This is a genomic window from Roseburia sp. OM04-10BH, from assembly GCF_003462605.1.
Classification (GTDB): Bacteria; Bacillota; Clostridia; order Lachnospirales; family Lachnospiraceae; genus Roseburia_C; species Roseburia_C amylophila.
On record NZ_QTZI01000002.1, the window covers coordinates 173,015 to 288,357 of the forward strand.

Genomic DNA, 115,343 nt, shown 5'->3' on the forward strand with positions numbered 1-115,343 from the left:
AATTTCTCGGCAATTCCTTTTAACGGAATATATTCTTCCGCATCATGCTCCGCCAGCTCGACCATGACCTTTAATGCATACCTTCCTTTGGTTGAAATCATGCTCTGCATTCCTCCTTTTCTGGTTCATTCGCATCATATACCTATTCGCCTACTATGTCAATGGGTGAATCAGTTTTCGTTTGTTCTTTTCGGGGAACAAAAAAAACGCCACCAAATGCATTTCACCGGTAAATACTACCAATGTCATAATGCATTTCGTGACGTTTCTTATTTCTTATGAAAATATTCTATTTTCCGAAAAGCTTATTTATTGTAATTTACAATTTTTCCGAAGTCAGCCTTTAAGGAAGCTCCTCCTACCAGACCACCATCGATATCAGCTTTTGCGAACAGCTCTGCTGCATTTCCTGCATTTACAGATCCACCGTACTGGATACGGATAGACTCAGCTGTTGCTTCATCATATACTTCACGGATGCAGGCACGGATTGCGCCACAAACTTCTTCTGCCTGATCAGAAGTAGCTGTTTCACCGGTTCCGATTGCCCAGATTGGCTCGTAAGCAATAACTGCTGTTGCAGCCTGCTCTGCTGTTACGTTCTGGAATGCAATCTTAATCTGCATACGGATCCAGTCAAGGTAAATACCCTGTTTTCTCTGTGTTAAAGTCTCTCCACAGCAGATGATTGGTGTAATACCATGTTCGAAAGCTTTTAATACTTTCTTATTTACAGTCTCATCTGTCTCTGCGAAGTATTCTCTTCTCTCAGAATGTCCTAATACAACGTATTTTACGCCAGCGTCTGTAAGCATTGCCGGAGAGATTTCTCCTGTGTATGCTCCGCTCTCTTCAAAATACATGTTCTCTGCACCGATGCAGATGTTAGAACCTTTTGCTGCTTCCATTGCTGGAATAATATCAATTGCTGGTACGCAGAATACTACATCTACGTCTTCGTTTGCTACTAATGGTTTTAATTCATTTACCAGTGCAACTGCCTCGCTAGGAGTTTTGTTCATTTTCCAGTTGCCGGCAATAATTTTTTTTCTTGCCATTTTAAAATGTCCTTCTTTCTTAAATATATAAGCTTTTGCCTGCATACAGGCATGTGCTTTGATTACTTATTTATCATTTGCTGCTGCAACGCCTGGAAGCTCTTTACCCTCTAAGAACTCTAAGGATGCTCCACCACCTGTTGAGATGTGGCTCATCTTGTCACCGAATCCAAGCTGGTTAACTGCTGCTGCAGAATCTCCACCACCGATGATGGTTGTTGCATCTGTATCAGCTAAAGCTTTTGCTACAGCGATAGTACCTGCTGCAAGAGTTGGGTTCTCGAATACACCCATAGGTCCGTTCCAAACAACAGTCTTAGCAGTCTTAACAGCATCTGCGAAAAGTGTCTGTGTCTTAGGTCCGATATCACAGCCTTCTCTGTCTGCCGGCATCTTGTCTGCATCATAAGTTTCTACTTCAACTGGAGCATCGATAGGATTTGGGAAATCTTTGATCGTTACAGCATCTACCGGAAGAAGAAGTTTCTTTCCAAGTTTCTCTGCCTTTGCCATCATTTCTTTACAATAGTCGATCTTAGTATCATCTACTAAAGAGATTCCGATTTCATATCCTTTTGCTTTTAAGAATGTGTAAGCCATACCACCACCGATGATTAAGGTATCACATTTCTCAAGTAAGTTGTTGATTACATTTAATTTATCAGCAACTTTTGCACCACCAAGAATTGCAACGAATGGTCTTACCGGATTCTCTACTGCATTTCCAAGGAAGTCGATTTCTTTCTGCATTAAGTATCCAACTACTGCAGTGTCAACTAACTGTGCAACACCTACGTTAGAACAATGTGCTCTGTGAGCTGTTCCGAATGCATCATTTACAAATACATCACAGATAGAAGCAAGGTCTTTAGAGAAAGCTTCTCCGTTCTTTGTCTCTTCTGGTCTGAAACGTGTATTCTCAAGTAAGATAACATCGCCATCGTTCATAGCTGCTACTGCTGCTCTTACGTTCTCACCAACAACTTCAGGGTCAACAACAAATTTAACTTCCTGTCCTAATAACTCTGTAAGTCTTGCTGCTACTGGTGCAAGAGTTTTGGTCTGTTTATCTTCTTCTGTTTTTACTTTTCCTAAATGGGAGCAAAGGATAACCTTTCCACCATCAGCGATTAATTTCTTGATTGTAGGAAGAGCTGCAACCAGACGGTTCTCGTCTGTAATCTTTCCTTCTTTTAATGGTACGTTGAAATCACATCTGCAAAGAACGCGAAGTCCTTTTACATTAATATCATCTATAGATTTTTTATTTAATGACATATTAAGTAGTCTCCTTTAAATTTTATTTCTAATAGCAAGAAAGAGCCCGGTCCTAAAAGACCGGACCCTTTTCCTGAGTCTTATCTGCACTCTGGCAGCCTGTCGCTTAAAAAAGTAGTCTACCGTGCAGTGATTGTTCGTTAAACTACGGGAAACACGCTTTGCGGGTTTCTCTCGTAAATTATGCTAACTCGCTGAAGTATTTGATTGTACGAACCATCTGAGATGTGTAGCTGTTCTCGTTATCATACCAAGAAACAACCTGTACTTCGTACAGATCATCAGATACCTGGTTAACCATGGTCTGTGTTGCATCGAACAGAGAACCGAATCTCATTCCAACGATATCAGAAGATACGATTTCGTCTTCGTTGTATCCGAAGGACTCGTTAGCTGCTGCTTTCATAGCTGCATTGATATCTTCTTTTGTAACGCCAGCTTTCTTAACAACTGCTGTTAAGATTGTTGTAGATCCTGTAGGGGTTGGAACACGCTGAGCAGATCCGATTAATTTTCCGTTCAGTTCTGGGATAACAAGTCCTATAGCTTTTGCTGCACCAGTGCTGTTTGGAACGATGTTAACTGCTGCTGCACGAGATCTTCTTAAATCACCTTTTCTCTGTGGTCCATCAAGAGTCATCTGATCACCTGTGTAAGCATGGATTGTTACCATGATACCAGACTGGATTGGAGCATATTTATTTAATGCATCAGCCATAGGTGCTAAGCAGTTTGTTGTACAAGAAGCTGCTGAAATGATTGTATCAGATGCTTTTAATGTCTCATGGTTTGTGTTGTATACGATTGTAGGAAGGTCATTACCTGCTGGAGCAGAAATAACAACTTTACGAGCACCTGCATTGATGTGTGCCTGTGCTTTTTCTTTGCTTGTATAGAAACCTGAACACTCTAATACAACGTCAACTTTTAATTCACCCCATGGGCAGTTGTTTGCATCTGGGAATGCATAGATTTTGATTTCTTTTCCACATACGATGATAGAATCATCTGTGCAGGATACTTCATCAGCATGCTCATATTTACCCTGAGAAGAATCATATTTTAACAAGTGTGCTAACATTTTAGGGCTTGTTAAATCGTTGATTGCTACTACTTCGTATCCTTCAGCACCAAACATCTGTCTGAATGCCAGACGACCAATACGGCCGAATCCATTAATTGCTACTCTTACTGCCATTATTAATTCCTCCTAGAAATTTAATATAAAATATCTTTATTTGGGATTGTACCCAATCTGGTATTATTCTAACCAATTTTTGTCGAAAGTTCAAGTAGTTCCCATCACTTTGTTAATTTTTTCACTATTTTTATTTCTTCTTTCTCATTTTCAAACAAATGTTACAATAGCTTTTCCATTTTTCATACTGTCTTTTGACAGATTGTCAAATTTCTATTATAGTATTCTGTGTATTATATACAAAGATTTTACTATACTTGTGAAAATGTAACATTTTTCTTAGTAGAAATGTGTAAACACCGGGTAAGGTTTGTGCAATATGTAGGCGAAAGGAATGGGAAAGCTTCTTCCCGAAAACACTGGAACAGTTATGATGTGAGAATCCGCAGCACTTCACGGGCAGTATTTTTCTTGAAATTAGGCTGTCTTTCCGGCTGCTTTGACCGTATACTGCTTTTGTCTGCCAGCAGCGGATACCACACTTTGTCTGAAGGGACTCTAAGAATTCCTGCAAAGATATTTGATTTGCGGCAACCGGCACAAATTCATATCCATATTCAGATTGTGCCTCGCTGGTACATCCATGTACCAGCGTTGCCGGGTTGCAAAGGGAATTCTAAGAGTCCCTAACAGACGCTGTTCACGGTATCCGCACGCCGGCAGACAAAATGCAGTATACGGTCAAACATTGGAAAGACTGCTTATTATAAAAGAAAGAAAAATACTGCCGGTAGAAGTGCCGGATTCTTGCATACAAGCGTCCCGGTGCTTTTGGGAAGAAACTTTCTCATCCAGTTTCCCACCTGCACAACCTTACCCGCCATACACCACCCACAGAAAGGAGTACACTATGCTTTGGGACACACATATGCACACTGCTTTTTCTACCGACAGTGAGACCTCACCGGAATCCATGATTAAAGCCTCTATCGAACTGGGACTTGGCGGAATCTGCATTACCGACCATATGGATTATGATTATCCAAAAGAACATCCGGAGGATGAACCGGAATTTATCTTAGACACTCCGGTCTACTTCCCAACTATCCAGAAGCTGGGACAGCAATACAAAGATAAAATAAAAGTGCTGACCGGCATTGAGCTTGGATTGCAGCCTCATCTTGCAGCGAAACATCAGGAACTGATAAGCCGGTATGACTTTGATTTTGTCATCGGCTCTTCCCATGTAATCCACGGCAAAGACCCTTACTACTCCCGCTTTTTTGAAGGAAAAACCGAACAGCAGGCTTATCTGGAATATTTTAAATCTATCCTGGAAAATCTTGCGGTATTTGATCATTTTGATGTATATGGACATATCGATTATGTGGTACGCTACGGTCCAAACCGGAACCTTGAATATTCTTATCAGAAATATGCCGATGTCATTGATGCGATTTTAGAAAAGCTCATTGATATGGGAAAAGGAATTGAAATCAATACCGGTGGTTTCAAATATGGTCTGGGACATCCGAATCCAACAGAAGATATTATAAAACGTTATCACGAACTAGGCGGTGAAATCATTACCATCGGTGCCGACGCCCACAAACCGGAGCATGTTGCATTTGATTTTGCAAAAGTACCGGACATTTTAAAGGCAGCGGGCTTTCAGTATTTTACTGTATTCGAAAAGAGAAAACCGGCTTTTCTTCCGTTGTAAACTATGGGAATCACGCTTTACGAATTTCTCTTCTTATTGCGGTGTTCACCAAATCTGTATGCAGGCATGCGATTTTTCCTGTGTATGCAAAAGTAACGGCGCGGTTCGTCAACTGCGGAAACAACATAAATACAGTAAAGGGCACTTATCATGTCTCCTAAGTTGACAAACCACGCCGCCTTTTTCTATCATAAGAAAATTGTTTTTACTTCAAATCCTCCCCCAACAGATGCAGCCGTTCGAATGCATGATACAGTCCGTCTTCATCAATCTTATCTGTAACCATATCCGCATACTGTTTTACTGCCGGAATCGCATTTCCCATTGCCACTCCTGTTCCTGCAAATTGCAGCATTTCCACATCATTTGGTCCATCACCAAAAGCAATGGTATCTTCCCTGCCTATCTTTAACTCATCCATAAGCCGCTGCATTCCGGTTGCCTTGTTGACTCCCATCTTCGTCATTTCACCGGACATCTGACGATCCTTGCCAAAGCTTGCTCCGGTTATCTTGATATAATTTCCGACTTCCTTCTGCATCACATCCACCGGAATATCGGCATCAAAATACATTCCACTTTCAAGAGCCGGCATCTGTTCCGGATGTTCAACAAGCGTCATCCCGTTTAGAGCACCGTCAATATCAAGTCCAAGCCGCATACAGCGTTCTCTCATTTTCTTTGCATTCTCTTCATCCACATAACGTCCATTGATTCCCTGCAGCATAAAGCATGCACCGTGCTCCTTCAGCACCTCTACCATATCCTGCACCTTATCATTTGCCAGAACGCTATGGTAAATCACCTTATCATTTGCAGACACATAAGCACCTGCCGAAGCCACAATGGCATCAAATCCAAATTCTAAAAGCCATGGATACACATTCGTTACAGTTCTTCCGGTACATAACGAAATCAGATGTCCCCGCTTTCTGGCAATGCTTAATGCTTCCCTGGCAGATTCCGGCATGTGCATGGTGAAATCCACCAGAGTTCCGTCTACATCCAAAAAAATCAGTTTACGGCTCATTATTCTGCATCCCGAATCGCTTTTCGAACCGGAAGAACACAGCCAGGAGAAACAGATAATTCATCTACCCCCATCTCTAAGAAACGCTGGGTCAAAGTTGTATCTGCCCCAAGTTCTCCACATATTCCTGCCCAGATGCCTGCCTTGTGTGCATTTTCCACGGTCATCTGAATCAGCCGGAGCACTGCTTCATGATGCGGATTATAGAAGCTGTCAAGCTTTGCATTCTGACGGTCAATTGCCAGTGTATACTGGGTCAGGTCGTTGGTTCCGATACTGAAGAAATCAACCTCTTTTGCCAGTTCATCACTCATTACTGCTGCTGCAGGAGTTTCAATCATGATACCCTGCTCCACATTTCCAAAAGGAATCCCTTCCTTTGTAAGTTCTTCTTTCACTTCTTCTGAAATTGCTTTAATCTTACGCACTTCATCTACCGAAATAATCATCGGATACATAATTGCAATATTTCCGTAATTGCTTGCGCGGAATAAAGCACGAAGCTGGGTCTTAAAAATTTCCGGCTGGGTCAGGCAGATCCGGATGGCACGATATCCCATTGCCGGATTGTCTTCTTTGTCGAGGTTAAAATAGTCCACCTGCTTATCGGCTCCGATATCCAGGGTTCGGATAATAACCTTCTTTCCTGCCATGGTCTCTGCGACCTGCTTATAAGCTACAAACTGTTCTTCTTCTGTTGGGAAGGTATCTTTTTCAAGATAAAGAAATTCACTACGGAAAAGTCCGATTCCACCGGCATCATTTTTAAGTACTGCCGCTAAGTCAGAGACATTTCCGATGTTGGCATACAGATTGATTTTCTGACCACTCTTTGTCACATTTTCTTTTCCCTTTAAAGTCAGCAGTAATTCCTTCTGTTTTGCATCCTCTTCTGCTTTTTTCTTATATTCTGCCAAAGTTGCTTCATCCGGTTCAATGATAAGAGTTCCGGTATAGCCATCCACAATTGCCTGTTTTCCGTTCCACTCTTCCTTGATTTCCACACCAATCAGTGCCGGGATGCCCATAGTTCTTGCTAAAATTGCAGTATGTGAATTCGTAGAGCCCAGCTGTGTTACAAATGCCAGCAGCTTACTTTTATCCATCTGTACGGTTTCACTCGGAGCTAAATCCTTTGCTACGATAATAACCGGCTCATCTCCAAGGTCGCTTCCCATATCATTTCCACATAATACATTGATGACACGCTCAGAAATATCCTTCATATCAATGGAACGGGCTTTGAAATACTCGTCATCCATATTTGCAAATACTTCTGCAAAGTTATCTCCGGTAACACCTACCGCATACTCTGCATTTACGCTCTGACTCTCAATAAGATTGTGAACGGAATCATTATAATCTCCATCCTCTAACATCATGGCATGCACATCAAAAATCTGTGCATTTACTTCACCCACTTCTTTTAATGCTTTCTTGTAAAGCTTGTGGAGCTGTTCAATTGCAGTCTGCTTTGCTGCTTCATAGCGGGCAATCTCTGCTGCCGGGTCTTCTATTCTCTTTCTTACCACCTGATTTTCAGCTTTTAAAAGGAGTTTTACCTTTCCAATTGCAATACCGCTGAATACCTTTTTTCCATTAAACTTTTCCATAGTCCATACCTTCTTTCTTTTATAAGTTTTCTCCATTTGAAGCAATTACTTCTTTATACCAGTCGAAGGATTTTTTCTTTCTTCTTGCAAGAGTTCCGGTTCCATCATCATATTTTTCTACATAGATGAAGCCATATCTCTTTGCCATTTCTCCGGTGGATGCACTTACTAAATCAATGCAGCCCCATGGTGTATATCCCATCAGGTCAACGCCATCTTTTACCGCTTCTTTCATCTCTTTGATATGATCCCGCAGATAGTCGATACGGTAATCATCCTGAATGCTTCCATCTTCTTCTAATTTGTCATAAGCACCAAGGCCATTTTCTACTACCATAACCGGAATCTGATAACGGTCATAAATTTCATTTAAGGAATAATGTAAGCCCTGTGGGTCAATCTGCCAGCCCCAGTCACTTGCCTTAAGATATGGATTCTTAAGACCGGCAATCAGGTTTCCATCCGTCTGCTCGCCATTTGGATCTTTCGATACACAACTACTCATATAATAGCTGAGGGTATAGAAATCCACACAGCCTTCCCGCAGAATTTCTTCATCGCCCGGTTCCATTTTAACATGAATATTATTTTCTTCAAAATACCGCTCCATATACGCCGGATATTCTCCTCTTACCTGCACATCGGAACAGAACCAGTTCATAATCCGCATTTCCTTCTGTGTTGCTAACACATCCTCCGGATTGCAGGTAAATGGATACTTGGTCATAAAGACATTCATATCACCGATAAGATATTCTGGATATTTTTCATGTGCTAATTTTACTGCTTTTGCGCTGGCAACAAACTGATGATGCAATGCCTGGAAACGAACCTTCGGGTCATCCGGAATCTCTGTAATTTTTCCCTCATAGCCTTTTACAGTTCCAAGGGAAAGCAGGTTGCCAAGCGGTGTGGTTCCGCCATTGATTTCATTGAAGGTCAGCCAGTATTTTACTTTGCCCTGATATCTTTCGAAAATTGCCTTGCAGTAATTTAAAAAATAATCAATACATTCTCTGGCTTCCCAGCCATTGTATTTTTCAATCAGTGCATATGGCATTTCATAATGGGAAATGGTTACCAGCGGCTCAATGCCATATTTTAAACACTCATCAAATACTTTATCGTAGAATGCCAGTCCTGCTTCGTTTGGTTCATTCTCCATTCCGGTCGGGAAAATTCTTGTCCATGCAATGGATAAACGGAATACTTTAAATCCCATTTCTGCAAATAATGCAATATCCTCTTTGTAATGATGATAGAAATCAATTGCTTCGTGGCTCGGATAGAGATATTCCGGATGAATGGTTCTTGTTACCTTTTTCGGCTCGGTATGGGAACCATTCGTACACATATCAGAAACAGATGCTCCTTTTCCATCTACATCCCATGCTCCCTCAAACTGATTGGCTGCGGTTGCACCGCCCCAGAGAAAATCTTTACGAAATGTCTTCATTGCTTTTTCCTCCTGCTTCTTATTATTTTTATTTGTAAAAATTTATAATTTCTGTTTTTATATTTTTCTTTTCTCATTCTGCCCTGCAATAAGGCTTCTGATTTTGTTGGATAGAGCACGAGCCCTTTATCAGAGCCCGCACCCTTAGGTATAAAAAACTATGGAAAACTAATTTATAAAACGGTAATCAATGCGTCCAACGCTGCAACTTTCTTTGCATCTGTCGGAACTACATCCGCATAATCTGCTGTGTTGCTGATGATAACCGGAGTCAGAACGGAATATCCTGCTCCTGTAATCTTTGCAATATCAAATTCCAATAAAAGGTCACCTTTCTTTACTTTGGCTCCCTGTGCTACCTTCGGTGTAAATCCTTCTCCATCTAATTTCACGGTATCCATGCCCACATGAATCAGGATTTCTGCTCCGCCATCGGATACTATTCCAATGGCATGACCGGTTGGGAAGAAGGTTACTACTTCGCCATCACATGGTGCATATAATTTGCCTTCGGACGGGAGAATAGCAACACCCTGACCTAATGCTCCGCTTGAAAATGCTTCATCTTCTACTTCTTCCAAGGCTTTTACTTCTCCGGTAAGAGGAGATGCAATTACCTGGTTTGCTGCGGTTTTTGTGCCTTTCTTTTCTATTTTTGCTTCATCATTCTTTGGAGCATCATCATGATAGGTAATGTAAGTTGCTACGAATGCAACTACCATAGCTACTGCCATACCGATTAATACCCAGATCAAACTGTAAACGCTCTTTGACTCACCATCGATGAATGCCGGAAGTCCGAAGAATCCAAGACCACCCATCATATAAGTTTTAACTCCGGCAAATCCTATGATTCCACCACCAATAGCGGATGCAATACAGGAAATTACGAATGGTTTTTTCTTTGGAAGTGTAATACCATAAATACATGGCTCTGTTACACCAAAGAGTCCTGAGATAAACGCCGGTAATGCAATATTTCTAAGTTTCTTATCTTTTGTCTTTAATACAATTGCCAGTACAACCATGGACTGCGCAAAAGATGCTGCGAAATATGGAGAAAGGATGAAGTCATATCCTAAAGTTCCATAATTAATCATTGCCAGTGGAACAAGTCCCCAATGTAATCCGAAGATTACCAGTACCTGCCAGAATGCTCCGACTAAGATACCTGCTACAAGACCTCCTACAACCGGAAGGTTATAGATTGCTCCGAAAATAATACCGATAATGTTGCAAAGGAAAGTAGATACTGGTCCGATTACCAGATAGGTAAGTGGAACCATTACTGCCAAAGTTACAACCGGAACGATAAATGTTTTAATAACGTCCGGAATTACTTTCTTTAATCTCTTTTCCAGCCAGGCAGCACAAGCCACTGCAATAACAATTGGTACTACCGAAGAAGTATAACCACTGGATGGCATAATAACAGGAATTCCAAAAAAGGTTGTATAATAATTCATTTCAAAGGAAGTTCCTGCAAACAGGGAACCTATCAGTTCTCCTGAAGTCAGATTAACCAGTGCCGGATAGGTAAGTGATATACCAAGTGCCATTCCGATAAATTCATTCATCTTAAATTTCTTTGCTGCAGTATATCCTAAGATAATCGGCAGGAAATAGAAGAATCCGTCTCCAATGGAATACCAGAGCTGATATGCTCCGCTTGTGGTAACATCAATTCCTGACTGACTTGCGATAAAAGACCACAGTGCCAAAAGACCTTTGATAATACCTGCTGCACAAAGCACACCAAGGAATGGCTGGAATACACCGGAAATCAAATCAATGAGTCTTGCACCAAGCCCCATCTTCTCTCCGCCGTCTTCTGCATCCTCGGAAACAGCTCCGTTTCCGGCCAGATGTGCATGTTCACAAACCACATCATAGACATCCGGTACATGATTTCCGATTACTATCTGATACTGTCCGCCGGATTTCATTACTGTCACAATTCCTTCCGTTGCTTTTAATACTTCGGTGTTAGCCTTGGACTCGTCTTTTAATTTAAAACGAAGTCTGGTAACACAGTGCGCAAGGCTTATGATATTCTCCCTGCCGCCTACGTTCTGGATAATAATTCTTGCCAGTCCATCATACTTACTTGCCATAACAATCCCTCCATTTTTATTTTTTATAGCATGTTCATTTTTATCTAAAACACTCCTGTGTTTTATTCATTTTGTTAAAAACAACGAATGTGCCTTGGCACATTCTCGCGCCTGCGGCGGTCGCTTGCGACATCTACCTTATACGCCGCAGTGTGCATCCTCGCGGAGCGTTTTTTAATTTACAGGAAAGCAATTTCCTGTAAATTAAAAAAGCCCAAACAAATAAAACTCTTCCTATGAGTCTTATTCGTCTGGGTTTTGCCGTCTTAACGTAACAATCCCTTGCCGAAAGGGTATTTACTTATTCATACTGTGAATCACACGATGAATGTGTACTGCCAGATAGGAAATCTCTACATCCGAGACTTCATAATCAAGCTTCTTCTTCATGTAACTCTTTATCTTCTGTGCACATTCGTAGGAACGCGGGAAACGATCCGCAATCAACTGGTCAAATTCTTCATCATTACGTTCACTGTCTTCCCGACTGATTACCCGCTGTACAAAGAATCTTAAATGCGTTACAAAACGCTCATAGGACAGGCTCTTTTCATCCAATTCCACCTGAAAGGTATATCTGACTATATTGAGTATATCCTTTATCATTGCCGGCATGTTCCTGGACTGATTCATCTGACCGCCCATCTGTGCATTTACCAGATGCATCGCAATAAATCCAGCTTCATCCTCCGGCAGCTCCACGTCTAGTTCCTGTTTTACAATATCTAAGGCTTTCAATCCCACCTGAAATTCTGCATTGTAGAATTTCTTCATCTCCCAGGAAAGCTCATTCGCAACAACGATGCCCTGCTGCTTTCTCTCTATGGCGTATCCCAAGTGGTCTGTTAATGTCACATAAATATTTTTACTTAAATGATAACCTAATGTTTCTCTGGCATATGCGATAACCAGCTCGGCTGTCCGGATATATTCATACGGCATGTCCTTTACCACCTGCATGAACTGGCTGGTACTTTCGTCCGGAAGGGAGAATACTTTTTCTATCTTTGTCTCATCTATTTCTTCTCCAGCTTTCTTTCCGAAGCCTATGCCCTTTCCCATAACGATGATTTCTTTACCTTTATCGTCCTCGGAACTGATTACATTATTGTTAATTACTTTGATAATCTGCATTACGTTTCACCTGTTTATGATATAAAAAAGCTGCATTACACTCTAAATAATCCGACCTAACAATTATCTTAAAGTGCAATCCAGTCTTGCCTATCTCTAGTAACAATCCGGTTTGCGTCCCTGCTTATTACATTACAAATGTACTATATTTTATCAGAAACGTCAAGTCCGGAATGTAAACTTCGTATATAATATATAATTTTATCATTTCATTTTTGTGCACAATTCACTATTTTCCTATAATGATTCCACCGCCTGCGACAAATTCCCCATCATAAAATACCACCGCCTGACCCGGTGTCACAGCACGGACCGGTTCTTCAAAATGACAGCGGATCCTGCCCTCTCCGATATTTTCCACGGTACACATGGCTCCTGCATGTCCATAACGGATTTTACCTAAGAGACGTCTGCCATCAAAATCGGTAAGTCCCATATAATTGACATGGTCTGCAACCAGTGTATCCGTAAATACATCCTCTGGCGAACCTACCACTACTTCATTGGTTTCCGGTCTGATCTCTGTTACAAAAATCCGTTTGCCATATGGTATATTCAAGCCACGGCGCTGTCCTACGGTATAGTGGGTAATTCCTTTGTGCCGTCCGATAATTTCACCATCTTTTGTCACAAAGTTTCCCTCTCCCGGAACTGCATCTCCAACCTCACGGTCAATAAAACCTGCATAGTCATTATCCGGGATAAAGCAGATTTCCTGGCTGTCTCTCTTATGAGCCACCGGAAGTCCCACCTCTTCTGCAATTTTGCGGATTTCATCTTTATGATAAGCACCTACCGGCATCAATGTATGGGATAACTGCTCCTGTGTCAGGTTATATAATGCATAGGTCTGATCCTTGGCTGCTGTTACAGATTTTGCCACTGCGAAACGTCCGTTGTCACATTTTGCAATTCTTGCATAATGTCCGGTTGCAATATAATCTGCTCCGATGCTTAAGCTTCTGGCAAGAAGTGACTCCCATTTCACATAACGGTTACAGGCAATACATGGATTCGGCGTTCTTCCTGCCAAATATTCTGCCACAAAATAATCCATTACATACTGTTTAAATTCCTGCTTAAAGTTCATCACATAATAGGGTATTTCCAACCGGTCAGCCACTCTTCTGGCATCATCCACGGCACTTAGGCCACAGCAGCCACCATTTTCCTGCTGCTGTGTCTCTTCCTCATCCTGCCAGATCTGCATGGTTACACCAATCACATCATAGCCCTGTTCCTTTAAAAGATATGCCGCAACGGAAGAATCCACTCCGCCGGACATTCCAACTACTACTTTTTCCTTCATATATTTAATCCTATCCTACAGGCAAATTTTTAGCTGCACTCACAGTTTACCCACACTGTCAGCATCCGTCAAGTGAATTTTACGGTTTCCTTCTGTCCCCTTAGGATTGTGACATTCTTTTTGATGCAGGCAGTCACATAATCAATCTGCTCTGCCGTAATTTTTTCATTTAAAGTAAGCCGCAATGCTCCCCTTGCAATTTCCGGCGGTACACCGATGGCTGTTAACACATGGGATGGCTCATGTTCTCCGGAAGAACACGCTGAACCTGCCGATGCACAGATTCCATCCATATCCAGCATAACCAAAAGATTCCCACCTTCTAACTCATCAAAACAAAAGTCCACATTATTCGGAAGGCGGTTGTTCCATTCCCCATTCAGCCTTACCTTCGGCACCTGCTTTAATACTGAATAAATCAAGTAATCCCGCATCCTTGTCTCGATTTCCATCCGCTCTTTTAAGCTTTCCATTGCCATGGCTGCCGCTTTTCCCATGCCTACAATTCCCGGCACATTCTCAGTTCCCGCCCGGACACCGCTTTCCTGGCCTCCTCCATGGATAAAAGGAGGTATCCTCTTTTTCTTTCGCACATATAAAAATCCGGTTCCCTTAGGTCCGTTGAATTTATGTGCGCTGGCACTCATCATATCAATATTCATTCTGTTGACATCAATGGGAATATGTCCATATGCCTGTACGGCATCCGTATGAAAACAGATTCCATATCTCCTGGCAAGCATACCGATTCTTGCTATAGGTTCTATGGTGCCAATTTCATTATTTGCCATCATAACAGAAATCAATATGGTATCCGGCCGGATTGCCCGCCGCACCTGCTCCAAGGAAACCGTTCCCTTGTCATCTACCGGAAGGTAAGTAATCTCATAACCATTCTGTTCCAGATATCCGCAGGTTCTTAAAATGGCATGATGCTCTATTTTCGTGGTAATGATATGCCGGCCTCGCATAACCATACTTTCTGCGGTACATTTCAATGCCCAGTTATCAGATTCACTTCCTCCGGCTGTGAAATATATTTCCTCCGGCTGCGCCCCGATGCTCTGCGCAATGATATGCCGGCTTTCTTCTATGGCATCATGACTTTTTTGCCCCAGATCATACAGGGCAGATGGGTTTCCATAACGACGCTCATAAAAGGGCAGCATTGCTTCGATTACTTCCGGTGCTGTCGGTGTTGTTGCTGCATTATCAAGATAAATCATTTTCTTCATGCTTCTTTCCCTCTGAGAATAGTTCTTTCTGCCTCTGATTTATCATATACTTTTGACAAATCTGCTTTTTCATGGAGGCTCCAATTGAAACCGTTGAAATCCATTTCAAATCCACTGATTGCCGGTACTCTCCTGCTTACTGTGACCGGACTTTCCAGCAGAGTAATCGGTTTCTTCTATAGAATATTCCTCTCCCGCATAATTGGTGCAGAAGGTCTTGGAATTTATCAGCTTATTTTTCCGGTTTTTGCCCTCTGTATTGCCTTCAGTTCCTCAGGCATCCAGACCGCTGTCTCCCGCTTTGTTGCTGCAGCCGACCATAAAAATACCGGCATGAGTTACCTCTATGCCGGTCTGGTTCTTTCTGTGGGAATTGCACTCTCACTTACTGTTATTCTGATTTCTTATTCTGATTTTATTGCCATTCATATTTTAGATGAAGCCCGTTGTGCTCTACTCCTTGTTATTCTTTCCTACTGCCTGATTCCTGCCAGTGTCCATGCCTGTATCAATGGTTATTATTATGGGAAGAAGAAAACTCTGGTGCCATCCGTAAGCCAGCTTATGGAGCAGGTTGTCCGGGTCTTAAGTGTCTATACACTTTATCTTATCTGCCTGGAAAAAAGTTATCCCATCACCCCATCCATTGCTGTCTGGGGTGTTGTCTGCGGTGAACTGGCCTCTTCACTCTTTTCCGTAAGCTGCCTTCATTTCCAAAAGTGCAGCAGGCATATAAAAAGAATTTTTAAGGAGCTTTCCCTCTTTGCGCTGCCCCTTACCACCAATCACGTAGCATATCACTTATTTTCCAGTATTGAAGCCATTCTGATTCCCATCTGCTTAAAAAAATATGGCTACAGCAATCAGGATGCCTTGAGCGTCTTCGGCATTTTTACCGGAATGGCAATGCCAATGATTCTTTTTCCCAATGTCCTTGTAAATTCTGTCTCGGTGCTGCTGATGCCTGCTATTTCAGAAGCCTATGCAAGAAAGGATTTTCACTTAATCCGCCGTACTATTAAAAAAACGGTGTTTTATTGTCTGCTTCTTGGCTTTTCCTGTACCTTCGGTTTTCTTCTGACTGGGAAATGGATTGGACAATTCGTTTTCCAGAACACATTAGCCGGCAGTTTCATACTCATATTAAGCTGGATCTGCCCTTTCCTCTATCTGTCCACCACCCTTACTTCCGTTCTTCACGGTCTAGGGAAACCGGGGCGTGCGTTCTACATTAATATGAGCGGCTGCACTTTACGCATTTTCTTTATCTATGCACTGATTCCAACATATGGCATCCGCTGCTACCTCTATGGCATGCTTGCAGGCGAACTGCTGACTACTTTTTTATCCTTTCTTGCGCTCCTTCGGTTTGCCAGAAAAAAATCGCAAAAAAACAGTCTGCTTTAGTCTATTGATTTTAAGGATTCTGCCATGTTGATACGTTCTAATTTGCCTGTCATCATACAGTTTACAATCCATGCAAAGCCCATCGTCAGCAAAACACTAAAGAGATAACTTACTGCATTAATCTGTACATTAAAGGATACCATATCAATCTGTATCTCACCCATTACAAAACGATGGAACCATTTTCCTAAAATCAGTCCCAGTCCGCAGCCGATAGCAGTTAAGACCATATTCTCACGAAACACATAAGATGCTGTTTCCTTTGGATAAAAGCCTAATACTTTAATGGTAGCTATCTCCCTCACCCGTTCCGTAATATTGATATTATTAAGATTATATAATACGATAAATGCCAGTGCTCCGGCACAGATAATAATGATAATGACAATATAATTCATACAGGACATCATCTGTGAAATCCGGCTTAACATATCGGAATTAACGGTTACTGCCGTCACACCATCTGCTTTCATCAGTGCCGCACTCACTTCATGAATATCTGACGCATCCGGCAGTCTCACATACACGTTTTTAAATACCACATCCCCAATCTGTTTTTCATAGGATTCCGGTGCAATGTATACATAATTATAAATATGATTCTCACAGATTCCGGTGACTTTTAAGTGCATCTCATTGTTGTCACTGTCACGCAGCAGAATCGTATCGCCTTTTTTGACTGCATAGGTTTCTGCCACTTTCTTCGAAAGTACTGCTTCTCCTTCTTTTGGATAAGCAATCGGCTCCTGTTTCTTTGTATGCAGCGAAATAAAGTCTCCTACTTCATCCGGATTTTCCACTGCCACCATATGAATCGACTTAGTTCCTTTATCTGTCACCAGGTCAATGGTCTTTTCCATGGCATACATGCCTGCTGCATTTTCCTTTTCCAATACAGAATCTAAAGATTTAAGGTCGGCCTCTCCCGGCATCTTTCCAGCTTTTAATGTAACTCCGATGTCGTAAAGCTGGATTTCTTCATACTGCTGGTCTGCCACTGCCACTACAGAATCCCTTACACCAAAGCCCATCACCAGCAATGCCGTACAGCCGCTGATTCCGATTACCATCATAAAGAAACGCTTCTTATAGCGGACAATATTTCTTACGGATACCTTCTGCAAGAATTTAAGTCTCTTCCAGATAAATGGTACATGCTCTAAGAATACACGTTTTCCGGCTTTTGGTGCTTTCGGCCGCATCAAATCTGCCGCCACTTCTTTTAACTCTTTATGGCAGGACAGCCAGGTCGTCCCAGCGGAGCAAAGTACTGCAACGGTAAGTGAAACCAGTGCCAGTGGCAGGTCAGACACATAATAAATCCCACCCATTTTATAGACAATTCCATAGGCTGTTATGATGACTAACGGGAAGAAATGGATTCCCAGCACATAGCCGATTAACGTTCCGCTGATGGCTGCAGAGCCGGAATAGAAAAGATATTTTCCCATTATCTTTCCTTCACTAAAACCCAGTGCCTTTAATACTCCAATCTGTGTCCGCTGTTCTTCCACCATACGATTCATGGTCGTCATGCAGATTAACGCTGCCACCAGAAAGAAGAATACCGGAAATACATTGGCAATTCCTTTTACTACACCGGAATCATTTTTCAGGCACACATAACCCACATTGGTATTCCGGTCCAGTACATAAGTCTCTGGTTTCTCGATTTCATCTATCTTACTCTGTGCATCTGCTATCTGGTCATCCGCATCCTGCATCTGCTCATCAAATTCACTCTGATTCTCCTGATACTGCAATAAGCCGTCTGCCAGCTCTGTTTCTGCAGCCTCAAGCTGATCTTCTTTTTCTTCTATCTGTTCTTTTGCTGCCGCAAGCTGCTTCTCCCCATCCGTAAGCTCTGCCTCGGCAGCTGCCAGTGCATTTTTTCCATCTTCTATCTGCTGCTTTGCGGCTGCCAGCTGGCTTTCCGCAGAAGAAAGCTGACCTGCGGCTGCTTCTAATTCCGCATTCTTTGCATTTAATTCTGCTTCTGCACCGGCAACCTCCGTTAAACCGGCTTCAATCTGTGCCAGCATCTCTTCATAGCCCGGAGTATTTTCCGTCAACTGCGCTTTTGCAGCCTCTAGGCTGTTTCTCTGATCCGTCACCTGCTGCTTTGCTGCCAAATAAGCATTCAATCCCTGCTCATACTCTGCCTTTTTTGCTGCCAGTGCACTTTCCTGCCCGGAAATCTGCTGCGATGCGCTCTCTAATTCTGCCGCCTTAGAAGACAATGCATCCTTCCCGGACTGCAGCTCCGATGCTTTAGCAGAAAGCTCGGTCTTTGCAGAAGCAATCTGATTTTTTCCATCGGAGATCTCTGTTTCTCCATCCGTAAGCTGCTGCTTTGCCGATTCTAATTCCGCTTCCGCTTCTGCCCGCTTTTCCTCTAACTCTTCCTTCTTCTCATCCAGTTCGTCCTGTGCGTCTTTTACAATCTTTTCATAACGGATATCTGCCTGTTCCTTTGTATAGGCCTCCCAGTCTGCTTCCTTTGCGTCCATATAGGAATCATACTCATCGGAATAGATGTCATAATCTTCATCAAATTTAATATAGATTTCTGTGTCATAATCTACTGCAAATCCATCTTTTAATATATAGGCAAATCCGCTGATTCTGCCATTTCCAATGGATGTATTGCCACGTTCAAACTGGATATAGCACGGTGACTGTACCAGTCCGGTAATCGTATATTCTTTGTATGCAAATTTATCTAAATCATCTGTTGTATTATTTTCCGAAAGAACCAGCTTGCTTCCAATGGCATCTTCTGAAAAAAGTGCGGAATCTACCACACATTCATCAGCAGACTGCGGCATTTCTCCGGCAATCAGCTTCAGTTTATTGACCTTCTCTGTGATGGAATGCATCTTGATAACGCGCTCATTTTCTCCGGCATCCTTATAAAGAACCTCTGCCGATATGGCACCCTCTGCCGCCCGGACATCTTCTTTTTCTGCCAGTGCTTCTACATTTTCTTCTGTAAAGCCAAGTGTGGATACCAGACGATAATCATAGAATTGCAAATCCTTTAAATAGACATCCGCAGAATGCACCATGACCGACTGGGTAATCTTAAGGCCGGAAAAAAATGCAACACCCAGTGCAATAATGGCAAGGATAGCAAAATATCTTCCAAAGCTTTTCTTTATCTCACGAAATGTATTTCTCTTCATCATGGATTTCATATTTCAAACCCTTTCTTTTCCACATGGACTACCATTCAATCTCATCGACATCCACGATATGTTCATTTTTCTCTATCTTTTGAATGGTTCCGCTCTTTACGGTAATGACACGGTCTGCCATTGCAGTCAGTGCCTGATTATGTGTAATTACAATGACGGTTTTGCCCTGTTTTCTGCAAGTATTCTGCAGCAGTTTTAAAACGGCTTTTCCGGTATTATAATCCAGTGCGCCTGTCGGTTCATCACAAAGCAGCACCTTCGGATTCTTTGCCAGTGCTCTCGCAATTGCCACTCTCTGCTGTTCTCCACCGGATAGCTGTGCCGGGAAATTGGCTTTCCGTTCACTTAAGCCCACCTCATCTAAAACTGTTGCTGCATCTAACGGTTCCTTGCAAATCTGTGCTGCAAGTTCAACATTTTCCAATGCTGTAAGATTCTGCACCAGATTATAAAACTGGAATACAAATCCCACATCATATCTCCGGTAACTGGTAAGCTGCCGCTTATTATATGCAGAGACTTCTTCTCCATCCAGATATACTTTTCCGGTGGTCAGATAATCCATTCCTCCCAATATATTTAATATTGTTGTCTTTCCTGCTCCGGACGCTCCTACGATAACGCAGAATTCTCCCTTTTCTATTTCAAAATTCACATCATGTAATGCTTCTATCGTAACTTCTCCGGTTTTATATACTTTACTTACATTCTGAAAGGATACAAATGCCATTTGATAGCTTCCTCCTTTTATTCTGGTTATTCAGGTGATTGTGCAAACGGGATAGCGAACTTTGTTCCAATTATATTACGCTGATGCGCAGGGGATTATCTTCCGCTATGAAATGCCATGGTTCTAAAATACGTGTTTTCCTTGTTGTTATAAAAACCGTCTTTCCAATGTTTGTCAGAAGAGCTACACGGTTCGTCGAAATACAGATGCCTGATAAGGGCTGTTTAGGGACACTTGGAATTTCGTCTGGCAACAGGCAACGCTGGTGCACGGATGCACCAGCGAGGCACAACTGAACAAGGATGTGAATTTGTGCCGGTTGCCAGATGCGATTACATATAATATCGAAATTCCCAGTGTCCCTTGCAGGCATTATGTGGCATCTGCCTTCGACGGACAGTGCAGCTATTCCGCCAAAGCAACCGGAAAGACAGTTTACAAACAAGAAAAACACGCATTCTAAGAACGATTGGCATTTCATATCGAATAAAGATAATCCCTCTGTGCATCCCGTAATATTTTCAGGACAAAATCTATCCCCTTCACAATCACCTGTTACATGCTTATTGTAATGGTAGCACAATCTTTTCACTTTTTGAAATTAAATTTTTCTAAAGTCAGGAAGTACGCTTTCCAAATTACACCTGCAAAACCTGCCACCAGCATTTTCTTATGAATGCCTGACAACGAAAAAATCCACTTTCTTAGAATCACAGTCAGAATCTGCTATTCTAAAAAAGTGGATTATACATTCAAATATCCGAAAAATTTTTTCTTATAACAACGGAGCTATCACTGCATCAAACATACAATTTAAACTCTCTTCATATATCTCCTGATACGTGCGGTGAAAAGTTTCAGTAATTGCCATTGCCTGCTTTGGTACTTCTTCGTAAAGTCCAAATGCCGCCTCATATACTTCCGGATTCTTATCGTAAAATGCTTCTGTCATGGCATTTTCAAATTCAAATCGTGCGCCCTTGGAAAGATGCTCTTTAAAATCCTCTTTCCGCACATTTTTCACATAATCATCCTGAAATATGTTTAAGCCTTCTGCCTTGACTAATTCCTCTAAGCCTTCTTTTACATCTTCGTAAGTCATGGTCTTGAAATTCTCTACAAAGAATTTGTCAAAGGTCTCCTTATCTGGAAACTGCTTTGTTAAGCTCTCCATCTCTTTTTCCTCCTGTCTTATACCGCATGCAAAATCATGCGTTCCCGATATACCACTTCCATATGGTCTAATACTCTTCTCGCCCGCTGATACTGGTTATAATGTGTGCTGATAACACAGACTTCCTTCGCCCCATTATAAGCAACTCTCTTATAAAATGGAACTCTCACCCAGTTCTGTGTAAATGGAATCTCATGGCTTACCAGTGTCCGCATCATCTGACTGCTGACTCTGGCATTGGTAGTTCTGCATAATTCCACATCCCGGTCAATATTTTTCCCCATGGTCTTCGGTTTGTTCTTCTTCATAATAATACCCTGTCTCCTTCTATTTGTCCATAATTTGAATCTCTACGGTCTTCCCCAGACAGCCTGCTACCTTCACTAGAAAATCCAGACTTGGATTATATCTTCCGCTCTCCAATCTGGAAATATTGGATTTCTTCGTGCCTGCCCGCTCTGCAAGCACTTCCTGGGTAATATGCTGTTCCTTGCGCACCGCCTTCAACTGACGCACCACATCCGAACGCGTCGACTGCTCCCTGCTCTTATTCTTCTCCATTTCTCACCTCAACAACTGTCTCTATGTTATCATATATGATAACTTATTGTCAACGAAAAAGAGCCTCAAAAAGGCTCTTTTTGAACTATTCTTCTATCTGACGCAGCACCTTGCGGAACTGGAAATAGAACAGTACAGACGTAAAGCTTACCGCCAGCACATCCGCTACCGGCTCTGCCATATAAACTGCCATTGCCTGATTGCCGGTAAAAATGTGCGGCATAATATAAATAAGCGGCAGTAATAATACGAATTTACGCATGACCGCTACAATAATGGAAGATACTGCTTTTCCCAGTGATGTAAATGCCATCTGACACGCCATCTGGATTCCGAATATCATAATTGCCATAAGATAAATCCGGAGTGCATTTCCCGTATATGCAATCAGTGCCTCATCCGAGGTAAACATGGCTGCAAATGCTCTTGGAAATGCCATCACCAATGCCCACAAAACAAAGGAAAATCCAACATCAATTTTCAATAATAAAAAATAGGCTTCTTTTACCCTGTCTGCTCTTTTGGCTCCATAATTATAGCTGATAATCGGCTGCGCTCCCTGACCCAATCCCTGTAACGGAAGTAGTGCAAACTGCATGACACTGGTTAATATGGTCATGGCTCCTACTGCCATATCTCCGCCATATCGTAATAACGAAGAATTAAAGCAGACTGAAATCACGCTCTCGCTTGCCTGCATAATAAACATTGCTGTTCCAAGTGCAATACTCGGCCAAATAATATTTGCCTGCAAAACCATATTTTTTCCTTTCAGGCGAAGATGCGTTTTCTTTCCGCATAAGAAAGCCAGCACCCAGATACAGGAACATGCCTGGGAAAGAACCGTTGCCAGCGCTGCTCCTTTTACACCCATTCCAAATCCAAAGATAAATACCGGATCCAGCACAATGTTAATCACTGCACCAATCAGTACCGACAGCATACTGGTTCTGGCAAATCCCTGCGCCGTAATAAATGCATTCATCCCCAGGGTCAACTGCACAAAAATCGTTCCTATAGCATAAATATTCATATAATCAGCAGCAAAAGAAATCGTATTTTCGCTGGCTCCAAATGCCAGAAGAAAGCCTCTGTTTCCAGCCAGCAGAAATGCAGTCAGTATCAGCGATACAATAATCTGGGTGCAAAAACAGTTCCCCAGCGTTTTTTCCGCCTTGTCCTTCTCTCCTTTTCCCATAAATATGGTTGCCCGTGGAGCACCACCATTGCTAATCAGTGCTGCAAACGCAGATACTACCATAATAAGCGGCATGCATACACCAACTCCGGTCAGTGCCATTGCACCATCCCCCGGAATATGGCCGATGTACATACGGTCTACTATGTTATACATCATATTAATCAACTGGGCTGCAACGGTAGGCAATGCCAGTTTTAATAACAGCTTTCCTACCGGTTCTGTTTCTAAAAATGTTCTGTCATTGGTCTGTTCCATGTAATTCTCCTTACCTTCTACTCGCGGAACTACGGGAAACACGCTTAGCGAGTTTCTCGAGTTATCGCGGTGCTCGCCAAATCTGAACAGAAAAGAAGTTCGCCAAAGCGAGCTTGGCTCCTTCTTTTCTCCCAGATTTTTCTCGCTACTCGCGTAAAAAAAGAACCGACCTGTAGTCGATTCTTTTCCAAAATATTAATGCCGGCAGCGGGACTTGAACCCGCACGTGGTTGCCCACAACAGATTTTGAGTCTGCCTCGTCTGCCATTCCGACACGCCGGCATTTATTCGGTTCCGTCGAACCGAACAAATGAAAGTTTATCATATTTTCTAATAGATTGCAAGTTTATTTTTCCGGGTCTTTCATATTTTTCAAAATATCAAAGCAGTCAAATGTTGCAAAATAATCCTTCGGTGTCTCTGCACGACGGATAAGCTGTACGGAGCCATCTTCCTTCAGAAGTAACTCAGCGGATTTTAATTTACCATTGTAGTTATAACCCATGGAATAACCATGTGCTCCGGTATCATGAATTACCAGATAATCGCCCATGTCAATCTTCGGTAACATACGGTCTACGGCAAATTTATCATTGTTCTCACAAAGAGAACCGGTTACATCATATTTGTGGTCGCATACGCTGTTGTCCTTGCCCAGCACGGTAATGTGATGATATGCACCATACATTGCAGGACGCATCAGGTTTACCGCACAGGCATCCACACCAATGTATTCCTTGTGTGTATGTTTCTCATGAATTGCCTGCGTCACAAGGCATCCATAAGGTGCTAACATAAAACGTCCCATCTCAGTATAGATAGCTACATCACCCATACCTGCCGGAACTAAAATTTCATCATAAACCTTGTGTACGCCTTCGCCGATAACACGGATGTCGTTTGGTTCCTGGTCTGGTGTATAGTTCACACCAACTCCACCGGAAAGGTTGATAAAGCTGATATGGCAGCCTACTTCTTCTTTTAATTTAACAGCTACTTCAAAAAGCTGTTTTGCAAGCATCGGATAATATTCGTTGGTTACGGTATTGCTTGCTAAGAATGCATGAATACCAAAATTCTTTGCACCTTTTTCTTTTAAAATCTTAAAGCCTTCAAATAACTGCTCCGTTGTAAATCCGTATTTTGCATCTCCCGGGTTATCCATGATACCGTTGCTCATTTTGAACACTCCGCCCGGATTATATCTGCAGCTGATGGTCTCCGGAATCTTACCGATTGTCTTCTCTAAGAAGTCGATATGGGTAAAGTCATCCAGGTTGATGATTGCGCCAATCTTGTCTGCAAATTTATATTCATATGCAGGGGTATCATTGGAAGAAAACATAATATGCTTTCCGTCAAATCCCTGGGAATCAGCTAACATCAGCTCTGTCTGGGATGCACAGTCGCAGCCGCAGTCATACTCTTTTAAAATATTTAAGATAAATGGGTTCGGAGTTGCTTTTACTGCAAAATACTCACGAAATCCCGGATTCCATGCAAATGCTTCTTTTACTGCCTTTGCATTTTCACGGATGCCTTTTTCATCATAAAGGTGAAACGGGGTTGGATATGTCTTTACAATTTCTTCAATCTGTTCTTTTGTCACAAATGGTTCTTTCTTCATAATAGTTAGTCTCCTTCTCGCCTGCAGGCTTCCCGCCGCAGACCTCTTGCCTCAGCTAAGTAGTATTCTAAAATTCCCATTGTGACTTGTCAACCCGTCATTATCATTTTTATATTGTATCTTAAGACTTTTTCTCAATTATGATTCATTTCCCACATGATGTGGAAATGTCAGCGTCACTTTAAAGAAATCCCCATCGATAAGCAGCCCGAACGTTCCATTCATAAGTTCTGTCAGGCTCCGTGCGATAGATAATCCAAGGCCGCTGCCTTCCGTATTTCTGGAGCTGTCTCCCCGGACAAAGCGTTCCTGCAGTTCCTCTCCCGTCATATGCAAAGGACTCTTTGAAATATTTCGAAACACGATGGAAACATTTCTCTCATCCTGCTCTAAGTCAAGATATACTCTGGTTCCCGGCTGTGCATATTTATAAATATTGCTCAGCAGATTATCAAAAACTCTCCACAGATGTCTTCCATCTGCCAGAACAGAAAGTTCTTCTTCGGGATGATGAATCACAAGCTCTAAATTCTTTGCCTGCAGCCGTTCCTCATATTCGCCCGCTGCCTGTGTCAGTAATACCTCCGGCACACATTTTTCCCTGTTGACCTTTAACACACCGGAAGATGCCTTGGATGCTTCAATTAAATCTTCAATTAATTTCTTTAACCGGGCAGACTGTCGTGTCAGCACTTCTAAGTATTCCTGCACCTTCGGATTTTCCACATCCTCTTTGGTCAGCAAATCCACATAATTAATAATAGAAGTAAGCGGTGTTTTAATGTCATGGGATACATTGGTAATCAGCTCTGTTTTAAAATGCTCGCTCTTCATCCGCTCATCCAGTGCTGTCTGCATTCCGCTTCCAATCTGATTCAGATGCTCTGCATAATTTTTAAATTCTCCACGCATATGGCTGGTGTCCATCTGATAATCATAGTCACCCTCTGCAATCTTCTCACCACCCTGCTTCAACTGATTGAGATTTGCCAGTATGATGCAGAATATCAGGAAAAGTGCTACCTTTTCTACCAGAAATACCAGAAAAATCCACTCCCAGTTGTAACTGTCTTCCAGCATCAGAACACCGATAAATTCTATGAAAGTAATGCCCAGTGCAATCACTACACCTTTATAAATAAACGGCATATGCTTTTTAATATAAGACAATGCCTGTTTCAGCCATTTTACAAACCGGCATAACAGCGTGTTGCTCCACAGCGTCTTTGTCTTATGCCTTACTGAGCAGCTCATGAGAAATACTAAAAGCAGGGTTGCTGTCAATACTGCCAGTATCACAATGGCAGCAAAGGAGCCTATGTCCGTTCCGTAAAATCCCCATATGTTTCCAAAAAATCCTGCCACACAGGCTGCAACGATATAAAGCATCAGTCCATAGAGTTCCAGCGGAATCTTATCGATAAAACTTCTCTGTATTCTGCCCTCTTCATCCTTCTTTCCGGCAGTCCGTACCAGCGTAACCAGTAAAATAACTGCTCCAATTGTACTTACTGCAAGTACCGCAAAGATTGCATAGCGGGTCTTATATGCAAAATCAATATATTTCATTTTAAAATACAAATCATCATGATAAGTCAAATCCCCCAGCGGGAAGAATGCCACTGCATAAATATCACCTCTTGAAAGATTTGCATCCTGTTCTTCTACTTCCGTAAATATCTGCTCCGGACTGTTTAAAACATCTATGGAAATTCCCGGATAACAATAACTGTCATAATTTCCCACGATTGCCATGTATTCCGGAATGACGCTTGCCAGACTTCCGTTTTCTATGGTACAGATTCGTTCCACGGAAGTATCTACACTCTTTTTAAATACATAAAAATTAAAGTTCGTCTCATCAGCCAGGCTGTATGCACAAGACCGCGCATCCTCTATATCATAATTTACAAAGTCTGAAAAAATTTCTGCTGCCAGATAGGAACCAATCTGCTCCTGAAAGTCTGCCGCTGTTTCCTCCTGGCTGTTTCGATAGATCTGGCTGTCTATCATTTCCAGCGTAAATACTGCAGATAAAAATACAATTGAAGTCAGTAAAATAAATGCAATGACTGCGCTTGCTCTTCTGATGCTTCTTTTTTTCTTTTTCATGGTGTGTTTCCTCTTTCCATCTTATAGCCCTGTCCCCACACCACTTTTAAATATCGTGGATTTGCAGGGTCATACTCTAATTTTTCCCGAAGATGGCGAATATGCACTGCCACTGTACTTTCTGAGCCAAACGGCGCATCTTTCCATACTTTGCGATAGATATCCTTTGGGGAAAATACAACTCCGGGCTGTTCCATAAACAGTTTCAAAATATCATACTCTGTAGGGGTAAGACTCACCGCATCTCCGTCCAGCGTCACAACCTTGGCACTGTCATCTAATTCAATGCCACCGATGGCAAGATTCTTCTTTGTCATGTTTCCACCTCCCAGCTGCATATAACGGCGCAGCTGGGATTTTACTCTTGCCTGGACCTCCACCGGATTAAATGGCTTGGTAATATAATCATCTGCTCCCACCATAAGTCCTAAAACCTTATCGTTGTCTTCACTTTTTGCAGTCAGGAAAATCACAGGGACATTGCTGTTCTCACGAATCTTCACCATGGTCTGGATGCCGTCCATTTCCGGCATCATAATATCCATGAGCACAAGATGTATCTCTGTTTTCTGCATCATTTCAATTGCTTCCCGACCGTTATAAGCCTCGTAAATTCCATAGCCATCCGATGCAAGATAGATTTTTAACGCGGACACGATATCCGGTTCATCATCACATATCAATATGTTATACATTTTCTTTTCCCCTTTCCAAGTACACCATTATTGTATCGAATGAACCTTTAAGAACCAAGGCACCAAGTCTTTAAGATTTCTTTAACATCACGCAAATACTGTCTGTATTAACACCATATAAAGCACGGTTCCCACACCGATGCTCAGTAAATTATTTCTTTTCCACACATGTAAAACGATAACTACGAAAACTGCAATAAATTCTGGCAGACCAAATGGAAACTTCACTACATTTACTGCCTTTAAGCAATAAATAACAAGCATTCCCACAACTGCAGGCGGCAGCACTTTTCCAAGATATTTTACGATTTCCGGGATTTCTTTTTTCCCACTGAATAATACAAACGGAATTGCCCTTGTTGTAAATACAACCAATCCGCAAACCACAATAATTAATAATGACCGTTCCACGCTAATCGGCATTTTCCGCTACCTCCTTTTCTTCCATCACCTTACGACCGGATAACAGAATTATCATAATACAAATCATGGATGGCAGAATGAAATTATCACTGCCAAAGATAAGCAGGCAGATAAGGGATGCTGCAATTCCGGTCAGCGCCGGCAAATGATTCCTGCTGGTCAGCCACTGCTCCACAAAAATTACGACAAACAATGCTGTCATGGCAAAATCAATACCCGTTGTGTCAAACGGAATCAGCGTTCCGGCAATGGCTCCGATGGCAGAGCCAATAATCCAGTAAAGCTGGTCTAACAACGCAATGGAAAATAGGAATTTGTGTTCATCCACGCCCTCCGGCACTTTTGTAATAAAGAATAAGGAATAGGTCTCATCTGTCAGGGAAAAAATCATATATAATTTCTTTTTTCCCATATCACGGAATTTTTCTATTAAAGACAGTCCATAAAAGACATGCCGGATATTTACCATAAATTCTAAGAATATAATCTGCAGGAAACTGACTCCCGGTGCAAAGAAATTAACCGCCAGATACTGTCCGCTTCCGGCGTACACCAAGATACTCATCAGGATTGCCCAAAGAAAATTGTAGCCTTTTTCCTGATACATCACGCCAAATGCAATTCCTATAAAAAGATAACCTGTCAATACCGGTATCGTATACGGAAATGCTGCTTTCACTGCTTTGACATAGCCATTTTGTTTCATTCTGTAATCCTTCTTTCTAATTCGCCCTTTCTACATCAAACACAATAACTCTACAATATGAGACTTCAAAAAACAAGTTTTTTATGCTATACTAGAATAAATTGTAATTTTAATACACAGCCTGGAATTCGCATCTTAATGAGAAAGAAGAATTTCAGATTATGAAAGGAGTTCTATCCATGCAGATTGATCCGATTACCGCTGCGCTTGGAAGTACCGCTGCTTCCACAACCTCTGTAAACGGTGTAAATAATTTTGAATCCTATTTAAATAATGCAGGCAACAATTCCCTTGCATCTATCTTTCAAAAAGCCTCCGATACCTATGGTGTCTCTGTTTCTCTTCTGACCGCCATGGCAAAGCAGGAATCCAATTTTCAGGCAAATGCCACTTCCAAATCAGGAGCCATGGGCATCATGCAGCTAATGCCTTCCACTGCTTCTTATTTTGGCTGTACCGACCCTTATGACCCGGAACAGAATATTATGGCAGGTGCCAAATATATCAGCGAGCTTTTAAATAAATACAACGGAGATACCTCCCTTGCTCTTGCTGCCTACAATGCAGGCAGCGGAAACGTAGCAAAATACGGTGGAATTCCTCCATTTAAAGAAACCCAGAATTATGTAGCCAAAATCACCGGCTATATGCAGGAAGGTGTCACTCTTCCGGACGGAACAGCCGTTGCTGCAAGTGCAAACAGCAATGCTGCCTACAATGCAGGCACTGCAGATAATTCCCTTTCTGTTGACCAGTGGGATTCCCTTGAGCAGAATGCCCTGCAGGATATTCTTGACCGCTTCTTTAATTATGATGACTATTTACGGTTTTTGAATATGTTTATGAAATTTATGTAAGATGACTGCAAAAATGCAACCCGGATATTTGTTGCTTCCTAAAAGCATAGTTTTAGGGGCATTACAAATATCCGGGTTGTTTTTTTTTGCGGATTCCTGGAGGAGCTGGGAATTCTGGCTTCGCTGACTCTCGTCAGGGTAAAAGGCTGGCATTTCTGCGGTTTTTTACCCAATTCAAAGATTCTTACAGTTCCTTCATCATTTCCTGTACTAACTTTGCACAATGCTCTGCTGCTTTCTTTTCAAAAGTTGGATAATCCTCCTGTGCAGAGCCATCTGCTTTATCTGAAATTGCACGAATGACTACATATGGGATGTTATTTAAAGTTGCTGCCTGCGCGATGGAGGCTCCCTCCATCTCCGTACAGTCAGGATGAAATTCTGCAATTAATGCATCCTTTATCTCTTTGCTGGAAATAAACTGGTCTCCACTTACTACGCGGCCTTCTGTTACATGAATATCCGGATTTACTTTTTTACATACCTCTACGGCAGTCTTACACAACTTTTCATCTGCCACAAAAGCAAGCTGCTCTAATCCCGGAATCTGTCCTTTTGCATAGCCTAATGGTGTCACATCCATGTCATGTTGAATAGCATCCTTAGATACTAAAATATCTCCGATATCTAATACAGAATTCAAAGAGCCTGCTACACCGGTATTGATAATATGTGTTACATCATATAAATCTGCAAGAATCTGCACGCACATTGCTGCATTTACTTTTCCTACACCGCACTGTACCACTACTACCGGCATTCCTTTTAAATTACCCTCATGAAATTCCATGCCGGCTTTCTTTGTAATCTGGTCTGTATCCATATTTTTCTTTAATGTTGCTACTTCTAATTCCATAGCACCGATAATTCCGATTTTACTCATGTTTTCTTTCCTCTTTCTGCTAATTTCCTACTTATGCATTACGCAATACATTTTTCATATCTGCTTTAAAGCAAATTTTCCAAGTATCCTCTACGCCGGATAATTCAGGTGTGCATCATCAATATGATAGAGCACATTATTTAAATAGCGGTCTGCCAGATAGTTTGCCATACCAAGGTTCATATCAAGATAGTTGCCGCAGTCTTTTGGACTTGCGCCCGGTACCTCACCTTTAAAGTCACGGATGAACTCAAACATGCGAATCATCAGTGGCACGATATCTTTGGATGTATAGTCTCCCGCCAGCAATAAATAAAAGCCGGTCCGGCAGCCCATTGGTCCAAAATACACGGTCTTGCTGGCATACTCTGCGTCATTTCTTAAAAAGGTTGCGCCAAGATGCTCTATGGTATGCACCTCTGCGGTATTCATAACCGGTTCATCATTTGGTGATGTCATTCTTAAATCAAAAGTTGTTACTGTACTGTCTCCTACTGCATCCTTTCTTGATACATAGACACCCGGCTGCAGTTTAATATGGTCAATTGTAAAGCTTGCGATTTTCTCCATGTGCTTCTTCCTTCTTTCTCTTTTTTCAGAGTAAATTTATCATGCATTTTCTGTTGTGTCAAATTTTCTAACAGTCCCCCCAGATTTCTCTTGCTACTCACCTGCAGAACCTGCCACCGGCAGCTTCTTACGGATGCGTTGCAGCGTAAAAAAGTAAGATGCATACCCGATACCTGCTGTACGCATCTTACTCTTTATCTCCGCCATCCTTTATGCGGTAATATTTTTTCCGTTTTCCTGAATGCACTTTGCATACCAGTAATAGCTGTCTTTTGGGATTCGCTTAAAATCTCCGCTGCCATCATCATGTCTGTCCACATAAATGAGTCCGTAACGCTTCTTCATTTCGCCGGTTCCGGCACTGACAAGATCCATGGCTGACCAGATGGTATAGCCGAACAGGTCTACACCGTCCTTGATTGCCTCGCCCATTGCTGCGATATGGTCATTGAGATAGGAAATACGGTAATCATCGTGGATGCTTCCATCTGCATCGACTTCATCCGGTGCCCCAAATCCATTTTCCACTACCATCATCGGAAGATGATATCGGTCCCACAGCTCATTTAGTGTATAACGCAGTCCCTTCGGGTCTATCTGCCAGCCCCATTCACTGGCGGTCAGATACGGATTCTTGGCTCCCTCCAAAAGATTTCCATCGGTCTGCTCTGCTGCGACATCTATCGTAGCGCAGTTTGTCATATAATAACTGAAGGTGTAGAAGTCCACACAGCCTGCTTTTAATATTGCATCATCCTCCGGCTCCTTCTGAAGCGTAATTTGATGTTCTTTAAAATAACGGTTCATATAGGACGGATAACTGCCGAACACGGCTACATCTCCGGCAAATTTATTTAATAGCCGGTCTTTGTGCTGGCACTCTAACATATCTTCCGGCCGGCAGGTCAGCGGATACTGCGTAATGTGTCCAATCATACAGCCCACTTTTATTTCCGGGCTGATTTTCCTTGCTTCTATCACCGTTTTTGCTCCGGCAACAAACTGGTGATGTAATGCCTGGAATCTTACTTTTTCGTCTACGGTCATGGATTTAAGAGAAATAAATGCTTTCCCGCCGAGATATTTTCCATCAAGCAGCCCCAGCGACTTATAAGCACCCATTGGCATTACGCCAAAGTTAATCTCGTTAAATAAAAGCCAGTAATGTACCTCCTCTTTAAAATAATTCATTACACAACAGGCATAACGAACAAAATCATCAATTACTTCCCGGTTTGCAAAACCGCCCTTTTCTTTTACCAGATACCATGGCATTTCAAAGTGGCTTAAGGTCACCACCGGCTCTATGCCATGGGATTTGCACAGGGCAAAAATATTCTTATAAAAGGAAAGTCCTTCCTGATTTGGCTCCTCTTCGCATCCGGTTGGAAAAATTCTTGCCCAGCTGATACTCATGCGATAACATTTGCAGCCCATCTCCGCCAAAAGGCGGATATCTTCCTCATAATGATGATAATGGTCTACCGCATCATGGCTCGGATAGAATGCTCCTTCTTCCATGGTACTGCGAAACATCCGTGGCTTTCCGATTCCACCACCTTTGACATAGTCCTGTATGGTAAGTCCTTTTCCTCCTTCTAAATATCCTCCCTCGCACTGGTTCGCAGCCGTCGCCACGCCCCACAAAAAATTGTCTGGAAATTCCACTTACACTCCCCCTATCGCTCTATTTTCCTTCCGAGGAATTCACCCAGCCGCTCATCAGAATATATGAGATTTACAGTCTGATAAAAATGCTGATAGCCGTCTCCTGCAAAAGAATGGAATGGTGCATCCTTTTTATAATTCTCCTGCAGTTCCCATTCGAAACAGTCTATCAAATCTGTCAGATAATTTTTCTGAATCGGAATAATGTCATGTGCCGGATAAATTTTATAATCCTCTGTTACTTTTAATGCCAGCTCCTTCAAGCTGTGAAGTGTACTCCGGAAGGGAGCCTGCACATCATTTCCCTGAAAATGCCAGATGTTGTGTGCAGATATCTGGTCTCCGGAAAAAAGCCATTTTTTCTCTTCTTCCAGAAGCATAATATGTCCATAGCTATGTCCCGGCGTATGTAATACCGTAAATTCAATATCTCCCAGCGAAATCTTGTCTCCATGACAGAGAAAATGAGGTTTCGTCTTACTGCTGATTCTCCACTCCGGGAACTCTTCCGGTATCAGTTCTTTTGTCCAGGGCATTTTATTTACCCTGTAATCCATTGCTTTTTTACGCATCTCTGTAGTGTCATTCCAAAGAAGCTTTCCCCAGTCCAGCGGATGTATCCACACTTCATCAAACCATTTGCTTCCAAGACCATGATCCGGGTCACCGTGGCTTAACACCAGCATAACCGGCAAATCTGTAATTGTACGAACCAGTGGCATGATATTTTCATAGCCATAGCCAATGTCAAAGAGCATTGCCTTATCACTTCCTATAACAAGATAACAATGCACACTCTCTGTCTCCGTAATCACATAAAGCTGATCCGATATTTTTTCCACTACATTCAGACTTTTTTCCATTAAGCTGCTTCCTCTCCATAAATGCTGTCATCAAATCCTAACACCCAGGTTGATACAAAGCTTACTACAATGGTAATTGCTGCTGCAGCAATTGCAAAATAGAAGTTACTCATCGTTCCATCTGGATTTAAGAAAATCGGCATTGTAAAGAAGGATGGAGCGCCGAAGCTGTATACTCTTACGCTGAAGATTGCACAGAAGATTGCGTTTACGATACATGCAATCCAGGTAGCAACCAAAGGTTTCTTCATTCGTACACAGATTCCATAAAGGGTAGGCTCTGTAACTCCTGCCAGGAATGCTGTAATTGCACAGGAAGATGCCAGTGTACGAAGGTTTTTATTTTTAGTTTTTAACATACAAGCTAATGCTACACCGAACTGTGAGAAGTTCATTCCGATAAATGCAACGAATAACATATTATCATATCCTGCTGTTGCAAACATGGACATTACAAGCGGAATCAATGCAAGATGCATTCCGGTTAATACTAAAAGTGGTGCAAGACAGCCAACAATTAATACAGAAGACCAAGGTGCTACGTTATTGATTGCGGTCAGTGCTTTGCATAAAAGGTCTCCACAATAGCTTCCGATTGGTCCGGTAATACATAACATAACTGGAATCATGATAATAACAGACAGTAACGGTTTAAATACAAATTTAACTGCTGCTGGAACAATTTTAACTACCAGCTTCTCTACATAGCTGAAGATCCAGATGGTTAAAATAATCGGAATTACGGTAGAGCTGTAATTTACTGTTTTCACCGGCAGTCCGAAAAGTGATACAAAGCTTCCCTGCTCCGTTAATCCAATCAATGTCGGACTAATCATAATTGCACCAAGGAAAACACTGGTCATAATATCACAGCCGAATTTCTTGGCAGAAGTATATGCCAGTAATACCGGCAGGAAATATAATGCTGCATTTCCAACCATGCTGATGATGGTATAGGTTGTGCCTTCTGTACTCAGTCCGCACTTGGTTAAAATAATCAGTAATGCTGAAATCAATCCACTACACATAATCAGTGGAATTGCCGGTCCTAAAATGGCAGAAAGCACATTGAGAATTTTTGATACAATTCCATTTTTCTCCGGTGCTGCATCTGCTTTTTCAACCTTCTTGCCATCACTGCTGTTTTCAATCTTATGCTTTGCTACAATTGCAGCATAAGCGGATGCTACATCATTTCCAATGATAACCTGAACACCGCCAACACTTTCTACTACGCCCATGACATCCGGCAGCTTCTTGATTCCTTCCAGGTCTGCCTTAGACATATCTGCAAGCTGAAAACGAAGTCTTGTAGCACAGTGAAACAGCTTGGTAATATTTTGTTCTCCTCCCAGCCGGGTAATAATTTCATCTCCCAGCTTCTCATAATTTTTTCCCATAAAGATTCTCCTTTCATAAATAACCCGCATTTATTTTGTTAAGCTTATTATACCGTGCTTTTATGTTTCAGGAAATTTATACTTTTGCGTCACTAATAGCGAAATCCTCTACCTAGCTCTGTCCACCTAACAGCTCTTTTACATAGTCAAAGAATTCTATCATATCCCCTTCTCCGCCATAATGTGCTGCAATAACTTCTGTAATCTGCTTACCGCCATAAGAAAATGGTTTTTTAAGATAAATGCGATAAATCTTATTTCTGCCATCCTGCTCATGGTCAATCATAGAAAGACGGTTGCTTCCGATGGTCTCCTTCGACACCTTCTGTTCCTGATATTCATAGCCGATTCTTTTCTTTAAATCATCAAAGTCTGCCACTTCTTCTATCAGATACAGACTGTCCTTTGTGCCATATTTTTTCCGGAGCTTTTCTTCCTTTTCCTTCCAGTAGTTATTTTCAAGCTTATCAACATTTCTCCCCAGCCGCATAATCTGCTCATTGTCTGCAAAAAGGTCGAGATAAGTAAAGGAAGCATCCTTTAATACCAGCTCCTTTTCCGATGTAATCCGAAGCTGGTAATTCCTGCAATACCGCTCCATTCTCTGTTCAAATAAATATTCCGGGATAACTGTTATCTCACTGATCCGCTCCCCTAAGAAGCCTTTTAATTTATTCTGCACATTATAAATGCTGCTGGCACTCTGGTCACTGATAAATAAAATATCCGGCTTTCTTCTGTTGCGTTCAATGGCTGATGCAAAATAAAGCACCAGATAGCCCATTTCCGCATCCGGAATCTCTGTATTTAAAACAGGACTTAAACAAGTTCTTAAAAGATGCATTTCCAGCGGATACCGCTTCGCCATTTCTTTGGTATGATTACCGATATTATTACGTCCATTCTGAATCCGGAGTTCCATTCTTGACACATGGTCTGATAAAACCTCTAAAAGGTCCCGCTCCACCTGCAATTTAAGTCCGGTTTCCTCCTGCACCCGCTGGATAAATTCTTCCAATTTCTGCAGCATATCCAGTTGAATGTCCGTCTCCTTACAGACCATATTCAATTCCTTTAAGCGTGCCTCTACATTCTGCATTTCCATTTCCTGAAAATGATATCCGCAGACTTTCTCTATCTCTTCCACCAGCTCCATTGCCAGTCTGCCCGGGCAGTTGCTGCCGTCCTCCCCTTCTGTTACTAAAAATCCCATCCGGCTTCGCATCATGCACACTGCCAGATAACGTGCAAAATCATGATAGGCTTCTCCTGATACGATAAACTGATTTCTGGTAAATATTTCTGCCAGCACTGCCTGTAACTTCTTCTGATTTTCTGCAAACTGCTCCATCTCTTCTTCCGAAAACAACATATGATAATCCTGTCTGCTCTGCATGGTCTTCATGCACATGATTCTCTTTACATTCTCCGATGCCTGAATCTTAAGTCCATATTGTCCGGATACCAAAAGATTTGCCCCCGGCGTGCGGCTTATAATCCGCTTTACCTGCGGCAGGTCAGAAGTTACAGATGACCGGGAAAAAAATAATCGCTCAGAAATCGTTCCAATACTGGTATACTCCTTTTCAAACAGCAGCAAAGTAATAATCTGCTTGGAATGCACATAGTTCTCCTGTCCGTAACTTTTCTGTTCCTGCTCTAATGCAATCTTATTTTTCAAAAGATACCCCAGCCGATTATTAGACTGTATCAGAGGCTCTCCTGACTGTTTCTCATTGATTGCCCTAATATCCATCTGCAGTGTCCTGCTGCTCACCCCGATATTTTCCCGCAGAAGGGAACCGCTCATCCAGTCATCTGCGCTTTTTAAGATCGCTATAATCTTTAACTGTCTGTCTGTATACATTTCATCCTATCTCCTGATTTTCTTCCATTCTTCTATCAGCCGCTCCAGACTCCATGCAGCATTGGCAGGACTGGTGGACGGCAGCTTGCAGATTTCTGCCTTATCCTTACAGGAACAGTATTTCATAAATAATTCGTATGCTTTTGCGCCATTTAGGAAAACAGCCTCGATGGGAGCCTCCGTTAACAGCCGTTCAATATCATTTGCCACAACATTTGTTATGCTGCTGTCTGAAGATCCTGCTATGTCGCAGGATGCAATAACATCCCAGATAGCAATATGATTTTCAAGAAGAAATGCCTTCTTTTCTTCTATCGTCTCCGGGACCTCACAGCCGCATACTGCCGCCGTTACTTTCCAGAAGCGGTTTCTCGGATGGCCGTAGTAAAACCGGTTCTCTCTCGACTTGACCGACGGGAACGTGCCTAAGATTAATACTCTGGATTTTTTATCGTATACCGGGGCAAAAGTATGCATAACATGTTCTGTCTCCATCTTGTTTTCTCCTTTATAAAATGCTACACTAAAAAAGTTGAATTACCTTTACTATAAAATAGAATGACAAAATAATCAATTTTAAAGGACGATAATCATTATGTATATTCAATTAAATGGTCAGATTCTCTATTATGAAAAATATGGCGAAGGGCAGCCTTTCCTGCTGGTGCATGGAAATGGCGAAACCCACGAAATTTTTGATGTACTGATTCCGGAGCTTGCCGAACATTACACCGTTTATGCCATCGATTCCAGAGGTCATGGTCTTTCTGCTTCTCCAAAAGAACTTCATTACATGGATATGGCAGACGACATGGCAGCTTTTATTGATGCCTTAGAATTAAAGGCCCCTCTCTTTTATGGTTTCAGTGACGGCGGTATCGTCGGACTTCTCTTAGCTTCGAAATACCCGGATAAGCTCTCCAAGCTTATGATCAGCGGTGCAAACCTGACGCCAAAGGACATCAAAGGAAGAGACTACCGCCGCATCCGCAGGGAATGCAAAAAGAATCCGAATCCTTTTTCCACAATGATGCTCAATGAGCCAGATATCCAGCCGGTGGACTTACATAAAATCAAGATTCCAACCCTTGTCTTAGCCGGTGAAAAAGATTTAATCAAGAAAAAGGTTACAAAAAAGATTGCAGAAAATATTGAGCATGCCACTCTGGTTATTGTTCCGGGAGAAGGTCATGGAAGTTATATTGAACACAGTGATAAATTATATCCGCTTCTGTACTCTTTTTTAAACAAATAATCCATTGCAAACTCGGATTGCTGTGCTATAATAATTGCAGACTAAAATGAAAAAGGAGCTATTATGGAACATCTGATTATACCAAAAAATTATCAGTCTCAACTTAACCTGCATGATACACAGATTGCGATTAAAACAGTGAAAGATTTCTTCCAGAATCTGCTTTCCCTGCGTTTAAACCTTTCCCGTGTTTCAGCACCACTTTTCGTTGACCCTGATTCCGGATTAAATGATAACTTAAATGGTGTGGAGCGTCCGGTTACGTTCACCATCAAAGAACAGAATGAGCGTAAAGCAGAAGTTGTTCACTCTCTTGCTAAATGGAAACGTTATGCCTTAAAGCATTATGATTTCAAAGAGGGCGAAGGTCTTTACACCGATATGAATGCTATCCGCCGCGATGAGATTGCAGATAATATCCACTCTATCTTCGTAGACCAGTGGGACTGGGAAAAAGTCATTGCAAAGAAAGACCGCAGCATGGAAACTTTAAAAGATACTGTCCGTACTGTATACAAATGTCTTCGTAAAACAGAAAAATATATGGCTATCCAGTACGATTATATTGAAGAGATTCTTCCGCATGATATCTTCTTCATTACCACTCAGGAATTAGAGGATATGTTCCCTGAAAATACTCCAAAGGAGCGTGAATATTACATAACCAAGGCAAAGGGTGCTGTCTGCATCTTACAGATTGGTGATGTCTTAGAATCCGGCGAGCGTCATGACGGACGTGCCCCGGACTACGATGACTGGTCTTTAAATGCCGACATCTTAGTATACTATCCTGTCCTTGATATTGCACTGGAATTATCTTCCATGGGAATCCGTGTAGACAAGGTTGCACTGCTCTCACAGCTTGATAAAGCAGGCTGCCCGGAACGTGCTAAGCTTCCTTTCCAGAAAGCAATCATTGATGGCAAACTTCCATATACCATCGGTGGAGGAATCGGACAGTCCCGTATCTGTATGTTCTTCCTTCGTAAGGCCCATATCGGAGAAGTCCAGTCTTCTCTCTGGCCGGAAGACATGTGCAAGGCTGCAGCAGATGCAGGTATCCAGTTATTGTAAAATGAACTATGCGTAAATATTAAATCCCCGGTATCATATCTTTTTCGGATATGATACCGGGGATTTCTTATTTTGTAATTATATGCGTGCCCAACTCTACTCTGCACGGATTACATCATGCATATCATACATTCCGGCAGGTTTTCCCTTTAAGAACTTTGCTGCTTCTACAGCTCCTTTCCCAAAGATTGCCTTAGAATATGCCGTATGCTTAAATTCAATCACTTCATCAGTTCCTGCGAAGATTACTTCATGTTCACCAACAATGCTTCCTCCACGGACTGCCTGAATACCGATTTCTTTTGCATCTCTCTTCTTCCGCTCACTGCTCCTGTCTAATTTATAGGAATAGGTATTGTCCATAGCTTCATTCATGGCATCTGCTAATGCAAGAGCAGTTCCACTCGGCGCATCCAGCTTCTGGTTATGATGTTTCTCTACGATTTCCACATCAAAGCCGGCAGGTGCAAGCTTCTTTATAGCAGTCTGCAATAAATCCATTAAGGTATTGATTCCAAGTGACATATTGGCAGATTTTAAAATTGCAGTCTCTTTGCTGGTCTCAGTAACTTTCGCCAGCTGGTCTTCGGATAAACCGGTGGTGCAAAGTACCAGCGGAAGCTTCTTCTCGCCACAGTAATTTAACAGTTCATCTACTGCCTTCGCATTTGAAAAATCAATCACAACATCTGCTGCAATCTGGCATTCCCGGATGGTCTTATATACCGGATAATCATTTTTCTTTTCATCATAGGTATCAATTCCGGCTACAATTTTCACATCTTCGTCCTGCGCAATCAGGCCGGTTATTACCTGACCCATTTTTCCATTACAGCCATGCATGATTACTTTTGTCATCTCTATCATCTCCAGTTTCTTATACTAATTTTAATCCATATGTACGCATTGCCTGAATCAGTCTCTCCTTATTGGCTGGCTCCATCTCGCAAAGCGGGGAACGAAGCGGTCCGACGTTCTTGCCCATAAGATTTAATGCTTCTTTTACCGGAATCGGGTTTACTTCACAGAATAATGCATCAATCAATGGAAGGGCTTCTCTCTGTAACTGATTTGCTGTTGCAAGGTCGCCTTTGAAGAAGCTTTCACACATATTATGCACTTTTGCCGGAGCAAGGTTTGCCCATACGGAAATTACTCCGATTCCGCCAATGGACATAAGTGGTACAACCAGTCCGTCTTCTCCGGAATATAAATCAAGCTTTCCATCGGTTAAGTACATGGTCTTAGATGCCTGTGCAAGGTTACCGGTTGCTTCTTTTAATCCAACAATATTTTCCTGGGTGCGGAATAATTCTGCAACTGTCTCCGGCAGAAGGTTACATCCGGTTCTTCCCGGTACATTATACATAATAATCGGAAGTCTTGTTTCCTGTGCAATCTTAGAATAATGTCCGATTAAACCTTTCTGTGTTGCCTTATTATAATATGGAGTTACGATAAGTGCTCCGTCTGCTCCTGCTTCTTCTGCTTCTTGGGTCAACTGGATTGCTGTCTCCGTTGAGTTAGAACCGGTTCCTGCTACTACCGGAACTCTGTGTTTGGCAAATTCTACTGCTGCACAGATTACTTTGTGATGTTCTTCCATGGATAAGGTAGAACTCTCTCCGGTTGTTCCTGCGATTACGATACAGTCTGTACCTTCAGAAATCTGTTCTTCAATTAATTCTGCTAATTTGTCATAGTTAACTTCTTCATTTGCTTTCATTGGGGTTACAATTGCAACTCCGGAACCTTTGTAAATAGACATGTTCTTTTTCCTCCACTTTATAAGTATCTTATTTATTGTATGAAGATATCGTTTGTTTTGCCCACATTATATGTATTAAAAAAACCGACTCACCAGGAGCCGGCTCATATTCCATTTGAAATAATATGGATCATACCGATAGCGCCCCATCTTATTACAAGATGACAGTCATGAACTTCTTCAATCCATGCCCAAGATTATTCTTTGCAGGAAAAATAACCTTTCGGCGTGTTCCCCTTTCCTTATGTCTTCTTCTATGTCTGCCATATCCGACCAAGTACTCTTGTCTCACGCAACCTCTACCTTCATATATTAAATTTCTTACCTCAATATAGCACCACTGCTACTATCTGTCAACGTCCTATGCAGACATTTTACATTTTCTTTCTTATTTTTCCGCAGTAATCTTATAAATCTCATCTGCATAGCTGCGAATGGATTCTTCTAATACCCTTCCGGTCATAATAACCTCTGTTTCATCCATCTTTGCTTTTAAAACAGCTTCTAATTCTTCCGACGAAATTACTCCGGCATCTATAAGGCCCAGAACTTCATCCAGAATCAGTACATTGCATTCACCGGTAACCAGCACTTTCTTGGCAAAATTCAGTCCGTTTTTCATATTGAGTTTCTCTTCTGCCTGTCTTTCTTCCGGCAGTTCATCATAATTCTCTTCTGATTTTTCAAAACGGAATACCTTGATTTCCGGTTCTAACTGCTTCATATAAGCAATCTGATCATCTGTTTTTCCTTTTAAAAACTGGATAATAATTACACTCTTATTCTCTCCGGCTGCCCGCAACGCATTGCCCAGTGCAGCATTGGTCTTTCCACGACCTGCACCATAATAAATCTGTACGGAACCCTTTTCCATGACAAACCTCCATGCCAATTCTTACAGGGACTCTTTATCCCAGATTTACTTACGATACCACAATTTCCAATAAAAAGCAATGTCTGTATGTTTCATGCTTTCTCAATTATTCTTTATTTCTACTATTTTATTCCATATATTCAATTTTGCTTACGGATACTTCATAGGCGGTACGCTTCTCTACCTCATCCTCATTTAAGCGTTTGACATACTCCCTGCTCTGGATTCTGCCCCAGATCTGCACATGTACACCCACCTCAAATCTTGCGGCAAATCTTGCATTTCTTCCCCAGCAGATGCATGGGATATAGTCCGATTTCCCATAGGAACGGTTTACCGCCACCAACAGGTCTGCAATCTCTCTTCCAAGAGGAGTCTTACGGTAAATCGGGTCTTTACAGATATAGCCATCAAGAAGAATCTGGTTGCTCTTCATCTCCTCTGTCTCTTCTTCAATAAACTCAATCTCCCGGACGAATACGGAGAGAACCAGCCGGTTCTTAAGTTCCTCATGTCTGTTATAGGAACGGAACTGTCCGGTCACATATACCTTCTGTCCTATGTAACTCTGCGAAGTGTCAATCAGACGCTCTGAAATCATCAATGGAATGTAGTCGGAAAAATTACTTAATCTGCTGACCGCTACCTCCACCATATAAAAGCCTTCCCCATACACTTCATGACTGTATTGGAAATCGGAAATAATCTCCCCTACAATGGATACCTGGTTGTTTTCTAAAATCTTATCTGCCATGAATCTTTCTCCTTTATTTAGTGTGTTTTCGAACGTTTTTACAGTACCATTCCAATGAGATGAAACTCATCAAAATCTGTCGATAACATTTTGGATATATTATGCATAAAGCCACTTTTCCATGCATATGTGCTGTGTCCTTGAACAAAGAATGTGCCTTGGCACATTCTTGCGCCTGCGGCGGTCGCTTGCGACATCTACCTTATACGCCGCAGTGCGCATCCTCGCGGAGCGTTTTTTTCTTTACAGGAAAGCAATTTTCTGTAAAGAAAGAAATACTTGCGTATTTTTCAATATGTGATAGAATAAAAACGCCGGTCATTTATGGACAGGCATTATATATAAGAAGAAACTGAATTTTATGCACTGATAGAAGGAAGGATTTTATATGAAAACAACAAGAGACGATATTAGAAACATAGCTATCATCGCCCACGTTGACCACGGTAAAACTACTCTGGTCGATGAGCTGTTGAAACAGAGTGGTGTATTCCGTGCCAATCAGGAAGTCCAGGAACGTGTCATGGATTCCAATGATATTGAGCGTGAACGTGGTATTACCATTCTTTCTAAGAATACCGCTGTATTCTACAAAGATGTAAAAATCAATATCATTGATACTCCTGGCCATGCCGACTTCGGTGGCGAGGTTGAACGAGTTCTGAAAATGGTAAACGGTGTTATTCTTGTGGTAGATGCATTTGAAGGTGCTATGCCACAGACCAAATTCGTTCTTATGAAAGCACTGGAACTGAATCTGCCGGTTATTGTATGTATCAATAAAATTGACCGTCCAGAAGCAAGACCGGAAGAAGTTATTGATGAAGTATTAGAGCTTTTCATGGATTTAGATGCTTCTGACGAACAGTTAGACTGCCCATTCATCTTCGCTTCTGCAAGAGATGGATACGCCATGAGAAATTTAAATGATGAGCGCAAGGATATGACTCCTTTATTCGAAACCATTATCGACTACATTCCGGCGCCTACCGGTGACCCGGATGCAAACACCCAGGTTCTTATCAGTACCATTGATTATAATGAATACGTTGGACGAATCGGTGTTGGTAAAGTAGACAACGGTGTCTTAAAGGTAAATCAGGATGCTATCGTAGTAAACCACCACGAGCCTGACAAACAGAAAAAAGTCAAAATCAGCAAATTATACGAATTTGATGGTCTGAATAAAGTAGAAGTAAAGGAAGCGAAAATCGGTTCTATCGTTGCTATTTCCGGTATTGCAGACATCCATATCGGTGATACCATCTGTGCAACAGACAACCCAGTTGCCATTCCTTTCCAGAAGATTTCCGAGCCTACTCTTTCCATGAATTTCATGGTCAACGACAGCCCGCTTGCAGGACAGGAAGGTAAATTCATTACTTCCCGTCACTTAAGAGACAGACTGTTCCGTGAGTTAAATACGGATGTCAGCCTTCGTGTAGAAGAAACCGACAGTGCAGACTGCTTCAAGGTTTCCGGACGTGGTGAGTTACATCTTTCCGTATTAATCGAAAATATGCGTCGTGAAGGTTATGAATTTGCAGTCAGCAAGGCTGAAGTTCTTTACCACACTGATGAAAACGGCAAGAAATTAGAGCCTATGGAATTAGCTTATGTTGACGTTCCGGATGAATTCACCGGTACTGTTATTGATAAATTAAGCCAGCGTAAAGGTGAGATGGTTGATATGCGTCCAATCAGCGGCGGCTATACCCGTATGGAATTTAACATTCCATCCCGTGGTCTTATCGGTTACCGTGGAGACTTCTTAACCGACACCAAAGGAAATGGTATCATCAATACCATTTTCAATGGCTATGCTCCATACAAGGGAGATATTGCTTATCGTAAACTTGGTTCCCTGATTGCTTTCGAATCCGGCGAATCCGTAACTTACGGTCTGTTCTCCGCTCAGGAACGTGGTACTCTCTTCATTGGAGCCGGTGTAAAGGTTTACTCCGGTATGGTCATCGGTTCTTCCTCTAAACCGGAAGACATTGAATTAAACGTATGCAAGAAGAAACACTTAACCAATACACGTTCTTCTTCCGCAGACGAAGCTCTGACCCTAGTTCCACCGAAGATACTTTCCTTAGAGCAGGCATTAGACTTTATCGATGTTGACGAGCTCTTAGAGGTTACTCCGGAATCCTTACGTATCCGTAAACGTATTCTTGACCCGACCTTAAGAAAGAGAGCTAACTTCAAGAAATAAAAGTATCTCATGATATAGCATAAGAACTCCCCCGGATATTGAAATTTCTTCCAATATCCGGGGGAGTTTTCGATTACTATAAATGCCTAGTACGCACCATCTTTGTCATATTATTGCAGATATCCGTCCTTTATAATATCAGAAACCACACTGGTCGGAATCGTAAATTCTACAATTCCCATATAACCCGGTGCTACTTCATATTTATCAAAAACAATGGTCAACTCTCCTTCTTTGTTGACATAGAAATTTACATCATTCTTAATTCCATCAAAGCTGTAGCCATCTACATCCTTGTCTAAGAAGTATTGCAGGTTACTGTCTTTTTCCATATTTTCCTTCATCTGCTTTTCTATTTCCTCTGAAATCCGGTCCAGATAATCGGAATCCTTCTGAAATAAATCATTTAATGTAATGGTATTTCCGGTTTTCTTATCTATATTATAGATTTTCGTATACTGGTTCGATCCTGCCATTACAATGGAAGTATCAATTCTTAAAGCAAACAGCCGGTCGTTATCTGTCACTACCTGATAAGACGAATTCACTGCCTCATTACCATTCTCACCATCTTCAATGGAAGCTACATCAGACTGATAAGACTTAATAATACCACCGGCATACTTTTTCACTTCCTGATTCAGCTCGTCCGTCTCATCCGATAATACTTCCCCATCCTGATTTGTCACTGCCACCTGGGGAATGTCTATATTTGCTTCCATATTCTTATCATCCTGTACATCAGAATATGTAGAAAAGTTCACTACCTTTACAATTGTGCCAAGTAATGGAACCTCTTCCATGGCATGGGCTATTGTCGGGCTTACATTTACCGAAATCACCAGTGCAACCATAGCTGCCGCTACCGTTGCTGCTCCTTTTAAAAAGCGGATACTGCCTTTCTGGGTCTCCCTCTTTCCTTTTCTGATTCCGGCTTCCACCTGCGTTTTCAATGCTTCCGGGACTTCTATCTGCTCATATTCCTGCTTCATCCTGTCTATTTTCTCATGGTTCATGCTATTTCCTCCCTGGACATCTTTATCTTTAATTTCTTTAAGCTGCGATACAGGATTGATTTTACGGTGTTTGGATTTTCTTTCAGAAGATCTGCAATATCATCTATTTTCCATTCTTCAAAATATTTTAATATCACAATGGTTCTTTCCCGTTCTTCTAATTCTTCCAACGCTGCCAGCATATCCCAGTCTTTGTATACATCTTCTTTTGCTTCTTCCGGGATAAATACTCCACTTACGATACGCTTCTGTTTCTTGCACATATCCAGTGACGTATTTATAACAATCCGCCAGAGCCAGGTCTTAATATAGGTTTCTTCCTTCACCTGACCGGCATTTTTCATTGCCTTATATGCACTTTCCTGCACTACATCCATTGCGTCCTGTTCGTTCTTTACATAGGTAATTGCCAGCCGGTAAAGCTGTTCATAGGATGCAAGGATTTCCTGCTCCACCGCTTTTGCGATTCCTCTTTTCTTCATTCCTGTTTCCTCTTCTCTTTCCGAAAACCTGCATATGCAAAGAAAGCCTTTCAACCTTTGCTTTCTGTAAATTAGACGTTCCAGCCGGAAAAATAGTTTCATTTTTTTTATTATAACCCACACAACTTACTGCCGGCAACTCCTTACCTGTGCTTTGCACCCAGAAAATGCTTCCTCTCTTTCATAAATCTCTCTTTTTTTTGTACTTTTTATTTAGGGAAATGCATAGATTACTACAAAAAATGAATTGAGAATTGCTATGTGCGGTATTTCCGGTTTTTGTAATTTACATACTGATTTTTTAGAAAGGGAGCCTTATTATCGTAACATTCTATCTGATATGAGTGACGCACTTTATCACCGCGGGCCGGACTCCCATGGTATTTATTTAACCTCTCATACAGGGTTTTCCCACACCCGGCTTGCCATTATTGATCCTCATGGTGGGCTTCAGCCTATGACCAGACATTATTGTGACGCAGACTTCACCATCGTCTATAATGGAGAACTTTATAATACGAAAGAACTCCGTGAGGAACTGGTTTCCCATGGCATGACCTTTCGTACTCATTCCGATACAGAAGTCATTTTAAATGGATTTCTTTTTGAAGGACCGTCCTTTGTCCGGAAAATGAATGGTATTTTCGCTTTTGCCATTTATGATGAGGCTCATCAGCTTCTCTATCTCTTCCGGGATGCCTTTGGTGTAAAGCCGCTCTTTTACCGGCTTTTTCATGACACACTTATCTTTTCTTCCGAGCCGAAGGGAATTTTCTGTTATCCCGGCTGCATCCCTTCGGTAAATAAAACAGGACTCTCCGAAATCTTTGGTCTTGGTCCTGCCAGGAACCCCGGCAACGCAGTTTATGAGCATATGACAGAATGTCTGCCGGGACATTACCTCACTTTCAGTGCTTCCGGACTGAAAGATTACTGTTACTTCCGATTAGAAAGCCATCCACATACAGACAGCTATGAAGAAACTGTTGTCCACACAAAAGAGCTGCTGTTACAGTCCATCCGCCGGCAGATGGTTTCCGATGTTCCTATCTGCACCTTTCTTTCCGGCGGGTTGGATTCCAGTCTTGTCTCTTCGGTCTGTGCGGAAGAATTAAGAAAAGAAGGGCAGACTCTTTCTACCTATTCCTTTGACTTTACAGATAATTCCCGTTACTTTAAGGCAAATGATTTTCAGCCCTCCGAAGACCGTCCCTTTGTGGATATTATGAAAGACTATCTTAAGAGTGAGCATCAATATCTGACCTGTGACAACCGCTCCCAGGCTGACTTACTTTTTGCTTCCATGAAAGCCCATGACCTTCCATGTATGGCTGACGTTGACTCATCCCTGCTCTTCTTCTGCCGGGAAGTCAGTAAGCAGCATAAGGTAGTCCTGACCGGAGAATGTGCCGATGAAGTTTTCGGCGGCTATCCGTGGTTTCACCGGAAGAATTTTCTTTCCTGCAACACGTTTCCATGGACACCGGATTTGTCTTTCCGCAAGTCCTTCTTAAAAGACGAAATTGCAGATGCACTGTCCTTAGATTCCTATGTGCAAAGTTCTTATGAAAATGCCATTGCAGAGGTCGATATTCTGCCATCGGACAATGATACGGAATGCAGCCGCCGGCGTATTTCCTATCTTAACATCCGCTACTTTATGCAGACTCTGCTAAACCGCATGGACCGCACCAGTATGTTCTCCGGTCTGGAAGCCCGCGTTCCTTTTGCAGATAAAAACCTGGTTTCCTATGTCTTTAATGTGCCATGGGAAATGAAGGCCAAAGATGGTCTTGTGAAAAACCTTTTGCGGCAGTGTGCAAAAAACTATCTTCCGGACACCATTACTTTCCGCAAGAAAAGTCCTTATCCTAAGACCTACCATCCTTACTATGAACAGCTCCTGCGTCAGCGTCTGAGTGTGCTGCTGACCACCGGGGAAAGTCCCCTTCTTGCACTGATTGATAAAGAAAAGACTATGCAATTCTTAAATCAGGAAGGAGACTATGGCAAACCATGGTATGGCCAGCTTATGGCAGGTCCTCAGATGATTGCTTATCTCCTGCAGATTCATTACTGGCTCAGTGAATATAAGATTGACCTTCATTTATAATCTACCGGCATCGGAGACAGCACCACCGGCTGCAGCTGTTTTTCTTTCATGGCTGCAGCAATAGTCTCCTCTAACCGGTTAAAATCCGCCACCAGAGAATGGGGTTTCTTCTGATAATCATCCTGCCGGAAAGGCACAAAATAGATATGCTTCATATTCATCAGCAGTCCAATATTTCTAAGATTCATGGACAAAGCATCATTGGTAGAAATTGCCAGCACCAACGGTTTTTCATTTCTAAGATGCGCTTTGGCTGCCATAAGCACTGCAGTATCTACAATGCCCTGCTGCAGCTTTGCCATGGTATTTCCGGTACATGGTGCAATTGCCATCACATCAAAAAGTCCTGACGGACCGATGGTTTCTGCCTGCACGATACTTTGAATTCCCCTTTCTCCTGTAATCTCCTGCATTCTGTTTTGAAATACTTCCGCTGTCATAAATCTGGTATCCAAAGTTCCTGCATGTCTGGAGTATACCGGAATAACTTTTATTCCTTTTTGCACCAGTGCTTCTGTCGTCCGGAGTATCTTCCCAAAAGTGCAGAAAGAGCCGGTAATTCCAAGTCCTAATGTAAGCTTATACTCTTCCATAATCTGCTGCTCCTCTTTCTATCATCCGTGCAAGAATGATTCCTGCACTTTCTGTCAGTATTCTTCCAGGAACGGCAGTAAGATGTTCCACATGAATACCATTTTCTTCTAACTCCTCTGCCGGAAGTCCGCCACCGGTTGTAATATCCCATAGATATGTTTTCTCATCGCACCATTTTAAGACAGTGTCTATTGGACATGGTTTATCTGCCATATAAAAAATCCACTCAAAGTTCTGCTCCTCTGCATTCTCCTGCCACAAGCCACACCCCATTTCCATTGCCACCCGCTGGCAATCTTCCTTTATATCATAAACCGTTACTTCCGCTTCCAAAGATAAAAGCAGCTTTGCCATGGCTCTTCCACAATAACCAAAACCTGCCACCAGACAGTTTCTTCCTTTCACGCAGCACCTGCTCTTTGTCATTGCTTCTACAAGGCAGCCTTCTGCTGTCAGTCCGGCATTCTCATTTCTAAAGACTTCATCTTCCATATAATCAACCAGCCGTATCCGCCGCCCTGATGGTCTTCGTGTCAGAACCTCCGGGAAACAACCTCCATAAATAACACTTCTCTCCGCTGCATAGGATAATACCATTCCTATTTTTACCCTGCTTCCTCTGATTCTGCCATCCTCCTCCAATGCCCGCAACGGTAATACAATAATCTGACACTGCATCAGCTGCCGGATATTCTGCTCCGTTATTTCTATGATTCCAATTCCTGATTCCATCAGACAACGTTTTAATGCCGGTGTTCTTTCATCTGCTCCAATGATTGCGATTTGCATTTCATCCCTCCTTGCCTTGCAATCGTCTGTTATTACTATATGCGGATGCTCCATTTTGTTACCGCTGTTACTGGATACAGGCTGCAAAAAAGCAGAACCAGCCTGCGCCGATTCTGCTTTTTTTATCCACTTTTTATCTGCTATTTTTTAAACTGCTACAATAATACCGCCATTATTGGCATACATGGTGCTGACTCCTGCAGTATCTACAATTCTGATATCTTTAAATTTTGCCAGCTTTTCCAATTTTTCTTTTACCTGTTTTGCACGTTCCGGACAATTGCAATGTGCGATGGATAAAATCTTCTTTTCACACTCTTTCGTTCTCTTTACAATTTCATTAACCATATAGTCCAATGCCTTTGCCATTCCTCTTGCCTGTCCCAGCTGACAGATTGTACCCTCGGGCGTGGCCCCCATTACCGGCTTGATATTTAATGCCCCGGCAACCCAGGCTTTCAGGTTACTGAGTCTGCCGTTTTTACGCAGAGTCTCTAAAGTCTCTAATACAAAGAAGGTCTGCTGGTCTTTAATATATTTTTCTGTCTCAGCAACCACTTCTTCAAAGCTCTTTCCGGCTTCCTCTGATTCCTGTATCTTTTCTGCAATCAGAGTCTCTCCAATGGATGCGGAACAGGAATCAAATACATGAATCTGTTTTGCCCTATGTTCTTCTAAATAAAGCTTCTTTGCCAGCTCTGCACTGTTATAAGAACCGCTTAATTTACCGGAAAGTGTTACTACATATACATGCTCTGCTTCTCCTAAATATGCTTCCACATATCTCTGTGGAGATGGGCAGGATGACTTCGGGCTATGCCTGCTTTCCTTTACCCTGCGAATAAACTCCAGTTGATCAAAGGATTCATCATCCACCACATGGTATCCATCTACCTCAAGCTCTAACGGAACAGACTGGAATCTTCCATCTGCTTTCATATCATCAAATAACTCTCCACAGCTGTCTACTATGATTTTGTAGCTCATTTTCTATCCTCCTGATTGCGTAGTCATCTCTCTTATAGTATGTACGCAATGTTTAAAATTATATGTTATGTTTTTCTTTGTAATAACAAGTAGTTTTCATTACTACGTCATATTATCATAAATATTACGTTTTGAAAAGAGGATATTTAAATTTTTATAATATTTCACAAATATTTTATTTTTTCAGGAAAGTAAGTACCCGCATTGTCTCATTTTTCATATAAAATAAGGAACTATCCCCGGTATAATAATCCCCGATATGCCCTTCTTCAATGAAAAACTGCTGTGCCTGCCCATAAACTGCCTCATCCTCAAACTTCATCTGTACAGGGTGGCTGTCAAGCTCTGTAAATAATGCTCCGATGTCTTCCGGATACCAGTCCTTAAAATAACAATTTTCCTGCACAAAATAACTGTCATCCAGGCAATTGCATTCCGGCAATGAAAAATTTACATTGGGACTGTGGGTCTGAAATAACTCTTCTGTAGTTGCAGTAAAAAAGCAATAATCTACCACTTCAGCTACATCTCCGAAGTCATCCGGACTGTTGGAGGTTGGATTGCCCCAGGTAGTATCCATATAATAATAGGCTCCATCCAGTTCGATGAGATTCCATGCATGTGGTTCTCCATTGGCAGTTCCTGTCACTATCGTACATGGAATATCTAATAAATCCATCAGATATTTTGTGGCACAGGCATAGCCCTGGCACACCGTTCTTCCCTCTAGAAATACACTGATGATATTCTGATTATTCTCTGCATTAAGGTCATAATTTACCGTACGCACCAGCGTATCAAATATAAACCGTGCTTTCTGGTAATCACTGTCCTCGGATGAAATGCCGCCAAGCAGTACGTCGACCTTTTCATCAATTGCCGCCTGTGTCTCCTGTCTTGCAGCTTCATCCATTGTATACTTCGGTGCAAACTTAAGCCCGGTCAATACACCGGCCCTAGAATATTCCGTATAGGAATAGCCATCCACCCAGAAGAGTCCGCCATAGTCTGCCATAATTGCTTCATACATTTTTGCCAGTACGTCTTTATCTAATGTAGCAACTGCCACCTCTTCCCGATGATTTAAAATAGCATCCAGCATCTCATCATAAACAAGCTGTTCTTCTTCCGTAAGCTGGCCATATACATATTTTTCCTCTGAAACTGACTCTACCGGAAGCAAGGTATTATCCGGTATCTGTCCATTGATATCTTCTACTACTTCATCTACCCATTCTTCAACGGATGACGTATTACAGCCGGTAAACAGAAACGCCATAAGTATTCCTGCAATACCGGTTAATAATCTTTGTTTTCTCATATCATTTCCTTTCGATCTGCTTCTTTTCATAGACATTCTACAATACTTTCTCTGTTTTTTCTATCCGGTTTGTGTTACACTTTAAAAATGAGGAGGATACTATGATTGCAATACAACTTTTACAGGTAAAGGATTTTATGAATAAATTACTTCGCACGGATTTATTTGACCACTTCTTATTATCAGAAGCTACCATCCGTGGAAAAGGTTCCTATGAAATCGACGGACATCTTGTACCGGATTTCTACAGTCCGGAAGAACTGAATGAACTGGAACTAACCGGTTTAAGCTGCCTGCCTTTTGGCATGCTGCGTGAAAACTGCTTCGCCCTGATCAAGGGAAAACATACCCCCTCCTATTTCCGCTTTATCTTTCAGCTTTCTCCAAAGAATCTTAAAAATACTCTGGAAGTAAGTAAAAGTGGTCTGACTACCCAGGATTTGAATGGAGTTTTCTTAAACATCAAATTTCAGGATGGTATTCTTTCCTGTACCAATGGTGTATCTTACCGCAGTTTTACCTTAGACCACACCTTCGACCAGGAATGGGATATGCTGATACGCAAATTTTTTGCCGGGCATGATATCCCCTATACCGATATCAACTAATTTTCTTTACTTTTAAAATAAATTATGCTATTCTAAGCATAGCCATATGGCTAGATAATTTTTGTGGAGGTACTATAATGAACGGTACAGTTAAATGGTTTAATAACCAGAAAGGTTACGGATTCATCTCTGATGCAGAAGGTAATGATGTATTCGTACACTACTCAGGACTTAACATGGATGGTTACAAATCCTTAGAAGAAGGCGCAGCAGTAGAATTTGACGTAACAGAAGGCGCCAAGGGTCCTCAGGCAACTAACGTAACAGTAATTAAATAGTTGCAATAATCAAGGTTTTTCAATGTACCTTTCTCAGATATAGAATTTGATTTTTAATAATGATTTTTTATGTTGATTAAGATATAACGAACGAATTTGATTAAGAAAAATGGGATTGCTTCCTTCGGTATTATTACCGTTGGCTGCAATCCCGTTTTCTTACCTGTAAGCAAACAACATAGAAACTGCTGCTCCGATAAAAATAAAGAAATCGGAAATATTAAATACAATTCTTGAAAAGCGTTTCCACGGTGTATCAAAGCGGATATAATCCACCACATGCTTCTTATGAATTCTGTCCCAGAGATTGCTTAATCCGCCGCCAACCATCATACTCATACCGGTTTTCAGTCCTGTATTTCCTCTTCTTAATACAAACCCATATATGGCCATCAGTCCTGCCATGCATGCACTGTGTAACCCCAGCATAATTTTCGGTTTCTTCGCCAGAAAGTTCAATGCGGCTCCATTGTTATAATATTTTTCAATTACAACCGGAAGCTTTGGAACTCTTTTTTCTTTTCCCAACGGCTCCTTCTTATCAACCCGCTGCTTGATTCCTTCATCCAGCCCGAAAATGGATGCCACCAGTAATAAATATTTCATGGAAACTCCTCCTTCTTTTGTCCTGCCTGATTCCTTCTGTCCTTTTCTTTCTCTCTTTCTGCTCCGCCTGCTCTATAATTCTATGTCAGCAATCACATCCCGCAGTGCTTTTGCTGACGCATGAAGCCTTGCCCGCTCTTCTTCGTCTAATGACACCGGAAGAATCTGCTCCACGCCACCGGCATCCACCACTGCCGGCATGCTCAGCACGATATCGGAAATGCCATATTGCCCATGCATCAGACTGGACACCGGAAGCACCGAATGTTCATCCCGGACAATACATTCACAAATCCGCTTAATCGCCATTGCAATCCCATAATAGGTTGCCTGCTTACGCTCTATGATTTCATAAGCACTGTTCTTTACTTCTTCATATATACGCTTCGTATGACTTTCATATTCCTCATAGCCACGCAGCTTATAAATCTGTTCCAACGGAATACCGGATACGTTGGCAGAACTGAATACCGCCACCTCGCTGTCTCCGTGTTCTCCTACAATAAATGCATGCACACCACGATTGTCGATGCCAAGCTGTTTTCCCAGCATATTTTTTAACCGGGCAGTATCCAATACAGTTCCGGAACCGATTACCCGGTTTTCCGGAAAACCGGATAATTTCAATGCTGCCAGCGTCAGTATATCCACCGGATTCGATACGATGAGTAATATGCCACGACACCTTCTGTTAGCAATTTCCGGGATAATATTTTTGTAAATGGCTACATTTTTCTTTACCAGCTCAAGCCTTGTTTCTCCCGGTTTCTGGTTTGCTCCCGCCGTAATGATAATAATGTCGGCATCCACAATGTCATCATAACTGCCGGCATATATTTTCATCGGTGCGGCAAATGGCATTCCATGGCTGATATCCATGGCCTCTCCTTCCGCTCTTGCTTTATCCACATCAATTAGAACCAGTTCGGAAAAGAGCTTGCTCTGCATCAGTGTAAATGCAGTGGCAGAGCCGACAAACCCACATCCGATAATGGCTGCCTTTCGTAAATCAATTGCATGTTCCTGCTTCATCTTTACCCTCCTGCTTCGTGTTTTCTATATAGAATCCCACAGAAGCAGTTATTCTATGCAAACAAGAACCTCCTATGTCCGGCGCAACTGTTCGAAGGTCTGATAGAGATTTAAGGTTCCATATCCCCATTCCCGGTTCGGATAAACTCTGCTTTCTAACCGCACCGCACCGCGGATAAAATCATTTTTAATTTCTGCATTTGTAATATCAGTATTATAACCACGCTCTACTGCCCATTCCAGATACAGTGCTGCAGCTCCTGCAGTAATTGCCGCTGCAATGCTGGTACCACTTCTTGCCTCAAACCGGTTGCCCGGTGCCGGTCCAATCACATTGACACCCGGTGCTGCAAAATCCGGCTTTACCAGTCCCGATGCAGTGTATCCTCTGCTGGAATTCAGATAAATACTGTCATTTCCTGCATTGTATCCACCTACTGTCATCGGTGCAGCTGCATTTCCCGGCATGGTAATTGTCGTATCCGGATTAGAACGAATAAAAGAAATATCACCGGCAATCAGTCCGGTAATCGGAAGCCACATGTGATATCTTCCTTCTATACTGTAATCGCCATTTACCTCAATCGTCCAGATGCCTCTGGTGGGCCGGTCAAACCGGATATAAATAAGCTGATCTCCTGTGGCAGTGCCAACAATGTGGTAATCAATGATAACCTGTGTATTTTCAAATACAAAACGGTATACCTCTCTGCCATCCTGCTGCACCCGGACACCTGCCGTCCGCTCTCCCGTTGGCGATATAATCCGCACCGAATAAAGCTCCGGAGCCTTTGCCCACATTTCAATATGGAAACCCGCCACTGCATCTTCCACATCTACTTCTACCACATCACTCTGCTGCCCGAATGCAACTTCTCCGTAATAATGATGTCTGGCAGTAGCTTCATTCCCTGCTGCTACCACAACTGCCGTATTCCGCTTGAAGGAAACATAATTAAGATAATACGAAATCACACTGTTTCCACTGTGATCCCCGGAATTGCTTCCAAGCCCAAGATAAATCACCAGAGGGCGGCGATATCGTTCCGCCAGTCTGGTCAGATATGCCACCCCCGCCATAATATCATTTTCCTGATAAGCCTTTGCACCTTCCGGAATATAATAAAAACGCCTTAAATATTTCTTTGCCGGCTTCAGCTTTACCATGGCAATCTGTGCATAGGGTGCTACTCCGGCAAATTTCTCCGAAAGTTTTTCGCTTCCTGCCGCAAGACCTGCCATAAAGGTACCATGTCCTTCTTCATCCCGGTGAGGTACTACCCGAAGAGGTGCATCTGTTAACAATGCCATATCGATCTGTTCTTTTGTATATTCCGTTCCATAGAGGAATCCCTCTGGTGTATCTTCACTTCGAATGCTCTGATCCCAGATTCTTAGTATACGGCTGCTGCCATCAGAATTACGGAATACTTCATTCTGATAATCAATTCCGGTATCCACAAATCCAATCAGAACACCCTGCCCTCTCAAAGCAAGATTTGGCTGACTCTGTACCCTTATGATTCCGCCTGCCTGCAATGCCTCTTCGTCTAATATGGTAAAACATTTTGGAATTGCCGAATAGGTATACTGGTCAATATCCAGCTTCGGCAAGCCTGCACTCTGCAAATAGACTACATTAAAATCTTTATCAATATTCTGGATACAGCCTTCCGGAAGATATTCATTTTCAAGGCTCAGATAGGAAACCAGAAGGTCGTAATATTCTTCCGAGTATGGTGCGTCTTTACAATCTTCCATATAAGCTCCGGCACTTATTTTCTTTTATTTTATTCGTTTACCGGTAATGCTGCCACTCCACGCATAGTGATAAGCGGACCGCCCTTTTTCTCAATATAATCTCTTGTAATCGTTACCTGGCCGATGTTTTCGTCCTTTGGAATCTCATACATGATATCTAACATAAATTCTTCGATAATAGAACGGAGTGCTCTTGCTCCGACCTTCTTCTCCTTTGCTTTCTCTGCAATTGCCCGCAGTGCATCCTCTTCAAATACCAGATTGACTTCGTCTAATGCCAGAAGCTTCTGATACTGCCTGATGATAGCATTTTTCGGCTCCTTTAGAATACGGACCAGCATATCAACAGTAAGTGATTCCAGGGTAAAGAGAATCGGAAGTCTTCCGATAAATTCCGGTATCATTCCAAACTTCTTTACATCTTCTACCGTTACTTTCTGTAACAGATTCTCATCATTATCATATTTATCCTTTAAATCTGCCTGGAATCCAATGGATGCCTGCTTATTGAGACGTTCTTTGATAATCTCTTCAATATCCGGGAAAGCTCCACCACAGATAAAAAGAATATTCTTAGTGTTAACGGTAACCATCGGAACCATGGCATTCTTGCTGCTGGCTCCCACCGGCACTTCCACTTCTGCTCCTTCAAGAAGCTTTAACATTCCCTGCTGCACGGATTCTCCGCTGACATCACGCTGGTTGGTGTTCTTCTTCTTGGCAATTTTATCAATCTCATCAATGAAAATAATGCCATGCTCTGCCCGCTCTACATCATTATCTGCAGCTGCAAGCAATTTACTGACAACGCTTTCGATATCGTCTCCGATATAACCTGCCTCGGTTAAGGAAGTCGCATCTGTAATTGCCAGCGGCACATCCAGAAGTCTTGCCAGTGTCTTCACCAGATAAGTCTTACCACTTCCGGTCGGTCCAATCATTAACATATTGGATTTCTCGATTTCAATATCATCCATCGTATCGGTTGCCACACGTTTATAGTGATTGTAAACTGCCACAGACATTACCTTCTTGGCATATTCCTGTCCAACCACATATTCATCCAGGCTTGCTTTAATCTTATGTGGTGCCGGAATCTTCTTAATATCTAATTTCGGGGCTTCTGCTTTCTCCTCTTTGGTTTTCTTTTTCTTGATCTTCTGGCTCTGCGGCATAAATCCCTGTAAATCAGAAAGATTAATCATGCTGATATTCGGCATCTGTCCGCTCTGCATAAAATCTCCCATTGGAAATCCGGAATTATTCATGCTGTCAAAGGTTCTCTGCATACAGTCTTTGCAAATGCAGATATTATTCGGAATCTTTATCATCTGACCGGCAACGCTTTCCGGTCTGCGGCAGATATAACAGATTTCCTCGTATTCATCTTTCTTCTCTTCTGTTGTATCTTCCCTGGTCTCTTCTACTGTATCTATATTTTCAAGTTCCTTCTTGTCTTCATTCTCTGCCATATCTGTTTCTCCTATTCTCTCAAATCTGTTTTATACTTCTAAAACATTGCTTTTATTATAATTCATGCTGGTTTTAATCTCAACCTTCGAAGCTATAATTTTATAAAATCTTCACATCTGACAAAACTTGATATTTTTTACTATTTTTCGAAATTTGCAACCGTTATCGATGTATTCACTGCTGGAACTATCGGCTGGATTGGAGCAATCTTAGGTCTTGTAGGAACTATCTTAGGTGCTATCGGACATAAGAACCAGGCTAAATGCGCTACCGGTGGACTTGTATGTTCTATCATCGGTCTTGTATTAGGCTTAGCTTTATACATCGCATGTGTTGCATGCGTTGCATCTGCAGGTTTGTTATAATAGAACCGACTTTTTAAAAGGGTGATACTATGTCGATTTATCTTAACATTCTGGGATTTCATATCCCATCATACGGACTTATGATTACCCTTGGGGTAATCCTTGCAAATGTATTTGCACTTTACCCCCTTAAGAAATATAAGTTGATTTTTGATGATTTTCTTATATTAGAAGCATACACATTACTTGGCGCCTTTATAGGCGCCAAGCTTTTGTATCTTATCATTTCTTATCGGGAGATTGACTGGTCCCGTTTTTTAGAACCCAAGTATTTTAATTATATCATGTCAAGTGGATTTGTATTCTATGGTGGACTCATTGGCGGACTTCTCTGCTTTCTTTTTGCAGGAAAATTCCATCATATCAACAGCAAGCCTTATATTACACACCTGATTTATCTGATTCCATGGATTCACGGTTTCGGACGCATCGGCTGTTTTCTTGCCGGCTGCTGTTATGGTACTCCATATGACGGTCCTTTTGCTGTACAGTTTCCGGGAGGCTCTCTGGCACCATCGGATACAACACTGTTTCCGGTTCAGTTAGTAGAAGCAATCTGTCTTCTGATTCTTGCGATTGTACTTGCTGTGCTGGATTTAAAGAAATCTTATCCCCATATCATTGCCATTTATTTCATCGTCTATGGTATTCTCCGGTTCCTGTTAGAATATGTACGTTACGATGCCGTCCGCGGCCATCTTTTAGCACTCTCCACTTCCCAGTGGATTAGTCTTGGATTTGTAGTGGGAACCATATGCTATCTTATCCGGGCGGCACATAAGCAAAAGAAAGATATGGTTCCATAACGGGAAACAAAAAATCCTGCAATATGGAAGTTTGTTCTTACATACTTTCCATACTGCAGGATTTTTTATAAATTTGAATATGCTTTCGAAACACATTCTGTCATGCTCTTTTCAAAGCTTTATCACAACTCTTATAACAGTTCTTTTAAGATTTTATTTACCATTCCAGGATTTGCTTTGCCCTTCATAGCTTTCATGGTCTGACCTACTAAGAAGCCAATTGCCTTTTCTTTCCCATTGCGGTAATCTTCTACCGACTGTGGATTCTCTTCGATGACTTTGGCAATGGTATCACGTAATGCACCTTCGTCATTTACAGTCTTTAATCCATGCTCTTCTACATATTTATCCGGGTCGATATCCTCTGCAAAAATCTGCTCAAATACTTCTTTTGCCACATTGCCATTGATGGTTCCGGCATCAGTAAGCTCGATTAATTTTGCCAGATTTTCCGGTGAAAATGCGATATCCTCCGGGTCTTTATTCTGCTCCTTTAAGATTCGCATGGTCTCACCCATCAGCCAGTTGGATACTTTCTTTGGCTTATTGCAGATTGCGGTTGTTGCCTCAAAAACATCTGCCATTTTCTTTGCAGATGTTAAAATGTTGGCATCATATTCCGGCAGGCCGAATTCATCCTGATAACGCTGACGTTTTGCTTCGCGAAGCTCCGGCTGACCGTCTTTTATGCGCTGTAACCATTCATCACTGATAACGATTGGAACCAAATCCGGTTCCGGGAAATAACGGTAATCCTGTGCATCCTCTTTGGAACGCATGGCATAGGAATATCCCTGGTCATCATTCCAGCGTCTGGTCTCCTGAACCACCTTTTCGCCAGACTCAATCAAATCAATCTGTCTTGCTGTCTCTGCTTCAATGGCTCTTGCAATTGCTTTAAAGGAACCGATATTTTTCATCTCGGTACGGGTACCAAATTCTTTTGCTCCTGCTTCACGGACAGATAAGTTGACATCTGCACGCATGGAGCCTTCCTGCATCTTACAGTCGGATGCACCAAGATACTGCACAATCATTCTTAATTTATCAAGATAAGCAATGACTTCCTCTGCAGAACGCATATCCGGCTCAGATACAATCTCAATCAGTGGCACACCGGAACGGTTATAGTCCACCAGGGAAACATCTTCCCAGTCATCATGGACTAATTTTCCCGCATCCTCTTCCATATGAATCTCATGGATTCCAATGGTTTTCTTTCCTTCTGAAGTCTCAATCTCAATGCCGCCATCGTGGCAGATTGGAAGATAAAGCTGGGAAATCTGATAGTTCTGAGGATTGTCCGGGTAGAAATAGTTCTTCCGGTCAAATTTACAATACTGGTTGATTTCACAATTCATGGCAACACCTACTGCCATGGCATATTCTACCACCTGTTTATTTAAAACCGGAAGAGAGCCCGGCATACCGGTACAGACCGGACAGGTGTGTGTATTTGGCGCACTTCCGAATGCAGTAGAACAGCCACAGAAGATTTTGGTCCTGGTTGCCAGTTCCACATGGACTTCCAGTCCGATGACGGTTTCATACTGTTTACTCATAATCTTCTTTCCTCCTATTCTGCTGCTAACGGGCTGTGCTGATATGGTCTTGTCTGTTCAAAGGCATAAGCGGCACGGATGATATTCTTCTCCTTGAAGCAGTCTCCAATCAACTGCATGCCAATCGGAAGTCCCTTGCTGTCGATGCCGCATGGCAGGCTGATTCCCGGAAGTCCTGCCAAGTTCACCGATACGGTATAGATATCGCCTAAATACATTTTCAGCGGGTCGCTTAAGGACTCTCCCAACTTCGGAGCGGTGGTCGGTGCTGCCGGTCCTAAGATAACATCATATTTTGCAAATGCTTTATCAAATGCCTGCTTAATCAATGCTTTCGTACGCAGTGCTTTCAGATAATATGCATCATAATAACCGGAACTTAAAACAAAGGAGCCTAACATGATACGACGTTTTACTTCTGCTCCGAAGCCTTCGGAACGGGATTTCTTATACATGTTGTGAAGTCCTTCGTAGTCTTTCGTACGATAGCCATATTTTACGCCATCAAAACGGGCAAGGTTGGAGCTTGCTTCTGCATCTGCAATTACATAGTAAGCAGGGATTGCATATTCTACCAGGCTCAAATCGAACTCTTCTACGATAGCACCTTTTTCTTCTAATTTCTTAGCGGCTGCTAAAATAGCATCCTTTACTTCTGCATCCAGTCCTTCTCCAAAATAATCTCTTGGAATACCGATTTTCATTCCTTTCACATCATCGACTAATGCACTGGTAAAATCGGTCTCTTCTCTCTGAATGGAAGTAGAATCCTTTTTATCATAGGAAGTAATTGTCTCTAAAATGGTTGCGCAGTCTGTCACATCTTTGGCAACCGGTCCTATCTGATCCAAAGAAGAACCATAGGCAATCAGTCCATATCGGGATACGGTTCCATAGGTTGGCTTAATTCCTGTGACACCACAAAATGCACTCGGCTGACGGATGGATCCACCGGTATCAGAACCCAATGCATAGAAGCACTCTTCTGCTGCTACTGCCGCACAGCTTCCACCGGATGAACCGCCCGGTACATGCTCGGTATTCCATGGATTTTTGGTCTCTCCAAAAGCAGAGGTCTCTGTGGTACTTCCCATGGCAAACTCATCCATGTTGGTCTTTCCAAGAATTACTGCTCCGGCTTTTTCCAGATTTAATACTGCTTCTGCGGTATAAGTCGGAATAAAGTTATATAAAATTTTAGAACTGCAGGTGGTCAGCATTCCTTTTGTGCACATATTATCTTTGATTGCAACCGGAACTCCCGCCAGCGGTCCTGTCAATGTGCCGTCATCAATGAGCTTCTGCACTTCTGCCGCACGCTTCATTGCACCTTCTTCATCTACGGTAACAAAACTGTGTACCGCATCCTCTCTTGCTGCAATGGCATCTAAGGCGGCTCTTGTAGCTTCTTCTACTGATACTTCATGGGCTTTGATTTTTTTTCCAAGCTCTACTGCTGTCAGTGATAATAAATTCATCTTCTGCCGCCTCCTTTACTGATCTACGGTCTTTGGTACAACAAATGCCCGATCTCTGCGCTCCGGCGCGTTGGCAAGGGTATCCTCGCCGCCGTCACCATTGGTTACTACATCTTCCCGGAATACATTATGCACCGGAAATACATGGGACATCGGTTCTACACCGGATGTATCCAGTTCATTTAATTTATCAATATAATCTAACATGCTTTCCATGTCTTTTTTTGCTGCTGCTTTTTCCTCTTCGGAAAGCTCAAGCTTTGCAAGGATTCCAACGTATTCCATGGTTTCATCTGAAATCACATTTGCCATTGTTTTTCCTCCTTAATCACGTACTTTGATATGAACTTCTCTTAACTGCTGCTCGGTTACTTCGTTTGGTGCTCCGCACATCAAATCCTGTGCATTTCCATTCATCGGATAAGCAATGACTTCACGGATGTTATCCTCGTTACGCAGTAACATAATCATACGGTCAATGCCAGGAGCCATTCCTGCGTGTGGCGGTGCTCCAAACTGAAATGCATTGTATAATGCTCCGAATTTATTTTTCAGCACTTCTTTATCATAACCTGCGATTTCAAAGGCTTTCTCCATAATCTGCATATCATGGTTACGGACTGCACCGGAGGAAAGTTCCACGCCGTTGCAGACGATATCGTACTGGTATGCTAAGATGTCCAGTGGATTCATGGTATTGAGTGCCTCTAAGCCGCCCTGTGGCATGGAGAATGGGTTATGGGTAAATCCGATTTTCTTGGTCTCCGGGTCACGCTCGAACATTGGGAAATCATTGACATAACAGAAACGGTATGCATCTTTCTCAATTAAATCCAGCTTCTCGCCTAATTCATTTCGAATCATGCCTGCATAATATGCGGCACGCTCTTCTTTATCTGCCATGAAGAAAATGGTATCTCCTACTTCAAGACCTGCCAGATTTCTGAATTCTTCTTTCATGTCATCCGGGATAAATTTGTCAATCGGTCCCTTATAGCTTCCCTCTTCTAATACTTCCAGATATCCTAATCCACCCATTCCGATTCCGGTTGCAAATTTCAAAAGTTTCTCATGGAAACCTTTGGACATCTCTGCATGTACGCGGATGGCTCTTACGGTCTTTCCGATAAATGGCTTAAAGGTACATCTCTGGAAGAACTCTGTCACATCGATGATACGAAGTGGGTTCCGAAGGTCCGGTTTGTCACTTCCGAACTCTAACATTGCCTGCTTATAACTGATGATTGGATACGGTGCTTTCGTTACTTTACTGCCTTCCGGTGCGAATTTCTCAAAGGTTGCAGAAAGTACTTCTTCACCAATCTTAAATACATCTTCCTGGGTTGCAAAGCTCATTTCAAAGTCAAGCTGATAGAACTCTCCCGGTGAACGGTCTGCTCTTGCATCCTCATCACGGAAACATGGTGCAACCTGAAAATATTTATCAAATCCGGATACCATCAGAAGCTGTTTATACTGCTGTGGTGCCTGTGGCAATGCATAAAATTTTCCTTTGTATTTTCTGGATGGCACGATGTAATCTCTTGCGCCCTCCGGAGAAGATGCGCAAAGAATCGGAGTCTGAATCTCTAAGAATCCCATTTCTGTCATTTTCTCTCTTAAGAATGAAATTACCCTGGAACGGAAAATAATATTGTCTTTTACTTTCTGGTTTCTCAAATCCAGATAACGGTATTTCAACCGGACATCCTCGCGGACTTCCCTACTGGTCATTACTTCAAATGGAAGCTGTGTATAAACCTCTCCTAAAATATCTACGCTCTTTGCCTCTAATTCAATGGTTCCGGTCGGAATCTTTGGATTGTAGGTCTCTTCATCTCTTTTTTCAATCAGACCTTCTATGGAAACTGCCTGCTCCTTGCGGATTCCCTCTAACAGTTTTCCATCCCGGATTACAATCTGCATTACTGCATACATATCTCTTAAATCAATAAAGGATACGCCGCCATGGTCACGGATATTCTCTACCCAGCCTGCTACCCGAAGTGTCTTTCCAATGTCGTTTTCGCTTACCTGATTTAAGGTTACGTCTCTGTAAATGTTGCTCATCTTATCTACTCCTTTTCTGATATGATTGTCAGCCCGGAGTATAAAAATAACCCCGGAATACTGACTCGTATTCCGGGGCGAATAATCTTCTTATCCGCGGTACCACCCGCATTGGAAAATGAATGCTTCATCTTCCCTCTCTTCGTGCGTAACGTGCACTACGTACTGACCTACTGTAATTCAGCCAGTCGGCTCCAGAGTGTTCCCTTTGCTTTCTCTTCCAAACAGCGCTCTCAGTCGGTGACGCTGTATTCCTGTCGGCCTCTAAAAGTAAGAGTCTCTTTCCCAGCTTTTACAACTATATCTCCTAGTTGTTGACTATGATAGCACTGCTTTTTTTGTTTTGCAAGTATTTTTTACAAATCTGATGCTATTTTTTCACTATGTCCTTTATATTATCCAATTTCATTTTATATAATGAACATAATCTGTTTTTCTCGGAGCGGCGTCTTTTGCCGGTTCTTTTGCATAGCCGATGACACAGTTTCCAATGCCTTCGTAATCTCCTTCAATGCCAAGTTCCTTTAAAATTGCTTTTCCCTCTTCCCGCTCAAAAGTTTCTTTTGCACGGTGAATCCAGCAGCTTCCAAGACCTAAGGAATGTGCTGCCAGCATCAGATTGCCCATGACAAGGCTTCCATCATATAGATAGGTTGGGCGGCTCTTATCTGCTAACACCACCAGTACCACCGGTGCTCCATAAAACGGATCGCCGGTTGTTCCCATAATCTTGGCATTTACCTTGGAAAGTCTGTCTCTTACTTCCTTATTGGTAACTGCAAGTATAATCGGTGACTGCCTGCCCATTCCGGTAGCCGCATAAGTTCCGGCTTCCACTACTTCTGCAATCAGCTCTTCCGGCACCATATCTTCCTTATAACCTCTGATACTTCTTCTTGTCTCCATTGCTTTTATGATCTCGTTCATTCCTTACTGCTCCTTTCTGATGCTCCGGCGGAAAATTTCATCCGCCTCTTTCACTACTTTTATTTCTCCGGTCTCAATCATATGTTTGATGCGGTTCATATACCAACTGTCACTGATTCCAAGGGGATATTTTAACAACAGATTTCCAATAAGTCTTGCCTGTATGATTTCGCCCTCCGGCAGTTCTCTTCGAATCAAGAAATCATAAAAATCCTCTTTTACGCCCACCAGACAGCCATTTATCAGAACCCGAAGAGGTGCATCCTCTTCTTTAAGTTCGTCCCATCTGGATGCAAATACTTTCTGCTCATGCTCTGAAAGTTCCTTTTCCAATGGGAGGAATCGATAAAACTGTCCGGCATCTACTTCTCCCCAGGAAGAATAGCGTACTGTCGTATTCTCTTCTTCTCTTACATAATCCGGCAGACGTACCACGGATATCGCACATTCATATTTCCGCAGCACACTGACTGCATGGCAGAGTCCGCACAGGGAATAAGGCTTGTTGCTGTACCAGATACGGAAAGATTCTCCCTGCTTTGCAAACTGCTCCATCCGCTGCAGCTCTTTCCCATAGGTTTCCACTGCCTGCTCTAATTCTTCCCGCTTCTCTTTTTCATCCTCATTCCAATAGACACCATACTGCTCTAAGATTATCTTCTTCCGATATGTACCATCCAGCGGTTCCCTCAGGCTGCCAATGTCCAACATAAATGGCAGTATAATGACCTCCGCAGAAGTTCCGCCAACTGCTTCTCCTGCAAACATGTCTTCAAAGGTGGCTTTGTCCGGCTTTTCCCCAAGCCATGCGGTTGGTCCATCCTCATAATCCGGCTGCTGATAGTTCTTCGCAAGCTTCATGGCTCCGCCTTCACTTTCGCCAAATAAGATTTCTATCATCTACACTTCTCCCTGCTCTATGAGATATTCTAAGAATGCTTCGCATCCGCGTGTTACATCCGCATAGGTTTTATCGAACCTGCTGCTATACCATGGGTCAGATATTGCTGCCTGCTCTCCGGCAAAGGAAAGCAGCATGGATATTTTACCGCCACGATGCCCGGTTATCCGCTCGATTCCACGGATATTGCTTTCGTCCATCCCTATGAGGTAATCATAAATCTCATAATCGGATTTTGTCAACTGTCTCGCCCGCTTGCCCCGAAAATCAGTCTCCGGCGTATTCCCGATTCCATGCTTCTTAAGCTCCGTCTGCGCCGGCGGGTAAATCGGATTCCCAATGCCATTCCAGATTTCTTCGGTGCTGGTGGCAGCCGAAGCTATCTCGAAGCGGTCGGTGAGCCCTCGTCTGGCGACGAGGTCCTTTAGGATGAATTCTGCCATGGGGGAACGGCAGATGTTGCCGTGGCACACAAATAATATTTTTATCATGCCTTAAAAACTCCTTGAAAATACTGATTTTCCTTGATTTTACGCCACTTTATACGATTTGCTGTGATAGATTGTTTTCTTCGTTTTCGTCGCATATCGTGGCATAAATTCGTATATTTTGTCATCCAAATTTAGTAAAAATCTTAGTAAAACAGCACGATTTTCTCATTTTACTAAAGACTTTTTCCACTTAGGTTATCTTTTAGTTGTATCAATTTTCTTAATCTTTTAAGCCATCTTAGCATATTTGCCAAGTTCTTCCCTGGCATCCTCTGCTCCCAGATGCGTATATGTATTCAATGTTACCCCAATGTCCGAATGTCCCATAAGATACTGAAGCGTTTTAGGATTCATCCCGCTTTTTGCCATATTGCTGCAGTAGGTATGCCTGCAAACATGCGGCGTGATTTTTGGTAACTGCTCTTTATAGATTCGATTATGCTTAGCCAATGCCCACTCAAAATGTTTTTCCCAATGTAAAGCAACTTCCGGCATATCCTTCTTATCTAAAAACAGAAATCCCTTATATCCATCAATCACAGGTTCTTTCTTGGGCTTTTTACGATTTTCAACAATACGCTTAAAACATTCATACACTTCCTCAGTCATAGGAATGATTCTGGTTCCACTTGACGTTTTGGTATCTTCAATAACATACTTCATATCTCTGGTTCTTTGAAGCTGATGATTTACACTGATTTGCTTTTCTTCAAAATCAATATCGGAAAGTGTCAATCCGCAGAACTCTGAAATACGAAGTCCGGTTTTAAAGAGGATAAACATACCATCATAGTATCGTTTATAATGCTCATCATTCTTAATAAATTCCAAGAACTTTCTTTCTTGTTTTCTGGTTATGGCTTCTCTTGTTACACTATCGTTTACAACTACTGTACATAGTTGAAACTCGAACGGATTTTTACGAATCAAATCATCATCTACAGCCATTTGAAAAGCAGGTCTTACCACTCCACGAACTGAATGAATGGTGCTGTATCCCCTACCATCTGCCTGAAGCTTAATCAACCATGCTTTTGCATCTAATAGTTTTACCTTATCAATCCTTAATGCTCCAAATTCCTCTTTCTTAATAATGTTGATAACAAAATTATAATTCGCAGCTGTATTATGGCGAACCCCAGTCTTCTGAGCAATATACTTTTTTACCAACTCAAGAACTGTCAAATTATCACCATAAGGAGTAATGCCATCATTTATATCCCTTAATATGACTTTTTCCTTTTCTCTAAGTGACTGGCAAGGTCTTCTTCCTACCGGAAGAGGATCTGTCGATTCCAACTTCCAACTGTAAAGGAATTTCTGTTTTCCAAAGCAGTCTGTATAAACAAATGCATATCTTCCATCCGCTCGCTGGCTTTCTCCGTTTCGTAAAATACGTCCTTTTTTATCACGTCTTTTCTGATTGCGATTTCTTTCACTCAAACGTCTTTGCTCCTTTCTACGAAGAAGCCCTAGCACGACAACCATATTATATCATACCAGGGAGGCATTTACCACTTTAAAGTGATAAAGTTTTGTATTTTTCATTCCTACAAGGAAGTGGTTTGATTAAGAAATTCTTCAAATTTATGCCGATTAATCAACGATTTATTCCCCACCTGAACAGTAAAGCAATAATCAGAATCAACGTTCTCAGAAATTAACATCCTTATCTTCTTTTCTCCAATTCCAAAATACAGAACAGCCTCGTCAACTGTTAGCATATATTTCTTCCATATTGGAACCATCTTTCCTTTCACTTTTGCCTCTGTATTATCTATTTTCAACACCTCCATCTTTCTCATAATAGGCAACACTTTATCTGCCCATGACAAACAGGAACCCATGCTCCTATCTCTCATCAGCAGACAACAAAAAATCCATACAGATGGCAGGTCATTACTCTGCCCACATCGGTCTTGCACCGTCATTCAAATTGACCGGATCTCTCCGGAAGTATCATTATCACAGATATGCTTCATCGCCCTGTGCAACTGCTACACATTTTGCCAAATTCTTCTCGCTCCATACCTTTGCTTCAATGTAGTGTTTCAACATTCCCTCACGTTCACTCAAAAAGAGCAGGTATCTCTTGGCGAACCTGCCTAGTGGCTCCGCATATCCTCACGTCCTGTATGCAATCAATATTCAGTTGTCAAGGTACAGGGTGCATACGCACCGATCAGTGAATGGAAAGGGACACCGCTGACCGCCTGCTATGCAACTTCAAAAGCCAATATTTTCGTAATCAACTTTGTTTCTAATCTGCGACGTAAAGTTTCATCAACACAGTAATGCGGATTCCCGCACTCATCATAGAGCTTTCTTGTAGACAGAGCTGCAATATACCCCTCGTAATGTTTCAAAACCTCATTGATTGCTTCCACATCGCCAGAAGCTGCTGCCGCAATGATATGGTAAGGTAGCAACTTTGAACATTTACTTGATTTCTCCATTCCTGATTCCCTCCATAATCTTTTTTAATGCCTGGAGTGAGCTTACCCGGTGATGATGAATGGTACTTCTGACAAGATTCATGTGCTTTGCGATTTCCGTATCTGTCATATCCAGAAAAAAAGACAGCAAAATAACATTCCGCTTCTTTTCCGGCAGATACTTCAATGCTTCACTGATCAGCTCGTCCTTTACCTCAATATCATAATCAAGGACACGAAATACCTCTGATTCTGCTATGTAATCATCCTCAGTATTCAACCGACTCAACTCCTCCTGCGTTAGTTCCGAGAAAGAAACTTCATGCTTTTGCCGATAGCTTCTTGCCCGTTCATAGTCAATCATTTCATTCTTTAACAGGGTTTTACAAAAGCTGTCAAACTGTTTCCTTATTCTTAACTGCTTTTCGGAAGAAGATTGCTCCATAAGAGTTCACCTCCTTCCACACCCATTTGGAACAGAGTGAAATATCTCCCTTTCACTCCGTAGCACGAATGGAAATATGAACAGCGTCGAAAAATCGACAACTTTTTGAAAAAAATTTTATGTATATAAAAAACGCCCTTGCAGGTACATACCCACAGGACGTTTCCTATATCTGATATTAATTTTTTTACCACACAATACAAGTGCGCATAGTGCACTTTCCATGATATACTTTGCCGCATCTGCGAAGATGCGACCTATAAAATTACCTTTCCACGCAAAATGCCGGACAGGTTCCTAATAACATAAAAATATCCTCTAAACTGTTCAGAACACATAACTCTCCCAAACATATTCAAAGGACAAAACAACGTGAAAAAACCTTTGAATACTGCGTTTTTTTATATGCAATATCCAAAGTTCCTATATTTATTTAGTGCATTATATTCCTCTGTTAAAGTGTATTATTAGTGCATTTCCAAACCAAAACGTGCACTATACACTATACATGGAGGTGCATATATGGCTAGATCTAAGAAAATTGATAAAGACATGGGGTTTCGTCTTAAAAAGGCTAGACTGGATCAAAAGCTGACATACGATGAGTTATCAGAAATGTCCGGTGTTTCCTCAAGGTATATCAAGGAAATTGAAAATCATGGCAATATTCCAAGCCTTGAGAAATTGGGGCAACTGATTCGTGCTTTACATATCTCCGCTGATCCTTTCTTTTATCCGGCAGCTCCAACTGACAATTTGGATTATCAAAGGCTGCTGGTCTATCTCTCACAATGTACAGAAGAACAGATAACAACGATTCTTGCCATTGTGGAAGCCTATCTTCGGACATATAACAAACCCACAAATTAGAATAGCAGAATGATTTTGATTTTAACTTGATTGTTTCTGAATTATTCTGGAGAAAAACAGGGTGGAAGTTCCATGATCGGATGCTCCACCCTGCTTACTTATTTCATTATTGTATTCAATAACTCTTTTACCTTAACACTCTCTTTAACAATCCCAAGTCCAGCAAGTATCTGTACTGCATCTACGATACCCTGATAATAGGCTCTCTGTTGTTCCTGAAAGTGTGCATGATCTACAATATCCATATAGTTTTCTAAAAAATTTCTCTGCTCTGTAGAAAGGTCAGATAAGAATTTTTCATATTCCCGGTTTTCTTTTTTCAGTTCCTTATCCGCCTTCTTTGCTTCCTCCGTCTGTATGGAATACTCCCGTTCGCCTGCATCGCTTCGAAGCTCCTCAAAAACATCAGATAATCTTTCAAATACTTCATTCATTTTGTGTCCACCTTTCTCTAAATAAGTATTGCATTTTACAGGCAGTATTATCAATCCTAAAATTTCTTACAACAATATTTTTCCGCACTTCATCTTTAGAAGTATATTATCAAGATTATTCCGTAAAATCAATCATGTGACACTTCATCTTTAGAAAGTTGGTGATGATATGAAAATTTACTGGAATAAAGAAAGCAATTCCAAAAATCTGATAGGTCAGAGAGTAAAGGAATTGCGAACTGAAAGGCAGCTATCGCAAAAAGCACTGGCAGAACAGCTCCAGCTTGCCGGATATGAATTTAGCGATTTGACTGTATTACGAATCGAACAAGGCACACGATTTGTGCCGGATTATGAAGTAGTTGCTCTTGCTGAATATTTCCAAGTATCATGTGAATATCTTTTAGGAGTTAAAAACGAAAAATAAGCAGTGATCTGTATTTCTTCATTTACAGACCACTGCTTAAATTTTTGTTAAAACGATAGCCCACACCCCATACCGTCTGTATATAGATTGGCTTGCTTGGGTTATCCTCTATCTTTTCCCGAATATTCCGAATATGGCTCATGACAATGTTGTAATCACCGGAATATGATTCTTTCCAGACAATATCATAAATCTGCTCCTTGCTGAACACTCTGCCTGGATTGTTGGCTAACAGATAAAGGATTTCAAACTCTGTAAATGTCAAATCTATTTCCTGTTTCTGTTTTCTTACCGAACGATTTATATCATCTATTTCTAATCCATTAAAACTCAAATTTGTTTTTGCATTTTCAATTACTTGAAATGCTCTTGCTCCCGTACTGACATAGGATATTATATGGTTGAGAATTTCTTCCTCTCTATCTTCAAATGTAAGTATTAACATTTTCCCATACAATCACCCCCTTATAACAAGATAGGCATCCATTCCCATTGGTTCATCCAATTTTAAGTTCAGAAATCACTTCAAAACATTATTGAGTGCTGAAAAAAATTGCTCTGAACCTTTATAGTAAAAGGTTAAATCTTCTTCTGACACACCACCACTTTTTATGGCATCTTTGCTAATAACTACCTTAACAATATCTGAATCCTTATATGTGGTATATTCCATGACTTTTTCATAAGTATTTTCTTTATCAGGTTGCACTCTAGTATGTGTCTTTTCCTGATACAACTCTATTACATATTCAGAAACCAGTTTTTCATCAAAGTTCTCGCATTCGGTCCATTCGTCCTCATCGAAAAAATCATCTACATCAGCTTGAGACTGTTGTTCTAATGTTATAACATCTGTGCTATTCTCATTTCGTATTTCGATACGGCACATCTTTTCTGTTTTGTTCCCACAACCTGTCAACAAACAAACTATTAATAATATTGTCAATAAATATGTCCTTTTTATCATTTTTTCTTCTTCCTCCTCCAATACTCTTCATTCATTGTTAATAGCCTATATGCTCGCCATATCCCCCATGTATAAATTGCAAAGCATCCACCTATTCCCTGTACTGCATCTCCTAACGCATACCATATATACTGCAAATCTTCTGGAACAGTCCAATAGAAATCTGGCAAAAACAGAAATCCTATTAAGAATACAAATGCGCCTCCTAATATCATTATCTTATACTTTTTCTTATTTTCCGCAAATGTCACTCTTAATCGTTTCAACACTTCGGCATCAAAGACCAATGGTTCTGTCCAAATCTTTTTATATGGATTGTCTGATATAACCATACTGATTATCAAAATAATAGCAACAATTATGATAAACGTACTAATCACATCACCAACGTTGTTATACATATTCATATAAGAAAACACACTAGACACACACGCCAGTAGAAAACAAATACCTATTTTTATAAACTTTGATTTTTGATGTGCCAGAAAGCTTTCTGCCAACTCATTACTGACATACCAACCTTTTTCTGATATATCCTCTCCCGGTTTTTCTTGTTCGTTTCCAACTAAATAGTCTAAGCTCACTTGATAAATCTGACTTAAACGTATGATTTTTTCCATCTCTGGATAACCATTATCATTCTCCCATCGGCTAACAGCCTGCCTTGATACACCTAACTGCTCTGCCAATTCCTCTTGAGATAGACCAGCCTCTTTTCTTCCTTTTTGTATTCTTTGCCCTAATGTCATATATCACTACTCCTTTCTCACTCAGCGTACCATTTTTATCTTGTGAAGACTATCAAAATACAGTTGCAACTAAGCAATTTTAAGTTGCAATAACTGTGATTACGGCTTCCATAATAAAATCAACTTACAAATTATACCATACAGTCTGTCATCAATCTATCGCTTATACCTCAAGGCACCTTTCTTACATTGGTTGCAATTATATACTTTCAATTTCGTTCCTTATTATTTTTAAGTTATTTATTATGTATCAATGGCTGCTTTTTCAACATCGCCTTCTGCGTCTTCCACACCTCATCCATAATTGCTTTCACTTCTGCCATTTCCTCTCCATAAACATTCCCGGTGCTGCTAATTCTCTTCTCAATCTGATTCAGATTTCCACTGATTTTTCCAAGTGTTTCATTGTATTGTCTTAAATAAGAATAATCCACATCATAAACAAATCCAAAGAGTATCAGTGTCCTAATGCAATCCGAAGCACTCTTCCGCTTGGACAGTTCCACCTTTCTGTCCAGGATTTATTTTTCATTATCGTTCAAATAAATTTTCAGTTCATTTTTTCTCGTTCTATTGGCTCTATCCTTTGCCATATCGTTCCATGTTCCTTTTGATCTGACAGGTATTCATCAGTGGAAGCATACTTGTGATTTCACATTCAATATTCTATTTCCTGACAAGTGATGAAAGATAGGTTCGTATGTTCTTTTCATCATCACATATTGCAATTCTTATCATGTTCCACCTCCTTTTTCTTTTCGTTTATTATATCGGAAATTATATAAAAATTTCTAAAGCTAATAGCGCAAGTGGACAAAAACCTCATTAAATACAACCTGAACAGCCTGAATTTACCAATAACATTCTCTGTCTTGCCTGTTCCCTTTGTTCGTCACTTAACCTTCTCGGCTTACAATAACCATATAACAGGAAAAAGCAGATAGATTGCTATTTGCTCTTTCCATAAACTTTATAAACTTACTTCCTGACTCTTGGTCTTTGGTTTCTCTTGTTCTACCTTTTCCTCCGTTTAGAGTAATACTTCCCACACCACACAATCCTGCACCGAAAGCTCTGCTTACACTCATGCACACACTTCTTGCACTGGTCATTATACTGTATCCTGTTTTTGTCATTCAAAAAGAACACCCACAACCTTTTTTCACCTACATTAAAATACCGACACACCCTCCGGGAGTGTCGAAAACAACCATAGCAAGCACTGCCCATGTCATGACACATAGGCTGAAATTTACTTTTCATGCCGCAGGCATAACCCGTAAATTTCCATAGGGAAGTATCCCTAACCCTCTTATATTTTTTGAGCCACTTTTCACAGCAAAATCATTGACCTTCTTCTGCAATTTTGCTACAATTTTTCTTGGATAATTCTATCCAAAAATCGAATACACATTGAAACAAACTGTTGTAAAACATCGAACATTTTACAGCAGTTTTTTTGTACCCAAAAAAAGAAGGAGTTAGAGAAATGGCAAACAGAAAACGCACCAATCCTGTGCAATTTTATCTCGATGATGACGAACAGTATATCCTGGACGAGAAGTTCCGATTATCGGGAATGAAAAGCAAGTCCGCTTTCTTGCGAAAGCTCATTTTGTATGGCTATGTCTATGACGTAGATTACAGTTATTTAAGAAATTATAATACGGAGCTTGGACGTATCAGCTCAAATCTGAATCAGATTGCCAAGCGAATAAACAGCACCGGGAATATTTATCAGGAAGATATGGACGAAGTAAAGGAGTTGATGAATGAGGTATGGCGTACACAAAAATCCATGCTATCAAAGCAACCGTTGATAAAGCGATAGACTACATCTGCAACCCCGAAAAGACCGATGAAAAAATGTTCGTTTCCTCTTATGCCTGTTCTCCGGAAACCGCAGCTTATGACTTCAAATATACTCTCGACCACTGCCGGGAAAACAGTCCCAACAAAGCCTATCATCTGATACAGGCTTTTGCTCCGGGAGAGGTTGGTTTTGAAGAAGCACACCGCATTGGAAAGGAACTTGCAGATAAACTTTTAGAGGGGAAATATTCGTATATTGTAACCACCCATATTGATAAAGGACACGTTCATAATCACATCATTTTTTGCGCTGCTGACAACATCGAACATAACAAATATCACGACTGCAAACAGTCCTATTATCACATCCGGAAACTGAGTGATGAGCTGTGCAGGGAGCACAATCTTTCCGTCATCATTCCGGGTGATCAGCGTGGCAGAAAATACAAAGAATGGCAGTCTGATCAGAATGGTTCTGCATGGAAAACGCAGATCAGAAAGGACATCAATTTCTGTATCAAGTCGGCTTCCACTTATGAAGAATTTCTGCTTCTGATGAGAGCCAAAGGGTATGAAATCAAGGGGGAAACTTTTGAAGAAGGAGCTGCCAAATACATCTCATTCCGCCCTCTAGATAAAGAGCGTTTTGTGCGTGGCAGTGCGAAGTCTTTGGGTAAGGAATACACAAAGGAACGTATCAGGGAACGCATTGAAAGGAAACGGGAACGAAAGGCAGTGATTCCCAAAAGGGACTACTCTGCCCGCAGGCTCATTGACACCTCTGACGAAAAATTCAAAAGCAGTCCGGGACTGCAAAGGTGGGCTGCCATCGAGAATTTAAAGATTGCCGCACAGAGCTATAATGAGGTTGGTTCCCTTGCAGAACTGGAACACAAAATTGCAGTGAAAACCGAAGCCGGAAAGTCTGCAAAGCAGAGCGTGGTGGAACTGGAACACCGCATCAAAGACCTTGCGGAAATCATCAAATACGCACAGCAGTACAAAGACAACCGCTCCTATCATATCGGCTACAAAAAAGCCAAGAACCCTGACGCATATTTCCGCAGATACGAAAGCCAGATTATTCTTTATGGCGGCGCCAGACGTATGCTTGAACAGGCGGACATAAGCTTAAAGGGATTGAATGTCGATAAACTAAAAGCTGAGTATCAGAAACTGATGAAGCAGAAAAGCGAGCTGACTTCCACCTATAAAAATTGTGAAAAGGAAGTGCGTGAGCTGAAACGGAAACAGGAAAATCTCAATCAGTATCTCGGACGGACACAGCCCGATCCGGCACAGGAACAGCAGGAAAAAAGTAAAAATCAGACTTTATAATAATACAAGGCAGATATCCAACACAGGACATCTGCCTTGATATTATTCATCTGAATCATCAAGTCTTTGTTCAATATTAAATCGTTCACGCTCTATCTCTTTCTTCAATTCTTCTTCTGTTGGCATATATAACTTATATTTTGAAGCATATAAATGATCATTCTCATTTAATACGGAATACTTAACCATTGTTTCATTTTTCTCCGAGCAAAGAACAATTCCAATCGTAGGATTATCTCCTTCCGTTTTAATGTTTTCCTCAAAGTATTTTACATAAAAATCAATTTGACCGATGTCCTGATATGTGAGCTTATGTGTTTTCAAGTCAATCAAAACAAAACACTTTAGAATGTAATTATAGAACACCAAGTCGATGTAGTAATGATCCCCATCTATAGTAATTCTTTTTTGTCTTGCTACAAAACAAAAGCCTTTTCCCAATTCAAGTAAAAAATTCTGCAAATTATCAATCAATCCCTGCTCCAGTTCATGCTCCAGGTATGTCTTATTTTCCTCTAAACCCAAAAACTCTAAAATATACGGATCTTTTAATAAATGCTTTGGTTCTGTATTAGGCTCCAGTGATTGGATTTCTCCCCTTACTTCTGCTTTTTTACCTTCGCTAGTGGCTAATATTCTCTCATAATAAAATGAATTTATCTGACGTTCTAACTGTCGTACACTCCATCCACATTCTACACATTCATTTTGATAATACTCTCTTTTTTCTTGTTCCTTTATACGCATAAGCAATCTGTAATGCGACCAACTCAATTCGGAACACACTGTGTTCCATTTTGGATAGACCTCATAAAACTGTCGCATATTACGCAAATTTCTTTCATCAAATCCTTGCCCAAATTCTTCACTTAACCTTACCGAAACATACTTTATCAGTTGTTTTCCATAAATAGAACCATCACCACTCATTGCTTCATGTAACTGTTTTCCTATCGTCCAATAAGCGGATACCATAGCAAAGTTAACCGTTGTAGCTACTTTCTCTCGTGCTTCTAATATTGCATTTCTTATATTTTCAAATTCTGGGAATTTATCTATATCATTTGTGATAATTTCGTTATTCTTTTTCATTGCTACCTCCCAAATAATACATTTCAAAAAACGGAACACACTGTGTTCCATTTTTAACATCGGAATATATGCATTAGAATTATACCCTACAAAACCATTTTTCTCAATCAATTTTATATGCCATATTTTTTGAGAAAATAAAAAAGCAGGCAGCCAGCAATACAGCCAACTGCCTATCTTTCCTACATATCTTCTGCCGCTTCCAGAGAAATTTCTGCAAATTCCTCATCGGTGATGCTCTGGAGCTTACCTAACACCTGCTCTCCAAGCTCCTCCATATCGCTGTCCTTTATGTGCGGCATTACCTGTCTGATCTGCCCAATCATATCCGTCCTGTCCTGTGTCTCAAACACACACATGAAATTGATTTCTTCTACTGTGAATTTACTCATCTTCTTACATCTCCCTCTGTGATTTTTTCTCGGTTTCCTTTTCCGGTGAAGTACGTTCCGCCTTATCCCTCTGCTCTATGACTGCCTTTTTCTCTGCCAACTTCTCTTTTATGGAAATTCTGCCTTTGATCTGCTCCTGTTCCTTTTTCTCCGCTCCATTGTTTAAGACATTATCAATCATGTTGTAATTTTGTTCTTCAAGCTCCTCCACCTTTGCAAGCGGCTTGTATTCTGCCAGCTTGTCAAGCAGCTCCTTCGCCCTTCTCGCAGTCTGAACCGCTTCGCTGTCATCAATCTCCACACCCTCTCCGAAAATGTCCGTTATACCCTCTCTGACGCCTTCAGAAATGACCGCATTGAGAAAGTCATTCAGATACCCGGTATTTCCGTTTCTGATGTCCTCAGTGATGTTAGCAACCTGTGCTTCCCTGTCCTCAACCGTATCCTGATACTGATAGGTATCATAATCGTAGGAAAACTGGTCTATCTGAGAAGCAAGGATAGCCGCCTGCCACTTCTCCAGTGAACCACGCACCTCAATGTCCGGTAACTTGTCAATCAGCTCCGCTATGACCTCGATTGCTTTCGGCTCGTCTGTTATGTCCGGTACATAATCCAAAACCTCCAGATCAATGACCTTGCCGGAGAGAATATCCATTTCCACGTCCTCATAACGCTCGGTTCCCTCGGTGTGTATGTTAATGCCGATACTCGGAATCCCATTCATGCGCTCCGGCGGTATGCTTTTCCACACAGCGATTGCTTCCTCCACGCTTGCGATATTCTCATGGAACTCTCCCAGACTGTGAAATTCGCCGCACTCTGCAACCGTTAAGGTAATGGTTTTCTCCGGTATGGCTTCCACAGCAGACGCTTTCTGCATTGCCTGTTTCTCTGCAAGATAGCTTTCCACTTCCGGAAGATAAGTTGCAAGTGTTCCGGTCTTGCCCTCTGTGATAGGATTGATGTCAACCTTTACCCCGCCAATCATAAGACCGTCCTCGTTAAAGACATTGAACAGATCATCTTCATGCTCCCTGCCCTTATACTCCACAACCACATCCAGATCGGAGCCTGCTTTCTCCAGACCTCTGCATCTGCTTCCGGACACCACCACATCCACAAGCTCAACATCTATCTCATACTCGTCAAGCTTGGATTGCAGATATGCCCATACCGTCTGCTCTATATCGTCCTGTGTCTGTCCGTTGATTCCGTTAAATAATTCCTCTGTCTTTGCCTTGAAATCAGCAACAACACTGTCTGCTTCCTCCCGGATACGCTCGCTTAACCGTTCACGCTCCACCGCTTCTGTTTTCTCCATAAGCTCCTCATAGTCCACCGGAATACGCTTATCCTGTTCCGACAGTCCAAAGTCCTCCAGAACGTCCTTTAACGCCGCATGAATGGAAATATCAGGATTATCATACACGCCACCGTCAACCAGCTTATAATCCGCATCAAAAACGGAATAATCATATCCCTCCGTACAGGTCTGTATGCTGACAAATTTATCTTTTATGGAAAATGCCATCTGCTCCGGCTCTTTTACCTCAAAATACGGATTATCCCACTCCGTAATCGGTACATTTTCCTCGATGTGCTTTTGGTTGGCAGTAGGCATTAACTTCTCCATCTTGCCCTGTTCATAGAGCGTATCGAACCGGCTCATATAAAGGGAAATATCATCAAGACCGCCCTGTTTCAACTGATGTTCAAAACGCCGCTTCACAAAGTCTTTCACTTCCTCCGGTGTCATATCCCGGTGTACTCTTACCTTGTCGATGCCGATACTGTCACTCAACGTCTGCAAATCGTCCATGAAGTGCTTACTTTCCTTTGCTTCACTGCTGTGGGTAAAATCAAGGGAAAGGACGTTTTCGTTATTCTTTACATGGATTACATCAAATTCAATGCCATGCACACTGACACCAAAGGTTGTCCTTGCCTTGTCATCGCTGTACTGTGCATCTTTGCCACGATAAGCCTGAAATGCTTCCATTGCTTCAGAAATGCTGTCAAAACGCTCCAGCTTGCTCCTTTCTGAGCTGTTCTCTGCCCATGTGCTTAAATCGGCAATGACATAGTAGGATACCTTGTCATTATCAATATCCATATGCTTCTGAAGCTGTCTTGCTTCCATGATGCGCTCAAGCTGTGTCCTTCCGTTTACCATGTAGAAACCAATGTTATTTTCCTTGTTGAAAGGCATATTCGCCATTTCCCGCTCTGCTTCATATAAAGCAGCCGCAGCTTCCTCATAGGTATCGTAATGCACTCCTGCTGGTGTGATGTCCTTGATCTGGCTTTGCAAATGCAAAAGCCTGAAATCCCCGTCTGCATACGGATCGTCAATGGCAAAGTAATTCTGTTCAAAGTCAAGCATACTGACCTCACGCCATTCGTTGTAATTGACGAGGAACACTTCATTTTCCCTGTCCGGTTCATCGTCTGCATGTTCCTGTGCTATCTCCGAAAGGATCTCCGTTGTTTCATCAATGACCGAAGTCTGTTCTTGTGTATGCTCTGCCATAAGCTCCTTTGTAAATTCCGGCACTTCCCTGTAACCAAAGGAATCCACATAATGGCTTGTATTCTCTCCGTTCTGATGAAGCACCACCACATCACTGACGGAAAGGGAATGTCCCCGAAAATCTGCCGGACGATCTATATTAAAGCGGGTGTAAATATCTTCAAGGTTTGTGCCCCCCTCTAACGGTGCGGTATAAAGCAGATCATAATTCTCCTTTGTAACCGCAATGCCCTTGCTTTCAAGATAGTCCATTCCCATAAAGTGAATGTCCCTTGCTTCCTCTGTATCTTTGAGCTGATATATGCCAAATCTGTCCTCACTGCCAAATAGAAGCTGTGCTTCCCTGTTTGCAGGGCTTTCCTCTAACTCCTGTTTCATACTCTGGTGTTCCAGATAGGCACTCCAATCGTCCTTTTCCACTCCGAAAATGCCCTCATGCTCCTTTAATTCTTCCAAATCTTCAATGAGCGTTTCGGAACCGTCCTCATGGAGCTGATACACAGCCACATCTTCCCCGAAAAGCTCTGTTGCCTTATCCTTTGTCAAAGGCAGCATTTCATTCCATGAATAACCATACTCATGCATCTCAGAAAGACCTATCCTGCCATCCGGAAGTGCATCAATCTCCGCCTGTGCATCTATGACAGTAAGCGCTTCATTGACAGGCTGATTTTCTATCATGTATGCAAGTTTCTCCGCCAATTCTCTTGTCTTTTCCATGTCATCGAGCTTGTAATTGTAATTCACAATCAGATTTCTCTCATCATCCGTAAAGACCGTTGCCCCATGCTCCATGCGGTTGATAAGGTTCTCTGCCTGCTGTATGGCAGACAATTCCGTTGATGCACTCACGCCTATATCTGCATCGTATGCAAAATCAAAAAACTGCGGTGCGTGTTCATTCAGTCCGGCACTGGAACTAATCAAAGTCATTTCTGCCCCATGTTCTTTCAGATACAAATTATAATCTCCGTCCCACTCATTCTCGTTAAGCAGCGCCATATCATAAAGCAGCTTTTTAACTTCATCCGGGGACATATTTGTGATTTTGGAAATCTCCCATTCACTTCCCATCGAACCGGAGAATTTTACCACTACATCTCCGGCAGCAACAGGCTCCATTGCTCTATCATAGATTTCCTTTCGTTCTTTCATATCCACAAGTTCCTCTGTATCGGTATTGTAGCGGACATCAAGGTGGTATTCTCCAAATTCTTTTGTATCTTCGTTGGCAATCTCGGTAGTCCATGCCCCTTTACTCTCCAGATATGCTTGAATACTCAGCTTATTGTCCTCACTCATGGCTGAAAGAACGTCCATAAGCTCCTGTCTGTCCATGCCCACAACACTCACAAGGCTGTATTGTGTCAGATCATCATTCTGTATCAGAAGAATACTCTCCTTATTCTGTTCCTGCTCCACTGCCCTGTCCTTCTGTAACTCTGCTAACCTGTCCTCAATGCCTGTGATCAGCTCCGAAGCGGTCTTTCGTATGATATCAAGGGAAGATTTCAGTTCTTTCATATCCCGGTCACTGCTCCATCCGGCGATATACCCAAAGGAATAGTCTGAGGTATCAATGCCGAAGTGCTGACACACCGTATAGGCAACGCTCTCTGCTTCCACTTCCTTTGTGTTGCGGTCTTTGTCTAAGACCGCATCTATATCCTGATTCTGTTCCCGGTCATGGAGCTTTGCGTGTGCCACCTCATGGATAGCGGTCTTTACGGTCTGGCTCTGGCTCATGCCCTCCTGTATGGCAATCCGGTGGTCTGTGGTGTGGAAATATCCCTTTGCCTCCCCTTCTATATCTTCATAGGTAATGGGAACCGGGGAAACCTCCGTAAGTGCCTGCATAAAATCCTCATAGTCCTCCACGCTTCCCGAAAGCTCATTTACCCCTATATCCGGCAGCTCTTTTCCGTCCGTCTGTGACACATCAAAGACCGGAACCACACGAAAGGCGGGTATCTTAATCTCCACTTCCTCCGTAATGGGCATTCCGTTCTTATCAAGCATAATCTCTCCCGTTACCGGATCAAGTTTCTCCTGTTCTTCCTTAATCTTGTACGGTGCCGGAGCAAGGATACGGATACCCTTTTCCCCTTTCTTAACGTGCCTGTCAAAATTCTTCTGCCAAGCCTTAAATCCGGCCACTAACGTAGCGTCAGGCTTTTGCATTGCGATTAACATGGTATTGTTAAAGCTGTAATTGTGGAATTTTGACATGGTATTCAGATATGTCTTGTACTTCTCGCTTTCAAAAAGCTCCTTGATACCCTGCTCCAGCTTCTCCGTTATTTCCTGTACTTTCTGTTTTTCTGTTTTAGCATCTGCCATTGTATTTCCTCCATCTGCTTATTTTTTGCATGACAAAAGGCAGCCATTATTGACTGCCCTTGCACAATTACGATATTCACTTATATCTTTATTATTACTGCCCTGATTCGTTTTGATTTCTGCAATGTACTCCTGTCTCCTTTCTGCACCTGTCGCTGTAAATGTTTTTTACAAATAAAAAAGACAACCAAGATTTTGTTTCTTAATTGCCTGTTTCTATGCTATCAAATTTTTATTGAAACGATAGCCGACGCCCCATACCGTCTGTATATAGATTGGCTTACTTGGGTTATCCTCTATCTTCTCCCGGATATTCCGGATATGGCTCATGACGATGTTGTAATCACCGGAATAGGATTCCTTCCACACAATGTCATAAATCTGTTCCTTGCTGAACACTATTCCCGGATGCTTTGCAAGAAGCTTCAAGATTTCAAACTCGGTATAGGTAAGATCTATCTCCTGATTCTCCCAAATTATCACCCGTTGAACCTCGTCAATCAGAAGACCTTTGAAATTCAACAGATGATTATTCAAATCTGACATCTGAGTAATTTCATCTCTGGTATTTATAAACGATAGTATGCGGTTCATCATAGCATCCTCATTATCCTCAAATGTCAGAACTAACATTTTCCCATACACATCACCTGCCTTATTACATTTATCTACTGCTAAAGCTCTGGTCAATACAAAAGAATAATTCCTATATCCAACCAAACAATGTGGTACTTGCTATTTGATCTTTCTTATTTATTTTTCCTATATGCTATAAAGGAAATTATTTTTCCGGTTGTTCCAAACTGCTATCCTCTTAACAATTTGTTATTCTGCAACTCTATACCCTGTTTTTGACAACAGCTCTATTGCTTTTGAAAAATTTTTTGATTTTATTAAAACATAATCCGTATTAAACGTAGATATAGCAAAAATGCCTATATTATTTTCTGCCATCAGGCAAGATATTTTTAAAAGGATTCCGATTAAGGAAAAATCCAATGTTCCCTGTATTCTGAATGCCTTCCATTCATCATCTCTCTGTCCTCCTTGAGATATAGAATCGAAATCCTTTTCTGCAATTACTCTTAATCTGAACTTCTTTCCTTTTGCAAAAGGAGTGAATAAAGCCTTTCCCTCTTATTCACCCCCTCATATTCATAATTTGTTTAAGAAATTACTGCATTCTTTCTCCTGTATGTATCATTATCTTTCTGGCTTAACTCCCCCTCAATCTGAGCCAGCTTTTTCTCCAATACCTTAACCTTTTCTTTGTCCCCCGCCGCAGCCTTTATCTGCTGTTCAAGCTGTTCCTTTTCCTCCTTGAGTTTCTCAATCTCTCTGTCAACATTATCTGTATTTGTCGTACATTTCTCTGCCTTTTTCGCTGGCTCCTCCTTTGGTTGAACATCTTTCGCCTTTGCGACTCTCTTAGGATCATCATACATTACTTTTGGATTACCATTTTCATCTTGCCCTAAACGATACAGACCACTTGGCTTGCTACCAGATTTTTCGCTACTAATATACTCGTCCTTTGGAACGGGAATACCTTCGTTTTTATCCTCCCCCCTTTGATCTTGTGAAGCTTCTTTTACTTTATCCTGCCCTGTCTGTACCCTATCTAAATACTCATTTTTGTAATCCTTATAATTACTGCTTATTTCCATTGACATAAAACGTCCTCCTTTTCTTTAATACACTATAATGTTTTTACAATCTCTTATTCGTCATTCATATATCTGTTTTTAACAGATTTGTTGTGAAATGCTTTCTGATTGTTGCGGAATGATTAAAAGAACACTTAAAACAAATATATCTCCATCTATTCTTACTTCCATTGCTCCATGATATTTTTCTGCAACTGCTTTTATGTTAGCAAGTCCTGTCCCACTGCGAATGCTCCCTCTCCCACTATGGCTATTAATTATTTCAATTAAAAGAAAATCACCTTGCACTTTTCCTGTTATGTGAATATATTTCTGATTATCATGGGGCACTCGGTTACAAGCTGAGATAGCGTTATCTAATGCATTAGAAAAAATAATACAAAAGTCAATATCAGCAATTCCACATGGATATGGAGAAATAAATGAACATTGTACTTCTATCTGATTGCTCTTAGCTATCCCTAACTTATTTCCAATTAAAATATCAAGTACAGGGTTATTTGTACTTACCGGAAATGACATATCTGCTGTTAAATTTTCCATATCACTCATATACTGCAATGCTGTATCTATATCGCCATTCTGTACCAATTCTTTGACAATAGATATATGATTTTTCACATCATGTCGAAATGCTTTTGTTTTCTCATAACGTACTTTTGCTTCTTCCACATACTGATTTAAAGAATGTTTTTCCAGTTCTAATAAAGATAGCTCTCTGCTCAATTTAAAACTATCCACTAATTTTTTATACGCAAACATGATGCAAAACAGACTGGCTATCCCCAATATCTGTATAAACAGTAATGGAAACGGACTTATGCTAGGTAAACTCCCATCTGCTTGTATCGTAATCGTATGTCCATAAATATTTGAACTAATATATTCACTTACCAAAAAAATCACTAAAGTCGGTATTAAAATCAGAAGAACATATTTTGCCCCAACGTTTTCATCATATGAAAAATTTTTATTTATGACCTGATAACACAAAACAGATGTAACAAGAGCTAAAATACTGCTCATTACCATAAATAAAACGCTAACCGCTTTAGGATTTTCCTGAAAAAACAAGGGAGATAAAATACACGAAATCGAATTAAAAACTCCATAGCATAAGTGCATTATTTCAATCATTACAACTGCATATAACCCGACAAATATATTGTATGTTCTACATATAAAAAATCCTCCTGCCATCACCAGCAGAACATATACCAATAATTCCATAATACTGCCGGTTGGAAAAAACATCATAATCGTCATTCCAAGAAAGGCAAACAATATATAATAAATAAACTTTACCTTTTTCTTAAGAAATCTGGTAAAGAAATGAAAAACCGTCAACATTTCAATGCTTCCCATAATATATACATTGAAAATATCTAATCCATCCATTCTTTCACACTCTCCGTTCCTTCATATATTTCAAAACAACACTTGAAAATTCCTTGCTCCGTAAGCGTGATACAGGTATCTGTTTGTCATTTATCATATACGCCATCCCATTTTTATAACTTTTCAGATGGCTCAAATTAATTAAATAACTTCTATGGCATTTAAAAAATCTCCCATCTAGTTTTGTTTCAAGATTTTCAATTCTGTCATAGTAATCAATAACTTCCTCCGTTTTTAGATGCAGATATATTTTTCTGTCTATAATTTCACAAAAAACAATGTCATCAAAGGCAATAATATTACTCTCGTATCCCTTTTGGACAAGCAAACTTGCGTCTTTTGCATTTTGCATAGCAGAAAATAATCTCTCCATCGTTTTTTCAAAGCATTCTTCTTCAATCGGTTTTACCAGATAATCATATGCCTGGACTTCAAAGGATTGAAACACCATTTCCTTTAGAACTGTTATAAAAATTAGGTATCCTTTATAATTTTGACTACGCATCTTCCTTGCAGTTTCCATCCCATCTATTCCATCCATTTGAATATCTAAGAACAGAATATCTATATTTTTGTTGTGTCTCAGTAATTCCTCACCACTCCCGAATTGTGAAACAGTTATTTCTACGTTTTTTCTATGAAAAAAATCAAATACCAGCTTTTTGATTTTATCTAATATGTATTTTTCATCATCACAAATTGCTATGTTAATCACACGACCACCTCTTTCCTTAAAAAATTTATTTTAGCATCTATCCTCAAGTGAAACAATTATAATGCTTTGAAATGTAACTGTAATGATGTGTAATGCTGAATAGTCTAATAAATATATCGGTGAATTCTTATCAACTTTAAATTTGCCTATTGTTTTCGTCTGAATTGATTTTCTCCATCGCAACCTTGCCTGTTTCCTCTGCTCGTCACTTAATCTTCTCTGCTTACGATAACCACATAACAGGAAAAAGCAGATAGATTGCTACCTGCTCTTTCCATAAACCTTTATAAACTTGCTTCCTGACTCTTGGTCTTTGATTTTTCCGGTTCTTTCTTCTGCTGTTCCGATTTCACTTTCATCTGTGACAGCTTTTCCTTGACGGACACCCTGCTTTTTTCCTTATCCTTTCCGGTATCCAGTCCGGCACAGATCTTATCCAGCTTCGCTACTGCACCGTCAATCCGCTCCACCTGTTTCTTTAAGGCTGAGATATGCTTCTTTACAGGCATATTCAGTACCCTTGTAAGGGCAACGCCCTCTTTTTCGTCCGACACTTCCTTTGTACCTTTTCCGGTTAAGAGCCTTCCCACGTTGGCTACGCTGTTCCCTATCTGCTTGAACTCGTCCCCGATACTGTCTATCTGGTTGGCGGTCTTTTCATAACTGGTAAGCACATCAACCATCTTCTCCCGGCATCCGGAAAGCACCGACTGCACACCGGAAATTCCTTTCTGAAGAACCCTGTTCATTTCCTCCCTTCCCTTTTCCTTAAAGGCGGTTACTGCCTGTGCTGCGGTGTCAATCAAATGGTCTTTCAATTCCGATAAGCGTTCTGCAAGACTGCTTACCTTCTCCTGAAGGTATGACACCTTATCCAAAAGCTGACTTTCCGCTGCTTTCGGCTGGCTCTCCTGCATCCTTTCAAGCTGCTTCCGTACTCCTTGCAGTTCGTCCACCATAGCGGAAAGCTGTAACTGCATCCCGGCGATATACTGCAAGACCTCCATAAAGTCCTGTGACTGCTCTTTCATGCCCTGCTGTCCCAAAAGCTCCATGAACTGCTTCATAACGTCCATTTCCTCTGTGTTCTGTCCTTTCTTTGGTTCGTTTGCTTCCATAGCACCCTCCTATAAACTTTCTTCTTTTCCTTTGCTCTTTACAGTCTCCGGTTTCTCCGGCATCTTCTGATCGGAAATTTTCTGCTTCATCTCGGCAAGTTTCTCCTTGACGGATACCCGCCCTCTGGAACCGTCTGCTAACATCCGTTCCTTGTCATGCTCTGCGATACGCTCCGACATCAGAAAACTTGCAACAGGCTTTAACGGTTCATCAGCCACCGCCTGTATATCTTCTGCCCTGTCCGGCTCGCCCTCCTGTGCCTGTGCGCTCTGCTCTCCGTTTTCGTCCTCCGGCTCATCATCTCCCATATCCAACGCATTATCGCCCTTTTCGTCCATATTAAGAAGCGCATTTAACTCTGCAAGTCGCTCTAGCTTCTCCGCCAGTTCCTGCTCCTGTGCAAAAGGTTTCGTGACCTCCACCTTTGCGGTTTCAAGCTGATGTTCCACGTTGGAAAGCTTCTGCTCCACATCTGCCATTTTCCCGGTCATTCCCTCTAACGCATTGGATAGTCTTTGCAGATTTCCAAGCGGATCGGCTCCGATTTCCACCTCATGGCTCAGACTTCCTTTTAAGCTGACCGTAAACTTGGAGAAGAACGAGTCAAAGGACACGCTCATCTTAAAGCCCTGATATTCCCCGATTGTTACTGCCATGTTTGGCTGTTTTGCACTCCGGCACATATCAATCAACGCCGCACCCGCTTCCTTTTTGTCCGTATAGGTATGGTTTCCTATCTTCATGGAAAAAACGTCCTTATCCACAGGCTTATGCGCTGTATAGGTCTGAATGTCCGTCCGGTATCCCTCAAGCCTTTCTTTTAAGGCTGTGATCTGCATCGGGTAATGCTTTGCGATATTGTCCTCCAGACGATAACGCTGGCTTGTGTGATTCGCCTTTAAGAGCTTCAGTTTTGACACCTGTATATCCAAATCCATCTTCTCCTTAATATACGGGTTTCCGGTTGCAAGTGCTTTGACCTCTGCATAAGAGAGCGCCGCTTCGTCAATGTCCTCACAGGAACGTACCGGGGACTTGCTCGTCATGATCTGCCCGATAAACTTCTGCTTGTTCTCAACGAGCTGCCATGAATAACTGTCGAAGGTGCCTTCCGTCACATACCGGAAAATCTTGACCTTATCATTCATATTGCCCTGTCGTAAAATACGACCTTCCTGCTGTTCAATGTCAGACGGACGCCAGGGCACATCCAAATGGTGTAATGCAATCAATCTGTCCTGTACGTTGGTTCCGGCTCCCATTTTGGCAGTAGAACCCAACAAAAAACGAACCTGTCCGCTTCTTACCTTTGCAAACAGCTCCGCTTTCCTTGTTTCTGTATTGGCATCATGTATAAATGCGATTTCTTCCGGTGGGACACCCTTCTCTATTAGCTTACTGCGAATATCCTCATAAACATTGAATGTACCATCTCCTTTCGGTGTCGATAAGTCACAGAAGATAAGCTGTGCCGACTTCTGTTCCTTTGTTTCTTCCCATATCTCACATGCCTTGTCCACACAGGTCGTGGCTTTGGAATTATCCTCATCGGGAAGCATATCGTTGATCAAACGCTGGTCTAATGCAAGTTTTCTACCGTCATTGGTGATTTTGAGCATATTGTCAACGTGTGGCTCTACCTTCCTATCACGAACAGCCTCCGCACGATCCGCAAGGGACTGTACCATTTCTTTCTGGTATTCGCTCGGTTTCAACACCACATTTTCGTACTCTGCTTCCGGTATAGGCAGCTTTAACATATCCGGTGTCTGAATATCCGCACTTTCCTTGAAAAGTGAAATTAACTCCGGCAGATTGAAGAACTTGGCAAACCTTGTCTTTGCCCGGTATCCGGTTCCCTCCGGTGCAAGCTCTATGGCGGTCTGCGTTTCTCCGAAAGTAGCCGCCCAACTGTCGAAATTGCCAAGACCAAGTTTCTGGAGCGTATTGTATTGTAGATAGCGCATATTCGTATAAAGCTCCGTCATACTGTTGGAAATCGGCGTACCTGTGGCAAAGGTAATGCCCTTGCCGCCTGTCAGCTCGTCCATGTACTGACACTTTACAAACATATCCGAGGACTTCTGTGCTTCTGTCTGTGCAATGCCCGTCACGTTCCGCATCTTGGTGTATAAGAAAAGGTTCTTATAATTGTGGCTCTCATCTACAAACAGCCTGTCAACGCCAAGCTGTTCAAAGGTTACTACGTTGTCCTTACGGGAAGTATCGTTCAATCGGCTCAGTCTTGCATTTAATGATTTTTTCGTCTTTTCCATCTGCTTAATGGTGTAACGCTCTCCCTTTTCCGCCTTGACTGCTTCGATTGCCATTTCTATTTCCGTTATCTGCCGCTCAATCATGGCAGCCTGTCTTTCCGTTGAAAGCGGTATCTTTTCAAACTGCGTATGCCCGATAATGACCGCATCATAATCCCCGGTTGCAATACGGGAACAGAATTTCTTACGGTTGGCAGGCTCAAAATCTTTCTTTGTGGCAGCCAGTATATTTGCACCCGGATACAGGCGCAGGAAATCACTCGCCCACTGCTCTGTTAAATGGTTCGGTACGACAAATAAGCTCTTTTGGCAAAGCCCTAACCGCTTGCTCTCCATTGCTGCAGCAATCATTTCAAAGGTCTTACCTGCACCCACGCAATGGGCAAGCAGGGTATTATCGCCGTAAAGCTGATGTGCCACCGCATTAAGCTGATGCGGTCTTAATGTAATGTCCGGTGTCATGCCCGGAAACTTTAGGTGGGAACCGTCATACTCTCTCGGTCTGGTGGAATTGAAAAGCTCGTTGTACTTGGCACACAAAGTCTGTCTGCGCTCCGGATCACGAAATACCCAGTCCCTAAAGGCTTCCCTGATAGCTTCCTGTTTCTGACTGGCAAGTGTGGTTTCCTTTTTGTTAAGAACTCTCTTTTCTTTTCCATCTTCCTCAATCGTATCAAAAATACGAGTATCACGAAGGTTTAAGGAATCCTCCAGAATACGGTAGGCATTTGCCCGGCTCGTTCCGTATGTCATGTTGACAAGTGAATTGCCACGATCCGCATTTTTGCCCTTTACGTTCCACTGTCCTGTCACATCGGAATACTGCACCCCGACAAGGTTGCGGTCAAAGAGGTAATCCGGTGTTTCAAAGGTTTCCCGCATGAAATCCTCGATGTACTTAGGCTCAATCCATGTGGCACCGATACGCACCTCAATCTCGCTTGCATCAAGCTCCTTTGGCTGTACACCCGCAAGGGCTGTGACATTGATTGCAAACTCCGGACGGTTCTCTGCAAAAATCCTTGCGGTTGCCAGCTTCTCCCTGACATTGCCGCTTAAATACTCGTCTGCGGTTTCCCACTTTTCTGTGACCGGATTCTGGAAAATGATTCCGGCAAGTTCCTTTGCCACATCTTCCTCGCTTTTTCCCGTAAGCTCCGACATATAGGCTAGGTCTACCCTTGCCCTTTCCCCTAATGACACCGCCAGTGCTTCACTTGCGGTATCCACGCTTGTGACAACCTCTGCCTTTTTAATGGTTCGCTTGGAAAACATATCCGCCTTGCCTTTGAAGTTGCCCTCATCGTCTAATTTCTCCAATGAACAAAGCAGACAATAACTTGAGTCCTGATTAAACGCTCTCTTATTGGTCTGTGAATTGATCAGACCGTATTTCTTGGAAAACGCATCATACAGCTCATTAAGCTCTGCCTGCTTGCTCTTAATCATATCTTCCGGATATTCATTCAACTGATAGTCAATCAGCTCCTGTGTACAGTCACGAATCTGCACCATGCCTTTCATGCGCTGCTCCATCGTTTCTGATACATCCACAGGCTTCATAATAGAATTTTCCCGGTAATACACCCTCTCGTCCACGATCGTGTAACTGTAATTCTTCACGCTCGGATCGGCGGGAATGGCTTCTCTTGTCAGCTCATCGTCAAGTTCATCAAACTCTACCTCGTCAATTCTGCCCTCGATATTGGATATAGCCTTTTCAAGCTGCTTGGATAGAGGAATGGCTGTATCCGGTGTACAGGTGGCTTCCATGCCAAACTGCCCGCTGACCATTTCCATTTTTCCCATGATCATCTCCGGGTGGTCTGCAAAATACTGGTTCATGGCTATGCCTTCTTCATTTTCACAAAGATGCACCCAATCCGGCAGGGTGTCGATTACCCTGTCACGTTTCTTTAAGAAAAGAATGTCTGAAGTGACCTCCGTCCCCGCATTTTCCTTAAAGGCTGTGTTGGGAAGCCTGATTGCTCCAAGAAGCTCCGCTCTCTGCGCAAGGTACTTTCTGACTTCCGGGCTTTTCTTATCCATTGTTCCCTTTGAGGTGACAAATGCCACCACGCCGCCCGGTCTGACCTTATCTAAAGCTTTGGCGAAAAAGTAATCATGTATGAGGAAGTTATGCTTATCGTAGGCTCTGTCTGCCACCTTGTACTGACCAAATGGCACGTTCCCAATTGCCACATCAAAGAAATCATTTGGATAGTCCGTCTTTTCAAAGCCTGTGATCTTCACATCGGCATTCGGGTATAGCTGCCTTGCAATTCTTCCGGTAATTCCATCAAACTCCACACCATAAAGCCGGCTCTCCTGCATATTCTCCGGCAGCATACCGAAAAAGTTTCCGATACCCATTGCCGGCTCCAAAATGTTGCCTTTTGAAAAGCCCATTCTTTCCATCGCATCATAAATAGCCTTGATGATCACAGAGCTTGTATAGTGGGCATTTAAGGTACTTTCCCTTGCAGAGTCGTATTCCTCGGCTGACAACAGGCTCTTTAATTCCTGATATTCACTTGCCCAGTTCGCTTTGGTTTCATCAAAGGCATCGGCAAGACCACCCCAGCCCACATATTTTGCTAAAATCTCCTGTTCTTCCGGCGTGGCAATACGGTTTTCGCCCTCAATCTTTTCAAGCGTTCTGATTGCTTCCACATTCTGACGGAATTTTTCCTTTGCCGCAAAGCCTTTTCCGGCACTTTCCTCTGTTTCCGGAGCAATGTGGAAGTTGACTGCACCCGATTTGTCAATCGGTGGCTGTTCCTTTGGCGCTTCTGCTTCATTCTGCGGCTCCGGTTCGGCAAGCACTTCACTTTCTTGCATTGGATTAGACAATTCTTCATTTTTCTGTTCATATTCACCCCATACTCTTTGGGAAACAACAGAAAAATAAGGAGATTCTTCTTCCATAATGCTGAAGCGAATCTCCTCCATGTCCTCAAGGCTCTTTGCCCCGGCTATTTTATCATGGTACTTAAAATATAATGCTTCCCTGCCAAGAATGCCCTCCAATCGTGCTAGTTCAGGCTCCGGCATACGTTCCCAAATATCATCCTTCTCCGTATGAATGGTAAAGCCTTCTCCGTCATCATGGTACTCAAGCGTATATTGCAGCTTATCATGTTCCCCACGAATATCACACTCAAAATCATAGACTGTTGTTCGTGTACCTCTGATATATTCCCGGTCTATCAATACAATGTTTTGAACATCATCCGCAGTCAAAGGCGGTTCTTCTTTCTGCTCTATGGAAGGCTCGCCCTCATAACGTGACGCATACTGTCCGGCATCCTTTAACAGTCCGTCCATCTCCAGAGCTTTTTCTGTTTCGCCGCTGATTGTCTGCATCATTACATAATCTGCCGCTTCTGCAAAAAGGAAATCATAGACCTCTTTTCCTTTTAAAGTGCGCTCATCGTCAGCAATCGTGACTGCCTGTGTTTCCTCGTTCCATCCAACCACATCTTTCCGGTCTAATGCTCCGCAGATTTTAACCACAGCCGACATTTCAGACAGCCTTTCATTTAACTGATCTATGTCTGCTTTCCCGGTTTCCGGTGCTGTTGGTTCTCCTTCAGCAACAGTTCCTGTTTCTCTATCTAATTCCTGATTGGTTACACCATGCTCTAACTTCTCCTGTTCTTTTTGCATGGCTTCCTCTGCCTGTTCCTGTTTGTACTGTGCATAGGCTTCCTTTCCCTCCGGCGAAAGGTATTTATCTGCCTGCACAAGCTCCCGGATACGTTTCTCGACAACATTCCAGTTTAAAAGCACCTTTGCGTAAGGACTGCCATAGTTACCTTTCTCCAGACGGATACCTTTGGCATCGTGATCCTCATGCGCTCTGTCACTTCCCGGAAGTGCGTGGGAGCTGCCGCCCGTACCATATTCATTTTTCATAAAAGCAATGTTGTCTTTCTTGTCATGCCCTTCAATGAAATACTCATAGATACGGAATTTTCCATGTTCAAAGCCGCTTCCTCCTGTCAGCCTGTAATCAATCTCGTCCTGTGTGATGAAGTCCTCATTCCTTACTTCCACCGTATCAGTTGCCGGGAATTCTTTCTTTTCCACACCTAAATCCGCAAGCTGTTCTAATAAATAATCCGGTCTTTTCACATACCGCCATTTAATCTGCTTTTCTCCGCTGTCAAGCTGTGCCTTTGCCTTTTCAAGCTCATCCTTAATCAGCTCTCTGCCCTCAGTTGTGGATAAAAGCTCGCATAACCTTTCCATGCTTGCCGGGTAGTTAGAAAATTTCAGCTCCAGACTCTCCGGCATTTCCGATATACCGTCACGGAAGAAATTGTTGATATCCGTTGCAACACGCTCACGCTCCACCGCATCCACAAGGAATACTTCGTTGGTGCTCATATAAGTTCCATTCTCCACCATAGCCCGGATATGGCTCTCTGCTTCCTGCCAGCTCATGACAGCAATCGTATTTTCCTTTGCCGATGTACCGTAACCGATACGCATACCCATTTCATCAAACCATAAGGACACGGGATTTCCGTCAAACTCAAAACCTTTTCCGGTAGTCTTATACTCGTTCTTTAAAAATTCTGCCATTTCTTCCGATGTCTTCCCCTGTTGGTACTTGGCATAGATACGCTTTCTACTGTTATCCCTACCGCCGCCACTGCGCAAGATACTGTCGATCTGCTCCTGTGGCAAAGAAAAAGCAGCGGGCATGGTATATTGAATACTTGCTTCCGCTGCTGCGATTGTGCCGACCTGTTCCTCAAAGCTCGGAAACAGGCTTAACTGTTGATAGGTTCCCTCCGGCTGTTCGATATTTAACTGTAGATCAGTTCCGTCATCACGATCTCCTCTGCTGAGTGTACGATGCTGTTCATCTTCGCTACCCAGAGCATCTGATTTTCTGCTTTCATCTGCTCCGTTATCCCCTCTCTCTCCTTCATCTGTCCGGTCAGAAGCTCCATTCTCTCCTCTGCCTGCTCCTGTATCATCAACAGGTGTTCCTTCAGCTTCCCACTCAGAAGAAGTCCCGTATATACTCCGTTCTTGTGCTCCTGTAAGAACTTCTTCCTCATCAGTCCGTACTTTGTCAGTACCTCCTTCGGCTGTTCGTCCATTACTACCATCGGTATCTGATAATCCCCGTTCTTCTCGTATGTCAGATTCATCATATTTGCTCCTTTCCCCGGCTTCTCCGGTCTGTGTGATAGATTCTCCGTCTTGATTTTTGCTTTCACGCTTTAAAGCATTGTAGCGTGTTTCTGAGGTGTTTGCAAGTCCTTTTTGAACAGAATTTTCCGCTGTGCGGTTCTCTGCTTTCTCCTTCTCATACACCCCGATTGCTTTGCCTATCTCCATCAGGATAGGCTTTGATAAATCGGACACGTTACTGCCAAGCTGTGACAGCGTTTCCACTGTGTTAAACTCATGGATATAAGGGAAGTTTATTTCCTCGGCAAGCTCACCCTCCTCCATGCCACACCGCTTTAAAACGGTATAGGCAAGGCTGTCGGCAAGGGTTTCCCGTATCCTTACTTCCACGTTCAGCTCGTCCAGTTCCTCTAAAAAGCTCCCTTCCTTTAAGTATTCCATATCCGAAGCAAGCTCTTTATAACAGTCCTCTGCAATCCGTCCGACAATCTCCCGGATACGTCCCACAAACCCGGCTTCCCTGTCGGTGTCCCCATAAATCTTTTCCAAACGGGAAATCACCGATTCCATGTGTTCCTCACGCATTTCCCAGAGGTTAGGGAATTGTCCGATTCTTCTTGCCTTATGCACATCTGAAATATCAAAGACATATTTCAAACCGGAAAAACTATCCTCATCAATCAGCGCAATGCCCTTTGCACCTTTGTTTACCCAGCAGTGCATCTTTTCATTCCATATCTCTATGGAAGCACAGGCGGTTGCATCCGGTCTTTGAGCATAGATTAAAAGCTGTTCCTTGAACGAATATTTATACAGTCCGGAAGCAGTATTTAGGTATCTCCTCCAGTTTTCTTCATTCCGCACGACTTCTTTTGCTGTTTCCTCTGCCAGTGCGGAAATCAATTTATATTTTCTCATGGTAAACCTCCATTCTTATTTGATTTTCTGCAACAAAAAAGGTGGCTATGGGTCATTCATGAGCCATTGCCACCAGTGACGGTAAACTCTATTCAATTTTTGTCTACTCCTTTCCAATATCACCATTTTTATAAAAAATAGCACCTAAGATTTTCTCCTAAGTGCCTCTATGCCAATAAATCAGTAATTAATATATACTATTTTTGTATATCTCATCTATATTATCTATTTCCTCATACGGATATGGGATTGGTGCATAAAAGATACGATTTTCCACATATTCATCAATCAATTTTTTCCCACATACTTTGCACACATCACTTTCTCTACCATCAAAGAATTCTTTTAAATATTGGATTTGCTTATCATCCTCTAATTCTGGCTGAGCTTTGACAACCTCATACGCCCCGCACTCACAAAATATAAACATTGTCACATACGGATTAAAGCCACAATCAGGACATGCAATTCCAAATATCCCCATCATATTAGCCATCATTGGATGTCCACATTGAGGACATCTTTTAGCACTAAATATGCAACTAATTATCAATTCCTTTCTATATGCTTTCCTCCATCCTCGCATTATATCTTTTTTGGCTTTTTTAAATCCTGCCATTATCAAATCTCTTTTTTTGACTTTCTGTTCATTTTCTACATAACCATTTTCTATTTTAGAATAACCAACGGATAAAGATAATCCAGAAAAAATACTTCCTTTACTTATTGCACTATTTACAACCTCTTCCAATTCCGCTCTTGTAATAGCGCCTCTTTTTCTTCTTAATTCAGCAAACTTATTGGTTAAGTTGGTATACAAATTATCAACAATTATGTCTCCTGGGTCTTTGAATATGTAGTTTAGCCTAAGATACCTTCCGAATATTGCCTTTGTATCTTTGCTATCCTTGAATAATGGTCTTACTTCTACCCTAACCTTATCAATAATATCTGCATACTTTGACAAAGCAAAATTCGAAATAAGAGCATCCTTAACTTGATTTTTTTTCTCGTCTGTTTCGTATGGATTTACTAAAACTTTCACATAATCGTCCAAATATTCTTTAAAATTCTTTTCGTTTATTCGTATAGGAACAAAAGAAGTTAGCACAAAAAAATTCTCTGTACTAGTGTTATCACTATTCAGTGTTAGATAATGTTCTAAAATATCTACAAAATCGCTTTTCCCTATAACAGAACTTTTTAGCTGAATAAAAATATGCTTTTCCTTATTGAAAATCTCTATATCTTCTTCACCTTCGCACTTTATACAAAAATCCACAATCTTTGTACCAAAACCAAAAATATCTGTAGAATGTAATTGTTCAAGCGCATAAATAGCTGCTACTGAATCTTGATTTTCTATCTTTGAGGTTGTTCTTCCACCAGTACTTTTTTTATCATAATAATTTCCCATTTGTTCATCACTCCTCGAATGTATATTTTTCTACCTCTTTCTCCGTATTTCTATATAGAATACTTTTTAAATAACATCTCAAAAAAATCACGAACCGTTTGTTTCATTTGCTGACTGTCCATAAACTCATAGCCGCCAAATCTATATACTTCATACCCTTTTAATTGTAATTTTCTCGTGTCAACCATCATTTCAGCATATAGCTTTGGAGAAGAAATATCTCCCTCTGAATAATGTTGTTTACCATCAATTTCAATAACCACCCTTATACCATTGGGTAAAAGCATTAAGAAATCCATGCGTTGATGTGTATATACTACATTACTTCCTCTCCAAGTCCTTGCATGAGGATCATAGTGTAAATATACTTGTGGAATTAGTGCCGGGTACTCGTTCGCATTTTGATATATTGTATAATATTGAGTAAAAAAATCTTTTTCCGGTTGCGAATCTAAAGAATTAAGTAAACGCTTAAATAAATCTTTCTGAATATTTTCGCTTGCATGTGCAGAACCCCACCATTTTACAAGTGTGTTCCATAATAATCCATCTGCATTAGGCTCAAAATCATACAACAGACAATTGTCTGTATCTCCTACAATTTTTATATCATTAGCAATGGCATCATCAATAACTATATCTGGCTTTTTACCCAACGGAGCAAAAATAAGATTTTTCATATTGCTTTTTGCTGCTTGTCGCTTATATATTTTATAAATCAATTCATTTGATATTTTTCCCGATACAACCAACTCAAAGCCATCTGCGCCAATAATTTCATTAATTCCCTTTACATATTGAGTTTGTTCCTCACCTGTCCTAACTTCTGGATTAACCATTTTTTCAAGGAATTTGATTATCGAGTTGTCGCTAATGTATTTTATTTGCAAAATATCAAGCAACATATCTTTATATGACATATCATCATTTATTACCACATGCTTAATGATGTATTCTCCAAGAGTCATTCTATCGAATATAAATAAATCCTCATCCCTTGTACAAGGTTCATTCATATCCCAGATACCCTGTAATAATTCATCTAATTTCATCTTGCCCTCAAAATTCGGACACGTATCGAAATATTCTGCTAATTTTCTTCTAGTAATATAGGTAAATTCAAATATACTGTCACCAAAATATTCTTCCATCTGCTTATTAAAAGAAATACTCTCTGCATCTCTCGCAATTCGTTTCGATAATTCTACTATCTCTTCTTCTGTCATTTTTACAAGTCCAGACCAAGCATACACTTTTTTACTGCTATTCGGGTTAAGTGTTTCATCTGGAGATATGCCATATCCTTTTAAAACTCCATCTAATTCATAACTTTTATAAGACCAAAAATAGTCTGCAAGGATTTCGATAAGTCCATCCTTCTTTTTGCTCATATCATTCAACTCCAATCCGTGAATTATTCAAAACGAAATATCAAACCTAAATTGTTACAAATCATCCGGCAAATACTCCATAATAATTTGATAATCTTTCCATAAACGTTTATCCCGTGTAATATCGCAATTTCTATAAATCTTTACATCCTCTAACTCTTCATAAAAATAAAAGCTTTTTCCTACATATATATCCTTTTTAAATGCTCCACAAAACATGAACTGAGTTGCTGTAATATCAATATAACTTTCTCCATTCACAATTAGCCATGCGTGGTTTGTAGTATGTTCAGGGTTATCATCACGATAAACTCCATTTCCTTGTTCCATGTGAATATTGTATTTTTCAAGTAGATAATATGCTAAAAGGTCACTTGCATCATCACAGCAACCTCCCGGAAAATTGCTCATCCTATCTCTATATTGAAATCTTCTATCATATTTGGCATCAAGTATTGCCATGCGAAAGGCTTCCGTAATATTGTATATTTCATCTTCATTTAGTGTTCTATTTATCACAATCATTCACCTCTGACATTACAAATTTCTGTTGAAATTATACTATATTTTTTGTTACTTTTCTACTATTAGCAAGCAGCAAGACACTCTCTATCCTACTGCCTGCTAATGTGCAAAACACTATTTATTCATAGAATCCCTGCTCCTCAATACCTTTCTCTAGAATGGTATGTATCAGTTCCTCCAACTCCACGTTGTTAATCTCGCTGACAACGATCAGCTTGGCAAGGGTATCCTTCGGAACAGATACCGCATAACGCTCCTCATCTGCACGAAGCTCATGCACACAGATACCAAGTCCGTCTGCAATCTTGCACATAACACCAAGTTCAGGCTCCTTAACTCCTGCCATAATGTCAAGGATTGTTCTCTCCGGCACACCGGAAATTCTGGAAAGCTCCGCAATCCCGATTTCTTCCTCTTTCATCACATTTAATAATTTGTCTCCTGTTGTAAACATATCCCTTTCCTCCCTACTCTGCTTTTCTTCCAAATGAAAATGTATCTTCTTTTTCCTTTTTCGGGGCAAATTTGCCTTTGACTTCCAAAAGCCTTTTTTCCATAATGGAGAACATGGCTTCCACCTGCTCCTGTGTGTACTCATAATTGGTGCGGTTGGAAAGGTTCTCAAGCCTACCGATTGCATCAATGACTTTGTTCACACGATACTCCCCAAGACGGACAAACTTGTCCGCCTTGCTCTCATTGTCCTGTACTTTCTTTGTTTCTTCTGCTCCCATTGTTACGTCCTCCTTTTATTTTTTCTTTCCTGTAAATTTCTTATTGGGAAACTCCATGACAAACTTAAACTGCACTCCGGACTTTTCTTCTCCGTCCTTTGTGTAGTGGTATTCTTCCGTACCGCTCGGAATGATATAGGCATCGTATTTCTTGCCCGCCTTGCTTGTAAGCCCCTTTAACAGCGTCTTTTTCCCGGTAAGCAGGCTTTCCACCTGTTCATCTGACAGGGCAACACCCATGATCCGGCTTACATTCATGCCACACTTATTCTTACAGAAAGCTCCGTATTTTCCCTTTACCACCTCTCCGCCGCAGTTTGAGCATTTACCAAGCACCTTCTGCTCCTGTGCGAACATTTTTTTCTGCTCGTCACTGACTTCGTGGTAGGTGTGGATTAAGTCAGATACCATTGTTTCAATATCTGCCATAAAGTCCTCACGCTCCATCTCTCCCTTTGCAACAAGGGTAAGGGCATTTTCCCAGTCAGCGGTAAGTTTCGGGGACTTCACCACATCGGGAAGCACCGTAATCAGCTTTATTCCGTTCTCTGTGGGGATCATCTGCTTTTTCTCACGCTTCACAAAACCGTCCTTGACTAACTTCTCGATAATGTCTGCTCTGGTGGCAGGTGTGCCAAGTCCTTTGCGCTCTACATCATCTCCCATGTCCTCACTTCCGGCTCGCTCCATTGCGGACAAAAGGGAATCTTCCGTAAAGTGCTTCGGCGGTGTGGTGTAATGTTCGCTAATCTTCGTCTGTACCCCGTTAAAGGTCTGCCCCTTTGAAAGCTCCGGCAGTTTCTTATCCTCCTGCTCCTTATCTTCCATGGTCTTAAAGGAACGTTTAAAGGTATCTTCAAAATCTTTCCACCCGTTTTTTAAGACCGACTTGCCGGAAGTGGCAAAGGTGTAACCACCACAGGTAAGCTCTGCTTTAACCGTTTCATAAAGATGTTTCTCCCCCGTAGCACACAGCAGTCTGTTGGCCACAAGGGATAAAATCTTTCGCTCCGTTTCCGGCAGTGCTGCAAGGTCAGCTTTGGCAATCTCCATTGTAGGAATAATCGCATGGTGGTCTGTAACCTTTTTGCTGTTTAACACACGCTTAATATCCGGATTAAACATCATATTTTCCTCAAACAGAATGGAACTGAAAATCGCTTTGATTACGTTTCCGGCAGTCTGCTCCATATCGTCAGACAGATACTGGCTGTCCGTTCTCGGATAGGTACACAGCTTTTTTTCATAAAGGCTCTGGGTGTACTCTAAGGTCTGTTTTGCAGTAAACCCGAATAAACGGTTTGCATCCCTCTGGAGCGTGGTAAGGTCATAGAGCTTCGGTGATGCCACCGTCTTTTCTTCCTTTACCACAGACGTAACAAGAGCCTGTCCATTCCGACAAGCTCCTGCAATCTGTTCCGCTTCTGTTTTACTGTCAATCCTCTCTGTTGCTGCATCCACGCCGCCGCAGAGGATGTGAGCCATGAAATACTGCTCTTTCTTGAAATTCATAATCTTGCTCTCACGTTCCACAAGCATTGCAAGGGTAGGTGTCTGTACTCTGCCCACCTTTAACACCTTGCCGCCATATAAAACGGTAAAAAGCCTTGTACCGTTGATACCCACAAGCCAGTCCGCTTCCTGTCTGCAAAGTGCAGAATGGTATAAATGCTCGTAGTCACTTCCCGGCTTTAAATTCTCAAATCCTTCTCTTATGGCACTCTCCTCCATGGAAGAAATCCATAAGCGTTTCATCGGTTTGCTGCATCCCGCCTGTTCATACACCAGACGGAAGATAAGCTCTCCTTCCCGTCCGGCATCGGTGGCACACACTACCTCATCCACTCTGCTGTCATGCAAAAGACCATAAAGCACATCATACTGCTCTTTGGTATCCTCCTTAATCTCATACTGCCAATGTTCCGGATTAACGGGAAGGCTCTCAAAAGTCCATTTCTTCCACTGATCTCCATAGCTTTCCGGTTCTGCAAGCTCTATTAAATGTCCCACGCACCAGCTTACAAGATAGCCGCCGCCCTCAAAATATCCGTCCTGTCTGTCTAAGGCTCCCAATACATCTGCTATGCTTTTCGCCACACTCGGCTTTTCTGCGATTACTAACTGCATTTATTCGTCCTCCTCATCGTCTTTCTCAAAAAAATCGTCCTCTGTGTCCTCGGTTTCGTCCTCATCTTCCAAGACTTCTTCTTCCTCGTCCTCCTCATCATCTTCATCAATAAACTGCTCTTTCTTTTTCTTTACCACCTTGAAATAGTAGCCTGCGCCGATGCCAATAACTGCAATGATGCCAAGTACAATATAGGTTCCCATCGGATTATCGGTCTGTGCGGGCTGTTCTTCTTCCGGCTCCTCTGTGCCTTCTTCCATACTTTCCTCGCCATCCTCCGGCAATTCTTCTGTTCCCTCAGTATCCGTTTCTGTGTTGTTGTTCGGCAGTGCGCCGTCACTTACCGGAATTGCAGACTCCAGTGCAGCGGAATTTTTCGGAAGCGTTTCGCTGTTTTCCGTTGTTGTATTTAATAAATCATTTTCGCTGATCTCTGTCAGGAAGTAGACCATTTCCTCATCCCCGTCCCTGTCGATAATCAGATAAAACACCTTATCACTTGCAGTCTGAATGGTGTAAAACTCTTTCCCTTTCTCCGACTGTTCTGCATTATTTTCTGCCTGCTCCGAAGCATCTGCTTCCTGCATGGCAGCTTTTTTCTGTTCTGCAAGACTGGTTTCCGATGTGGTATTGCCCTCACTGTCCGTTTTCGTATGCTCTGTTACCTGTCCGGTTGCTGAGGAAGGCTTGGTTGCTTCTGCACTGACCGGGAGCTGTTCTGCAGGATTGCTTTCGTTACTGTCCTCCGCTTCCGGATCGGTGTAATACGGATTGGCTGTCTTATAGACCTCTGACATATTTCCGGCATTATCCATTGCGGAAATGGTAAAATACTGATACCCTGCATCAAACTGTTGCAGACGGATATTCAAAACGCCATTCGTCAGCTCGGTAAATTCATAACCATTCACATAGACTGCCTTGATACCGGAATCCGTATCGTGTGCTTGTACGCTTAACAGACCATCGCTAACCGCCGCATTTAAGGTTGGCTTGGTAAAATCAAAGCACTTGATGTAACGGTTCTTCTCGTAGGTATTGCCCTTCTGGTCTGTCACAAGCACATAGACGGTGCAGTTTTCCGAAATCTCCACATACATATCCTCTGTGATGTCTGTCCAGCTTCCATTCTGTGCGACTTTCGCCTGTACGCTTTTTACGGTAAAGTTGCCTGACTTTGCCACATCTTCAACTAAGACAGGTACCTTTGTGGTATCATTGTGCCACCCTGTCGGTGTATTGATTGTGATTTTCACGTTGGGATTCACATACTCACAAAGACTGTAATCCTCTTTGCAGACCTCACATTCCTTATCCACCGAGTACTGTGAGCATTTTTCCTTACAGGCACATTCCGGTGTGGGAATGTCATTGCCGGACACCGTAGAGCTTTCCTGTTCACTTTCGCTTTCTTCCTCATTTCCCGTAGACGGTGTTTCCGTTTCACTCTCATTTTCCTCTGCATCCGTATCCTGTGCCTGTACCGATACGGTATTGCCGCTGTTTGCCATAAATGCCCCAATCGGCATACAGAACAATACTGCCGATAAGATAAGGGACATGATCACCTTAACTGATAACTTTTTCTTCATTTCCTGTTCTCTCCTTTTCTTTTTGTGCTAATAACTGCAAAATCTCGTCCTCGCTGAATTTGATAAGTAATTGCAGCTTCTCGGACGAGATTTTATGCTTTTCGATAATATCCAGTTTTTCGGCTCTTTCCGCCATTCGTTTTTCTTCTTCCAAGTCCTTTAACTTTGCCTGTATGGTGGCGAGCTGTTCTTTTGTCTTTGTGATTTCCTTTTCTATTCTCTGGCTTTTTGTCATAATATCTCACTTCCTCTAATTCAATCTTCCAAAACTGTAAAAATGGATCTGCCAGTACGGAGTGTTAATGGAAGCATATTTGATTGGATCGCCACAGTGTATCATTACCTCGTTGTCGCAGTAGATGCCTACATGACTGACTGCTCCTGCTGAATTATAGGTGCCTGTGAAAAAGATAATGTCTCCCGCTTTCGCTTCGCTTGCCGATACGGGAGTACACTGGTCATAAATGCCCTGTGCAGTTGTTCGTGGCAGATTGTGTACGCCGCTGTTGGTAAATACCCAGCACACAAAACCAGAACAGTCAAAACTTGTGGACGGGGACGAACCTCCCCATACATACGGATAGCCTAAATACTTGGCTGCTTCCTCCATAAGTGCCTGTACGGTTGCATCATCATAGGAATCCGGTGGTATGGCATTTCCCGGCGCACCGCCGCCACCTCCCGGACTTTCCCCGTAAAGCGTTCCCTCGCCTACATCAAAGTAAAATAACGGATTATAATACTCTCCGTTATATAAGCACTCGATATGCAGATGGCTTCCGGTACTGCTTCCGGTGTTTCCCGTAGTTCCGATTACCGTACCTTTGGTTATGCTCTGACCTGCACTGACACTCAGGCTGTCCATGTGGGCATATTTTGTGGTGTAACCGTCTTTTTCGATGACCACATAATTCCCGTAATAGCTGTCATAAGTTGCTGTCGTGACTGTACCATCATGGGCTGCATAAACGATTGTGCCTGTGGGCACCGCTATATCCACGCCCCGGTGCAGTTCCTCATTTCCGGTGTTCGGGTTCTTGCGGTATCCATAATAGCTTGAAATATAGTTATACCAGTACAGATCAAGCGGAGAAGCAAACTGCTGTAAAAACCCGCCTGTTTCTGCATACATGGCATAAATCTCTGTCTGTTCTGCATCCATCTTTCCGGCAACAATGGTTTCCAATGGTTTGACCGTAAGCACTACCCTTAATATGCTGACTTCATATTCCTCCTCTTCCTCGTATTCGTATTCTTCCTCTGTCTCCTCTCCTGTTACCGGATCAGTGACAGTGCGTGTACCTGTCTTGGTTACTGTCCTTGTCCTTGTTTCCGTATCCGGTGTAAGAGTCAGCGTATACATCTCACCGAAAAGAGCCTGTACCTCGCTTTCCACTTCACTTGCGGTAAACTCCGTATGGACAGCCGATAAATACCCGATCAGCGTAAACGGATTGTGCCCGATTTCCCCCAGATTATAGGAATACTCATCATATCCCGGATAATCGGTTTCGATGTTGTCAATCTCGTTCTGAAGGTCAAGCTCCAGTCTGGTAAACTGCAAGTCTGTCGCATCAATCTCTGCCGGTTCGCTTAAATAGCTTGCCGCAAGCACTGTAGACTGCGTATCTGCAAACATCGCCCCACAGGACGATACCGAGGTCATAATCATAATAAGAAGCACCGCCATGATACCAACCGTTATGAGAACACCCGCATTTTTGCTTGCAATCTCCTGTAATTTCTTTGCTATGGCGGTTGCAGTATTGGCAGTCTTTGACACTGCTTCCTGTGCCGCTTTTGTGGCAGCTCCCTTCTGTCTTGCTTTCATGTACTCCCGCTTGATGCGCTGTTTCTGTAAACGCTTCTGCAATGCTTTTTTCTGCATCTGCGGGTTTTCCTCTAAGAACTTCTGGTACTGGAAGTTGACCTCTTTCTGAAACTGCTTCTTTTCCAGCTTCGCTATTTTCGCCCGCTGTCTTGCTTCCTTTCCCTTATAGTGCCTTTTTACAAAGCCAATCAGTTCCTCACCCTTCTGCTCCGTCTTATGGGCACCTTCCACAGCAGAGTTTTCCTTTTCGTTCTCGGCAATCTTACCATGTACGAAATTTCTGCTTTCCGTCTGCATTCGCCGCATAGTGGTCTTGGAAAGGCTCTCCTGCTTAAAAGGCTTCTCCTTATCCAGCGGAACAACCACATATTTCCCCTTGCCCGTTTCTTCATCAAAGACTCTCTGCAAGGTATATTCCCGCTTCTTGGGAAGTTTTCCTCTTGCCTTTTTGACCTGCTCTGCGGCTTTCTGCGCCTGTTTCTGTTTCTTTTTTAATTTCTCGCTTCCGGTAAACTCTGAAGCACGATCCTCCGTAAAGACCTTTCCGGCATCTTCCGTAAAAACGGTATCTTTGGCTTTTTCCCTGTGTTTATGCTCTCGCTGCACACGCTTTTTGTGGTATTTGCCCTTTTCCTGTGACTGCCTGTAAGTGTCCCTGCGGTGGTAATCCTCTTTTTCTTCCTGCCTTTTCCCGTTTTCCTCCGTCTGACCGGAATTATCCTGCCCGGAAAACGTGTTCTCGGCTTTGGTAAATGCCGCCTTTTCCTCCTGTCCCTTATCGGCACCGGACTTCTGGACATTTTGTCCAAAAGTTTCCCCATACTCCTTTTTCGCATGGCTTTTCGATGCGCCGGGCTTTTGTGAAGCTCCTGTTTTCTCCTGAAAGACATCGGAATCTCTCGGCTGAAAATCTGAGCCGCCGCTTTTTTGAAAGTCTGGATTGCCTTCCTTTTTAAATTCTTTCACAGCCTTTTTATGGGAAGCGGCACTTTTTCCTGTCTTTTTATCTGCCATTAACTCGCCTCATCTTTCTTAACTGCTTCCTCCGGTTTGGTGTTCATAATCGCATAGGTCTTGGTGTTTGTCGGATACTTGTCAACAAACGGGATAACCACGTTGTCAAACAGTATCAGACCGCTCCCCGGCTCGGAATTGGTTACATGGGCAAGCTGCTTTTCGGAAAGTCCTAACTTATCCGCAAGTATCGCCTGATCCTTTGCGTTCTGGTTTAACAGATACACAAAATCACTGTTACCCAAGATACCCTCGATTTCCTCTGAACGTAAGAAGTCACCCACGTTCTGGGTAAGCCCTGTCGGGATACCTCCCCACTTTCTGAAACGCTTCCAGATTTCCACAGAGTAAATGGCAGTCTGCTTTTCCTTTAACAGAAGGTGGAACTCATCACAGTAATAACGGGTGGCAATCTTACGCTCCCTGTTCTGTGATACCCTGTTCCATACCGCATCCTGTACGATCAGCATACCAAGCTCCTTTAACTGCTTTCCCAAGTCCCTGATGTCAAAACAGATAATACGGTTCTGCGAGTCTACGTTGGTACGATGATTAAAATAATTCTGCGAACCGCTTACATACAGCACAAGGCTGTTGGCAATTCTGACCGCCTTTGCCTTTGCTTCCTTTGCAAGCTCTTTTTCCACGTTTTTCGGCTCATATTTTAATAGTGCATTGTATAAGTCCTCAAGGATAGGCATATTCTCCGGCACAGGGTTTTCAAAATAGGTATCGTAGATATGGCGGATACATTCGTCAATGATACCCTTCTCATCATTCTCCAGACCGTCCTTTCCTCCGGCAATCAGATCACACAGGGTAATGAGAAAGTCACTCTTTAATTTCAGAGCTTCCTTGTCCCCTTTGTGGGATAACTGAATATCCATCGGGTTTAAATAATCTTTGGAATCAGTGGCAAGTCTTATGACCTGCCCCTTTAGTGCCTGTACCAATGGGAAATACTCTCCCTCTGGATCACAGATGATAATGTCATCCCTTGTCATAAGGAAACAGGATAAAATCTCCCTCTTTGCGCTGAAGGACTTACCGGAACCCGGCGTTCCGAGTATCACACCGTTTGGTGTACGAAGCCTTTTGCGGTCTGCCATAATCATGTTGTTACTGAGGGCATTTAACCCGTAATAGATTGCCGGAGCAGGCATGAACAGCTCCTGTGTACAGAACGGAACAAGGATAGCAGTGCTTTTGGTTGTCAGCACTCTCTCAATTCCGGTATCATTGCACCCAATCGGTGCAGATGCCATAAGCCCCTGCTCCTGTAAATACTGCAAGCATCGTAAGTTGCAGTTTGCCTGCTGGATAATGCCGGACACTCTCTGCGTGATGTTCTCAAGCTCCATTTTTGTCTTTCCGTAACAGGTAATCAGGAAGGTCATTTTGACAATCTTCTGGTTGCTCGTGTTCAGATCGTCTAAAAGCTCTAAGGTGTCCTTTTCATAAGTGATGATGTCTGTAGGAAGAATATCCATATCGTAGCCGCTGCGGACAGCCTTTTTCTGCTCCTCAATCTTCATTTTCTGAATATTCGTCAAAGCTCCCTTTAACATCTTGATTGCCTTTACCGGGTCCATCGTCTGCATGTGCATGGTAATGGTAAGGTTATCATCAATGTCAAGGAGCTTCTTTAACAGCTCGTCATTAAATCTCGGTGCAATAATATCCAGATAGTGAACACTTCCGTACATACTGCCGGACTTAAATCTGCTCGGATACCTAAAGTCAAACCCCGGCGGTGCAATATAGTCCTTGACTGACTTGCCAGACTCTGACAGTTCCTTAAATGAAAAACGGAAAGGCTCCATCGTTCCCTGATTAAAATACTCATGCAGGATACGAAGTCTTTCCTTTCCGTCAAGTGACCGGGCATTCGTGCCGATGTTATTTAAGTTTCGGATAACATCTTTCTCGATATTATTCAGTTTGTTCCTTGCTTCCTTATATCCGGTGCTTTCCACACCAAAAATGAGATACTTTGACTTGATGATACCGTTGTTTCCCTTTGCCGACTGATGCTTCAGCATCTGTGTGTATTCCTCACGAATATCGTCAAAATCATCATCCTGCAAAGGTATGTCAAACTGCTCCGCAAGTGCCTGTTCATTGACCTGCCTGTTAAATAGGAACAGCTCGAACTTAATGGACGGATCAAAGTAATTGATGAGCTTGCTGTACTCCTCCAAAATATCTCCCTGGTCTTCTACTTCCAAAAGGTCATAGTTGATGTCGTAAAACTCCACCATCTTCGTGTAAAAATTATGTGTTACCTGACAGATACCATCACGAAACATCTTTTTGAAGGTAATGGTTTTCTGTGCAGTATCCGGCTTTGCCTGTTCCTTCCCGTTTCCGGCAAGAATACGTCTAAGCTCCACTAACCGCTTCTTTTCCGAAAAAGTAAGTCTGGCTCTGCTTGCCGCCTTCTTATTTTCCGGCATTCTGCGGTTTCCGGCTTGCGCCTTTTGCTTTTTCTTCAAGGTAGCGCACCTCCTTCTTTATTTTTTCTCTTTCCTCCAACTGCTCGTAGAGGTTTTCCGATTTATACGGACGTATCCCCGGTGTAAGCATCTTCTGCCGTATCATAAAGTACAGAAGTTTTTCTGCCGGAAACCCGTCCCTTTCATACATTGCCAAAAAGAAAAATGGCAGCATCACTCCCACCATGATAAGGGCTCCCGCCTGCGTCCCTAAAACTCCCTTTGTAAGAAAATACAAAGGAACTCCGGTAATGGCAGCTCCGCTAAAACAGATGATCTGTCTTTTGGTAAGGTTTAATGCTACTTTCGTTTTGATGCCACTCAGGTCTTTTGGCACTGGTACTGATATTGCCATAGTCTGCTCCTTTCGTGTGCATACCCATATATGGGCAACGCCCACCATGAATTAGTGAGCGTTAAAAATTGATTTTGATAAGGAACCTGTCTTGAATAAGCTGAAGCATAAGATTACGGTATAGGCTGCCACAGACCATAAGGCGCTGTGAAGGTTACTTGCCACTGCCACGCTTGCCACAAGCACAGCATAAATCGCCACACATACCATAATGAAAAATCCCTGAAATGCTAAAGCGATAAGTCCCTTTAGATAATTAGTTCCGACTGTTCCCCATTCCCTATTGGTTACGGTTGCCGCCGGAATTGGTGCTACTGATACATAAAGGTATATTTCAATCATACGTCCGTATAAAATGACGGTGATAAGGACGGACATGATTTTCATACACAGGCTGATGATCATGGTTTCCATGCCAAGTCCTATCAGCTCCCCAATCCCCATACTGTCAATCTGGCTGTTGAACATGGAAGTAAGCGTAGCCTGCACATCCAGACTCGTTGAGCCGGATATGGAAGCTGCCGCCTGTGTCACTACATGACTTCCCACGTCAAAGACCGCCATGACAATATCAAAAGTCTTAGAAAGTAAGCTGACAGCGATACAAGCCTTGAATAAAAAACGGAAGAACAGGCTCGTATCAAAGTCGTGCATATTGTTTTTGTCGATAACCATTGTAATCAGCTCATAGACCAGCACAAAGCTGATGATCATTCCCGCTATGGGGACAATGACATTTTCCGATAACGTCTGCACCATACTGAAAATGCCGGAGTTCCATGAGCTGGGTGTCTGGCTGACCTCCCCTGCAATCGTGCCTACCTTGTCATTCACATCGGTAAACATGGTTTCAAGGTTGGACAGCACCCACCCTTGCAGCATCTCTTTAATGAAATCAGTAATCTTGTCAATGATTCCACCCATGAAGGACTATCTCTTATGAGAACAGTGTGGAGAGCTGTGGAATCACCGTCTGCGCCACAATGATAATGCCCCCGCCGGACATAAGCTGCTTGATACCCTGTGACTTTGCTGATGTGTGATAAAGAAGTAATAGAAGTGTAAAAAATTTTGCCGTTCCTATCCGGCACTTGCGCATTGTGTCGGATAGGTCGGGCGGTTATTCGGGCAAGTCCACCTTGCCAACAAAAGAATAATAAATCTCAATGTCCTGTCTGCGGGTCTTGTTCTCGTCATAGCTGCACTCATGCACAACGATTTTCTCTACAAACTCCCGCAGCAGAGTAGGGGTAAGTTCTTCAAAGCTGGTATGCCGCCGGACAACATTCATAAACTTTTCTGCGTTCACGGTGGCTTCCTGTGCTTTGGAAAGCTCCGCTTGGATAGCGGCGGCTCTTTCTTTCAGCTCCCGTTGTTCTGCTTCATAGTCTGCCGACAGTTCTGTGAAACGCTCGTCTGATATGCGCCCGGTCACGCTGTCCTCATACAGCCGCTTGAAGATAGCGGATAACTCGGCTATGCGTTTCTCGGCGGCTTCCAGTTCCTTTTTCTTGGCGGCGTTCCTGCGCTTGCCCCCGTCCTCGTTCTGCTCAATCAAGAGCTTCATAAACCGGGCTTCATGCTTTGCCGCATAGCTTGTCACTTTCCGCAGATTGGAGAGTACACCAGCGGTCAAGAGGTCGGTGCGGATAAAGTGCGCCGTACAGTCATGGGTGCGCTTCTTGTAGTTGCCGCAGATATAACAGTCCTGCTTGCGCTTGTCCGTCTGGTATCGCTGCTGATACATGACACTGCCGCAGTCCGCACAGAACAGTATGCCGGAGAACAAGCCCACTTCATCATAGCGGTTGGGGCGTTTACGCTGCTTGCGAAGCTCCTGCACCCGTTCCCATGTCTGGGTGTCTATGATAGGTTCGTGGTGGTTCTCAAAGATTGCCTGCTTATCCTCGTCATTGTAAATGATTTTACTGCACTTATAGGATTGCGTGGTAGTCTTGAAGTTTACCAAACAGCCCGTGTATTCCCGGTTTTCAAGGATATGCACAACGGTATTGGTCGCCCACTTGCACTCATAGCCGGGGTGGTAACGGTGGGTGTGTCCCGTCCTGCGGTATTCCAGCGTCCCCGGCGTGGGGATTTGCTGCTCTGTGAGCATACGGGCTATCTTGGTCGGACCGTTTCCGGCAAGGCAGAGGTTGTATATCTGCTTGACTACGGGTGCAGCTTCCTCGTCAATAATAAAATTTTCGTCCTCGTCCATGAGGTAGCCATACACAGGCTTGCTTGTGATGGGCTTGCCACTCATGCCTTTTGAGCGTTTTACCGCCCGTATTTTCTTGCTCGTATCTCTCACCAGCCATTCGTTAAAGATATTCCGCAGCGGGGCAAAGTCATTGTCGCCCTGTGCGCTGTCCACTCCGTCATTGATAGCGATGAAGCGGACACCTTTCTGTGGGAAAATCATTTCCGTGTACATTCCCACTTGCAGGTAGTTTCGCCCTAACCTCGACATATCCTTTACAATAACTGTCCCGACTTTTCCGGCTTCAATGTCCGCAAGCATGGCTTGAAAACCGGGTCTTTGAAAGTTCGCACCAGAATAACCGTCGTCCGTGTACCAGCGCAGATTGGAAAAGCCGTTCTGCTTTGCATAGGTTTCAAGGATACGCTTCTGGTTGGAAATGGAATTGCTCTCGCCTTGCAGCTCGTCCTCATGGGAAAGTCTTGGGTAAAGGGCGGTAATTGGTTGTTGGTTGGTCTGTCTTAACATAAAATCCTCCGTTTCCGACAGCCAGCCCCACTATTCCGTACCTTGATTGTACCACATGGGGCGGCTGTCTGTATAGCGGCAAAAGCGTCAAATCTGCTTCTTTATGGTCGGTCAAATCGCCGTTTTTTGTGTAGCAGCTTCCGCTTCCAGCACTTTCATCATCTTGTCGGCTGCGGTGTCGGTTGCGCCCTGCTTGAAGAAGCCGGAAACGGTAAGGACGGAGTTGCCCATGCGGATTTCCGTTACACAGTCCGGGCGGCGGTCTGTTTTGGTGGTGCTTGTCTGTTTGGTTTCTGTCATAGGCTCTCCTTTCGCTGCTTCATCAGTTGCTTTAAGCGTTCCAGCTTTTCCTGTGCGGTTTCCTTTCGGAAGTTGCTGCCCGTGAAGCGGACGGGGGCGCACATGGAAGTCAGCCTGTCATAGATACGGGCGTGGGGCGTGTCCTGCGGGTGCTGCAATTCCTCCAGCGTGAGGTTGGTCGTGGCGATCAGCGGCTTGCCGCTTCGGTAACGGCTGTCAATCACGCTGTAAACCTGTTCCAGCCCGTATTCTGTCCCTCGCTCCATACCGAAATCATCAAGTATCAGCAGAGGGTAGCTGCAAAGGCGGGAAATATATTCGTTCCTGCCCTCAAAGCTGGCGGAAAGGTCATTGAGTATCGTTGCAAAGTTTGTCATGCGAACGGCAACCTCTTTTTCCATAAGGGCGTTGGCGATACAGGCGGCAAGGTAGCTTTTTCCTGTCCCCACACCGCCCCAAAACAGGTAGCCGATATTTTCAGCCTGCATGGTTTCCCAGCTCTCCACATAAAAGCGGGCGGTTTCGGTCTGTGGGTTTCTGCCATTGTCATGCTCAAATGTCCAGTTCCGCATAGCGGGGTCGGTAAAGCCCCGGCGTTTCAAGTCCTCCACTTCTTCAAGGTGCTTCTGTCGGCTTTCAGCGGCTTGCTGCTTTTCACGGGCTGCCCGCTGGCAGTCGCAGTCTGTTGGGTGGCGGTCACGCCCGAAACAAGTCTTTCCCTCTGCAAAGTAGGCTTCTTTGGGCGTATGGCACTTTCCGCAGTATAAAAGCCCGTCCTCGCCTGTGTAGTCCTCCGCTTCGGCGGTAGTGGTTGTAATATCCATAATCATAGCTTCAATCTCGTTTTTCATAAGCTCTCGCCCTCCTTGCATGAATAATCGGGTATGCCCTGTTTCGGGGCAGCCTTGCCTTTGGCAGCGTCCTCCTGCGCCCACTTGTAAATGGTGGCTGCATGGCTATGGTACTGCTTCCCGGTGGAAGCGATATGGCAGGAAAGCCGGTCAATATAATACTCCCACTTGTCGGGCAGCTCTGTTTTCAGCCCAGAAAGCTCTGTATCGGTCAGTATCACATTGTTGTATCTGCCATAAGCGGCGGGGGCGGGGTGTCCCGTTTCTCCCTCTCTCTCTTTTTCTAACTCTATCTCTTTCTCTAACTCTATCTCTATCTCTGGTGGACGAATGTCGGACAAATGTCCGCCTTTTGTCCGGGACGGTAAAAGTGCCTTGTTTTCCAGCCTTGCAGCCCGTTTTCTCTCGGCTTCGGTAGAGGACTGTCCTATCATCAGCTCAATGTCGGTCATATAGAAAGCCCCGCTGTCAAGCTGCTCCACAAGCCCCAACTGCCGGAAAATCTCTAAAGCCCTTTCAACCGTCCCTATCTGGTGGCGGGTCAGTGTCGCTATCATCTGCGCTGTGTAGGGGATATGCTCGTCAAGCTGCAATTTCCCGCCGTTTTTCAGCGATTTTAAGTACAGCTTCAAGAGGATATTGGAGTATAAAATCCCGTCTTTCATATCTTCCAGCAGCACAATGGAGTCGCTGTCAAAAAAGTTCTCTTTCAGCTTGAGGTAGTAATATTTGCGGTTATCTGCCATTGTCCCTGTCCTCCTTTTTCCGGCGTTTGGAGTAGTAGCGGGGGCAGAGTATGATAACCGCCCGGAAGCTCTGCTTGCAGCTATGGGTACAGCCCCGGCAGAGGTCGTTGTATGTGATACGGTCGCAGGTGGTATTCCCGACTTTTACTTGCCGCAGGAAAAAAGACCATTCCAGCCGCCGTTTCTTGCTCATTCTTGGCATGGGTGCGCTCCTTTCTGCCGTTTCCGCTGGTGTGGCGGTATCGGCGGTAATTCTGTATCATCTCGGTATCATTTTCGGGGTTTTTCTGCCCTGTAAGCCCGTTAAAAAATCCTTTGGTATTGCGGGTAGGGTACGGGGCAGCCTCCTTGTTCTGTATGGGTTCGGGTACATTTTGGGGTGGTTTTTATCGTTCCTGTTCCTGCCTTTTCACAGGCTTGCGTTCCCGGCGTAAAATCTGGTCGATATTGCCCTTGACAGTCTGTAAGCGGCGGTATTCCTCCCGTTTTGCCCGGTAATCGTTGTAGCCGCTGTTTTTCTCTTTGATAAGGCTTTCAATCTCTGCTTGCAGGGCTTTATAGCTCGGCAGCTTGGAAATGCCGTTCTCCCTGAAATAACGGACGGCTGCGTCTGCTATGATAAAGTCGCTTTCGTGCTTCTGACGGTAGGCTGCTTTTGCTTTGGCGTTTTTCTGCTGTTTCAGCCCGTCCCGGACAGGGCGGGTCTTGGAATAGGCAAGCACCTGCCGTTGCAGCTCCTTTTTCCCGTTCAGCGTCTTTTCCACCTGCTTCAACTCTGTAAGGCTTTCCTGCATGGCGGCATAAGCGGCAGAACAGGCTTCGTCCAGTTCCTCCGGGGAAGAAAAGCCATACTGCTGATAGGCGGTAACGGTAGCCGCCATCTGCTTTAGGTTGTGCTTTGCCGCCCAGCGGTCATAGCCCACGCCCTTGCCCTCGGCTCGCTTGGCTTCCCGGTCAACCATGCGCTGCAAGGTGTTGTCTGCCGGGGTGGTTTTTGCGGCTTTTTCCTCCCGCAAGCGTTCCTTTTGGGTGTAGGGGTATTCGGGTATGGCTGTGGTCTGTTCGGCGGCTCTGCGGGCGTTCTGCGTGAGCAGGGTAAGGACAGCAGCCTTGTCAAAATCGTCCCCCAGCTTCCGGGCTGTGATAGGCTTCGTCCTGTCCGGCGTGAGGTAGGAAAGTCGCCCCCGGCTCTCCTTGACGGTCACGCCCTCCCGCAGCAAAAGGGAAGAAAACTCGTCAAAGCTGCCAGCTTGGGAAAGTGCCTGCCG

General features: G+C 42.5%; 102 protein-coding genes, 1 tRNA gene, 1 pseudogene and 1 riboswitch (2 of these 105 running past the window's edge). Of the genes and pseudogenes, 14 read left to right on the forward strand and 90 right to left on the reverse strand.

Annotated features, from left to right (window positions below; translation table 11 throughout):
* From DXB43_RS03225 to gap, 4 genes are all read right to left on the reverse strand, one after another.
* Positions 1–101, reverse strand: the 5' end (the start) of a protein-coding gene (locus DXB43_RS03225) for an RrF2 family transcriptional regulator (RefSeq protein WP_117696912.1). 340 nt of this gene lie to the left of the window's left edge; the window shows 101 of its 441 coding nt (coding positions 1–101); its start codon is at positions 99–101; the stop codon falls past the left edge of the window.
* Between the two features lie 204 nt (positions 102–305).
* Positions 306–1,058, reverse strand: coding sequence for a triose-phosphate isomerase (gene tpiA, locus DXB43_RS15370; protein ID WP_022242403.1), 753 nt, complete (start codon positions 1,056–1,058; stop codon positions 306–308).
* Positions 1,059–1,124: 66 nt separating this feature from the next.
* Complete coding sequence (locus DXB43_RS15375) at positions 1,125–2,336, reverse strand: phosphoglycerate kinase (RefSeq protein WP_022242404.1); 1,212 nt, start codon at positions 2,334–2,336, stop codon at positions 1,125–1,127.
* Between the two features lie 181 nt (positions 2,337–2,517).
* Entirely contained in the window at positions 2,518–3,534 is a 1,017-nt protein-coding gene (gap, locus tag DXB43_RS03240; RefSeq protein WP_022242405.1) for a type I glyceraldehyde-3-phosphate dehydrogenase, read from the reverse strand.
* A gap of 850 nt (positions 3,535–4,384) precedes the next feature.
* Here gap and DXB43_RS03245 point away from each other — a divergent pair.
* Positions 4,385–5,197 carry a histidinol-phosphatase HisJ family protein gene (locus DXB43_RS03245; RefSeq protein ID WP_117946750.1) on the forward strand — a complete coding sequence of 271 codons (813 nt, stop codon included), beginning with the start codon at positions 4,385–4,387 and terminating at the stop codon, positions 5,195–5,197.
* A gap of 205 nt (positions 5,198–5,402) precedes the next feature.
* On the opposite strand, the gene DXB43_RS03250 is transcribed toward DXB43_RS03245, so the two are convergent.
* The 7 genes from DXB43_RS03250 to DXB43_RS03280 all read right to left on the reverse strand — a co-directional run bounded on the left by DXB43_RS03250 (position 5,403) and on the right by DXB43_RS03280 (position 15,088).
* Positions 5,403–6,227 (reverse strand): HAD family hydrolase, encoded by an 825-nt coding sequence (locus DXB43_RS03250; RefSeq protein WP_117946752.1) that lies wholly within the window; start codon positions 6,225–6,227, stop codon positions 5,403–5,405.
* Positions 6,227–7,840 (reverse strand): phosphoenolpyruvate--protein phosphotransferase, encoded by a 1,614-nt coding sequence (gene ptsP / locus DXB43_RS03255; RefSeq protein ID WP_117946854.1) that lies wholly within the window; start codon positions 7,838–7,840, stop codon positions 6,227–6,229. The genes DXB43_RS03250 and ptsP overlap by 1 nt, the downstream gene beginning before the upstream one ends.
* A 19-nt stretch (positions 7,841–7,859) precedes the next feature.
* Positions 7,860–9,296, reverse strand: coding sequence for a glycoside hydrolase family 1 protein (locus DXB43_RS03260; protein ID WP_022242409.1), 1,437 nt, complete (start codon positions 9,294–9,296; stop codon positions 7,860–7,862).
* Between the two features lie 173 nt (positions 9,297–9,469).
* Positions 9,470–11,410 carry a beta-glucoside-specific PTS transporter subunit IIABC gene (locus tag DXB43_RS03265; RefSeq protein ID WP_117946754.1) on the reverse strand — a complete coding sequence of 647 codons (1,941 nt, stop codon included), beginning with the start codon at positions 11,408–11,410 and terminating at the stop codon, positions 9,470–9,472.
* A 297-nt stretch (positions 11,411–11,707) separates the two neighbouring features.
* Complete coding sequence (gene licT, locus DXB43_RS03270) at positions 11,708–12,544, reverse strand: BglG family transcription antiterminator LicT (protein WP_022242411.1); 837 nt, start codon at positions 12,542–12,544, stop codon at positions 11,708–11,710.
* Between the two features lie 229 nt (positions 12,545–12,773).
* Positions 12,774–13,853, reverse strand: coding sequence for a tRNA 2-thiouridine(34) synthase MnmA (mnmA, locus tag DXB43_RS03275; protein WP_022242412.1), 1,080 nt, complete (start codon positions 13,851–13,853; stop codon positions 12,774–12,776).
* Between the two features lie 68 nt (positions 13,854–13,921).
* On the reverse strand, positions 13,922–15,088 hold the full coding sequence (locus DXB43_RS03280) for a cysteine desulfurase family protein (protein WP_117946756.1): 1,167 nt from the start codon (positions 15,086–15,088) through the stop codon (positions 13,922–13,924).
* An 84-nt stretch (positions 15,089–15,172) separates the two neighbouring features.
* On the opposite strand from DXB43_RS03280, the gene DXB43_RS03285 reads away from it, so the two are divergent.
* Positions 15,173–16,495 carry a polysaccharide biosynthesis protein gene (locus DXB43_RS03285; protein WP_117946758.1) on the forward strand — a complete coding sequence of 441 codons (1,323 nt, stop codon included), beginning with the start codon at positions 15,173–15,175 and terminating at the stop codon, positions 16,493–16,495.
* On the opposite strand, the gene DXB43_RS03290 is transcribed toward DXB43_RS03285, so the two are convergent.
* The 12 genes from DXB43_RS03290 to DXB43_RS03345 all read right to left on the reverse strand — a co-directional run bounded on the left by DXB43_RS03290 (position 16,492) and on the right by DXB43_RS03345 (position 29,176).
* Positions 16,492–19,692, reverse strand: a complete 3,201-nt coding sequence (locus DXB43_RS03290) for an ABC transporter permease (RefSeq protein ID WP_243006630.1) — start codon at positions 19,690–19,692, stop codon at positions 16,492–16,494. The genes DXB43_RS03285 and DXB43_RS03290 overlap by 4 nt on opposite strands.
* Positions 19,693–19,720: 28 nt before the next feature.
* Complete coding sequence (locus DXB43_RS03295) at positions 19,721–20,422, reverse strand: ABC transporter ATP-binding protein (RefSeq protein WP_117840773.1); 702 nt, start codon at positions 20,420–20,422, stop codon at positions 19,721–19,723.
* A gap of 775 nt (positions 20,423–21,197) precedes the next feature.
* A complete protein-coding gene (locus DXB43_RS03300) occupies positions 21,198–21,596 on the reverse strand; it encodes a hypothetical protein (RefSeq protein ID WP_022242417.1) in 399 nt (132 codons plus the stop codon).
* 17 nt (positions 21,597–21,613) lie between these two features.
* Positions 21,614–21,904, reverse strand: coding sequence for a hypothetical protein (locus DXB43_RS03305; protein ID WP_022242418.1), 291 nt, complete (start codon positions 21,902–21,904; stop codon positions 21,614–21,616).
* Between the two features lie 19 nt (positions 21,905–21,923).
* Positions 21,924–22,157 carry a helix-turn-helix domain-containing protein gene (locus DXB43_RS03310; protein ID WP_022242419.1) on the reverse strand — a complete coding sequence of 78 codons (234 nt, stop codon included), beginning with the start codon at positions 22,155–22,157 and terminating at the stop codon, positions 21,924–21,926.
* Positions 22,158–22,242: 85 nt separating this feature from the next.
* On the reverse strand, positions 22,243–23,613 hold the full coding sequence (locus DXB43_RS03315; protein ID WP_117696893.1) for an MATE family efflux transporter: 1,371 nt from the start codon (positions 23,611–23,613) through the stop codon (positions 22,243–22,245).
* A gap of 199 nt (positions 23,614–23,812) precedes the next feature.
* Positions 23,813–23,895 (reverse strand) — tRNA-Leu (locus DXB43_RS03320).
* Between the two features lie 64 nt (positions 23,896–23,959).
* Positions 23,960–25,240, reverse strand: a complete 1,281-nt coding sequence (locus DXB43_RS03325) for a diaminopimelate decarboxylase (protein WP_022242696.1) — start codon at positions 25,238–25,240, stop codon at positions 23,960–23,962.
* Positions 25,241–25,378: 138 nt separating this feature from the next.
* Complete coding sequence (locus DXB43_RS03330) at positions 25,379–27,352, reverse strand: sensor histidine kinase (RefSeq protein WP_117946760.1); 1,974 nt, start codon at positions 27,350–27,352, stop codon at positions 25,379–25,381.
* Positions 27,349–28,047, reverse strand: a complete 699-nt coding sequence (locus tag DXB43_RS03335; RefSeq protein WP_022242694.1) for a response regulator transcription factor — start codon at positions 28,045–28,047, stop codon at positions 27,349–27,351. Before DXB43_RS03335 ends, DXB43_RS03330 begins: the two co-directional genes overlap by 4 nt.
* 87 nt (positions 28,048–28,134) lie before the next feature.
* Positions 28,135–28,470 (reverse strand): branched-chain amino acid transporter permease, encoded by a 336-nt coding sequence (locus DXB43_RS03340; RefSeq protein ID WP_022242693.1) that lies wholly within the window; start codon positions 28,468–28,470, stop codon positions 28,135–28,137.
* Positions 28,460–29,176 (reverse strand): AzlC family ABC transporter permease, encoded by a 717-nt coding sequence (locus DXB43_RS03345; RefSeq protein WP_022242692.1) that lies wholly within the window; start codon positions 29,174–29,176, stop codon positions 28,460–28,462. Before DXB43_RS03345 ends, DXB43_RS03340 begins: the two co-directional genes overlap by 11 nt.
* 179 nt (positions 29,177–29,355) lie before the next feature.
* On the opposite strand from DXB43_RS03345, the gene DXB43_RS03350 reads away from it, so the two are divergent.
* Positions 29,356–30,033 (forward strand): lytic transglycosylase domain-containing protein, encoded by a 678-nt coding sequence (locus DXB43_RS03350; RefSeq protein WP_243006631.1) that lies wholly within the window; start codon positions 29,356–29,358, stop codon positions 30,031–30,033.
* 184 nt (positions 30,034–30,217) lie between these two features.
* On the opposite strand, the gene DXB43_RS03355 is transcribed toward DXB43_RS03350, so the two are convergent.
* The 7 genes from DXB43_RS03355 to DXB43_RS03385 form a co-directional block, all read right to left on the reverse strand.
* Positions 30,218–30,916 carry a 5'-methylthioadenosine/adenosylhomocysteine nucleosidase gene (locus tag DXB43_RS03355; RefSeq protein ID WP_117840768.1) on the reverse strand — a complete coding sequence of 233 codons (699 nt, stop codon included), beginning with the start codon at positions 30,914–30,916 and terminating at the stop codon, positions 30,218–30,220.
* 90 nt (positions 30,917–31,006) lie between these two features.
* Entirely contained in the window at positions 31,007–31,486 is a 480-nt protein-coding gene (locus tag DXB43_RS03360; protein ID WP_117946762.1) for an S-ribosylhomocysteine lyase, read from the reverse strand.
* Positions 31,487–31,696: 210 nt separating this feature from the next.
* The gene (locus tag DXB43_RS03365) at positions 31,697–33,154 is read right to left on the reverse strand and encodes a glycoside hydrolase family 1 protein (protein ID WP_117946764.1); all 1,458 of its coding nucleotides are present in this window, start codon (positions 33,152–33,154) and stop codon (positions 31,697–31,699) included.
* Positions 33,155–33,165: 11 nt separating this feature from the next.
* Positions 33,166–34,017: an MBL fold metallo-hydrolase gene (locus tag DXB43_RS03370; protein WP_117696761.1), complete on the reverse strand. Its 852-nt coding sequence runs from the start codon at positions 34,015–34,017 to the stop codon at positions 33,166–33,168.
* Entirely contained in the window at positions 34,017–35,417 is a 1,401-nt protein-coding gene (locus DXB43_RS03375) for a PTS transporter subunit EIIC (RefSeq protein ID WP_158567187.1), read from the reverse strand. Before DXB43_RS03375 ends, DXB43_RS03370 begins: the two co-directional genes overlap by 1 nt.
* Positions 35,418–35,529: 112 nt before the next feature.
* The gene (locus DXB43_RS03380; protein WP_117946768.1) at positions 35,530–37,284 is read right to left on the reverse strand and encodes a BglG family transcription antiterminator; all 1,755 of its coding nucleotides are present in this window, start codon (positions 37,282–37,284) and stop codon (positions 35,530–35,532) included.
* 6 nt (positions 37,285–37,290) lie between these two features.
* Entirely contained in the window at positions 37,291–37,779 is a 489-nt protein-coding gene (locus DXB43_RS03385; RefSeq protein ID WP_117696752.1) for a DNA-deoxyinosine glycosylase, read from the reverse strand.
* A 100-nt stretch (positions 37,780–37,879) separates the two neighbouring features.
* On the opposite strand from DXB43_RS03385, the gene DXB43_RS03390 reads away from it, so the two are divergent.
* Positions 37,880–38,539 (forward strand): alpha/beta fold hydrolase, encoded by a 660-nt coding sequence (locus DXB43_RS03390; RefSeq protein WP_022242683.1) that lies wholly within the window; start codon positions 37,880–37,882, stop codon positions 38,537–38,539.
* A gap of 63 nt (positions 38,540–38,602) precedes the next feature.
* Positions 38,603–39,613, forward strand: coding sequence for an aspartate--ammonia ligase (gene asnA, locus DXB43_RS03395; RefSeq protein ID WP_117696745.1), 1,011 nt, complete (start codon positions 38,603–38,605; stop codon positions 39,611–39,613).
* A gap of 96 nt (positions 39,614–39,709) precedes the next feature.
* Here the strand turns inward: asnA and dapB are convergent, their stop codons facing one another.
* From dapB to DXB43_RS03415, 4 genes are all read right to left on the reverse strand, one after another.
* Complete coding sequence (gene dapB, locus DXB43_RS03400) at positions 39,710–40,471, reverse strand: 4-hydroxy-tetrahydrodipicolinate reductase (protein WP_022242681.1); 762 nt, start codon at positions 40,469–40,471, stop codon at positions 39,710–39,712.
* 19 nt (positions 40,472–40,490) lie between these two features.
* Positions 40,491–41,381, reverse strand: a complete 891-nt coding sequence (gene dapA / locus DXB43_RS03405) for a 4-hydroxy-tetrahydrodipicolinate synthase (protein ID WP_117840761.1) — start codon at positions 41,379–41,381, stop codon at positions 40,491–40,493.
* A gap of 131 nt (positions 41,382–41,512) precedes the next feature.
* Positions 41,513–41,691: riboswitch (Lysine riboswitch) on the reverse strand.
* Positions 41,692–41,769: 78 nt separating this feature from the next.
* Entirely contained in the window at positions 41,770–42,255 is a 486-nt protein-coding gene (locus DXB43_RS03410; RefSeq protein WP_022242679.1) for a cob(I)yrinic acid a,c-diamide adenosyltransferase, read from the reverse strand.
* A 127-nt stretch (positions 42,256–42,382) separates the two neighbouring features.
* Positions 42,383–43,009 (reverse strand): single-stranded DNA-binding protein, encoded by a 627-nt coding sequence (locus tag DXB43_RS03415; protein WP_022242678.1) that lies wholly within the window; start codon positions 43,007–43,009, stop codon positions 42,383–42,385.
* 388 nt (positions 43,010–43,397) lie between these two features.
* Here DXB43_RS03415 and typA point away from each other — a divergent pair, with 388 nt between their 5' ends.
* On the forward strand, positions 43,398–45,227 hold the full coding sequence (gene typA, locus DXB43_RS03420) for a translational GTPase TypA (RefSeq protein WP_117840758.1): 1,830 nt from the start codon (positions 43,398–43,400) through the stop codon (positions 45,225–45,227).
* Positions 45,228–45,337: 110 nt separating this feature from the next.
* Here typA and DXB43_RS03425 read toward each other — a convergent pair whose 3' ends face one another.
* Both DXB43_RS03425 and DXB43_RS03430 read right to left on the reverse strand, forming a co-directional pair.
* Complete coding sequence (locus DXB43_RS03425; protein ID WP_117946770.1) at positions 45,338–46,243, reverse strand: RsiV family protein; 906 nt, start codon at positions 46,241–46,243, stop codon at positions 45,338–45,340.
* Complete coding sequence (locus DXB43_RS03430) at positions 46,240–46,725, reverse strand: sigma-70 family RNA polymerase sigma factor (protein WP_117698937.1); 486 nt, start codon at positions 46,723–46,725, stop codon at positions 46,240–46,242. Before DXB43_RS03430 ends, DXB43_RS03425 begins: the two co-directional genes overlap by 4 nt.
* Before the next feature lie 259 nt (positions 46,726–46,984).
* Between DXB43_RS03430 and asnB the strand changes: the two genes are divergently transcribed.
* The gene (gene asnB, locus DXB43_RS03435; RefSeq protein ID WP_117946772.1) at positions 46,985–48,838 is read left to right on the forward strand and encodes an asparagine synthase (glutamine-hydrolyzing); all 1,854 of its coding nucleotides are present in this window, start codon (positions 46,985–46,987) and stop codon (positions 48,836–48,838) included.
* On the opposite strand, the gene DXB43_RS03440 is transcribed toward asnB, so the two are convergent.
* The 4 genes from DXB43_RS03440 to DXB43_RS03455 form a co-directional block, all read right to left on the reverse strand.
* Positions 48,829–49,431 carry a dipicolinate synthase subunit B gene (locus DXB43_RS03440; protein WP_117946774.1) on the reverse strand — a complete coding sequence of 201 codons (603 nt, stop codon included), beginning with the start codon at positions 49,429–49,431 and terminating at the stop codon, positions 48,829–48,831. The two genes, asnB and DXB43_RS03440, sit on opposite strands and share 10 nt — an antisense overlap.
* A complete protein-coding gene (locus DXB43_RS03445; protein WP_158567188.1) occupies positions 49,418–50,221 on the reverse strand; it encodes a dipicolinate synthase subunit DpsA in 804 nt (267 codons plus the stop codon). The genes DXB43_RS03440 and DXB43_RS03445 overlap by 14 nt, the downstream gene beginning before the upstream one ends.
* 147 nt (positions 50,222–50,368) lie before the next feature.
* Positions 50,369–51,208: a DegV family protein gene (locus DXB43_RS03450; protein WP_117946778.1), complete on the reverse strand. Its 840-nt coding sequence runs from the start codon at positions 51,206–51,208 to the stop codon at positions 50,369–50,371.
* Between the two features lie 175 nt (positions 51,209–51,383).
* Positions 51,384–52,529: a transglutaminase domain-containing protein gene (locus DXB43_RS03455; RefSeq protein WP_158565952.1), complete on the reverse strand. Its 1,146-nt coding sequence runs from the start codon at positions 52,527–52,529 to the stop codon at positions 51,384–51,386.
* A gap of 101 nt (positions 52,530–52,630) precedes the next feature.
* Between DXB43_RS03455 and DXB43_RS03460 the strand changes: the two genes are divergently transcribed.
* Together DXB43_RS03460 and DXB43_RS03465 are read left to right on the forward strand one after the other, a co-directional pair.
* Complete coding sequence (locus tag DXB43_RS03460; protein ID WP_117946780.1) at positions 52,631–53,137, forward strand: DUF5721 family protein; 507 nt, start codon at positions 52,631–52,633, stop codon at positions 53,135–53,137.
* 77 nt (positions 53,138–53,214) lie between these two features.
* The gene (locus tag DXB43_RS03465) at positions 53,215–53,415 is read left to right on the forward strand and encodes a cold-shock protein (protein WP_022242668.1); all 201 of its coding nucleotides are present in this window, start codon (positions 53,215–53,217) and stop codon (positions 53,413–53,415) included.
* A gap of 159 nt (positions 53,416–53,574) precedes the next feature.
* Here DXB43_RS03465 and DXB43_RS03470 read toward each other — a convergent pair whose 3' ends face one another.
* The 4 genes from DXB43_RS03470 to clpX all read right to left on the reverse strand — a co-directional run bounded on the left by DXB43_RS03470 (position 53,575) and on the right by clpX (position 58,286).
* The gene (locus DXB43_RS03470; protein ID WP_117946782.1) at positions 53,575–54,021 is read right to left on the reverse strand and encodes a signal peptidase II; all 447 of its coding nucleotides are present in this window, start codon (positions 54,019–54,021) and stop codon (positions 53,575–53,577) included.
* A gap of 72 nt (positions 54,022–54,093) precedes the next feature.
* Entirely contained in the window at positions 54,094–55,053 is a 960-nt protein-coding gene (locus tag DXB43_RS03475) for an L-lactate dehydrogenase (RefSeq protein WP_022242666.1), read from the reverse strand.
* A gap of 72 nt (positions 55,054–55,125) precedes the next feature.
* Positions 55,126–56,814, reverse strand: coding sequence for a S8 family peptidase (locus tag DXB43_RS03480; RefSeq protein ID WP_117946784.1), 1,689 nt, complete (start codon positions 56,812–56,814; stop codon positions 55,126–55,128).
* A 29-nt stretch (positions 56,815–56,843) separates the two neighbouring features.
* Positions 56,844–58,286 (reverse strand): ATP-dependent Clp protease ATP-binding subunit ClpX, encoded by a 1,443-nt coding sequence (clpX, locus tag DXB43_RS03485; RefSeq protein ID WP_117946786.1) that lies wholly within the window; start codon positions 58,284–58,286, stop codon positions 56,844–56,846.
* A 395-nt stretch (positions 58,287–58,681) separates the two neighbouring features.
* Here clpX and DXB43_RS03495 point away from each other — a divergent pair, with 395 nt between their 5' ends.
* Entirely contained in the window at positions 58,682–59,458 is a 777-nt protein-coding gene (locus DXB43_RS03495) for a prolipoprotein diacylglyceryl transferase (protein WP_117946789.1), read from the forward strand.
* Positions 59,459–59,589: 131 nt separating this feature from the next.
* Here the strand turns inward: DXB43_RS03495 and gatB are convergent, their stop codons facing one another.
* From gatB to DXB43_RS03545, 11 genes are all read right to left on the reverse strand, one after another.
* Complete coding sequence (gatB, locus tag DXB43_RS03500; RefSeq protein ID WP_117946791.1) at positions 59,590–61,020, reverse strand: Asp-tRNA(Asn)/Glu-tRNA(Gln) amidotransferase subunit GatB; 1,431 nt, start codon at positions 61,018–61,020, stop codon at positions 59,590–59,592.
* 14 nt (positions 61,021–61,034) lie between these two features.
* A complete protein-coding gene (gene gatA / locus DXB43_RS03505; protein WP_117946793.1) occupies positions 61,035–62,498 on the reverse strand; it encodes an Asp-tRNA(Asn)/Glu-tRNA(Gln) amidotransferase subunit GatA in 1,464 nt (487 codons plus the stop codon).
* 15 nt (positions 62,499–62,513) lie between these two features.
* Positions 62,514–62,810 (reverse strand): Asp-tRNA(Asn)/Glu-tRNA(Gln) amidotransferase subunit GatC, encoded by a 297-nt coding sequence (gene gatC / locus DXB43_RS15265; protein WP_022242659.1) that lies wholly within the window; start codon positions 62,808–62,810, stop codon positions 62,514–62,516.
* A 12-nt stretch (positions 62,811–62,822) separates the two neighbouring features.
* Positions 62,823–64,568, reverse strand: a complete 1,746-nt coding sequence (gene aspS, locus DXB43_RS03510) for an aspartate--tRNA ligase (protein WP_118705090.1) — start codon at positions 64,566–64,568, stop codon at positions 62,823–62,825.
* Positions 64,569–64,973: 405 nt separating this feature from the next.
* Positions 64,974–65,495: a nitroreductase gene (locus DXB43_RS03515; RefSeq protein WP_117946795.1), complete on the reverse strand. Its 522-nt coding sequence runs from the start codon at positions 65,493–65,495 to the stop codon at positions 64,974–64,976.
* Between the two features lie 3 nt (positions 65,496–65,498).
* Positions 65,499–66,395, reverse strand: a complete 897-nt coding sequence (locus tag DXB43_RS03520; protein WP_117946797.1) for a DUF3658 domain-containing protein — start codon at positions 66,393–66,395, stop codon at positions 65,499–65,501.
* Positions 66,396–66,887: a low molecular weight protein-tyrosine-phosphatase gene (locus DXB43_RS03525; protein WP_117946799.1), complete on the reverse strand. Its 492-nt coding sequence runs from the start codon at positions 66,885–66,887 to the stop codon at positions 66,396–66,398.
* A gap of 228 nt (positions 66,888–67,115) precedes the next feature.
* A complete protein-coding gene (locus tag DXB43_RS03530; RefSeq protein ID WP_117946801.1) occupies positions 67,116–68,330 on the reverse strand; it encodes a site-specific integrase in 1,215 nt (404 codons plus the stop codon).
* 107 nt (positions 68,331–68,437) lie between these two features.
* Entirely contained in the window at positions 68,438–68,722 is a 285-nt protein-coding gene (locus DXB43_RS03535) for an excisionase (protein WP_243006632.1), read from the reverse strand.
* Between the two features lie 381 nt (positions 68,723–69,103).
* The gene (locus DXB43_RS03540; RefSeq protein WP_117946804.1) at positions 69,104–69,343 is read right to left on the reverse strand and encodes a helix-turn-helix domain-containing protein; all 240 of its coding nucleotides are present in this window, start codon (positions 69,341–69,343) and stop codon (positions 69,104–69,106) included.
* On the reverse strand, positions 69,327–69,767 hold the full coding sequence (locus tag DXB43_RS03545) for an RNA polymerase sigma factor (protein WP_075680336.1): 441 nt from the start codon (positions 69,765–69,767) through the stop codon (positions 69,327–69,329). Before DXB43_RS03545 ends, DXB43_RS03540 begins: the two co-directional genes overlap by 17 nt.
* A gap of 522 nt (positions 69,768–70,289) precedes the next feature.
* Between DXB43_RS03545 and DXB43_RS03550 the strand changes: the two genes are divergently transcribed.
* Positions 70,290–70,637: a helix-turn-helix domain-containing protein gene (locus DXB43_RS03550; protein WP_117946806.1), complete on the forward strand. Its 348-nt coding sequence runs from the start codon at positions 70,290–70,292 to the stop codon at positions 70,635–70,637.
* Positions 70,638–70,735: 98 nt separating this feature from the next.
* Here the strand turns inward: DXB43_RS03550 and DXB43_RS03555 are convergent, their stop codons facing one another.
* Positions 70,736–71,071, reverse strand: a complete 336-nt coding sequence (locus tag DXB43_RS03555) for a hypothetical protein (RefSeq protein WP_006859231.1) — start codon at positions 71,069–71,071, stop codon at positions 70,736–70,738.
* A gap of 169 nt (positions 71,072–71,240) precedes the next feature.
* Between DXB43_RS03555 and DXB43_RS03560 the strand changes: the two genes are divergently transcribed.
* Complete coding sequence (locus DXB43_RS03560; RefSeq protein WP_117946808.1) at positions 71,241–71,498, forward strand: helix-turn-helix domain-containing protein; 258 nt, start codon at positions 71,241–71,243, stop codon at positions 71,496–71,498.
* Positions 71,499–71,520: 22 nt separating this feature from the next.
* Here the strand turns inward: DXB43_RS03560 and DXB43_RS03565 are convergent, their stop codons facing one another.
* The 5 genes from DXB43_RS03565 to DXB43_RS15270 all read right to left on the reverse strand — a co-directional run bounded on the left by DXB43_RS03565 (position 71,521) and on the right by DXB43_RS15270 (position 74,302).
* Positions 71,521–71,943: a winged helix-turn-helix domain-containing protein gene (locus tag DXB43_RS03565; RefSeq protein WP_117946809.1), complete on the reverse strand. Its 423-nt coding sequence runs from the start codon at positions 71,941–71,943 to the stop codon at positions 71,521–71,523.
* Between the two features lie 75 nt (positions 71,944–72,018).
* Positions 72,019–72,465: a hypothetical protein gene (locus tag DXB43_RS03570; protein ID WP_117946810.1), complete on the reverse strand. Its 447-nt coding sequence runs from the start codon at positions 72,463–72,465 to the stop codon at positions 72,019–72,021.
* Entirely contained in the window at positions 72,462–73,214 is a 753-nt protein-coding gene (locus DXB43_RS03575) for a helix-turn-helix domain-containing protein (RefSeq protein ID WP_117946811.1), read from the reverse strand. Before DXB43_RS03575 ends, DXB43_RS03570 begins: the two co-directional genes overlap by 4 nt.
* Positions 73,215–73,450: 236 nt before the next feature.
* Positions 73,451–73,735: a plasmid mobilization relaxosome protein MobC gene (locus DXB43_RS03580; RefSeq protein WP_243006638.1), complete on the reverse strand. Its 285-nt coding sequence runs from the start codon at positions 73,733–73,735 to the stop codon at positions 73,451–73,453.
* 375 nt (positions 73,736–74,110) lie between these two features.
* Positions 74,111–74,302 carry a hypothetical protein gene (locus DXB43_RS15270; RefSeq protein WP_199535074.1) on the reverse strand — a complete coding sequence of 64 codons (192 nt, stop codon included), beginning with the start codon at positions 74,300–74,302 and terminating at the stop codon, positions 74,111–74,113.
* A 401-nt stretch (positions 74,303–74,703) separates the two neighbouring features.
* Between DXB43_RS15270 and DXB43_RS03590 the strand changes: the two genes are divergently transcribed.
* Both DXB43_RS03590 and DXB43_RS03595 read left to right on the forward strand, forming a co-directional pair.
* Positions 74,704–75,045, forward strand: a complete 342-nt coding sequence (locus tag DXB43_RS03590) for a MobC family plasmid mobilization relaxosome protein (protein WP_006859242.1) — start codon at positions 74,704–74,706, stop codon at positions 75,043–75,045.
* On the forward strand, positions 74,994–76,364 hold the full coding sequence (locus DXB43_RS03595) for a relaxase/mobilization nuclease domain-containing protein (protein WP_044999558.1): 1,371 nt from the start codon (positions 74,994–74,996) through the stop codon (positions 76,362–76,364). The genes DXB43_RS03590 and DXB43_RS03595 overlap by 52 nt, the downstream gene beginning before the upstream one ends.
* Before the next feature lie 42 nt (positions 76,365–76,406).
* Here DXB43_RS03595 and DXB43_RS03600 read toward each other — a convergent pair whose 3' ends face one another.
* The 29 genes and pseudogenes from DXB43_RS03600 to DXB43_RS03750 form a co-directional block, all read right to left on the reverse strand.
* A complete protein-coding gene (locus DXB43_RS03600) occupies positions 76,407–77,456 on the reverse strand; it encodes a PDDEXK nuclease domain-containing protein (RefSeq protein WP_044999559.1) in 1,050 nt (349 codons plus the stop codon).
* Between the two features lie 182 nt (positions 77,457–77,638).
* Entirely contained in the window at positions 77,639–77,848 is a 210-nt protein-coding gene (locus tag DXB43_RS03605; protein WP_006859244.1) for a transposon-transfer assisting family protein, read from the reverse strand.
* Between the two features lie 4 nt (positions 77,849–77,852).
* A complete protein-coding gene (locus tag DXB43_RS15380) occupies positions 77,853–82,721 on the reverse strand; it encodes a YodL domain-containing protein (RefSeq protein WP_243006633.1) in 4,869 nt (1,622 codons plus the stop codon).
* A 216-nt stretch (positions 82,722–82,937) separates the two neighbouring features.
* Positions 82,938–83,411 (reverse strand): winged helix-turn-helix domain-containing protein, encoded by a 474-nt coding sequence (locus DXB43_RS03620; RefSeq protein ID WP_330417854.1) that lies wholly within the window; start codon positions 83,409–83,411, stop codon positions 82,938–82,940.
* 135 nt (positions 83,412–83,546) lie between these two features.
* Positions 83,547–83,762 (reverse strand): annotated as a pseudogene (locus tag DXB43_RS15750) (ACT domain-containing protein); the annotation flags it as partial.
* Positions 83,763–83,887: 125 nt separating this feature from the next.
* Positions 83,888–84,394 (reverse strand): hypothetical protein, encoded by a 507-nt coding sequence (locus DXB43_RS03630; protein WP_055264227.1) that lies wholly within the window; start codon positions 84,392–84,394, stop codon positions 83,888–83,890.
* 72 nt (positions 84,395–84,466) lie between these two features.
* Positions 84,467–85,786 (reverse strand): sensor histidine kinase, encoded by a 1,320-nt coding sequence (locus tag DXB43_RS03635; RefSeq protein ID WP_117946812.1) that lies wholly within the window; start codon positions 85,784–85,786, stop codon positions 84,467–84,469.
* A gap of 4 nt (positions 85,787–85,790) precedes the next feature.
* Positions 85,791–86,501 carry a LytR/AlgR family response regulator transcription factor gene (locus tag DXB43_RS03640; protein ID WP_006856822.1) on the reverse strand — a complete coding sequence of 237 codons (711 nt, stop codon included), beginning with the start codon at positions 86,499–86,501 and terminating at the stop codon, positions 85,791–85,793.
* Positions 86,502–86,785: 284 nt separating this feature from the next.
* Positions 86,786–87,619: a DUF6674 family protein gene (locus tag DXB43_RS03645; protein ID WP_117946813.1), complete on the reverse strand. Its 834-nt coding sequence runs from the start codon at positions 87,617–87,619 to the stop codon at positions 86,786–86,788.
* Between the two features lie 9 nt (positions 87,620–87,628).
* Positions 87,629–95,965, reverse strand: coding sequence for a DEAD/DEAH box helicase family protein (locus DXB43_RS03650; RefSeq protein ID WP_117946814.1), 8,337 nt, complete (start codon positions 95,963–95,965; stop codon positions 87,629–87,631).
* A gap of 187 nt (positions 95,966–96,152) precedes the next feature.
* A complete protein-coding gene (locus tag DXB43_RS03655) occupies positions 96,153–97,382 on the reverse strand; it encodes a hypothetical protein (RefSeq protein ID WP_117946815.1) in 1,230 nt (409 codons plus the stop codon).
* 50 nt (positions 97,383–97,432) lie between these two features.
* Positions 97,433–98,773 carry a hypothetical protein gene (locus DXB43_RS03660; protein WP_117946816.1) on the reverse strand — a complete coding sequence of 447 codons (1,341 nt, stop codon included), beginning with the start codon at positions 98,771–98,773 and terminating at the stop codon, positions 97,433–97,435.
* A gap of 54 nt (positions 98,774–98,827) precedes the next feature.
* Entirely contained in the window at positions 98,828–99,292 is a 465-nt protein-coding gene (locus DXB43_RS03665) for a hypothetical protein (RefSeq protein ID WP_243006634.1), read from the reverse strand.
* A gap of 124 nt (positions 99,293–99,416) precedes the next feature.
* Positions 99,417–99,752 (reverse strand): helix-turn-helix domain-containing protein, encoded by a 336-nt coding sequence (locus DXB43_RS03670; RefSeq protein ID WP_117946818.1) that lies wholly within the window; start codon positions 99,750–99,752, stop codon positions 99,417–99,419.
* A gap of 13 nt (positions 99,753–99,765) precedes the next feature.
* Entirely contained in the window at positions 99,766–100,032 is a 267-nt protein-coding gene (locus tag DXB43_RS03675) for a hypothetical protein (RefSeq protein WP_117946819.1), read from the reverse strand.
* 15 nt (positions 100,033–100,047) lie between these two features.
* A complete protein-coding gene (locus DXB43_RS03680) occupies positions 100,048–102,159 on the reverse strand; it encodes a type IA DNA topoisomerase (RefSeq protein ID WP_117946820.1) in 2,112 nt (703 codons plus the stop codon).
* Entirely contained in the window at positions 102,160–103,752 is a 1,593-nt protein-coding gene (locus DXB43_RS03685) for a CD1107 family mobile element protein (RefSeq protein ID WP_117946821.1), read from the reverse strand.
* A complete protein-coding gene (locus tag DXB43_RS03690; protein ID WP_117946822.1) occupies positions 103,730–103,987 on the reverse strand; it encodes a DUF4315 family protein in 258 nt (85 codons plus the stop codon). The genes DXB43_RS03685 and DXB43_RS03690 overlap by 23 nt, the downstream gene beginning before the upstream one ends.
* 15 nt (positions 103,988–104,002) lie before the next feature.
* Positions 104,003–106,597 (reverse strand): CD1108 family mobile element protein, encoded by a 2,595-nt coding sequence (locus DXB43_RS03695; RefSeq protein WP_117946823.1) that lies wholly within the window; start codon positions 106,595–106,597, stop codon positions 104,003–104,005.
* Positions 106,597–109,092: a VirB4-like conjugal transfer ATPase, CD1110 family gene (locus tag DXB43_RS03700; RefSeq protein ID WP_117946824.1), complete on the reverse strand. Its 2,496-nt coding sequence runs from the start codon at positions 109,090–109,092 to the stop codon at positions 106,597–106,599. Before DXB43_RS03700 ends, DXB43_RS03695 begins: the two co-directional genes overlap by 1 nt.
* Positions 109,040–109,447: a PrgI family protein gene (locus DXB43_RS03705; RefSeq protein ID WP_117946825.1), complete on the reverse strand. Its 408-nt coding sequence runs from the start codon at positions 109,445–109,447 to the stop codon at positions 109,040–109,042. The genes DXB43_RS03700 and DXB43_RS03705 overlap by 53 nt, the downstream gene beginning before the upstream one ends.
* 51 nt (positions 109,448–109,498) lie before the next feature.
* Positions 109,499–110,371, reverse strand: coding sequence for a VirB6/TrbL-like conjugal transfer protein, CD1112 family (locus DXB43_RS03710; RefSeq protein WP_117946826.1), 873 nt, complete (start codon positions 110,369–110,371; stop codon positions 109,499–109,501).
* A gap of 13 nt (positions 110,372–110,384) precedes the next feature.
* Entirely contained in the window at positions 110,385–110,546 is a 162-nt protein-coding gene (locus DXB43_RS15870; protein ID WP_117946827.1) for a Maff2 family mobile element protein, read from the reverse strand.
* 21 nt (positions 110,547–110,567) lie between these two features.
* The gene (locus tag DXB43_RS03720; RefSeq protein ID WP_117946828.1) at positions 110,568–112,178 is read right to left on the reverse strand and encodes a recombinase family protein; all 1,611 of its coding nucleotides are present in this window, start codon (positions 112,176–112,178) and stop codon (positions 110,568–110,570) included.
* 111 nt (positions 112,179–112,289) lie between these two features.
* A complete protein-coding gene (locus DXB43_RS03725) occupies positions 112,290–112,478 on the reverse strand; it encodes a transposon-encoded TnpW family protein (protein ID WP_002569233.1) in 189 nt (62 codons plus the stop codon).
* Positions 112,475–113,329 carry an ATP-binding protein gene (locus DXB43_RS03730; protein WP_117946829.1) on the reverse strand — a complete coding sequence of 285 codons (855 nt, stop codon included), beginning with the start codon at positions 113,327–113,329 and terminating at the stop codon, positions 112,475–112,477. Before DXB43_RS03730 ends, DXB43_RS03725 begins: the two co-directional genes overlap by 4 nt.
* Positions 113,326–114,075 carry a phage replisome organizer N-terminal domain-containing protein gene (locus DXB43_RS03735; RefSeq protein WP_117946830.1) on the reverse strand — a complete coding sequence of 250 codons (750 nt, stop codon included), beginning with the start codon at positions 114,073–114,075 and terminating at the stop codon, positions 113,326–113,328. Before DXB43_RS03735 ends, DXB43_RS03730 begins: the two co-directional genes overlap by 4 nt.
* Positions 114,065–114,277, reverse strand: coding sequence for a hypothetical protein (locus DXB43_RS03740; protein WP_005927784.1), 213 nt, complete (start codon positions 114,275–114,277; stop codon positions 114,065–114,067). Before DXB43_RS03740 ends, DXB43_RS03735 begins: the two co-directional genes overlap by 11 nt.
* A gap of 184 nt (positions 114,278–114,461) precedes the next feature.
* Positions 114,462–115,343: the 3' portion of a relaxase/mobilization nuclease domain-containing protein gene (locus DXB43_RS03750; RefSeq protein ID WP_117946831.1), read on the reverse strand. 741 nt of this gene lie beyond the right edge of the window; 882 of the gene's 1,623 nt are visible here — the last part of the coding sequence; the start codon falls outside the window, past its right edge — the gene reads right to left on this strand; it ends in the stop codon at positions 114,462–114,464.

Bases quoted from the DNA above. Each gene is read 5' to 3' on its own strand.
- tpiA (WP_022242403.1), bottom strand. From the start codon at position 1,058: ATGGCAAGAAAAAAAATTATTGCCGGCAACTGGAAAATGAACAAAACT.
- DXB43_RS15375 (WP_022242404.1), bottom strand. From the start codon at position 2,336: ATGTCATTAAATAAAAAATCTATAGATGATATTAATGTAAAAGGACTT.
- gap (WP_022242405.1), bottom strand. From the start codon at position 3,534: ATGGCAGTAAGAGTAGCAATTAATGGATTCGGCCGTATTGGTCGTCTG.
- DXB43_RS03245 (WP_117946750.1), top strand. From the start codon at position 4,385: ATGCTTTGGGACACACATATGCACACTGCTTTTTCTACCGACAGTGAG.
- DXB43_RS03250 (WP_117946752.1), bottom strand. From the start codon at position 6,227: ATGAGCCGTAAACTGATTTTTTTGGATGTAGACGGAACTCTGGTGGAT.
- ptsP (WP_117946854.1), bottom strand. From the start codon at position 7,840: ATGGAAAAGTTTAATGGAAAAAAGGTATTCAGCGGTATTGCAATTGGA.
- DXB43_RS03260 (WP_022242409.1), bottom strand. From the start codon at position 9,296: ATGAAGACATTTCGTAAAGATTTTCTCTGGGGCGGTGCAACCGCAGCC.
- DXB43_RS03265 (WP_117946754.1), bottom strand. From the start codon at position 11,410: ATGGCAAGTAAGTATGATGGACTGGCAAGAATTATTATCCAGAACGTA.
- licT (WP_022242411.1), bottom strand. From the start codon at position 12,544: ATGCAGATTATCAAAGTAATTAACAATAATGTAATCAGTTCCGAGGAC.
- mnmA (WP_022242412.1), bottom strand. From the start codon at position 13,853: ATGAAGGAAAAAGTAGTAGTTGGAATGTCCGGCGGAGTGGATTCTTCC.
- DXB43_RS03280 (WP_117946756.1), bottom strand. From the start codon at position 15,088: ATGAAGAAAATGATTTATCTTGATAATGCAGCAACAACACCGACAGCA.
- DXB43_RS03290 (WP_243006630.1), bottom strand. From the start codon at position 19,692: ATGAAATCCATGATGAAGAGAAATACATTTCGTGAGATAAAGAAAAGC.
- DXB43_RS03295 (WP_117840773.1), bottom strand. From the start codon at position 20,422: ATGGCATTTGTATCCTTTCAGAATGTAAGTAAAGTATATAAAACCGGA.
- DXB43_RS03300 (WP_022242417.1), bottom strand. From the start codon at position 21,596: ATGGAGAGCTTAACAAAGCAGTTTCCAGATAAGGAGACCTTTGACAAA.
- DXB43_RS03305 (WP_022242418.1), bottom strand. From the start codon at position 21,904: ATGAAGAAGAACAAACCGAAGACCATGGGGAAAAATATTGACCGGGAT.
- DXB43_RS03310 (WP_022242419.1), bottom strand. From the start codon at position 22,157: ATGGAGAAGAATAAGAGCAGGGAGCAGTCGACGCGTTCGGATGTGGTG.
- DXB43_RS03315 (WP_117696893.1), bottom strand. From the start codon at position 23,613: ATGGAACAGACCAATGACAGAACATTTTTAGAAACAGAACCGGTAGGA.
- DXB43_RS03325 (WP_022242696.1), bottom strand. From the start codon at position 25,240: ATGAAGAAAGAACCATTTGTGACAAAAGAACAGATTGAAGAAATTGTA.
- DXB43_RS03330 (WP_117946760.1), bottom strand. From the start codon at position 27,352: ATGAAAAAGAAAAAAAGAAGCATCAGAAGAGCAAGCGCAGTCATTGCA.
- DXB43_RS03335 (WP_022242694.1), bottom strand. From the start codon at position 28,047: ATGTATAACATATTGATATGTGATGATGAACCGGATATCGTGTCCGCG.
- DXB43_RS03340 (WP_022242693.1), bottom strand. From the start codon at position 28,470: ATGCCGATTAGCGTGGAACGGTCATTATTAATTATTGTGGTTTGCGGA.
- DXB43_RS03345 (WP_022242692.1), bottom strand. From the start codon at position 29,176: ATGAAACAAAATGGCTATGTCAAAGCAGTGAAAGCAGCATTTCCGTAT.
- DXB43_RS03350 (WP_243006631.1), top strand. From the start codon at position 29,356: ATGCAGATTGATCCGATTACCGCTGCGCTTGGAAGTACCGCTGCTTCC.
- DXB43_RS03355 (WP_117840768.1), bottom strand. From the start codon at position 30,916: ATGAGTAAAATCGGAATTATCGGTGCTATGGAATTAGAAGTAGCAACA.
- DXB43_RS03360 (WP_117946762.1), bottom strand. From the start codon at position 31,486: ATGGAGAAAATCGCAAGCTTTACAATTGACCATATTAAACTGCAGCCG.
- DXB43_RS03370 (WP_117696761.1), bottom strand. From the start codon at position 34,017: ATGGAAAAAAGTCTGAATGTAGTGGAAAAAATATCGGATCAGCTTTAT.
- DXB43_RS03375 (WP_158567187.1), bottom strand. From the start codon at position 35,417: ATGGGAAAAAATTATGAGAAGCTGGGAGATGAAATTATTACCCGGCTG.
- DXB43_RS03380 (WP_117946768.1), bottom strand. From the start codon at position 37,284: ATGTATACAGACAGACAGTTAAAGATTATAGCGATCTTAAAAAGCGCA.
- DXB43_RS03385 (WP_117696752.1), bottom strand. From the start codon at position 37,779: ATGGAGACAGAACATGTTATGCATACTTTTGCCCCGGTATACGATAAA.
- DXB43_RS03390 (WP_022242683.1), top strand. From the start codon at position 37,880: ATGTATATTCAATTAAATGGTCAGATTCTCTATTATGAAAAATATGGC.
- asnA (WP_117696745.1), top strand. From the start codon at position 38,603: ATGGAACATCTGATTATACCAAAAAATTATCAGTCTCAACTTAACCTG.
- dapB (WP_022242681.1), bottom strand. From the start codon at position 40,471: ATGACAAAAGTAATCATGCATGGCTGTAATGGAAAAATGGGTCAGGTA.
- dapA (WP_117840761.1), bottom strand. From the start codon at position 41,381: ATGTCTATTTACAAAGGTTCCGGAGTTGCAATTGTAACCCCAATGAAA.
- DXB43_RS03410 (WP_022242679.1), bottom strand. From the start codon at position 42,255: ATGGAAAAGGGTTCCGTACAGATTTATTATGGTGCAGGTCGTGGAAAG.
- DXB43_RS03415 (WP_022242678.1), bottom strand. From the start codon at position 43,009: ATGGCAGATAAGATTTTAGAAAACAACCAGGTATCCATTGTAGGGGAG.
- typA (WP_117840758.1), top strand. From the start codon at position 43,398: ATGAAAACAACAAGAGACGATATTAGAAACATAGCTATCATCGCCCAC.
- DXB43_RS03425 (WP_117946770.1), bottom strand. From the start codon at position 46,243: ATGAACCATGAGAAAATAGACAGGATGAAGCAGGAATATGAGCAGATA.
- DXB43_RS03430 (WP_117698937.1), bottom strand. From the start codon at position 46,725: ATGAAGAAAAGAGGAATCGCAAAAGCGGTGGAGCAGGAAATCCTTGCA.
- asnB (WP_117946772.1), top strand. From the start codon at position 46,985: ATGTGCGGTATTTCCGGTTTTTGTAATTTACATACTGATTTTTTAGAA.
- DXB43_RS03440 (WP_117946774.1), bottom strand. From the start codon at position 49,431: ATGGAAGAGTATAAGCTTACATTAGGACTTGGAATTACCGGCTCTTTC.
- DXB43_RS03445 (WP_158567188.1), bottom strand. From the start codon at position 50,221: ATGCAAATCGCAATCATTGGAGCAGATGAAAGAACACCGGCATTAAAA.
- DXB43_RS03450 (WP_117946778.1), bottom strand. From the start codon at position 51,208: ATGAGCTACAAAATCATAGTAGACAGCTGTGGAGAGTTATTTGATGAT.
- DXB43_RS03455 (WP_158565952.1), bottom strand. From the start codon at position 52,529: ATGAGAAAACAAAGATTATTAACCGGTATTGCAGGAATACTTATGGCG.
- DXB43_RS03460 (WP_117946780.1), top strand. From the start codon at position 52,631: ATGATTGCAATACAACTTTTACAGGTAAAGGATTTTATGAATAAATTA.
- DXB43_RS03465 (WP_022242668.1), top strand. From the start codon at position 53,215: ATGAACGGTACAGTTAAATGGTTTAATAACCAGAAAGGTTACGGATTC.
- DXB43_RS03470 (WP_117946782.1), bottom strand. From the start codon at position 54,021: ATGAAATATTTATTACTGGTGGCATCCATTTTCGGGCTGGATGAAGGA.
- DXB43_RS03475 (WP_022242666.1), bottom strand. From the start codon at position 55,053: ATGAAGCAGGAACATGCAATTGATTTACGAAAGGCAGCCATTATCGGA.
- DXB43_RS03480 (WP_117946784.1), bottom strand. From the start codon at position 56,814: ATGGAAGATTGTAAAGACGCACCATACTCGGAAGAATATTACGACCTT.
- clpX (WP_117946786.1), bottom strand. From the start codon at position 58,286: ATGGCAGAGAATGAAGACAAGAAGGAACTTGAAAATATAGATACAGTA.
- DXB43_RS03495 (WP_117946789.1), top strand. From the start codon at position 58,682: ATGTCGATTTATCTTAACATTCTGGGATTTCATATCCCATCATACGGA.
- gatB (WP_117946791.1), bottom strand. From the start codon at position 61,020: ATGAGTAAACAGTATGAAACCGTCATCGGACTGGAAGTCCATGTGGAA.
- gatA (WP_117946793.1), bottom strand. From the start codon at position 62,498: ATGAATTTATTATCACTGACAGCAGTAGAGCTTGGAAAAAAAATCAAA.
- gatC (WP_022242659.1), bottom strand. From the start codon at position 62,810: ATGGCAAATGTGATTTCAGATGAAACCATGGAATACGTTGGAATCCTT.
- aspS (WP_118705090.1), bottom strand. From the start codon at position 64,568: ATGAGCAACATTTACAGAGACGTAACCTTAAATCAGGTAAGCGAAAAC.
- DXB43_RS03515 (WP_117946795.1), bottom strand. From the start codon at position 65,495: ATGAACGAGATCATAAAAGCAATGGAGACAAGAAGAAGTATCAGAGGT.
- DXB43_RS03520 (WP_117946797.1), bottom strand. From the start codon at position 66,395: ATGATAGAAATCTTATTTGGCGAAAGTGAAGGCGGAGCCATGAAGCTT.
- DXB43_RS03525 (WP_117946799.1), bottom strand. From the start codon at position 66,887: ATGATAAAAATATTATTTGTGTGCCACGGCAACATCTGCCGTTCCCCC.
- DXB43_RS03540 (WP_117946804.1), bottom strand. From the start codon at position 69,343: ATGGAGAAATCAAGTAAATGTTCAAAGTTGCTACCTTACCATATCATT.
- DXB43_RS03545 (WP_075680336.1), bottom strand. From the start codon at position 69,767: ATGGAGCAATCTTCTTCCGAAAAGCAGTTAAGAATAAGGAAACAGTTT.
- DXB43_RS03550 (WP_117946806.1), top strand. From the start codon at position 70,290: ATGGCTAGATCTAAGAAAATTGATAAAGACATGGGGTTTCGTCTTAAA.
- DXB43_RS03555 (WP_006859231.1), bottom strand. From the start codon at position 71,071: ATGAATGAAGTATTTGAAAGATTATCTGATGTTTTTGAGGAGCTTCGA.
- DXB43_RS03560 (WP_117946808.1), top strand. From the start codon at position 71,241: ATGAAAATTTACTGGAATAAAGAAAGCAATTCCAAAAATCTGATAGGT.
- DXB43_RS03565 (WP_117946809.1), bottom strand. From the start codon at position 71,943: ATGTTAATACTTACATTTGAAGATAGAGAGGAAGAAATTCTCAACCAT.
- DXB43_RS03570 (WP_117946810.1), bottom strand. From the start codon at position 72,465: ATGATAAAAAGGACATATTTATTGACAATATTATTAATAGTTTGTTTG.
- DXB43_RS03575 (WP_117946811.1), bottom strand. From the start codon at position 73,214: ATGACATTAGGGCAAAGAATACAAAAAGGAAGAAAAGAGGCTGGTCTA.
- DXB43_RS15270 (WP_199535074.1), bottom strand. From the start codon at position 74,302: ATGAGTGTAAGCAGAGCTTTCGGTGCAGGATTGTGTGGTGTGGGAAGT.
- DXB43_RS03590 (WP_006859242.1), top strand. From the start codon at position 74,704: ATGGCAAACAGAAAACGCACCAATCCTGTGCAATTTTATCTCGATGAT.
- DXB43_RS03595 (WP_044999558.1), top strand. From the start codon at position 74,994: ATGGCGTACACAAAAATCCATGCTATCAAAGCAACCGTTGATAAAGCG.
- DXB43_RS03600 (WP_044999559.1), bottom strand. From the start codon at position 77,456: ATGAAAAAGAATAACGAAATTATCACAAATGATATAGATAAATTCCCA.
- DXB43_RS03605 (WP_006859244.1), bottom strand. From the start codon at position 77,848: ATGAGTAAATTCACAGTAGAAGAAATCAATTTCATGTGTGTGTTTGAG.
- DXB43_RS15380 (WP_243006633.1), bottom strand. From the start codon at position 82,721: ATGGCAGATGCTAAAACAGAAAAACAGAAAGTACAGGAAATAACGGAG.
- DXB43_RS03630 (WP_055264227.1), bottom strand. From the start codon at position 84,394: ATGTCAATGGAAATAAGCAGTAATTATAAGGATTACAAAAATGAGTAT.
- DXB43_RS03635 (WP_117946812.1), bottom strand. From the start codon at position 85,786: ATGGATGGATTAGATATTTTCAATGTATATATTATGGGAAGCATTGAA.
- DXB43_RS03645 (WP_117946813.1), bottom strand. From the start codon at position 87,619: ATGGAAGCAAACGAACCAAAGAAAGGACAGAACACAGAGGAAATGGAC.
- DXB43_RS03650 (WP_117946814.1), bottom strand. From the start codon at position 95,965: ATGAGAAAATATAAATTGATTTCCGCACTGGCAGAGGAAACAGCAAAA.
- DXB43_RS03655 (WP_117946815.1), bottom strand. From the start codon at position 97,382: ATGGGAAATTATTATGATAAAAAAAGTACTGGTGGAAGAACAACCTCA.
- DXB43_RS03660 (WP_117946816.1), bottom strand. From the start codon at position 98,773: ATGAGCAAAAAGAAGGATGGACTTATCGAAATCCTTGCAGACTATTTT.
- DXB43_RS03670 (WP_117946818.1), bottom strand. From the start codon at position 99,752: ATGTTTACAACAGGAGACAAATTATTAAATGTGATGAAAGAGGAAGAA.
- DXB43_RS03675 (WP_117946819.1), bottom strand. From the start codon at position 100,032: ATGGGAGCAGAAGAAACAAAGAAAGTACAGGACAATGAGAGCAAGGCG.
- DXB43_RS03680 (WP_117946820.1), bottom strand. From the start codon at position 102,159: ATGCAGTTAGTAATCGCAGAAAAGCCGAGTGTGGCGAAAAGCATAGCA.
- DXB43_RS03685 (WP_117946821.1), bottom strand. From the start codon at position 103,752: ATGAAGAAAAAGTTATCAGTTAAGGTGATCATGTCCCTTATCTTATCG.
- DXB43_RS03690 (WP_117946822.1), bottom strand. From the start codon at position 103,987: ATGACAAAAAGCCAGAGAATAGAAAAGGAAATCACAAAGACAAAAGAA.
- DXB43_RS03695 (WP_117946823.1), bottom strand. From the start codon at position 106,597: ATGGCAGATAAAAAGACAGGAAAAAGTGCCGCTTCCCATAAAAAGGCT.
- DXB43_RS03705 (WP_117946825.1), bottom strand. From the start codon at position 109,447: ATGGCAATATCAGTACCAGTGCCAAAAGACCTGAGTGGCATCAAAACG.
- DXB43_RS03710 (WP_117946826.1), bottom strand. From the start codon at position 110,371: ATGGGTGGAATCATTGACAAGATTACTGATTTCATTAAAGAGATGCTG.
- DXB43_RS15870 (WP_117946827.1), bottom strand. From the start codon at position 110,546: ATGCGCAAGTGCCGGATAGGAACGGCAAAATTTTTTACACTTCTATTA.
- DXB43_RS03720 (WP_117946828.1), bottom strand. From the start codon at position 112,178: ATGTTAAGACAGACCAACCAACAACCAATTACCGCCCTTTACCCAAGA.
- DXB43_RS03725 (WP_002569233.1), bottom strand. From the start codon at position 112,478: ATGACAGAAACCAAACAGACAAGCACCACCAAAACAGACCGCCGCCCG.
- DXB43_RS03730 (WP_117946829.1), bottom strand. From the start codon at position 113,329: ATGAAAAACGAGATTGAAGCTATGATTATGGATATTACAACCACTACC.
- DXB43_RS03735 (WP_117946830.1), bottom strand. From the start codon at position 114,075: ATGGCAGATAACCGCAAATATTACTACCTCAAGCTGAAAGAGAACTTT.
- DXB43_RS03740 (WP_005927784.1), bottom strand. From the start codon at position 114,277: ATGCCAAGAATGAGCAAGAAACGGCGGCTGGAATGGTCTTTTTTCCTG.